A 115,343-nucleotide genomic window follows, 5' to 3' on the forward strand; every position below is an offset into this window, starting at 1 on the left:
CGGCCAGGTCTAAATTACCGTTAGCTGGCGTGACTGCCCCGTCGTTATCATCCACCTCAAAGCTGAACGGGACATCGCCGTTGTAATCGACGGCTGGGGTAAAGGTGAAGGTGCCATCTTCATTATCGACCACGCTGCCGTACTGCTCATCAATCTGCAGATTCAGCGCCGTGAGGTGATCACTGTCGATATCGCTAGCGTTTTGCAGCAGCATCTCTTGAGTAAAGACAATCGAGGTATCTTCAGTACCAGCTAATGCCGTRTCGGTRACCACCGCCGCATCGTTCTCTSCGGCCAGGTCTAAATTACCGTTAGCTGGCGTGACTGCCCCGTCGTTATCATCCACCTCAAAGCTGAACGGGACATCGCCGTTGTAATCGGCGGCGGGGGTAAAGGTGAAGGTGCCGTCTTCGTTATCAACCACACTGCCGTACTGCTCATCAATCTGCAGATTCAGCGCCGTGAGGTGATCACTGTCGATGTCGCTGGCGTTTTGCAGTAGCATCTCTTGAGTGAAAACAATCGAGGTATCTTCAGTACCTGTTAATGCCGTGCCGGTGACCACTGCCGCATCGTTGACATTTTCTACCTGAACTTCAAATGTTTCAGACACTGACTGAGTATCAAAATCATCGTCTAATGGCATTTCTTTGGTATGCGCATTTTCCACATCAACTTGAAATGTTTTATCGGTTGTTGCTGTATCAAAATTCTCTTGTGTTGATTCAGGCACTGTTTTATTTGTACTACTTACCGACGCTGGTTGATCTGCAATCACATTTTCACTTTGCCCACCTCGACCAGTATCTTCGTCTCTATTCGTTTGTCTGCTGCTAACGGTACCACCCACCGCTTGCGGTGCCGCACCGCCATTATCCTCAGCGCCATCGTTGTCATCTCGCCCATTATTAAACTCTTCAGTATCGATCACTCCTTGATCTGCCTGAAATGGCTGAGGACTTTCTTGCTCATCCTGACGTTTATTTTCTACTGGCGCCTTTTTACCACCACGATCTGAGCTCTCGGCCACTGCAGTATCATCATCGCGCCCCTTATTCACATGGGTGTTTTGAGCCGCAGATTCAGCTCCCGTAGCTGTTGTCGATGCCATGGTATTTTGCTGATTATTCCGATCCTGAGCACGGTATTCATCTGCACTTTCATCTGGAGTCGCGTTATGTTCAACCGCATCATTCAACGAGTTTTCTGTTACGTCATGTCTATCTTGATGCTTATTTCTTGCCATCATGGGCCTCCATGCTCATGCCTGCATTTGGTTACAATTGAGAATTATCTTTATATACCTAAGAACAACACGTTATGTTTGGCAAATTTATCATCGCAAAATAAAAATAACATGATAAAAGTTAGAACTTACGCACACTTAAGTCGGTAAAAGAATATTTGTATACATATGAGACATTGATCAATAAATGGCATATCAAAACTGTATTTTGTCTTGAAATATAGACCCAGCTAGACCATACATTATGAAGAAGTGAATCACGCTATCTCTCAACAACTTGAGCAAACGAAAACCAAAGGAAATGGTAAATGATAAATTTTGATGCTTTCAGTGATGCCATGGGTGGCGATAGTGACATGATGTCGATGATCATCGAGTTATATCACGAAGAACATGCTAACGATCTCAATAAAATTCAAGAACAGTACACCAGCAATGACCTTGATGGTCTATTTATAACGGTTCATTCATTAAAAGGTGTGCTACTCACTTTATGTGAAGACACAGCAAGCGAACAATTTGAAGTAATAGAGCGGATGTGCAAACAGGGAACAAAGCCTGAAGCCCAGATAATCAATGAAGTCTTAAATGAAATGGTAAAAGTGAATCAGCAAATAGCTGCGCTACCATTGAAAATTGAAAGTCAATAACTTATCACTTTTCAATGAGTCAATGTTGTAGGAAACTATTGCAATGAGCATCGAACACCACATAAAAAAAGCGCTAATCGAATCAAAAGAAAATGACACATTAGAAATAGAAAATTCGATTTACATTAAAAGTGCAATGACTGCCGTACATAAATCATTACTCTTTCTGTTTATCACATTACTATTACTAATAATATTAGGTTCACAAGCACAGATTGATATCGTTGTCTCATCACGCGGTGAAATGCTACTTGACTCTGATATCGAACGCGTACCGCATCTAGAAGGCGGCATTTTAGATACTATGCTAGTGAAGACAGGTGACTATGTCTATGCAGGTCAGCCCATTGCACGTTTAAAATCTGTTGACCGAAATACCCAATTTCAATCAGCCACATTAGATATTATTGGCTTAGAAATGGACATTTTGCGATTTCAAGGGCTTATCAACCATAGCAAACCGAATTACGCGTTGTTTTCCACTCATCCTCAGCTGATCACCCAATATACTGAATCATGGCAAAAAGAGTACAATAAAAACAATTCAAATCAAGAACTTATTAAACTCGACATTGAACATAAACAGCGTCTCATAAAATCAATGAAGCTGCGTATTACCAGCTCACAGAAACAGCTTGGGTTAATACACAAACAGCTGTCAATAAAAGAAACACTTTATAAAGAAGAAATGGCTTCATATATCGATGTACTTAATATGCAAGTGCAAGAAAGTAATATGCTGCGTGAAATTGAAAATTTACATGAAGCTGTAATGAACGAGCAGTTCCAGTCAACGCGTTTAGTAAAACAGTTGAATGATACGATTGCTAGCCGCAATGCAGACTATCAAACGCAAATTAATCAGCTTGAGAAAGATCTCGCTCTCAAACAAGCTCAGCTTCCGAAACATGCTGACAAAGTTGATCGTTTAACCGTCTTTTCTCCGGTTGATGGTGTTGTCGATAAGGTGCACTTCAATTATAAGTCAGCGGTAATACCAGCAAATGAAAGTATTGCTGATATCGCCCCACTACAAACACTTCTTCACGGAGAAGCAAAAATCCCTAAAAAAGACATGGGATTTGTCGAAATTGGGCAAAAGGTAAAATTAAAATTCGATACATATAATTTTGCCAAATACGGATTTATCAATGGAACTATCGATTCTATTAGTCGATCGTCTTACAAAGAAGAAGATAATGAATTTTATATAGCAAAAATTGTGATCCAGCAAGATTTCCTAGAACGATCAGGCACGATGTATTCTTTATCTCCTTATATGGAATTTACCGCAGATATCAAAACAGGATCTCGCTATGCCATTGATTATGCATTAAAACCTGTAATGAGTGCGATGGAAGATGCTTTCAATGAGAGGTAATGCAAAGTGAAAATATCCAAGCACACCATAACTTATTTTTCAATCACATTCGTTGTGCTTTGTATTGGCATCCAAGTTTTCCTTGGCTGGCAATGGGTTAATAATCGCACGGCACATACTCATGCAATGCAATCGCCCTTATTATTAAGCTCGGCGAATCTCGTCACACAATCTGAACAGTTATTGCAGACAACACTAACCTGTAAATTACAGGTATGTACATCAACACAACCGCCATTATCAACACAGATCATTAACCTACGTGATGATATCAACACGTTTAGACAACTAGCTGCAGTAGAAAAATCTAATATCAGTCTTGTTGGCAATATGTTATATCCTCAATTATTACTCTCTATCAATAAGTTTATAGCGACAGAAGATATTAATACTTTTCAACAGTCTCTATTAACCTATTATGCAAACCTTCAAGATTCACATCAGAATCTAATTTCAACACTCAATACTGACCATAGCAATAAGCAGCAGCAGATTTTCCGCAAGGCCTTAGTCATATTAACATCGTGCTTGGCCGCTATACTTGTCTTTATTGTTCTTCAACATCAACAACGTAAACCTTCTAGCAACCAGACTTCACTGGCCAATGGCGATATCAACCGACTTGCCACCCAATTAGAAAATATAGATGCCAGTGGTATTCAACATAAACTGAACGATTTTGGTACATCGCCAACAGAACGACGTATCTTCGCGCACTTATCTTCAATGTACCAAGATGTCGAGAACCAAAAAAGAAATGCCGATCTCTATCGTCAACTCTATGCCCTTATCGGCTATGAAATTAGGGGGATGACCAATACAATTCAAGGTGGCGTACGTTTAATTGCACAAGATGCAGGCGAAAATGGGGCGGTCATGGCTCGAGATATTACGCTGGCTACCAATACCTTGTCTGATTTAGCTGACAACTATAACCGTCTTATCTCTGGTGGCAATAAAGCACAGGCAGGTAATATAAAGTTTCTTTCTTTCATGTCTGAACTCATTGTCCACCTAACAGCAAAAACCCAGCATTCTCAACGTGTTTTTGACTGTCGTTTACACAATAATTTACCCGAAGTTATTGAAGGCAACGCTACAAGCTTATTTTGGGTACTTTTTCTCCAATTATCCAATGCTATTTCAGCACAAACCGCCCCCTATATGCTGCTAAATATTCGAACAGAAGCAGCGGATGAAGTTGAACAAACTCGTCTGATTTTTGAGATCATATTCTTACCAACTAACATAATCGATCTTGCCATGATCCAAGATGCCCAGTGGGCTGTTATCAACGAAAAAAGTGGGATTAACGACGAGTGGTCAAAGGCCATTCTAACCAAAGTCAGTCGCTTAAAGTCGTACTGGCTTCAAGCGCCAGTACCTGCAATAGCGTTTCAAGCGGAGCAAGATTCTCTCATACATCCCCCATTGAAAAAGCTTCATATTGGTATTGATATCACCCCAAAAAGCTTCTACCGAGTAGAACGATCACTTGAAAAGAAACATGTCATGATATGTACAGACTCGCCACTCCAAATTGATATTATGTCGCAGATGCTTAGTCAATATGGGGCCACGGTGAAAATAGTAAGAGCCGCTAATGACATTTTTAAATCGTTGCCCATGATAGGTGAATACGATGCTATCTTGATCACCGATACACTCAAAGGTATTCAACTCAAATCATTTTGTAAGACATTGCATTCCAGACTGAAGAAATCATCACGGACCAAACTGTTTTTAGCCGCATCGGAATCAAGTACTGTACAAGATACTCATGCCCATGTTGACCGTGTGTTCTATACTCCGCTGATCCCACATGAGATGATCCCTAATCTTGCAGAAGCAATGCAAGAAACCGAAGCAGACAATACACAAACACAAAACACTTTTTTAATCGTAGAAGATGATCGCGTCCAGCAATTTTTATTGAAAAAGCTATTAAGTAAACAAGGCTATGACGCTCATACGGTTAATGATGGCGCACAAGCCGTTGATTTTATGCAAGAACACGGTGCAAATATCATCTTTATGGATTGCATTATGCCTGGTATGGGTGGCATAGAAGCCACCAAACTTATTCGTCAACGGGAGGGTGAAATGGATTCTCATCACCCCGCAACCATCATTGGCGCGACTGCGCTAACAAGTGCCAGCGAGCACAAATCATGTATTGAAGCAGGGATGGACTATGTCATCAGTAAGCCGTATAAAAATGATGAAATCATCAAAGTTATCAAGAAATATATGGCGATCCAAAAAATCTGTTAATGGATCGGCAGCTGCTTACTATTTGATAACCAATATATTGACACTAACCGCAGCCAGCCTGTCAATGCCATCTCATGCCGCTAGCTTATTGGATGTGGTTGATAATGCATTACAACGAAACCTCTCACTGAACAGCGCTGATATGCGCTTGGCTGCATCCACCTATGAGTTAGATATCAACCGCAGTAAGTTTTTGCCGTCACTCAATCTTTCTGCTAATACCCGCTGGAACGACAGCGCAACACATCACTATATTGGCAAAGATGCAGACAACACTTACAACAGTCACGGTGTAAATATTTCTTTATCGCAAACCTTGTTTGATCTCGGTGATATTTACTCTCAGCATAGTACGCATATTGATATCGATCTCGAAAAACTACGCACAGAACAAGCCCGTCAATCTATCATTCGTGATGCTTCCACCACTTATTTTGAGTATCTCAAAAATGGTGCACAGATCCGTGCAACTCAAGCAGAATATGAGTCCGCCTCAACACGCTTAACCTTTATCAATCGTAATGTGGAACTGGGGAATATCGCTGGTACTGAAAAATATGAAGTGCTAGCTCAAAAAGAAAAAACGGCCAATACACTGCGCACTCTAAAAAAAGATCAACGCGTTATTTTAACCCAACTAGAAAATATTACTCAGCATCAACTCACGCCAAGCTACGACTTACAGACAAACATTCCTTTTAATGAAATATCACAGCAACAGCAACGTCACCTCAACGAGGTGTTATACACCTCCGGGTATGATGTTCTAATCGCACAACAAGAAGTAGATAAGAGTCGACAAGCATTAAAAGAAACAGGTGCAGAATTCATCCCCTCATTAAAAGGCAGTATCGGGTACACTTATGACAATACCAATGATGCATCAGCCAAAATTCATCCTGAAAAGGGAATAACAGAAGAAGTCGTTTATACGCTGACATTAGATGTACCCATTTTCAACGGTGGTAAAGATTATTTCCGTTATAAACAAAACAAAACAAACATTGAACGTGCCGATATTGACCTGCAAGACAGCAAGCAGCAAAGTCAACAACACTTTGATGAGTTCATTTATAATATCAATGACTATTCTGTCTCTTTGGAAAGTCTAACCATCATTATTCAAGCCAATTATTCCTCCTACATTGGTATCCAAAAAGCGCATAAACTGGGTACACGTACAATTACTGATCTACTTTCAGCAGAAAGTAAGCTATTTAGCAGCATCCGAGATTACGAGCGGGCACGCTATGACTACATTATCACCTTAATACAACTGAATGAACTAGTCGGAAATTTAACCCTGAACACCATCAATAAAATTGCGGCGAAAATGTCTCCCGCTAACGATGGCACTGCTGACTCACCGATTCCTCTCCATCTAATATCTCAATAAGAGCACCGATGATGAAAACGCCACTGTTCACACGGAAAATCAGCCCTCTCGACACCTTGTACTTGATTTTTTCGACCATAATGACGACATTACTAGGGTTGGTTTTACCGTTCTCAATCCTGATCATTTTTGACCGAATTTTACCGAATCAATCAACACATTCGCTGATGTTACTTTTCGGTATCATTCTTACTGCTGTTTTTCTTGATTACCAATTAAAACGTCAAGAAGAGCATCTTGTCTCAGTCATTATGAAACGTTTTGAAAGTCAGTTAACCAATCATGTTTTTATTGCTATTTGTACGTCAAATATTGAGCGTTTTAATCGCTTAGAAATGGGCCAGTACCTCGAACGTATTGCGACAATCCCTGAGATTAAACAATTTTTTGGTGGGGAGTCGATCAAGGCTATCATTAATGCGGGTGCCAGCGTTATTACCATATTGATCATATTTTTGATCAACATGTGGGCGGGCCTTGCACTTATTATCGCCTCAATGATTCTTTTATTTGCAGCACAATACCTCTCATATAAACGAGTAGACGCATTATCACAACGTTCTGATATTGAAGGCCTTACCAGCTCTAAAATTATCGAAATCGTCTCTAATCCATTAGACATTAAAAGCCGCACCATGGAATACCGGGTTGAAAGCATTATGGTTGATATGATTAGTGAACGTGAAACACAGAGTATTGCCTACGAACGGCTTGAGTCATCATTCAACCTTACTCTAAATCTCATTCAACAACTTTCAGTTGCCGTAGTAGTCGTGATATGCGCCCATGCCGTTATTTATTTAGACATTAGCCAAGGGGTAATGGCGGCAGTGATTTTGCTCACTAACCGTTACTTTGCCCCTTACCAACAAGTCATGCGTACCCTCAGCCGGTGGCGAACTCATCAGCTTAATATTACACGTATTGCTGAAATATTGGATTTATCGCCAAAACAAACTGCGACTCTATCGTCCTCGCCCTTGGCATCCCACAGCCCACAATCAACAATAAGTCGTGAGCCAATTTCAACCATTTCAGTGGGTATCAATGCAGGAACAATCAGTGTGAAAACCCATCAAGAATATACGACAGGAATACTCAATATACCAACACCCCTTAATGAGCAGCCGCTCTCATCATCAGTAAGTCTCAATTCTGGGCATATTCATTTATTCACAGGGCCGAGTGGAAGTGGCAAGAGCCATATATTACGCTGCTTAAACCAAGATATCCATGATGATAAGCTTTGCATTCAAGTAAATCATGTTCTTCTCGATACCATTGACTATGCTACATGGCGTAATGACATTATCAAAGTAGATAAAAACACCTCGCTGGTTGAAGGAAGTATTATCGATAATCTCACTTGTTTTCAATCACACCTAAATAATGCAGCTTATTCCCTATGCGAAAACCTCGCAATTAAGGATAAAATCGATAGCTTAAAAAACGGCTTCTATACCCAACTTTCTAGCCATTCCCAACTGCCTTTTTCACGGCAAGTCTTATTTGCATTACTCATTGTTCGTGCGCTATTGAGCAATAAATCCGTATTAATGATCGATGATATTGACATGGTTTATGATACGCAATTTGGCCGCTTATTATTGGCCTGTATTGCACCAAAGGCAAATAATTTCATCTGCATCATTGTTAGTAATAAACTCGATCAACTAGATACCACATTGGTGAAACATAAATTCAACAAAAAGGTTGCCGCATGAGTGTATTGATAGATTTTAGCAATACCGTAGAACGACTTGGCGACTTTGATTCAAGCAAATTCAAAGAACGCTACCGTCATTCTCCAACGATCTTGGGTATTGCATATACGTTGGTGACGCTGCAATGGGAGGGTACACCTGAAATTCTCACGGATGCTTTTGTTCCTCAAGCAAGAGATATTGACAGTTTTGCCAGTACTTTATCGCGCCTCGACTATGAATGTAAAAAACGTCATCTAGCCTCTATGACTGAGCTAAAACACATTTCATCTCCCACTTTTATTGAATTCGGTAATGTCTGTACAATCTTTCTTGGTATAGAACATGGGCTAGCTAAACTGTTTGATTACCGCAATAACGTACTTATCGAACATCCGCTGACAAATGAGGCCTGTACCGTCTGTGAAATTTCTGAATACTCAAAAATATTTCGCGAACCGCCACCTGAATCACAAGACAAATCCAATTGGATAAAATACGCCTTTTACCGATACACAAATGAAATCAAAAGCTTGGTAATTCTAAGCCTGATCATCAATGTATTAGGTGCAATGCAACCGTTTTTTATTATGGGCGTTTACAGCTTTGCGCTCACCTCCGGTTCTGAATCCACCTTACTTTGGTTAACCAGCTTCGCGCTCTTTCTCGCCATCGCGGAATATGGTTTTAAACGGCTCCGGATGAACATCTTGGCCACATCAGGGAAAGATCTCGCGACCCACATTTCAAAAAATGTTGTCAGTAAATTACTCTGGCTCCCCTACTCAATGACCTCATCAGCAGGCGTATCATCCCAACTTGCTCGTCTGAAAGACATTGACCAGCTACGAAAATTAGTTACTGCTGAATCCACGCTAAGCTACTTTGATATGCCTTTCGTCATCATTTTTATTCTGGCGATCACCATTATTTCAGGCTCTGCAGCACTGACCGTATTAGCGGGGATTATTCTCATGCTGCTATTTTGTGTCTACTCACGCTATATTTACACACAAGCGACATCAAATAGTTCTCGAGCCAATGCGATGGTGTCATATCAATGGAATGAATTGCTGCGCAGCATTAGTACCATACAAGGCCTACCATTACTGCGCGTGATCCGATCACGTTTTCATGCGGCACATACTCAAAGCCTTGACGACGCTCAAAGGGTTTCAGTGACCAATGGTAAAATTCAAGCAATGGGGCAAGGATTAATTCAGGCCATCGGTACCGCAAGTATCGTTACGGCGGTATTAGGTGTTATGTCCGGTCAAACAGATGCAGGAGCGATGTTAGCGATCATTATCTTAGTGTGGAAAGCGCTGGGACCCATCATGGGCATCTATAACTCCATCAGTAAATTCAAAACGATAAAAGCAGCCAGTGGCCAAATTAACGCTTTGATGTCATTAAGTGATGATCGCTTCCACCTCGAAAGTAGCCCACCAATACGCCACTTTAACGGCAAACTTGCCGTCACTGGCTTAACACACCGCTATCAAGGCACGCCGACAGGACTTACGAATTTAGCTTTTGCTGCGCAAGCCGGTGATAAAATTTCCATTACTGGTAGCTCTGGTGCAGGAAAAACCACACTTCTGCGTATCTTGGCTGGGCTTGAAGACAGGTATCAGGGTAATGTATTACTGGATGGTTATAATACTAAGCAATTCAATAACTTCCGTTTCAGAAAAGCGGTGAACTATATTCCCTTTGAGCTCCATATTTTTGAAGGTTCTCTTGAATCAAACTTCATCATTCATGACGGGGTAATCGCCCGACAACAAATGGAAGACATTATCGACTTTTTTGATTTACACCCTTGGTTACCACAAGGACTCGAGACCATGATGTCATCAGATTATGTTGCGCAACTCCCTAATGGTGTACAGCAGCAACTGCGGATAGCTCTTGGACTGGGCTGCTGTGATCAAGGTGTCATCATTATTGATGAGCCATTTGTTGGCTGCGAAAGGGAGCATGTTAAATACATCAATAAACTGTTTAGTGAAAAACTTGCCAACACCACAGTGATTTATACCACCAATGATAAATCTTACATTGCAGCATCAAGTCACTGCTTACTGCTTGAACATGATGGGACACAAAAATACTTTGGTTTCCCTGATAAAGTAATCCAAACAATCTAAAATTAATAAACGGGGTAATACAGCAAAGAGATGCGCATGAAAAAGAACATAGTGATTACTTTACTCGGTTCACTAATAACAAGCTCTGCTGTGGCAGGTGTCGGTATTTTCGATGCTTCACGTTTTAGCGGTGAACTGTTCTTAAATACGGGATTTGCCACATCAGATTCAAATCTAAGCACTAAACAATCCGCAATGGTTCAGCAATTAGATGAATCGAGTAATACAAAATACACTTATTTAATCGCCCCGTTTGGCAATATTAACTATGCGATCAATTCAAAGAATACACAGCGATTCTATTTAGGTACCTCCCGCGATGATATCGCGGTTGGCACACTTGCGTTTGAACTAGGCTATCAGCATGATTTTACCTCTGGTACAACACTAGATATATCCTATTTGCCTACCATTATGTCTGGCGAAGTCTGGAAAAACCCATACTTAATAGGTTCACCCCGCAGCAAAACAGATCAGGAAGGCAATGCGTTTCGTATTAAGTTGGCGAACATTATGCGCAGCGGTGTAACCATTGATACTGCTTACACCGTATCAGACATTGATGATGAAAGGATCACAGACAGTACACTACATCGCGGAGGTGACAGCTTCTACCTACGGGGGAAATACCTAAACATGCTAAATCGCGGCTCAGGCTTAATCTATTCCCTTGGCTATACCAACCGTTCAGCCGATGGTAAGGCTGCTTCATTCTCGGCCTATGAAGCTGAAATAACTTACTTTATAAAATCAGGACGCCATAGCACAGCGATCACATCCAGTTATATCTATCGCCACTACGATGCAATCAATCCTGTTTTCAAACAAGAACAATCAGACGATGAACTTAGTCTATTTATCGCTTATGAATATGAAAATTTCGCGGGATGGGGGAAACAATGGGCGGTCACGACCCTGGCCAGTTACGGTCTCAACCGCTCAAACATTGATTTTTATAATAGCAATGAAGCGTTACTGTTAGTTGGCCTTCGCTACAGTTTCTAACCCAAAAACGTTCAGGCTATTCTGTCATCTCTCGATAAATCAGATATAAAACCAGTACTAGCACCAAACTGAATATTACTGCGGCGACAAGAATAAAAATGTGCACAGTGGGTTTGAGAACCGCCGTATTGTGGTTACTCGGCTTGTAGTGCACCTCAACCACCTGACCTCGAGGAAACTCGGCAATCAGAGCCTCTGCTTCATCCAAGTCGTAAATGTTAACGGCTCCATTGAGATCACTCTTACTATCCTTATAATAAGATTCTCCGTCTACCGAATAAGCGTATTCAATACCCACCTTGAAACGCTCATCACTATTGCTGGGGTTGTGGACATTCTCCAGCCAGCTATCGACAACCCTCCCCTTAGTGACTGGCCAACTGAACGAGGCATGAAACTCGTTAGCCACATACACCGCCAATCCTACGGCGAAAGAAAACATAATAAGCATCATCCATAATATGTAGGATACCTGTGAAGGTCTAAATCGTTTCATTGTGAGCGTTATATATTCACTCTTCATCTACGAAGATTATCAATAATGTCATGTAATTAAGTAAAAAACCTATATTCCGGTTAAATTAGACTTGTTCTTACCTATTGGTCATTAGTTTTTAATAATGCTTAGCAAACTTTCAGCGAACATCCTATATTCGTTTAAATTTAAAAATGCACAATTACATCAATGCAGTGTAAATTAATCCCGTCTTAACGGCCGGATCACAGATTCTAGCCCTTCAATTTTAAACTCCAGCGCTAATGCCATCAGTGTACCCAGCTCCCCTTCAGGAAAACCTTGCTTTTGAAACCATAACAAATATTCATCAGGCAGGTCGATAATCACTCGACCTGCATATTTTCCAAACGGCATTTTTACATTTGCCAGTTTTACGATTTGTTCTTTATCAAACACCGTGTTCTCAAATGACTGGTTACTATGCACCTATAATACCGCTATTACTGAAGGGTGTCAGCATCACACTTTCAACCTGACTAATCAGGTCATTAATTTGGTATGAACACTAAATTGGCGCTGACAGGAACCGTTAATAAAATTGAATTTAGCTTAGCTATCTTCATTAATGTCCCGATACCTGTATCCAATCCAAATGTCGCTGCGCTAATTTGTACTGGTTTTAGTGTCGTCACCAGTAAACCATCATCATCCAATTTCGTGAGTTGTACGGTAGTAGTGAAATCTTTAGTGACACCATGAAGCGCTAATGAAAACGCTATCTCATCCACTACGGTTTCCCCTATCGTCATTTCACTGAGCATGGCAATATCTACTTTTGCCTTGATATCAGCCTGAGGAAATTTGTCGGTATGAAAGAGTTCCTTTTTCATTCGTTCATCACGGATTTTTATCTGAGTATCGACACTGGTGAGATCCACCACCAGTAATACATCCCCTTCATTATTTATGCGGCCAGTTAAGTGACGAAATGTATGTTGCTCCATCACGCTATCATTTTTCACCGAAGAGAACCCAATCAATGAGCTATTACTATCAAGCTTCCAGCCAGCCCAAGTCGGCGAACTGAAGCCTAAAACCAACATTGACACTGTTATTAACCATCCGATTTGCTTTATTGTTCGCGCCATCACTCACCCCTTTTTTATTCATCCCATAGAAATATAGATGATTGGACGCTTAGTCGTTAATCGGTGGGAAAGAAATCCGTTCTCCTTCTGCGGTCAGAATCGAAATATCAATCGGTTTACCATGACTATCAAGACGTACTTCCCCTATCGCACTTCGGTTAATCAGGCGGTGGTTATCAGCAGTATCGGGATCGCGTTTAAACACTTTCAGGCGTTTTCGCTTCGTCAGCCAGTTCAACGGCGATCGAGGGCTGTAAAGGATCCGATCCATCGTATCACAGACTCTCAATAGCCCATTTGGAAATTCGTTTTTGAACCCACTCGATGTGATTTGATAAATATTAGGACTGCATTTTCGAAAACGTAACTTGATATCATACGCAAAGGAGTAATGAACATCTCCCGACAAAATCACGAAGTTTGTTGGCGTTTTAGTATGGGTAAAAATACTGATTAATGTATTGGCAGAACCCGGATGCGCCATCCAGTTTTCGGCATCAATCAATAACGATTGCCCAAGCCATGTCATGATACGCTGTAGCGTTTCAATAAACTTCACACCAAACATGGGACCTGGTGAAACAAGAATAACGGCAGGCTCGTTCAGTATTTCTTGCTGCATTTCAATTAACGCTTCCCAGTCCATCAACCCTGACGGCTTATTCATCTTAGACTCTGAACGCCACCGACGAGTCCGGGTATCCAGCACCAGCATTTTTGGTGTGGTCTCTATTGTGTAATGCCACTGTTCAAAGCGATAGAGATAATCAATAACGCTATCTTGGCTGTCAGCATCACCCTCTTGACGAATTGCTGGGTCAAAAAATGCTTTCATATGGTCCATAAAGGTTTCATCAAACCGTTCAGGGGCGTTCCCCCAACCTTGACACAACCAATAACTGATCAAACCATTACCAATGATGCGCCGTGATAAATGGTGGTGATAGGCCGCTTGTTCCCAGCCCACTGTCAGGTTCCAGTCATCGGTAATGTCATGATCATCAAAAATCATGTAAGTCGGTAAGTGGGCAAACAATCGCTGAACGTGGGGTAACCCCTCAACAAATTGATCAATCTGAACTTTCTCATTGAACCACAAACTCTGCCATTGTGGGTCCAATGTGTGGCCATGCCAGCGAAAGTGCGCTGTTCTTAGTTTGCCGCTATCAACATGCAGCCACAAAACTGGTGACCATACCAGCAAATACATTGCCATAAATTCACTCAAGGTGATCAGATGATTACCTGACTCTCTTGAGCTAAAAACCGGAACACGACGCCGTAACCAGTTAGCTATGCGTGGCATTCGGTCAAAAACTTCTTGTCCGCCTTCAAGATAATGCGGCAATATTTTGTCACGGCAATAGAAATTATGCTGGTGTGCAAATAGCTCCGTACCGCAGGTAACAGGTGCTTTGTCGAACGTTTCATCATATAGCCCGAGCAAGCGAATAACCTGCTGAATTGCATCTAGCATGGGACCCGCAACATGATCGGCATAAATCTGATCACCACTCATCATCAGCAATGCCGGGCGCTCTTCTACCGTTTGTGATGCTATTTTATTATCTGCCGCGACTAAGCTATCTTTGCTTGGATAATGAGGATTACGGCATGAGCCGTGCATCACATAGTCCGCTTGCGTCTTAATAATGAATGAAGGACGTTCTTCCCCTGGATAGAGCAAATGCGGCTGTAATTCGGTTATCGTTCCTTGTTGTGTGGTGATCTGATACTCAAGCGGTGAATTTACGGGAAAATCACCACTAAAGGTTACTTGATAAATCCATGCTTGCTGACCAATTTGAATATGCTGACCATCAGCAAGATCACCAGAAAAAAGTGGCACTTCCTCCCCACTCCAGTACACCGTCAGCTCACCAGAAAGAGGGACGCTTAACGCCAGCCAAAAAGTGAGTTCCGTTGCTGTCACCTTACGCATCATCGGGCCCGCAAGAATCAGCGGCAATGTACTTGATGGTTGTTCATCATTAACTGGGGAGAAAATTTCAGCTGTCATGACTATGAATCTCTAACATTATTCTTTTGTATGACACTACCAGCAACGTTTTGTTTTATCTATCTGATTATGCGCTGACAGAATAATCATCAATTCAAACTACTTTAGCTAAAACATCTTCGCTAGCTCTTCATACATCCAATCCATGACGGTCCCCATCCCCTTATCACGGCGCTTAACAATGCCAATCTCAACCATTAAAGGCTCTGTGATCTCTTCCGTGGACAATTCAATCAGCTCGTTAACATACCATTCTTCTTTGGCGACATGTTCTGGTACTAATGCCCAGCCAATCCCACGTGTAACCATCGCAGAAATCATATAATAGCTATCAATATGCCAATAATTTGAAGCGATTGGTTTAGCTTGTCCTATACCCATTCTGTCACGAATGACCAACTGGCGGTGACGAGTCAGGTCACTGATTTGAGGTACTGGTATCTCAGCTAAAGGATGGTGGCGTGAAACAATCAACGAATGTTTAAACTGACCAACCGAAGTGAACTCAAGGTTTTCAGGCAAGCTATGTTGGTGAAACAACAATCCAATGTCAGCTTTTCCCGTTGCCACCCACTGGGCAATATCTTGCTGAGAGCCATTATTAATGGTCAATTTCAGCAATGGAAATTGGTGTGCGGCAGCTTCAAACATCACTTCAAAAGCCGTAATTGGAACCGCTTCATCAATCGCAACGGTCAATATGGCTTCTTCACCCGTTGCCACCGTCATAGCGCGCGAGCACATCCGCTGACACTGCGCCAATACCGCCTGGGCTTCAATATACATATCTTCCCCTGCGGGGGTCAGCACAGGAAGCCGAGCACTGCGATCAAATAATTCAAAACCCAAATCAAGCTCAAGATTGTTAATTGCCGTACTGACCCTTGACTGCGCCTTTCCCAACTTTCTTGCTGCTGCCGAAAATGATCCCTGCTGGACGGCGCATGCAAAAGCTTCTAATTGATCAATCGTCCAATTCACAATAATACCCTCTTAAAATACCTCAGTAGCCTAAGGTAGTTTGGGTATAGTAGCGCAGATCGACCTTTATCTTCCATCCGATAAACGGATAGATACTAACTTACAACAATCCGGTTTATGTAGATAATAGCGCTCAAAATCTCATAACTAGAAATAAAATCATGCAAGAAGTATCAAAAGCCGATATCGACTCCGGCAGCATCTCAAAAACCTTTTGGCGGTTTGCTATTCCTTCGATCGCCGCAATGTTAGTCAATGGCCTATATCAGGTCGTTGATGGTATGTTTGTTGGCCACTATATTGGCTACGAGGGATTAGCCGGGATCAATCTGGCATGGCCGGTGATCGGTGTCCTTGCTGGACTCGGCTTGCTAGTCGGTATGGGAGCGGGAAGCCTTGTTTCAATCTATCGTGGCGAAAGTAACAACAATTCTGCACGTCAAACGCTTTATTCTGCGATAGGGCTTATCGGCATTGCAGGCTTGCTGATGATGGTGCTACTGAACTTACTTGCACCTTCTTTGCTTATCTCACAGGGAGCAACAGGCAAAACACTCGAAATGGGCATGGCTTACATTGAAGTCTTCAGCTGGGGGGCCGTCTTTACCATTGCCTCTGGCGCACTACCGATGCTGATCCGTAATGATGACAGCCCGAACTTCTCAACTGGCCTGATGATGGCAGGTGCCATCGTCAATATTGTTCTCGATTATATTTTTATTGCTCACTTCAATATGGAGCTTCAAGGCGCAGCAATTGCCACTATTATTGCCCAGTTAGGTATTACACTCGTTGCTCTTGGTTATTTCTTTTCAAGACAATCACAGCTTAGGCTAACCATCCATGAATTATGCTTCAAACCTGACTTAGCAATCAAAACGATCGGACTAGGTGCTTCGAGTCTATTCATGTATGCCTATTTTAGCTTCATGGTAGCGCTACATAACAAACTATTCATGCAGTATGGCAGCGCTGTGCACGTCGGCGCCTATGCCATTGTTGGTTATCTTGTGACGATGTATTACCTGCTGGCTGAAGGTATTGCCAGCGGGATGCAACCACCTGTTAGTTATTACTTTGGAGCGAAACAAGGTAATAAGATTCGCGCAACCATGGCCCTTGCGACAAAAATAGTGGTCTTAACCGGTATCGGTTCTGTCGCCATATTGAATCTATTCCCCAACGCATTAGTTAATCTATTCAGTAATAACGCATCAGTACTGGCGACAGAAACCATTAATGGTATCCGCCTACACCTGTTTGCTATGTTCTTAGATGGATTTTTCGCCCTTGCATCCGTGTACTTTATGGCGGTAAATCAAGGCGGTAAAGCGTTAATGATATCGCTGGGTAATATGTTAATCCAACTACCTTTCTTGTATGTCATGCCGTTACTGATGGGTCTTGATGGCGTTTGGTTAGCCGTTCCTCTATCAAACATCGTATTGGCAATCTTTGTGATTCCACTGGTATGGCACGACGTCAATAAAAAACGTAGTCTTCATAATACAGGCATACTCTCACATGCCTAAGCGTTAACCTTCAGCAGAGCGCTCTTATCAATCGCCCCCAAGATACCGCTTATCACCAAGGCGGTATTTTTATCGACAATACATAAATTCATGAATATTCACGATAACCATGCTTTATCGTGATATACGACACAATCAAATTCATATCTCGTTTAATCTCACGAGTATCACTCTGCATTCTTTGCAAATTTAATTGATTAGAATTACTTTAGTGTGCACTGTGAGAATTGTTAGCTTCATCTCCCCCTATAACCTTAATGTATAGACTGAAAATATGTCTTCCACTTATATTATTAACACGTTATTTATCAGATGCTGCATGGGCATTTGATCCGTATTCTTGTAATTATGAAAGCATGAGTGCATTAACAGACATTTTCACAAAAAATAGAACAGAAGTTGAAAAAACAATTTAAATATATCTACTATCAAGCGATATAGGCATAAAAAAACCTCCACAGAGGAGGCTATTAGATTTACTTTTTATCTTTCTTAACTTCATCAAGAATTTCTTTCATTCGCTTATTTGTTACGCGTGGCTTACCCATAATCCTTCTCCTTGTAACATTGAGATACGCTCGTCGTGAGAATACATCTGTCCAGATTTTCATTTGACGGGTATCTATCCTATTGATTTTGTTCAAATCAAATATACCTGACTCAATAAAATTTTGAACACTTAGTTCAACGTCACACATTGGCACCAACATGGCATTCACCAACCATATACACTACAATGTTTAACATAATTAGTCCTTTTAACCAACAAATGAGTATTTACCTTGTGCCTACCGAACTTTGTTATGAAAATGTTCAAACATTGATATTGTTTAAATTGTGACCCTCGTCGACATATGAATGAATTTCACACACAGAGCAACATTAAAAACGAGAACAAAGTCACGATATATTGGCCACCTTACGATGGCTAATGAGAGAATAGCTTACAACGTCTTCATCGCTGAGATAACTTGTGCATTAATACTACTATTAATCAACTGCTGAGTATCAACATCAAAATTATCATAGAAACTTGGCACCGAGACACTGGCTTTTACGTCTGCACCAAAAAAAGGCATCGAGCCATATGCCGTCGAGAGTACTGTTTTTGCACCGCCAGGACCTGGCGATGTTGACAGTAACACCATGATCTTATCTTGATAGACTTTCGGCTGTATACGAGAACACCAATCAAATAAGTTCTTATAAGCAACTGAATAAGAACCATTGTGTTCTGCAAATGAGACTACTACCGCATCTGCAGCTTGCATCTTCTTCAAAAAAGCATGAGCGTTTTCTGGCTGGCCAATTTCCTTTTCCTTATCTTCACTGAATAAAGGTAACTCAAAGTCATTAAGATCCAAGACTTCCACTTCAGCATTATCAAGAGTGGAAACCGCGTACGAGACAAGCTGCTTATTGATGGATTTTTTGCTACTGCTTGCTGCAAATGCAATAACGTTCATTGATCTATTCCTATCATAATGATGATTATTTACTTACATAATAGTAACAATCAAAGCAGTATCAGTAAACTTAAAGCATACCAGTCCATTGTATACGACCGATTCTTATTGTTACCAATTCGCAAAAGTGATTTGTGTAAATCAACAATTATCATTTTAATGTAAACAATTAAACTAGCCTGCATCTCGAGACTCATACAATAACGAAGAGGTTTTCATGGGCTGGATTTTTCTACTTTTAGGCGTAATGGCAGAGGCAACATCTCACGTCGCATTACGTGCAACTAATGGTTTCACCAATTTTCTGCCGAGTGCTATTGTCATACTAGGCCACCTCCTTGCGTTTCTCTTTCTTGGCCAAGCAATGAAATCACTGCCTGTCGGTATTGTGCATACTCTTTGGGCGGGCTTAGCCATTGTTGCTGTAACAGCAATGTCCAGTATCATCTATAAACAGCATCTTGACACCAAAGTGTGGATTGGAATGGCCTTTGTTGCCGTCGGTATTGCCATAATTAATCTTGCAGGAGCAGCCCATACTCATTAAAGCATCGGAGTTTACAATGACAGAACAACGCGCAATTAATCTCTACTATTATATGGTCGAAAATAATGCTCCACAGAAAGAGATTAATACAGTAATCTCAATATTAGAAGAAAAATACAATATTAATTTACGTCGGTTAGACCGAAAAAGAGCAAGGCCACAGAACCGTTTTGATATAAATTCCTATGGTGCAGGAGGCTCTCGTACTATGAACCAAACCCGACAAATGCAAAACTAGTGATGTGAATCATCCAATTACACTCTATGCTATAAAAACATAAAATTCCCAATATTACATATCTATTACCCATGCTACTCTTTAAAAAAATAGGATACCAATTACATGGAGTAGATAATGAAATTAATAATATCGGTAATGATCAGTGTTCTGCTTGGCGTTACAACCATGGCGCAAGCGCACGACTATAAGCTAGGTGAAATTCATATTAAGCACCCATGGTCGAAACAAGTGCCGCCCTCATCACAGGTTGCTGCTGCTTTTTTTACTGTGATGAATCACGGCGATACGCCAGATGAGCTACTCAGTGCAAGCTCCCCCATTGCCGGAAAAACAGAGCTTCATGCTCATATTCATGAAGACGGTATGATGAAAATGCGTAAAGTTAATGAAATTACCATATTGGGTAATGAGACAACGCAATTAAAGCCCGGTGGTTTACATGTGATGTTTTTCGAGTTAGAAAAAGTGCCGGCTCTAGGTGAATCATTCCCCCTGACCTTACATTTTAAACAAGCTGGAACAGTAAATGTTGAGGTAAAGGTAGAAGAGGCAACCTATATTCCTGAAGGTATGAAAAAGGAAAAAATGGATCATAGTAAACATTAACCAGCCTATTTCATGAAAACCTCACCATCTTTGTATAAAACACTCACCTGAAACAGCCTGAACTTATTCAGGCTGTTTTACGTCCATAGCTGCAACGCCCCCGCTAGATCAGTGAAATGTATGATTGCAAATTTAAATCAAACATCTGAGCAATCTCACGTTGATGCAATAAGCGCATTGTGCATATAGTGCAACCAGATAGTTAACTGACTTACTATTTGCAATCATACTATATATCGGTTTATCAAAATACATATCAATGGAGATGATGATCTTATGGGGAATATAATCGTATTTATCGGTATTACATTATCAACATTTTTCTGGGGTTCTAACTTCAATGCTGGCGTATTTGTTGTTTCACATATGTCTCCAATAGCTGGTGCAGCAGAAAGATTTGTCATCGCTACTACTGTTATCTTTATTTATCTATTAATTAAAGAAAAAATAGTCTCAGTGTTTTGAAATGCAATTTTTTTGCTTTTCTCTCGTTGGGTTTATTAGGTGTAGCAGGTTTCAATCTGTCCTTATTTATTGGTTTGAAAACAACAACACCAATTAATGGAGCATTGATTATGGCGACAACACCAATCACAACCGCTTTACTATCTTCGTTATTAGATAAAGAAAAACTGTCAATAAACCAACCAATCGGGATTGTGTTCAGTTTTGTTGGTGTTGTATTTGTCATAAGCAAAGGCTCCATCGATAATTTAGCTAATCTCCATTTCTCACTAGGTGATTGTATCATTCTATGTGGGAGCCTATTTGGGGCATCATATACCGTCGGTTGCAGGAAATATATTACTCACTCTTCACCTTTACAAACCACCAGCTTCACTATGTTATTCGTAACAATTGGAATAGTTTTAGCTGCTCTGCTTACTGGAAATCTAGTTGATAGTATAACGTCTGCACCGGTCTCTGTGCATATGGCATCAATCTATATGGGCGTTGTAGGATCTGTATTGGATTATTTATTCTGGAATGTTGGCCTGAAGAAAGTTGGGCCTGCTAATACGTCAATTTTCTTCAATCTAGTGCCTGTTTTTACAATGGTAATTACAGCATTTAACGGTGTCCTGCCCAATGAAATTCAAATAATAGGTACGGTTTCGGTTATTGTTGGCGTCATCTTGTCTACTGGTGGTTATAAGTTGATTCTTAACCAATTCAAACCACTACAGACAGAGTAATGAGAAATCCTTTTCCCAGAAAATATGGTAATAGGGTCATTAATATTGTTGTGCTGTATATAAGCAGGAGAAATGTTTATCTCCTGTATCATGCTTTATTCTTGTAATCCCCTATCCTACTATGCCTTATCTATTCGCGCTTATTTTGCCTAGCAGGTGCTTCAAGGTGGCTCTTTCTTCTGAAGTGAGCGGCTCGGTGATTTTCTCCAACCATTGAAGTTGGTACGTTAAGACCTCATCAAGAACACTCTCACCTTCAGACATTAATCTAACAGAAAGTGAGCGTCGATCAGAAAGCGATGGAATTCTAGTCGCATATCCTTTCTTTTCAAGAAAATCAATTATTGACGTTATTGATGCACGTGTCAGACCTGTTTTAGTCGACAATTCATGTGGCGCCGCCTCGCCCATACTATGAATTAATAGCATCGCGACAAAGCGTCCTTCAAGAAGGCCAAACTTGTTGAGGTTTTGATTACACTCTTCCGTCAATTGAGAATTCAACGTGAAAAGCTGGCCACAGAGCGCGATAGCTTCACTGTCCAGCCCGTATTTCTTCGTCTCATCGACAAGTGCAACATACTTAGGAAGCATCCAATGTCCCCATAAAGTTAACTAATTAATAGTATGGTACTTTACAATACGAAGTCTTACTAGTAGTTATAGGGAATTGTTCTGTCTGAACAATTCCCTATGCATAGCCGTCATATTAAAGGGATGATTGCGGCATCCTTTCATATTGATGAAAGTTGTCCTTTATGAGGGCTTTTAATCGCTTTCTCACGAAGTTTTTGTATTGAATTACAATTATTTAGTATGGAACATTGGTTGCTCTGACTTGTTCTTCTCCGACCAAAAATTGATATTAAACTGGGCATTGTCACTCAGCTCAATACGGTGCCAATATTGCGGAGGACTGGTAGCAAACTGGCCTGCATTTATCACAACTTTAACTTCAGGCTCCGTGGCTTCACTATCAGAAAAACCCAAATACGTCACCGTTCCTTCCATCACACATAACTGGCCAAAGACACCTTCGGCAGTATTGTGATGACTCAGTAGCGCTGCAGGTACATTTTCTTTGGTAAAAAAAGGCGTCGAACGTTGGATTGTCCAATGAGCAGGAATACGTTGATGGCTCATAACTCTCTCCTAATAGTAATTTATATACATTTTTTCATATTGCTTATGCCAACCTGCATTCGGACCTGATCATCTCGTTATTCAGATTGGCATAATCTCTCAACGCATGGCATTTAATAACGGAAAAGCATTTGGCATATGTTGTTCTGTCACAACAAAACCCAGCGTCTTACCTGTAATGTCATAAGCTTTGCTGGTACAACCGTTGATATCGATATCAAGCTGCCATTTATGGACGCCTTTCACGGTTATCCCCCCGAGCTGGATCGGATAATGCGGCGTTTTCACTTTCACCAGCATCGGGGGCAAAAGCAGTTCAGCAGGATGACCCATCAGCGTTTTTGCCAATGCATTCGCGCTGAGTAACGCCGGTTGGAGGTACGCCATGACATGGCCATTAATTTCAGCACAATCACCCAGTGCGTAAACATCAGGCGCGGATGTCGATAATCCTGAATCAACCTCAATGCCTCGCCCTATCACTAAGCCGGCCTGCTTCGCAAGCCCGACATTAGGCTGTAGTCCTGCCGCCGCAATAACTTGATCCGTTTCGAAGGAAATGCCAGACGCTAAAGTAACCATTATGCCATTTTCGCTATCTTCAACGCGGCTAACACAATCTCCTGTAGCAAGCGTTATACCTAATTGTCGCAGGCTCTTTTCAAGCTGGAGGGCAATGTATTCAGGTAGCATAGTCGCCATCACTGTTGGGCTTGGATCCACCACCGTAACCTGTTTACCGCTCGATGCTAAATCCATCGCTAACTCTGAGCCAATTAAACCACCACCAATCACAGTCACACGCCGGGCCTCATGCAGCTGTTGCTGAGATGCCTCAAAGTCTGTCAGGCTATTTAGTGTGATCACTCGGTCGGCGGCATTGCCAGCCATTTCAGGCACAAAGGCTTTGGCCCCTGTGGCTAAAACCAGCTTATCGTAAACATAATGCTGCCCGGCTACCGTGACAGTTTTCACCTTGGTATCAATCGCTTCAACTCGTGAATAGGCATGAAGCGTAATATTATACTCATCAGCAAATGCGTCACCGGTCTGGCGAACTAAATCCGTAGCGCTCTGCTGCTTACTAAACACATGGCTGAGATCCGGTTTATTGTAATCACTACCATCATCTACGGTAAAAATATGAATCGGTAACTCGTTATCACTGCGGCGAATCGCTTTTACTAATTGGTAAGCGGCAAAACCACTACCAATAATGATAATCGGTGCTGTCATCACCCTACTCCCCTCGTACTGGTACAAACACCTCTTTCCCCAGCCCACATTCAGGGCATAGGAAGGTATCAGGTACATCAGACCAGCAAGATCCCACAGCAACGCCTTGGTTGGGTTCACCTACAGCGGGATCAAATACCCAGTTACATACAGTACAGAGCATCTTTTGGGTGTCTTCCATTGACGCGACTGCAGAACTCAGCTCAACAACAGGTTTAGGTGCGACATCGATAACTTCTGGCTCCGTTGGCAAAGCGACTGTTTCCACACGAGTAAGATCTCGTAATGCCCATTGTTTGGCGACCATGCGACCATGTTCACGACATTCACGCATTGCTTTACCGTCAGGCTTCCATTTCGCTTTCAAGCCAATTGTGGTTTCAAAACCTGCATCTGTCAGACGTGAATGAATGCGATCGACGGCACCACCATTCCAGCCATAACTACCAAATGCCCCGGCTTTCTTATTCTTAAACCGCAACCCTGTAATTTCTTCAAGCATGCCCGCCACTTTAGGCATCATGACATTATTCATGGTGGATGAACCGACAAGTACCCCTTTTGAACGGAACACATTAGCCAGAATTTCATTTTTATCCTGACGCGACACGTTGAAAACTTTCACCGCGACACCAGGGTCAACATCATGGAGCCCTTGCGCAATTGCATCGGCCATCATTCGGGTATTATTCGACATGGTGTCATAAAAAATCGTAATCCGATCTTCCTGATAGTTATCTGCCCACTCTAGGTACTGATGCACAATCTGCGTCGGATTATCACGCCATACAATGCCGTGGGAAGTTGCAATCATATCGACCGGTACATTGAAACTCAGTACCTCATGAATCTTAGCCGTTACCAGCGCGCTGAAAGGGGTTAAAATATTGGAGTAGTAACGTAAGCACTGCTCCATCAGCTCATTCTGGTCCACTTCGTCATTGAACAAATGTTCATCACAATAGTGCTGACCAAACGCATCATTACTAAACAGTACTGCATCGCCCGTCATGTAAGTCATCATGCTATCAGGCCAATGCAGCATCGGGGCTTCAATGAAAATAAGCTGCTTACCGTTACCGATATCCAAGGTATCACCGGTTTTTACCACATTAAAATTCCACTCCGGATGGTGATGATGGCCAACGATAGAATCGACTGCGTTCTCTGTGCAATAGATCGGCGTATTAGGAATGCGTGCCATTAGGGCAGTCAATGCACCTGAGTGATCTTCCTCGGCATGGTTAATCACGATATAGTCGATATCTTCGAGATTAATTTCCATTTCAAGATTTTGAATAAATTGATGACTAAAACGGTGATCGACCGTATCCACCAGCACCGTTTTTTCTTCACGGATTAGGTAGCTATTGTAACTGGTACCTTTTGTCATTTTATATTCTGTACCGTGGAAATCTTGTACTTCCCAATCGCGTTGGCCAACCCAGTGAATGTTGTTTTTTACGTGAATAGTCATGTTGTTTCCTTTTTATATCTCGGGTAATACGGTTATACCCAAATGTAAGTTTACTACTGACTCTACTATTGCAGCCTCCGTGCCAAGTTTTTATCTTATTGTTTTAACTGATTTAAAAAATAAAAACACAAGCATAATGTCATTATGACACCGAAACTAATTTGTCATATTGACAGCATCAGTGTCATAATGACAACGGCATAGATGTAGAGAGGAAATGTGATGACAAATACCCGTAAAGAACTGATGCAACTGGCACTTGATCTAACTCAAGGGGTGTCAAGCCAGGACCGATTCGACAGGCTACTTTCCGTTATTAAGACACTCTTTGGCTGCGATGCCTCTGCATTACTGGCTTTTCGGGATCAACATTTTTCCCCACTTGCCATTAATGGCCTTTTTGATGACGTAATGGGACGAGAATTCAACATTGAGCAACACCCTCGACTAGAGGCCATCGCTCGCGCTGGCGATATTGTCCGTTTTCCTCATGACAGTGATTTGCCTGACCCCTATGATGGTTTAATCCCTAACCATCAAGATGATCTCCATGTGCACGCCTGTGTCGGCCTTCCCTTAATTGCGAACGATACGCTAATTGGTGCGTTAACCATTGATGGCTTTGATCCTCACCAGTTTGACCAGTTCTCAGATGACGCACTACGTATCATCAGTGCCTTGGCTGCTGCCAGCTTACAAACGGCGCTGCTAATGGAAAAACTGGAACAACAAACGGGTGACATCCCAAGTGCAACACGGCCTTCAGGCTACCAATCCGGTGGCGTCACGATGATCGGGCAATCAAAGGTCATGCAAGAACTTAAAAACCAAATTAAAGCCGTTGCCAGTACCGATCTGACAGTATTAATCACAGGCGAAACGGGTGTGGGGAAAGAGCTTGTAGCGGCTGCCATTCATAACCAATCAACACGTGATAAACAGCCACTGATATATCTTAACTGCGCTGCATTGCCTGAATCGGTTGCAGAGAGTGAACTTTTTGGCCACGTAAAAGGCGCATTTACTGGCGCAATCAGTGATCGTAAAGGTAAATTTGAAATGGCTGATAGTGGAACGCTGTTTCTTGATGAGATAGGCGAACTCCCTCTTGCCTTACAAGCTAAATTATTGAGGGTACTGCAATATGGTGATGTACAACGAGTCGGTGATGATAGACACCTCAAGGTCAATACCCGGATCATTGCTGCCACTAACCGCACACTTCATGATGAGGTAACCGCAGGACGCTTCCGAGCCGATCTGTATCATCGCTTGAGTGTTTTTCCTATTATGGCCCCCCCTCTGCGAGAGCGTGACAATGACGTCGTCTTGCTGGCCGGGTTTTTTATTGAACGTTGCACAGCCAAGCTGGGACTGAAGTCAATACGGTTAAGCCCACAAGCTATTAGTATACTCAAACACTATCAGTGGCCCGGTAACGTCCGAGAGCTGGAACATGCCATTAATCGTGCAGCAGTTGTAGCGCGCGCCGAAATTTCAAACGCCGAGTTTATCGAGCTTACCCCACATCATTTCGAACTATCCATCCGCAATGAACCCGCTCTAGAGCATACTGAATTAACCAATCAATGTGAGATCATAGCCATCCCTTTAGCCGGAGCGGCCAACCACAGCCTAAAGGAGGCGACTGATGCCTTCCAGCGCCAGTTAATTAACGAAACATATCAGCAACATCACAACTGGGCTGCAACGGCACGCCAGCTACAGCTCGATACGGGCAATCTCCACCGTCTTGCCAAGCGCTTAGGGCTAAAATAAAAAAAGCCCTCTTAATGAGGGCTAATTAATGTCACTTTTTTACTTATTATTATTTTATTCTCTTGCATACCCATTATTGTAATGCCGAACATCCGGCACAATATTGTGCTTATTCAACAAGCGATACATGGTGGCTCTGGAAACACCAAGATCTTTTGCTGCAGAAGCGACCTGACCACGATGTGTTTCTAATACCGCAACAAGTACATCTTTTTCGGCTTCATCCTTAATATTACGTAGGCTCTGCTTTAGGTTGGCTTTACTTGGTAAATCAAAGTGTTCAGCTTTCACCTCATTACCTTCGGCCAGTAACGCCGCTCGCTTGACCTGATTGATCAACTCTCTGACATTACCTGGCCAGCTATATCTGAGCAACAACTGCTTCGAATCTTCAGAAAAAGATGAAGCCATGGTACTGTATTCACGAGCAAACTTAGTCAAGAATGTTTCCGCAAGTAAAAAGATATCTGACCCACGTTCACGTAATGTCGGCACCTTGATATGAAATACGTTTAGACGATAAAAAAGCTCTTTACTAAACTCTCCATTCGCCACAGCCACTTCCAGATCCGCGCTGGAAGAAGCGATAATACGTACATCCGTCGTCGATTCGCCATCCAGACTTTCGCAACTAGGCGCTTGTAAATAGGCAAGAAGATCATCCTGAAGCTCTCTCGATAGCTCTTCAACATTATCAAGCATCAAGGTTCCACTAAATGGCCCCCCTGACTCTTGTCGGTATGATCCATTTAATAGTGCAACTTTTTCATCATCACGCGTTAGCGATGCACAATTTACTGCCACAAAAGGCATATTTTTACGCTTTGATAAATTATGGATGGACTTTGCAATCAACTCCTTTCCTGTTCCGTTTTCCCCTGTCAGGAAAACATTCACCTCAGTCATCGCAACGCGGCGTACCATGTCTCGTAATTGCTTGATTGATTTCGATTCACCAAAGAGCCCCATATCATGCTGTGAAGTAATCTCTACCCATGAACTGGATTCAATCTCTAACATTCCCAATTGATGACCAACGGTATCCAGTAAATGGCTGCCAGGAATGGGAACCGAAAAGTAATCGACACAAAAATTATTAATAAACTGACATATAGCATCAGTTTTTAATTGTTCCTTTTTGATGATAGCAATCCATTTAACTTGCTTAGTTTTATTTGCCCTCAAAGAAATACTGTTTAAGCTAAAATCATTATTGCTTAAATCAACAACACAAATACAAGGACTGTATTCTTCCAAGATTGAATCAGCCGTTCTTAGGTCATAACAACAATGTGTTTTCCAACCAGATTGTTCAAGAAGCGCAATCCAAGGTTCATAATTGCATCCAATTGCAACTAAACGACCATTTATTGATTTATTCTGACTTGAAGCCACCATCGAAGTCACCTTCTATCAATTTATATTTATTATCGATGTATTAAAAATATAGGCAATGATTAGAATTTTTGCAGAGGATTAAAAATAAGAAAGTTCATTAAATAATAAAAAATCAACAAGAAAATAGTTTATCTCCAAAAAAATCAACAACTTACATCGATGTTAGATTTTAAAATAAACTGAACTTTTTATTGAGTATACTTTTGTTTATTAAAACAAATAAGGCATTGCTGATAGCAATGCCTTAAATATGATAAAAAAGTGATATAGTGTTCAGTAAAAATGATATGCCACAGAGTTAATATCCGTTATGAAGAATTGAATTTTCAAGCCTATTTTTAAATAGTGTCTCTCGGTTAAACCCTTGTATATCAGCTTCTATATCCAATATAGTCTGAGTATTAATAGCTGTTCCATCAGCCGAGTTTTGCACCACAAAGCCTGTTGTGTCTGAATTTGGTCTTGCACTGACTATATTGTTATTCCCGACACTAATAATCTTAAGAGGATCACCATGATCATAGGTTCGGCTGCCATCACGGCTCGTCAGCACGCCATTATTAATCGAAAAATCGGCAATATGTGTAGATAAAACAGTTTCACCATTAATGGCGGTATTAATCGTTAAGCCTATATTAATGATGTTGTTATTGACTGATACGAATCCACCTCGTAATGAAGACATTTCAGAGTCACTCAACGATGTTAGGCCTAAATCTTCAACTGATAAGAATCCAATAGACGCATTTGCAGCAATTGCGATTCCGCCTATCGAACTTGCGATAAACAGGCGAGTTAATCTTTTCATACTAGCCTCTAATAATCATTAGCACCTGGTAACGTTATGCTGAACGTCGATAAAGAATCACGTACTACAGCTTCTGATACGGGTGATGGAGAGTAAATATTATAATTATCTGCGGTAATAAAACTGCCTCTTCCTTGTTTTACTCTATTTTTAACGAGCAAAACAGCACCTTTATAATAATTCTTAAAATCATCAATAGGCATTACCATGATACCTCTCGATGGGTCACCTAGTATAACATTTTTCTTGTTCATACCTTTAATAACAACAAAATGCATATAACCATCAAAATTAACAATAGTTATTGCCGGAATCCTCAGTTGGTGAAATTTTTCCAACGGGATGTTATACCCGTTAGCATCTAATCCTTGTGCCGTAAGATAATTTTTCATATCCAACAATGAAAAACCCTGTTTTTCTATTTTCTCTTGGTTTCCGTGTTTGAACATGTATTCAAAAATGATATTTTCTTGAGCTTCAATACCATAATGGAAATTAAGTAATGAAGCGACAGCGGCAGATCCACAACTAAAATCATACTGTTGCCGAAATACATCACCAAAGAGCTGCTCTTGGTAGCTTTTTACTTGGACGTTATACCCCCCTCGATTTGGGAAGTAATCAAGTGCCAAAACACTCGATGTAGCAAACAAGCTGACAAGCAATAATAATGATTTTTTCATACGCTTTACCGCCTACCAAACTTACTACAATCCACAAGCTACATTATATGTAACTCACAACTGTCACAAATATTAGAAATGATATAGCGAAGAAAGGGCCTTTCGGCCCTTGTCGGTATTTTAATATGAGCCACCGCTACCTGGTAGGGTTGCTCCACCTGAGCCAACAAGCGCTGCGTTAGTACTTGTACTTTGTTGTACTAATGAGTTGTTACCTACGTTCTGACCCGCAATATTGATACCTGATGCACTCTGGTAAGCGCCACCCATCACGTTCGAGTGATCAACCAGAACATCACTTGAGCTACCTTTACAGCAAACACCACCGTAGGTCACACTGGTATCCATTACGCTACCATAAAGAATTGATTCAGCAAGATAAGTATTGATCTCTTTATCTGTGTCACTTGACACGGAACCATCCCACTGAGAATTATCTTCTTCATAATTAGTATAAGTATTACCGACGTTTTTCATTTTTAATACGTCGTTATCCTCATTGCCAACATAATCTTTATTAATGGTTTTTGTCTTTGATATATCGGCACTTAGATTGATAGTTTTATTTTTGCTACCTTCAATCGTAACGTCCCCATCATAATCATCATAACCGCCACCATATCCGCCACCATATCCACCATTGGCTAGAGCAAGAGGTGAAGCGACAAGTGCTGCCAATAGCATAATATTAGTTTTACGCATGATAATACTCCAAATATATAATAGTTTTTGTTCACATCCGTTTGACTATGGCCCTTATCTTTTATCAAACAAAGTAGCCATAAAATAGAAGTAAGCCTGTTACGCCCTGCGAAACCAATATAATATATATATTATTATTTAATTGGTTACTGGCTATTAAACCAGTATAGATAGACTAACAATTACTTCAATGTCAGGTTTACCACGGTTGCATTTTGAATTAACACATTATTACCGGTGTTTTGTACAATATTAAATACGCCAGATGAATTGCTTAACGAACCAGCATCAATAATATTATCACCTGTTGTATTGTTATATGCACCATTACCTGCAACATCGCCATACATATCAGAACTTGCATGAATGTTATCAAGTTTTAATTCATACTCTCCACCACGAGAGTCAATCATGATATCTTCAGTCAGCAAGTCAGAATTTGCTAGAATATCCAACTCATCAGCAGCAAAAGCATTCAATGATAAAAAACCTGCCGCTATCAGTGTTAAATATTTCATGACATCCTCCTGAGGGCTGCTTGCAGCCCTCAGTTATGTGTTAATTACCAGCTAGCATCGCGTTAGTGCTTGCACTTTGTTGAACAAGTGAATTATTACCCGCGTTCTGGCCTGCCATATTAATACCCGATGCACCAGCAAAAGCGCCACTCATATCATTATGGTGATTAACCGTTAGTGAAGAAGGAGCTTGTGGTCCATAGCCGCCATAACCACCGCCATAACCACCACCACAACAATCTCCACTACCATAACTTACTTCGCTGTATGTAACGGCACCATCAAGGCTTGACTGAGCCATATTATAATTATCTTCAATAGATAAGTGTAAATCTTGGCTATAATCATGCGTACTATTATCAATAAATTCATGCTTATCTGTATTATTAACATTGCGCATAATGAGTTTATCGTTATCTTGATTGTATGAATCTTTAATATCGACATTTTTGTCGTATGACTTAGTCAGATTTGCATCAAGAGTCTTATTAAAAGAGTCGGATACAGTTTTATCATTACCACCATATGGGTCATATGGGTTGTAATAAGAATTAGCTAGCGCGAAAGGAGAAGTTACTACTGCTACTAATAGTGCGATATGTGTTTTACGCATGGTCTTACTCCAAATATATTGAGTAGTTATTTTCTTATAATCTCTCGCTCATGTTTGCGAGATACCTTAACTATAGCGATGTCAAAAAAGTCATCTGTATTATTTTTGATAAATTTGAATTTGTTTGAACTTTATTTTTCTTCGTTAATAGATACACCAAATTTGATTGATTTATAATACTTTGTCTTATTTTTTAAATAATGAACCAGTGCGTTTTTTATAAGAAATATATCATTTTTGTTACTTTTTTAGCCTTCTGTTCGTCTCACATCTGATACTCAATCAGTTTGTCTCAGTTACCCTCTTATTCTCAAGTCAGCTATGATTTTCTTATCAGAACGCATCTTTATCGCAACGTATTACTACAACAATCCTATAAAGATTTTGCTGTTCAGTTTTTAAGGTTGTCGAACAGCGTAAGTGAGGACATCGTGAGTACTTTCAATAACAACAGCTTCATCGCGCTTCTTGCTTTGATTTCAGGGACAGTCGCAGCTGAAACCACAGAGCCAACAGAGACTGAACAAGAGAAAACAAAACCCAAACGCGTTCAGACCTTTGGCGATCTACTTGATCCTGAATTACCAGGGGTACTGACACCTAAAGGGTCGTTTGTACTTGATGCCAGCTTCTCTTATACACAAAACTCCTCTAACAGTGTCTCTATTGTTGGTTATACCGTTTTACCATCGCTCATTGTTGGCCTTATTCGCGCCAGTGACATTGATAGGACCACTATCACGCTAGGCCTGACAGGTCGCTACGGGATCACAAACCGACTCGAAGTTGAAGCACGGGTACCTTGGGTATATCGCTCAGATTCGATCTTTGAGCGGGAGCTTCAGCAGGGTGTACCCAATGATACGCTACGTACTGTTGAAGGTAGCGATATTGGTGATATCGAAGCCGCTTTCAAATACCAAATAAACATGGAAAATCCACCGTACTGGATTGCGGGATTGCGATTCAAAACAACCACGGGCAGCTCCCCCTATGATGTACCGGTCAATAGTCTGAGTGACTTTGAAGAACTGCCAACAGGCTCTGGTTTCCCAAGCATCGAACCCGGCCTCACAATGATCATGCCGATGGATCCTGCTGTCATTTATGCCAATATTGGCTACACCTGGAATATCAAAGATGATGTTGAAGTAGATGTTAGCGTTGAAAATGATGATGGAACAACCAGTAGCCTACAGGCCAATACCATTGATGTCGGCGATACCATATCCTTCAGTGCCGGGATGGGGTTTGCGGTTAACCCACAGTTTTCCTTCAGCCTGGGGATTAGCCATAAGACAATCTTAAAATCGAAAATCAACGGAGCAACACCTTCTGACGCAAAATTATTGCAGCTTGATTCGATTTCCTTTGGTGCAAACTACGCGATTAATCCAGACACAACCATTAACATTGGTGCCAGTGCTGGGTTAACCGCTGATGCACCTGACTTTCAGCTATCAGTCCGAATTCCTTATACCCTCAAATAGCCTCCTCTGTGTTAGCTCTGTTGCTGATCAACAGAGCTAACACAATGACTAAAGTCTAATTTTCCTCTATGCTATGTCGCTATTACTATGTGTTACAGGAAAATTTAAATGTCCACGCCATTAGAACCAAGCCAAATTGAAGCGATCCAGGGCTATGATGCCGAAAAACGTTATAAATATTTGCTCAAAGAAGTGGTGAATAGTCGCGAAATATGGATTCTGACGGATGAACATGGTTGTGTCATGCTCAATACTGATGATGAAGACTGTGTGCCAGTTTGGCCAAATAAAGAGTTTGCTGAATCTTGGGCTACGGGCGATTGGGAAACCTGTAAAGCAGAGGCAATTTCATTAAACAAATGGCACAGCCGCTGGACCCATGGTTTGGAAGACGATGAGTTGGCTGTAGTGATCTTCCCTAATTTAGATGAAGATGGCCTAGTTGTTTTTCCAGATGAACTAGATTTTGAGCTGAAGCAGCAAGCTCAAAAACAGCGTTAGTCGCACTATTGATCATCTGATGATCGTATTTTTTTAAGCAGCGTCGTCAATGGGATGCTTAAGAATTAACGGCTCACTACCTTATGGAAACGAGCCGTTAACCTCGACTCAACACTTAAACAAGGAGAATTTTGCTATGGAAGCACTACTTGGCCAGATCAAACTGCATCCAGAAACCATTCGCTTTGAAGACGTAATAAACGTTATTGAGCAACATTATCATTACTCTCCAACCGCTTTCACTAACGGACTTGGCAAAGAAACCCTTAATAATGCAGCGGGCGCTAATGAAGCATCCTGCCGTATATTTGCTTTTGCACAATTGCATAACCTTTCTGAAGCCGAAGCGCTTGCCTGCTTTGGTGAGTATTACCGTAATAATGTTCTACGCCATCCTGAAGGGCAAGATCATAAGAATATACGCAATTTCATGAAATATGGCTGGCAAGGAATTCAATTCGACGCGTGCGCCCTCAAATCCTGCGCCTAACACGTATCTCCAAACCTGCGCTCAATCTGGCATAAGGAGATAATGTGGGGATATAACTTGGCCACGATATTGCGTCATGTCCAAGTTATCTATCTATACATTGGTGTTATTTCAGTGCTTTCCGGCAGTGTGAGCAGGTTGTCGGTGGTTTCATAAAGAAAGGCGTACGAGTCGCATTGCCACAAGCATCACAGAATTTTGTTGAACGAATTGTCAACCAAGTCAATGGGATCATAAATACAAGCAAACCAATCATCATCAACATTGGTGGTTGCATATAAACAATCACCGCAGCGATAATGATATTACTGGCAATAGAATAAACGGGCCATAACTTTCGCTTTCGGGCGACATCAGAACCACGCTGAAACAACATAAAACTGCCTACTGCAAGGCAAAGCCATATCGTAGCAAAGATAATTAACAAATTCTGTTGCATTACATATCTCTCATTAAAATTACATTGCAATTCTACCCATCAAACACTGTAAACCCTAGCTAGGTGTCACTAAATATTACAAATACCAACCTAGATCACGACGATAAATGATCGAATGGGAAGTGGGTCACATCCTGATGAATAAGGCTAACCATTTCAATTTGTTCCATATTGAAAAACCATCCCCCGCCCCGATATCTTAGTTAGCACCACCTTGAAGTGGTGATACCAAGGAGATTGAATGATCGCAAAGTCTTTATTCAGAACCTGTTTTGTTCTGTTATGCATCCTAGGACGCGGCCCTGTTGCTAACGCAACTATTTCGCAATTTACTGATTCTGATATCGAGCATCCGTCCCCCACTCACGATACAAAAGATAGCGTCCAGCGCTCACTCAGCGGCCTTTTTGCCATCCCAAGCTTTCGCTCTGCCTCTATTCAGCAACCATTTACTGATTTCAACACACTTTATGACTACGCACAGCCAGCCCAAAATGAATTGCAACAATTATTGACACAAATTGGCCTGCATACGACGACCACCGCTGTCTTGCCAGGCGTTAAATCTAAACAACGCGCAGAATATAAAATTGCTACCGAACTTAATGGTCATCCAGAATTACTGACCGACCTCGCTCGTGGAAGCCTTGTGGCAAATGACATTGGCTCACTGGTTGATGCCTACTCACTACTTGGTCGAGAGGCGACCATTGTCGAAGCCAAGAACCGATTTAAAGCGCCAGCAGCATCAGGTTACCGAGACCTTAAAATGCTGGTCAAATTACCTAAAACAGGCATCATCGCCGAAATCCAACTTCACCTTGAAGCTATCGCAGACATTAAGAGTGGGCCGGAACATGATATCTATGAAACCATCCAGCATTTAGAACGCATGGCTAAAACTGAAAATCGCGCGCTAAACGATATTGAGCATGCGAAAATAGCTCAGTTACGCAAACAGTCACAGGATCTGTACCAAAATGCATGGCACTACTACCTCACACCATCATCTGATAGCAACGCTCTTGCATTAGCTAGCTAACCCGTAACCTCAAATAAAGAGCTCATAATATGGGCTCTTTATTTAAACATCGTACTAAGTGACCTACTCTATACCCAAGCTACCTCAAGATGCTCGTTTCAGCGAGAAGACCCTTTGGCGTGATTCAGCGCAATCAATTTTAGGAAAATTGCTGAAGGAATAGTGCACCCTTTCAAGGGTATTTGACACTGAAGTGATTGCGCTGAGCTCACTCTGAATCCTGCATATTGAGGTAACTTGGGGATAAGATCACAAATATAAATATACTGTGTGAGCACTATCAGGCTTATCAGCAATAGTTAACCTCTCGTTCAGATAACTCTGGTATTCTTAATCCGTAGCCAAGTAGCTTAAGTTAACTTGACTTAACACGAACACTCTAAACATACGGCACTTTTACTTAGCCGGATCACTCCGCTGAGATACACCATTTACGTATGATCCCCGAATTTTTCGGGTTTACAGGAGTTGTTTAATGGCTGTTAAGTCCGTACTTCGTACCTGCTTTATTCTTGTTTGTATGCTTAGCCGTGGAACTGCTGTCGCAGCACCAACGCTAATGACAGACTACAAGACGCTAGATGTCGATGTACCCTCAAAACTGTCTGAAACCAGTAAAAAATCATTCCAGCGTAGCTTAGTGGGCCTTTACAGCATCAATAGCTGGCGCACCCCAAATATTCAACAACCTTACTCACAGTTTGATGCACTCTATCAGATTGCCCCTCAAGCTCAGCAGGAACTCGCTGACCTTGTGCAAGAGATCAGTTTAGTCACTCAAACAGAGGCGCTTCTACCCGGCGTGAAAACAAAAGACAGAGCACAATACAAAATCGAAACAGAGCTGAATGGAGATGCCAGTAAGATCACCGATTTGGCACGAGCATCCGTAGTAGCTAATGATATTCCAAGCTTGGTACAAGCTTTTGAACTGATGGGAAAAGAAGCAACAATCGTCGCGGTAAAAAACCGTTTTAAAAGCCCTGCGGCATCCGGTTATCGTGACTTAAAAGTATTGGTCAAGTTACCAAAATCAGAAATGATAGCAGAAGTGCAGTTTCACCTTGATGCCATTTCAACCGTCAAGAACGGTGAAGAACATAAGATCTACGAACAAATCCAGCTAATCGAACGTACAGCACAAGTTCAAAACCGCGATCTGTCTGAATTTGAACTGGCACAAATTAACAAACTCCGTGCGACGTCTACATCATTATATCACCACGCTTGGCAACAATATCTTCAACCAAGCAATATTGCGGTTTAACACTCCCCCTCACCCGCACTGATTAAGGTTGCCTGTCTGGCAACCTTATTCCATCAAACGTAGCCAGTAAGTCTTAATTTTGAGACAGTACAACACAATCAATCACTCGCAATTTCTCAAAATTGGTACTGCAGCCACTTTTTTTGTCTATGCTTAAATGAGTATTTTCTAGTTTATACAGCACTTAAATTTCACTGTGAGTAAGAGTCGACACTATGAGCAACCGTTACCAACCCATTAATTGCGCTGTGCATGATTATTTTGAATTAGCCTGCGTCTATCACTATGAGGTAAAACTTGATCTGCTTGATGATAGTACCGTTGAAGGTAAATGCATCAACACGGAAACACATCCTGACAAATCAGAATGGTTAGTCTGCAAAACCCGATATCAGTACACCAAAATTAGGCTCGATTTTATCACCAGAATGAAATCTATTACGCCAGGTGCCAGCTTTTCAGTTATTCACTGCTAATAGAATTCCCCTGTGTTCTTCTTGCACCATTTTATTCCCTAAGCCATGCCTCAAACTTGCTACTATCTTATTGTTAGCCAATTCAGACTACCACTGTCCACTAGACTATAGCCATCTGTTTATCTTTGAATAGAAGAGGTCGCAAATGGAAACTCCCATACAATCTCCAGATCAAACATCAGGAAAACAGTTTCTTTCTAAGGGCTGGAAGTGGTTTGTCATTGTCGGCATCGTCATTGCGATTGCTGGTATCGGAGCGATTAGCCTACCCGTGATGGCTGGGGTAACAATCACGACCATTATCGGAGCAATTTTTCTGTTTAGTGGGCTGGTACAAGCCTACCATACCTTCAGTATTCAGCCGTGGAAAATCAAACTCTGGTATGTTCTCAGTGCTGTACTCTATATCGTCGGTGGGTTATTTATTCTTTTCAAACCACTGGCGGGGCTCGTGACTATCACAATGCTGATGGTTATCGTGATGATTTTTAATGGCGTGACCAGGATGATATTTGGCTTAAGCAATCGATCGTTACCTGGTAGCAACTTGATTATCTTTAGCGGACTCATTTCAGTGTGTATCGGGGGATATTTCTTTTCTCTGCTTGACGATCCCGCATTTTCACTGTCGCTGTTGGGGATCTTTGTTGGTGTATCGCTGCTCATTGAAGGGATCAGTTTTATCTTCCTTGGTATACAAATGAAGAAGTTAGCTGATAACGTTTAATAAATCATCGTACTTTTGTTCTGCTACCAATAAATATTGATAGCAGAACAAGCGGAATGTGAGTAGATCTTATTCGCTATTATTTGTGTACCATGATCTCAAGGATCTGTACATCTGTCTGCGTCATCGCACCGTTGGCTAACGCTGACATATTACGAATTGATGTATCTACATCATCAGCCACAATGCCTTCATTACCCGTAACGCGAATCCCATCCAATGCCATCAACGCAGCCTTAATCGCTGCGCTAGCTGATGAAGACACCTTCATCGCACAGCTGGTTTTGGCTCCATCACAAATAATCCCGGTAATGTCACCAATCATGCTACAGATTGCATTACTGATCTGGTTAAACTGACCACCCAACAGCCATGTCATGCCAGCAACTGCCCCCATAGATGCGGTTGTTGCACCACACAATGCCGATAATTTGTTTTGGTAGCTTTTGATATAAATCGCCATCAAGTGTGACATCATTAAAGCACGGATGGTGGTTTCCTGATCAGCCTTAATATGTTCAGCAACCACAACAACAGGCATCGTTGCAGCTATCCCTTGGTTACCCGAACCTGAGTTACTCATCGCTGGCATCATTGCCCCATCCATACGCGCATCTGATGCAGCCGAAGTACGGCGCAAGATATCGGTCATCAAGCCACCTGTCAGTAAGCCACGATCAATGTTACGCTGGAATGTCGCACCAATCTGTAAGCCATATTTACCTGTCAGCCCTTCTTTAGACAGTTCATTGTTCAGTGCATACGCCTGAGAAATAAACTGGATATCTTCAATCGGTGCATTAATAGCAAATTCATAGATATCTTTTGCCGTTGCTTGCTCAAAAATATTCTCTTTCTCAACAGGCTGGCTATCTGTTTTCTGATCAGCGATGAATGTCACCTCACCGTTCACCTCAATTGAGATAACCTGTGTGTGTGAGTCAGCAATAATAACAGAGGCAGTATCGTTACCGTCGGTCACTGTCACTTTCGCATAAAGAATGTTGCTCACATTCGCTACACCGACGGCCACAGCATCTAGCATTTGTTTAGCCAATGCGACATCTTCACGGGTGACATTCTTCAGCACCTCAAGCCCAGCAGTGGAATCTCCTACCAGTGCACCAATCGCAGCTGCAATTGGCAAACCCACCATACCAGTACCAGGAATACCTACACCCATACCATTTTTCATTAAGTTAGGTGAAACAAATGCATCAATACGAACAGGCTTGCCTTTCAACTCGCGCGTTGCAATGGCTGCCGCTAGCGCTACAGAGACTGGCTCTGTACAACCTAGTGCGGGAACAACTTCGCGTTTTACTGTCTCAATAAAACCGGTCCATAGGTGCTTTTTCATTATCGTAAACCTTCAATCTGGCGTAAGTAGGGTAAACGGGGTAATCCAATTCTCAAACAGAACCCCTTGTTCTTATTAGAAATAATCTACACAGATCGGAGGATAATTGTTTTCTATAATTTCCTACCTATTTACCATCTCAGAGAAAATATTTCTATATGATTAAATGATTGAATCACGAACATTCTCCACAATGGCAATACAACAAACATCCAACAATTTTTGAACGATAAATACAAAAACGGCCCTCCGAAGAAGACCGCTCTATACTCATTTAACGAAATAACACTCGTGTTAGCTTGCTTGTTGCAACGTAGGAACTACACTTGGCAGCAGCTCTTCAGCAATGCGCTTTAACAAGAAGGTCTCGCGCTCAATCGACATACCTTTTTTATCACTATTGGCAATGGTGTGTTCATTGTGGGCAATCGCATCAAAAAGATTAATCCACACGGGTTTCATACCATTTTTAACTTCATAGTCTTCAAGTCTGGTCGCGCCGAGCTGAGCGTCAATAGTGCACACATAGCAATATGACAGCATATGCATGATGTCATGCTCCGGCTTATACCAAGGACGGAATTCCTCATACAGACCAAATTCTACAATGTCACGGATATTCTGAGCGCCTGTTTCTTCTTCTAGCTCCCGAATTAAACCTGCAATGATATCTTCCCCATCATCAATACCACCACCTGGCAAGGTATAGTCATAGTAACGCTCGGTATACAACATAAGGATATTGTCACCATCCAAAATAATCCCTCGTGCCGCCTGACGATGAAAGATCGTACCATCAAGAGTGGTGAGATCAGGGTGTACCGTTGATTTCAATAAACGCATGCAGGTGTTACCTCAGTAACTAGTATTAATGCGAGGCATTGTAACGACCTCATCTGCACCAAGCAAATATGCTACCAATTAAAAAGTCGATTGAAGAAATTCTCTACTTCTTTAGCACCGCGTTTCACTCCTTGCTCGACCACATTGTGCACACAACCTTCCTTCAGTTCCCCTTGTGGATCCCAAGCGGGTAAATGCACATCACCAACACAACTCTGGGTTAATCCCCCTTGTGGATCGAGATAATAATCAAATTCAGCGATCTGTGCTGGTTTCCTCAAGACTAACGGCTCAGGATCACGATGTTCAATGTAATTGGCATACAGGCGTAGTGGCCCGGCAGCACCGGTTAGCTTCACCGCTTTATTATCGTCTCGTCCCATCCAGATAGTCACTACTTCTCGGCCATCAACACCAACATACCAACTGTCGCGACCTTTATCTGAGGTACCGGTTTTACCCGCTAGTCGTGAAGAAGGTAGCTCTGCATTTAAATAACGGGCTGTGCCTTCTGTTACAACCCGCTGCATTCCATACATGGTTAGCCACGCCGCCTGCGGTGATACAGCAGGTGTTGAAACGGGTAAGTGCTGATACAGTATATTCCCTTTACTATCCACGACGGCACCCAGTGCCGTTAGTTCACTTCGGTTTCCATCATTAGCAATGGTTTGATACATCTGAGTAACCTCAACCGGGGTTAAGGTAAACGCCCCCAATAACATTGAAGGTAACTCAGGCACTTCATCGCGGTTAATCCCCAATCTACCCATAGTATCAATCACCTTATCAAGCCCAACGGCCATACCAAGATTAACCGTTGGAACGTTATAAGACTTCGCCAGAGCCAGATATAAAGGCACTTCACCTCGGTACTTTCGATCATAATTACGCGGTGACCAATTTTCGCCATTCTGCCCTTTCACCGTTAACGGTCGATCTTGCAGACTGGTGGCCAACGAGAATCGCTGAGGTATTTCAAACGCTGACAAATAAACAGCCGGTTTAACCAATGATCCGATTTGACGCTTAGCATCCACCGCCCGATTGAAACCATCATAACCCGGTCTCGAACCTCCAACCATGGCGCGGATCTCACCCGTTTGGCGATCCGCAACAACAACAGCGGTCTCTAATTCATTGCCCGCTCTTGATTCAAGTTTAGGGATCACCTTCTTCACTGATTGCTCAACTATCGCCTGCGAACGCGGATCTAATGTTGTAAATAGTCGTAACCCTTGCCCTGACTTATAATTGTCAACTTTGGCTTTCAGTTCCCGCTCTAATTGACCAAAGTAAGCAGGCTGACGATTAGCAATCATGCCTTTCGCTTGCAGATCTAACGGCTTCTTAATCGCTGACAGATAATCATCCTGATCCAATACACCATTATTCACCATTAGCTGTAACACTAAATCACGGCGACGCTTAGCGCGCTCAGGGTAACGCCACGGGTTGTAATACGATGGGCCTTTCACTAAACCCACAAGCAAAGCTTGCTGATCCAATCGCAGTTCCGACAATGGCAGGCCGAAATAGAAACGTGCACCTAATTCAAAGCCATGCACTGAATCGGCGCCACTTTGTGCCAGATAGACTTGATTAAGATACGCATCAAGAATTTGATCCTTGCTATATTTATGATCAATGATCAATGCCATATAGGCTTCACGAAACTTACGCCATAAACTACGTTCATCGGTTAAGAACATGTTTTTAGCCAACTGCTGAGTCAGGGTACTTCCACCCTGCACGGTTCGGCCGGCCTTAATATTCGCAATAAACGCACGGGCAATCGCGGTTGGTGACACCCCGCCATGCTGGTAAAAGTCACGATCTTCCGTTGCTATTAAGGCATCAATGAGTGACTGTGGCATCTCATCTTTCGGTAAGTAGATCCGTTGCTCATCGGTTTTTGCTTCTAGCATCCCAAGCAACTTAGGTTCCACTCTGAAATACCCCAGTTCGCGCTGACTGTCAGCTTCTGTAATACTTCTTACTTTTGAGTAATCAAATTTCACCACAACATGACGCGCAGTCTGTGGACCATCACGAAAATCAAACGGACGTCGAATAACATCCACTGTTAAACGGCTGGTTGAATATTCACCGGGATTGACCGGTCGATTAACCTTGCGGTATTTCAATACCTTCAGCTCATTGATCAAATCCTCGTACCGAATCACTGCACCAGGTTCTAATGTCAGCGTTCGGGCATAGACGACTGAAGGAAGCTGCCATAGCTGCCCTTCAAACTTATTCGTGACTTCTTGGTTTATGTTGAAGCCCATCTTGACCAACCCGCCAGAAGCAAAGAGCACACAACCAATAAAACTGTATTTTACCCAGCAATTGATTTTTTTCCGCTTCGTTGGCTTACCCGATGATCGATGAGGGAGAGAAGAGGATGTATCGGATGCCTGCAATTGAGGATCCTTAGGTAGCTGTTGGTTGGTCATAATGGTGATTTCGTTGAAAATTCGCGCAAACCATACCCTAAGCCCTCTTTTACTCTGTCAGGGTATTGTCAAAGTCATCGCCCGTCATATAGCAATTTCCCCTCAATGCCAATGCCATATACCCTAATAACTCACTGGCAATTCAGCCTAAAATCACGGAAAATACGCGCCCAGCAAATAGAAAGAAGCCGAGAAAAATGGAACGCGATTATAAAATTGAATGCCTGATGACGATGCCACGCCATGAACTGGAAGAATTCAGCCTACGGGTTATCAGCCGCATGGTTCCAGAAGATGTCATGCAGGAACTCTTTACTTTTGACCAAGAAGAAGTGAACAGTGACGAGCGCATGAAGTCAGCACAGTTTGATACTCTGCTTCGTATGACAGCGATTGCTTTAGGTGAAGTACCGGTGGCTTTTGAGGGATCCGATAACGCCCAACAAAACATTGAGCGTATGAACCGACTGATCTTATGGCACTTCTATTCAATGTCATTCAACCTTGAAGAAGTTGTCACACTTGAGCAGCACTGCGATCAAGTAGAGAAAGTGCTCGCGGCGGCTCCAAAAGATGCCTTTGGTTGGATCAAAGTCCTTACCGAATTACTTCATACCTATGCGGATATGACGGATAAACAAGACGCAAAATAATAGTCAAAGACTGATTGAGGCGGCTATCACACCTCCAGCAAAGAAAAAGCCAGCATACATGATGCTGGCTTTTTGCTCTATTTTACGCCATTGACTATTTTGGCAATGATGCTTGATGTTTGGCAATCAAATCATCCATCGCATCTGCCGCTCGTTGCTGTACATGATTCAAACAGTCTTCATGACTCATCGCTTCCACCACCTCGTAATAGCATTTCAGCTTGGGTTCCGTACCCGACGGCCGCACCACAACACGAGAGCCATCATCAAGGAGGTAGATCAAAACATCACTCGCAGGCAGGTCGATCGCTTCAACTAAACCATCAGCATGAATTCGCTGCGATGATTTTAAATCTTCAGTGATCACCACGGCGCGACCAGCAATACTTCCCGGTGGGTCCAAGCGTAACACATCTCCGATAGGTGCCGATCCCGGCTGGAGTGCAATACTTCGCTGAGCATTTAAATATAAACCGTGTTCGCGATAAATAGACTCTAACTGATCCCAAACACTTTTACCTGCTCCCGCTAGCTCTGCCGTCAATTGCGCAAATGCCAGTAATGCTGAAAGACCGTCTTTATCCCATACCGTATTACCTACGGTGTAACCCAAGGCTTCTTCGTAAGCAAATAAAAACTGACTGTCCTCAGTTTGCTTTTGCATCGCGATATTGGTCAGCCACTTAAAACCCGTTAACGTCTGGTAATACTGAGCATCCAGTGATTTGGCAATTTTCTTCAGCAAACTGGATGAAACAATGGTGGTTCCAACCAAGTTTTGCTGTGGAGCAGCATGTGTGAGCAAGTAATGACCAAGTAATATACCGACTTGATCGCCTGATAACATCTGATAGTCTCCCTCCTCAGTTCTCACCGCGACGGCGAACCGATCAGCATCAGGATCGTTGGCACAGGCAAGCGTCGCATCATGTTTTTTGGCTTCAGCGATGACCATGTCCATGGCACCTGGTTCTTCAGGATTGGGAAAATTAACGGTAGGGAATGTGCCATCAGGCTCTCGTTGTGCTTTTACACTGTAAACTTGATGAAATCCGGCATCAGCTAGCAAGGTTTCAGCCATCTCAGCCCCTACACCGTGCATGGCTGTGTAAGCTAAGCTTATCTTGTCAGGCTGTGTATGATTAGCCAATAACACACTATTATTTATCGCTTTACGGTACTCGGTATAAAAGTCACCATTGAGCCAGACTAATAACCCAAGATGTTCCGCTTCATCAAGTGTCATACTTGGCAGTGACTCAACGGCTGCAATATCAATCATCTGCGCTATACCTGCATCGTGTGGTGGTATAATTTGCGCCCCATTCCCCCAGTAAACTTTAAAACCGTTATAAGCCGGTGGATTATGGCTAGCTGTAACAACAATGCCAGCAGCGGTTTCTAAATGTCTAACACCAAAAGCGACAATGGGTGTTGCAGCCACATTTTCTGTCACATAAACCTTAATCCCCATTGAGGCCAGCATCACAGCGGCATCACAGGCAAATTGCCTTGAGTCAGGACGACCGTCATAACCAATCACGACACCGCGAATAGCGGCATCATCGATACTTTCGAGTAAATACTTTCCTAGCCCCAGTGATGTTTCTTGAATCACTAATCGATTCATTCTATTGGGCCCAGCCCCCACAATACCTCTAAGTCCTGCGGTGCCAAATTCCAACCGCGATGAAAAGCGGTCATCAAGCTCATGCTGATTATTAGCATCAATGAGTTGTTGTAATTCCTCACGCGTGACCGGATCGGGGTCACGAGCCAACCAGTTTGATACATCTGTATTCATGATGGATGGTCCCTAACTGAAAACTGAATTTAGTATAGACCCCTTACGCATAAATCCGGTAAGCGGTCACCTCACTGTATTAGCGAATATTTATACGTTACGCTTTTCAATCAAAAAGTCTAGGTATTGACAAGATAGTCAGCAAACCTAGCATTGAGACTTAATCTTTATCGGCCGTTTTTTTGCAGGCAAAAAAAATCCAGCCACTTGGGCTGGATTCTCTAAGCTAACGTAAGAAATTAATCTTCGTTACGAGGCTTACGGTCACGGCGTGGTGCACCGCTGTTGCTACGCTCACCACGGTAGCTACCACCACGGTTCTCGCTGCTGCGGTTACGGTCAAAACGACGCTCACCACCACGGTTTCCATCACGGTTGCCATCGCGGTTTCCACGGTAGCCGCCACGATTACCATCACGATTACCGTCACGGTTTCCGCCACGGTGCTCACGAAGTACTTCGCCTTCAACAACAACAGCTTTCACATCATTCTGACGGATGCGTAGTTTCTTAAGCTGAGCTGAAACTTCTGCAGTCATCTTCTTAGGAAGCTGAACGTAAGTGTGTTCAGGCGCTAGTTTAATTGCACCAATGAACTCTTTGCTTAGGCCAAGTTCGTTTGCGATTGCACCAACGATGTCTTTAACCTGAACGCCTTGCTCACGACCAACCTGAAGCTGGTAAGTATCCCAATCAGCATTGTTGTATGAACGACGTTCGCCACGATCGCCACGGTCACGACGGTCACCGCGGTCACCACGCTCGCCACGGTCATCACGACGACGATCTCGACGCTGAGCTTCACGCTCGATAGCCGAAATCATTGGGTCCGGACCTTTGTAGAACAGAGGACGGTTACCTTGCTGGCGCTGAAGTAGCATCGCCGCTAGTGTTGCTGCATCAACGTCAATGGTTTCTTGCAGTTTCTCAACTAGTTCAACAAACGCTTCTAGGCTGGTTTCTTCTTTCTGAGCTGCAAGCTCAAGGCCTAGGCGGTTCAAACGAGCTTCTGCAACTGCGTCGCGAAGTGGAAGTTGAATTTCTTCCATGCGTGACTTAGTTACACGCTCGATAGTACGAAGCATACGGATCTGGTTAGTACGAACCAATAGGATCGCTTTACCATTACGTCCAGCACGGCCTGTACGACCAATACGGTGGATGTATGATTCTACATCGAATGGGATGTCGTAGTTAAATACGTGTGTAATACGAGGCACATCAAGGCCACGAGCAACAACGTCAGTTGCAACTAGAATATCAATAACACCACGCTTGATGTGATCAACAGTACGCTCACGTAGCGACTGAGGAATATCACCATGAAGTGCTGCAGCTTTAAAGCCACGAGAAGATAGCCAATCAGCCAAACGCTCGGTATCTTGACGAGTACGAACGAAAACGATAGATGCATCAGTTTCTTCTGTTTCAAGAAGACGCATCATTGCTTCGTCTTTTTCTACGCCTTTAACAACCCAGAACTGCTGCTCAACCTGAGAAACAGTACGGTTTTCACCAGCAACGTCAATGCGAGCAGGATCACGTAAGAAACGGTCAACGATTTCTTTAACGATTGGAGGCATAGTTGCAGAGAACAGAACGCGCTGAGCTGATTCTGGAGCCTGTTCCATGATCCAAGTAACATCGTCAACGAAACCCATTTTTAGCATTTCATCAGCTTCATCAAGTACAAACGTCAGCACTTCATCAAGGTGTAGACGATCACGAGTGATCAAGTCTTTAACACGACCAGGAGTACCAACAACAATGTGAGCACCATTCTTAAGCGCACGCATTTGATCGACGATAGAAGCACCACCGTAAATCTCTAGTACTTTAAGACCTTTGATATTTTGACCAAGAACCTTAATTTCTGCTGCTACCTGAATCGCAAGTTCACGCGTTGGTGCCATTACGATAGCTTGAGGCTTATGCTGGTTAAGGTTAAGCTTGTTCAGAAGCGGTAGTGAGAACGCTGCTGTTTTACCAGTACCTGTCTGCGCTTTACCAAGTGCATCAGTACCAGTTAGTAGTAGAGGAATTGACGCCGCCTGGATAGGTGTTGGCGCAACGAAGCCCATTGAGTCAAGTGCGGAAAGTAGTGTGTCGGCCAGATCTAACTGGCGAAATTCTGTAACAGATTCTAGCATTGGGATCCCAATATATAATCTAACTAAAAACGGGGCCCCTTTGGCTTTAAAAGGTTCTGCAACAGCAACCACAAGCATGGGCCTCGACGATTTGAGGCGCGCATTGTCTGCCATTACTCGATAAAAAGCCAGAAAAAATTGAGCAATGTCACAAATTAACTTTCAAGTAACCATTATTTATACAATAAGTACAACAGCACAGCTACAGCCTAGCTATAATTTAAGCAACGCATAAAAAGAACAATCACTTACAATACGCTTTCTGCTGATAATTACGCTCCCATTATTGGTCTTCAATCACATGATTCTGTTGAATATTTTGTACTAGCCGATTACGACCAAACTCTTTTGCTTGATATAACGCTACATCAGCCCTTTCTAGCAGACATTCCCAACGATTATCAACCGACGGGATCATCGTGCAACAACCAAGACTTACGGTTACAACACCAAACTCACTATTTCTGCTAGGAAATGCTAATTCAGCAACAGCGTCAATCATCGTCTGCCCCACAACGTGGATAGCTTCTTCTGTGAGGTTTGGAATAATACAGACAAACTCCTCACCACCATAACGGCTTAAAATAGCCATTTCATGAAGCTTTGCGATTTCCTCCAGTGTAATCGCTATTTTCTTAAGACAAGCATCGCCCTCTTGGTGCCCATGCTGATCATTAAAGCTCTTAAAGTAATCCACATCTATCATGATTAAACTGATCGGGGCGGCATTTTGATACGCACTCAACCAATACGACTGCAGTGAATGATCAAAAAAACGGCGATTAGATATTCCGGTTAAGCCATCTTGCATTGACCAGAGTTCAAGCTGTTGATTCGCTTCTGCCAGAGCTTTATTTGTCACTAACAACTCTTTGGTACGCTCATTCACTCGTTCTTCAAGATCGAGATTCAACTGGGTTAACGTATCATGGTGACGTCGAATCACAATTTGCTGGCCAAGTGCTGCACCAAACAACTTTAATATTTCTTTCTGGTGCTCAGTCAAAATCCGTTGATTAATTAAATTATCCGCCGCTACCCAACCGATACAATTATCACCATTCCACATCGCTATCATCGCATTCCAGCCTAATCCAACTTGCTTGGTGCCAAAATAAAGCGGTACATTGTCTTTAACCACCACATGATCTTTACGACTCATGGCTTCATGTACAAGGGGGTGATCCGGAATTGCGCTACTGAATGCATGCCGTGAAACTAATTGTCCGTCAGGATCTGTTCCAAAAGTACCCCGCATCTCATTTTTTTCAAAATCAGTAAGAAAGATGGCCATCCGATCAATGCCTAAGTATTGACGGCCTAGCATTACCGCATTTCGATAGAGTTGGTCTAAGTTTGATGCCTTAGAAAGCTCCAGCGTTACCTCATGCAATTTTTTTAGTAATTCAAGGTATTGTGTAATCGAATAATTCCTTACCTCCAGCTCAGCTTCAACACTGCACCTAGTCAGATGATGGTCGAGTACTTCTTGCTGTAAAATTCGCGCATGAATATCTGAGGCTAATAACGTCAGCAACTCTTCGACTTCAGAGACACAATGTTCAAAATAGTCAGGATGGGTGGTTTCTGCGTAGATAAAGCCGACTCTGCGATGATGCATACTAATAGGCAATAACAGTTGGCAACATTGTGATTCCCGTTCAGCCCAAATCGGCATATCCTGTTTTTCCATCAATACACGAACAAACTGACCGCTTCGCTTCGCTTGCTGATATAAACCAGTAGGAACACCGCTATATTCTTCAAGCCGTTTAGGAATGGGAAAATACGTAAAATCACGCTTTAACCAGTTTGCAACCACCTGAGTGCCACCATCTTGTTCGACCATAACTGTGATGGTGTCAAGGCGCAGCTCATTTTTTAGTGTTGTCAGTAAACAATGGCACCAACGCTCCATATCGGCTTGTTTGGCAAGTTGACCCGCCAATGATCTGAGTGCGTCGCTTTTATGTGTACTCATTACCCCACCTAAGCTTGCTTTCGGAACAATCTAATGGACAAATTGACCGAATCCTATCTCTGGATACTTATCCATTGGAAAGCTTACAGCCATACTGAGTCACTCAAGATAACAAAGTTTTACTTCTATTACGTCCAATTCATACCGATGCATATTCCATAATTTGATCACGGTTCTATATTGAGTCTTTCTCTTCCCTAAATTGCATAACTCAATGCCCATCAATGCACTTTCCTCTCACTTAACACAGTGCGTTACAACAATTACACATCTTGAATGGGTTAAACTTGGTTTTACGTTCTGAAAACCTTATAGTGTCCAAGTTAACAACCTGAGACCGGGCATAATGTTTCAAGATAATCCTTTGCTAGCGCAGCTTAAAAAACAAATTCAAGAAACCCTTCCTAAAAAAGAAGGTTCCATCAAAGCGACTGACCGTGGTTTTGGCTTTCTAGAAATTGACAATAAAGAAAGCATTTTTATTCCACCAAATTATATGAAAAACGTCATGCACGGCGATCGTGTCATGGCGGTTATTCGAACAGAAAAAGAGCGTGAAGTTGCTGAGCCACAAGAGCTAATTGAGCAATACTTAACTCGCTTTATTGGTCGAATCAAGATTATCCGTGATCGTCTGCACGTGGTACCTGATCATCCTCAGCTAAAGGATGCAATTAAGGCTCGTCCCGTCAAAGGCGTTAATCCAGAACAATTGAAAGAAGGTGACTGGGTGGTCGCAACCCTCTCTCGTCATCCACTTGTTGGTGATAACAAAACCTTCTTCTGTGATATCACAAAAAAAATCACCGATAGCAATGACAAAATTGCACCTTGGTGGGTAACACTGGCACGTCACAATTTGCCAAATGCTGAGCCTGCACCGCAAGACAGCTGGACAATGCTGGAAGAAGACTTAGTACGTCAAGATCTTACCGACCTTCCATTCATTACCATTGATGGTGAATCCACTAAAGATATGGATGATGCTATCTATACTGTGGTAAATGATGACGGTAGTTTTGATATCACCATCGCGATTGCTGATCCAACGTCATATATCGCGGTAGGTGACAAAATGGATGATGAAGCTCGTCAGCGGGGGTTCACTATCTACCTACCAGGTCGTAACATCCCGATGCTACCACGCGAGCTAAGCGATGAACTCTGCTCACTGGTTGAAGGAGAAAAACGCCCGACGATTTGCTGCCGCGTAACCGTCGATAAAGATGGCATTCTCCAAGAGGATATTCAGTTCTTTGCCGCTTGGATCAAATCTCAAGCTCGCCTAGCCTACGACAACGTGTCTGATTTTATTGAAAACGGCCATTGTGACGGTTGGGAACCCAACGAGACTATCATTGCACAAATTCAAGCATTACATCAGTTTGCTAACGCTCGCTCAGAATGGCGTGCAACCAATGCGGTTGTGTTTCCTGATCGTCCTGATTACCGCTTTGAATTAAGCGAAGACAACGATGTTGTCGCTATTCATACCGACCCTCGTCGTACAGCGAATCGTATGATCGAAGAAGCCATGATCACAGCTAACATCTGTGCCGGGCGTGCGCTTAGAGATAAATTTGGCCTTGGCGTATTCAACTATCACAATGGTTTCAATCCAGAAAAACTGGATACGGCGATGGATTTTCTAACCAACGTCGATGCACCGTTTGAAAAAGAGCAACTACTGACACTTCAAGGTTTCAGCGCGCTTCGTCGTTGGTTAAACACGTTAGACTCAAGCTATCTTGATAATCGTTTACGTAAATTCCAAGCATACAGTGAAGTCGGTAATAAACCCGCACCGCACTTTGCTATGGGTTTAGACGTTTATGCAACCTGGACATCACCAATTCGTAAATATGGCGACATGATCAATCATCGTCTATTGAAAGCATTAATTTCCGGCCAAGAACCTTCTCAGACACCGGATGACAACGTAGGTGATGAGATCGCTCTGCATCGCCGTAACCATCGCATGGCTGAACGTGATGTGGCTGACTGGCTATATGTCCGACTATTAAAGAATGCCGTCAAAGATGAAACAGTTTTCACCGCTGAAATATTTGATATCAATCGTGCTGGCATGCGAGTACGCCTGCTTGAAAATGGCGCTGCGGCGTTTATTCCTGCACCATTGATCGTTGATAATAAAACGCGCATTGAATGTAATGGTGAGCTTGGTATTGTTAATATTGACAAAATAAAAGAATACCAACTGGGTGATCAGCTTGAAGTCAATATCGCAGAAGTACGCACAGGTACCCGTCAACTGGTCGCAAAACCAGTGAAGCAGTACCCTGCCCCAACGGAAGATACTTCAGCAGATGTAGCCGCCACTGAGACAGTAAAAGCTTAACAACACGCTTTACGTTACAATACGAAGGGTCAGCGCTTACGCTGACCCTTTTTTATACCCGTATATCTGTATGCGGAACAATAATTATTAGAAAAAGAACTCAGCAATGTCACAACTCAATACAATAGAACAAGAAGTACAGCAATGGCTTGAGGCTGTCGTGATTGGCCTTAATCTGTGCCCATTTGCCGCCAAACCCAACCGTAATAAACAAATCAGTATTTACATTAACGATACTCAATCTGAAGAAGTACTGCTCGAATCCATTTATCAACAGCTAAAGCGACTCGATGAGACCCCCGTTGAGGAGCTAGAAACAACTTTAGTGGTTGCTAGTGCGCTTTTTGAGCATTTTGACGACTATAATCAATTTTTAGATCTGATCGATGCGCTGATATTCCAATGTGGATATGAAGGGACCTATCAAGTGGCTAGCTTTCACCCTGATTATTGCTTCCATGGTACACAACCAGATGATGCGGAAAACCTGACCAACCGCTCCCCTTATCCGATATTTCACTTGATCCGCGAAGCCAGCATGGAAAAAGTGCTTAAACACTATCCTGATCCCGATGGTATTCCTGATCGCAATATTGAGCGCGTTGAATCATTGTCAGCCACTGAGGTGAAAGCTCTGTTTCCGTTTATAAAATAACGCGTTCCACCAGAACGAATGTAGAGAAAGAAAGAAAGAAAGAAAGAAAGAAAGAAAGAAAGAATAAATCCACTGGTTGCATATATAAAAAAACCCGATACAACGTATCGGGTTTGGTTACCAATGAAACTTATTTTCTAAGTTGAAAGTAAGCCCAGCTATGCTGGCAACGCCAATATAAATAGTAAGTTCAGATGATCCTAACAGACCGGCGACCAAACCACAGTTAGGGCCTGAACTTGGAGATTACTTACCTAAGTGAAAAGTAAGCATTTTATTGTCATTATTAGTCGATGGCACATGATGCCCTAATGACATTATTTTATCAGCCTATTAGAGTCAGGGGAATTAAAATAATAAAATAAAACATGATTTTAAAAAACACTATACAACCAGTTGCATTTTCATTTTTACAAATCAAACCTCGATAAAACAATAAGATGAAAAATTCACAGAGATAATACTTACCCGTTCTTACCGTTCTCAATGCCACTACAATACGTAAAATAAGCTATTCTATGAGAATGTGAGGCATCATACCTCATCGAGCAACCATTCCTTTATAACAAATAAAAAAGGTCCAGACTGCGGCTGGACCTCTTACTAATTTTCGGCCAACGATGCGCCTTTAAATTATCCTTTCACACCACCAGACGTTAACCCACCCACCAGAAATTTCTGAGCAAGCAAGAAAACCGTGGTAATTGGAATCGCTGATAATACTGCTGCAGCTGCAAAATCACCCCATAAATAGTTTTGCGGATAGAGATACTGCTGCATACCCACAGCCAAGGTATAATTATCTACATCGGTTAGTAGCAGCGATGCAACGGGTACTTCTGTTACTACACCGATAAACGATAATATGAACACAACAGCTAAGATTGGCACCGATAGCGGCAACAATACTAAGCGGAATGCTTGCCAAGGTGTTGCGCCATCTAGAGCAGCGGCTTCTTCCAGTGAACTATCAATGGTTTCAAAATAGCCTTTAATCGTCCAGACGTGAAGCGCGATACCACCAAGATAAGCAAAGATCAAACCACCATGAGTATTTAGCCCTAAGAACGGAATATATTGCCCAAGACGATCAAACACCGCATATAGCGCCACCAGGCCCAGCACTGCGGGGAACATCTGGAATATCATCATTCCTTTTAAAATCGTGCTCTTACCTTTAAAACGTAAACGAGCAAACGCATAAGCGCTGGTAGTCGACATCGCGACAATGATAAGTGAGGTTATGCCTGCAATTTTCACTGTATTCCATAGCCACAGTAGTACTGGAAATGGCGGCGGTGTAATACTGCCATCACTGTTAGTCACGGATATACCTAATGCAAGACGCCAGTGATCAAGCGTTGGGTTACTTGGGATAAGTTCCCCCCCAGCAAAATTACCCTCTCGCAGCGAAATAGCGACCACCATAAGTAGCGGAAAAATTGTTGCAGCCAAGAACAAACACAATCCAATGTGTGTTGCCCATACTCGATATTTTAATGATTTAGGTTGAACCATTGGCATGACTGCTCTCCTTAGTCCTGCTCAAGCTTAGTATTGGTAAATTTCAGGTTAAGTAGCGCCATGCCGCTGACTAACAAGAAGATAATTGTCGCAATCGCACCCGCCAAACCGAAGTCCTGACCGCCGCCGCCTTCAAAAGCGATACGATAGGTATAGCTTACGAGTAAGTCGGTATAACCTGCTGGCTCAGACGTCCCTACCATATTCGGGCCACCGGCCGTTAGCAATTGAATCATAACAAAGTTATTGAAGTTGAAAGCAAAGCTTGCAATAAGCAGTGGCGTCAACGGCTTAACCAGCATTGGCAATGTAATGTTAAAGAAGTTTTGGATCGGCCCTGCACCATCAATGGCTGACGCTTCATACAAATCATCAGGAATGGATTTTAGTAACCCCATACACAAGATCATCATGTATGGAAAACCTAGCCAAGTATTAACCAGTACCACCATAATTCGAGCCATCACCGGATCAGAGAACCACGATGGTTTGATCCCAAGCATCGCTTCAAGCAGCATGTTGATTTCGCCAAAGCTCTGATTGAATAAACCCTTGAAGATCAGTATTGAGATAAAAGACGGCACCGCATAAGGAAGAATTAGCAGCACACGGTAGATACCGCTACCTTTTAATGGTTCCCATTGGACGATACAAGCGAGCACCATACCAAGCGCTAGCGTCAAGGCGACAGCAAGGAAGGCAAAGACAATGGTCCAGACAAAGATACCAACAAAAGGCTCTTTAATACCGTCATCTGTCATCACTCGTTCAAAGTTAGCACCACCCACTCCCACCACAAATCCTGGCGAAATAGGCTTATCGATAAAAAACCCTTTTTCGTCAACGGGTTGGTAATAACCAATCTCCATATTCGGCTTGAAGGTCTGACCTGTACGGTTATTAAGTAGCGATTCTCCATCTTTCTGCAGAGTAAACAATGCCGACTCTGCCGCGAACTTACGAAGACCGCTCATTCGAATTTCAGCACCATCAGGCATCGTCAGCTCAATTGTACTGAGGTTACTGCGGTTTTTGATGATCGTTTTGATAACGGCTTTCTTGCCCAGTGTCGCATCAACTTGGTGCAGGGCCATCGACTTATCAGACGGTGGATTATTAAGATCAAACACATCTGAAGCTAATAGCGCGCCGTTATCTTTGATGATTAACTGATATCCGTTATCAACCTGATAGAGATCGAAGCCATAGCTTGAACCTGATAAAAATGTCCGCTGTTGTAATACAGACTGAGTTCGCTCCAACGACAGTTGGTTTGAAGCGCTGTAATTGGTAAAAGCAAGCCCTACGGTATAAATCAAAGGGAAGATGACAAACATGATCATCCCGGCAATACCTGGGTAAATATAACGCTGAGCGTAAGTTTTCTTGCTGCCGAAAATATAAAGAGCAAGTGCGGTTAGAACAACGGTAAGAAGAGCAAAAGGAATTTCACCTTGAGCGTACATCAACACGGTCGCATAACCGTTAACCGTACCAATTATTCCAAGTAGTGACCATTTTAGCCACTTACGATAATTTAATTTAGAGCTTTCTTTAGGCGAACCCAAAAACTCTGCACCTTGAACTGCCTGCATCTCAGCTCCTTGCTAGCAAAATGACAATAATAAAGCGGGGAGAGACATCTCTCCCCAATTGGTAAGTTATTTAAGAATCTGTGCGGCGGCAGAATTTAGCGCATCATCAACACCCTGACGGCCATCAACAATATTTTGAATTGCGTTACCTTGTGCATACCAGAACGCTGCCATTTGTGGAACGTTTGGCATAATTTCACCGTTCATTGCGTTATCCATGGTGGCCGCAATACGGGTATCTTTATCTAGCACCGTCTGGAATGATTTCAGCGCGACGGCACCAAGCGGTTTATCCCCATCTACTTTTGCTAAGCCTTCATTGGTCAGTAGATAGTTCTCAATAAACTCAACGGCTAAATCCTTGTTAGGCGAAACGGCACTGATACCGGCAGTCAGAACACCAACGAAAGGTTTAGACGCATTACCATTCAATTTAGGTAGTAGCGTTACACCGTAGTTAATACCCGACTTGTCAATGTTGCTCCATGACCATGGACCATTGATTGTCATAGCAACATTGCCTTTATTAAATTCTGCTTCGGAAATGCTGTAATCCATATCCGGTGAGATCACCTTCTGATCCACCAGCGATTTAATGAAGCTCATACCATGCTTGGCGCCGGCATTATTAATACCCACATTTTTCACATCGTAGCCATTAGCGGTATATTTAAAGGCGTAACCACCATCGGCAGTAATTACTGGCCACGTAAAGAATGGTTCACGTAAGTTCCACATGATGGCTTTCTTACCCTCTTTTTGAAGTTGCTTATCCAGCGCAGCAATGTCTTCCCAGTTCTTGGGTGGACTAGGAACCAAATCTTTGTTGTAAATGAGAGAAAGCGCCTCAACGGCAATAGGATAACCCACCAGTTTGCCATCATATGTCACCGCATCCCATGTAAAGTCGATGATCTTATCTTTCATCTCTTTACTTGGGTGAATCTCGGTAAGCAAACCTGCTTTTGCATAGCCACCAAAACGATCGTGAGCCCACATAACAATATCAGGTCCATCCCCCGCAGCCGCTACCTGAGGGAAACGCTCTGCCAGGTTATCAGGAAACGCAACAGTGACTTTGACACCGGTGTCAGCTTCAAATTGCTTTCCAACTTCAGCTAATCCGTTATAGCCTTTATCGCCATTAATCCAAATGGTTAGCTGGCCTTCTTCAATGGCGGCATGAGCTGACATTGAACCTAAAGCAATAAGGGTACAAAGTGCGGTGGTGGTGAGGACTTTCTTCATTGTTAACATCCTTCATGATTGTTATAGGGTGTACACCAGATCTGTATCTGCAACACAACTTTCAAGGTGTATCATCCGTCAGTATCAGCGTCATAGCATCCTCCTAAGTACTACGCCCCCACCTCCTATAAGTTGAAAGCGTGATCTCCGTCGATTCACGTAGTGATGCAGATCTAATATCGACCCATGATTGTGATACAGCGCACATGGTACTTGTATTAAATTTCCCTATCAGCCCCTATACCTACAAAGTGTGATCCAAGTACTCCTCCCCCCCTCATCCACCTTCATCTTTTTTTACTGGGATGATGTTGTTGCTGTTGTTCTAGGCAAAAATACAAACATACCCAACGGGGTAGTTGAAGATGCTAATACTGCACTGCCACAAGCAGCTTTTTCAGTAACCACTTTTAAAGACGACAGTACTGCTTTATTTCTTGGGGAAGTAAATAAAGTAAATTGAGTCAGGGTAGCACTTCATTCCATCACTTGAATGAATGTTGCTACCCATTTTTTTATGCATTTCAGCTATACAAATTCTTTACCCGTCAAGAAATCCATGAATACTATGGGGTCTTGCAGGTAACAACAAACTTAGAGGAATAGACTCAATGACGAGTGTCACTTTACGAAATGTATGTAAAGCATATGGAGATAACCTGATTTCCAAGAACGTTGATCTCGATATTGCTGATGGCGAGTTCGTTGTTTTTGTCGGTCCATCAGGCTGTGGTAAGTCTACCCTTCTTCGTTGTATCGCGGGCCTTGAAGATATCACTTCCGGTGATCTCTATATGGGCGATCAGCGTATGAATGATGTCCCGCCTTCAGAACGTGGCGTAGGCATGGTATTCCAATCTTATGCACTCTACCCTCACCTGAACCTATTCGATAACATGTCGTTTGGTATGAAGCTCGCTAAAGCAGATAAAGCCGAGATCAAACGCCGTGTTGACCATGCTGCTGAAATTCTTCAGTTGGGACATCTGCTAGATAGAAAACCCAAAGCGTTATCTGGCGGTCAACGCCAACGTGTCGCCATTGGTCGAACATTAGTTTCACAACCTAAAGTCTTCTTGCTAGATGAGCCGCTGTCTAACCTTGATGCCGCATTGCGTGTGCAAATGCGTATAGAGATAGCTAAGCTGCACAAACAACTCGGCTCAACCATGATCTATGTTACCCACGATCAAGTTGAAGCAATGACCATGGCACAAAAAATCGTGGTACTTGATGGTGGCTATGTTTCACAAGTCGGTAAACCGCTGGAGCTGTACCACTACCCTAAAAACCGCTTTGTCGCAGGCTTTATTGGCTCACCAAAAATGAACTTCATGAGTGTGTTCATTGAACAAGTGGAAGATGAGCGTGTTATGGTTCAAATGGCTGGCGGAACCAGTTTCTGGATCCCTGTCGACGGTACAACAGTCACCAAAGGTGATCGTATGTCTCTGGGAGTTAGGCCTGAGCATCTTGTTCCTTGTGAACAAGGAGATGCCTGTGTCGAAGGGACAATTCAAGTGGTCGAAAAGCTGGGTTATGAAACACAAGCTTATATCAACCTTGACCACGTTGATGCTGATTTCATCTACCGCCGTCCTGACACAATAGACATTGAAGCTGGCGATAAATTCAAAGTTGGTATTCCGGCACACCGTTGTCACCTGTTCCACAGTGATGGTAAGGCTTGCCGCCGCCTGTACCAAGAACCTGGTGTATAAGTACACACCATCATTATCAAGGCGCTGTATTTACAGCGCCTTTTTCCATTTAGGAGCCGTATAATTGAGACACTTTGACCCTCAAATTAAAAACTATGATCCCAACCGCATGGTCATCATTAATAACTTTTCTATTCCCCAGCTAAATCGTTACCGCACCGTACGAATCTATCTGCCCGTCGACTATAAAGACAGTCACCACACCTACCCCGTTATCTACATGCATGATGGCCAAAATGTCTTTGAACCATCCTTGTGTATTGCAGGAATGAGCTGGCAGGCAGGTGAACAACTTGATGATCTGCAACACAACTCAGCGTTTACAGGTGCTATCATTGTCGCTATCGACTGTAGCCCTGAGCGAGGTTATATCGGCCGCCGTGATGAATATTCACCTTGGCCCTACGCACCTATCATGGCCCTCTCAAGCTGGCCTGATGCTCAGATACCGCAAGGTGGTGAGGGCCATCAATACTGTCAATTTTTAGTCGACACCCTCAAACCTTATATTGATGCCCATTACCGGACTAAGCCACAGCGTGAGCATACCATCATTACCGGTAGCTCAATGGGGGGGCTGATCAGCTTATACGCGGCTATACGCTACCCATCTGTATTCTCAAAGGCTGGTGTTTTTTCTCCTGCGTTCTGGTTCGCCAGACAGCCAATGATAAACTTCATTGCGGCGGCTGATATCAACCTTCCTCTTGAAATTTATATGGATATAGGAACAAATGAAACGAGCGATCCTGACAATCCCGAATTCCCTGCCCTCTATCATGATTTCGCCGTTGAGCTGGCCGAGCAACTTCAGCACTGTTCACCACTATTACAGTGTGAATTGTTAATCGATCATGGCGGTATCCACAGTGAAAGTGCTTGGGCTATGCGTTTTCCAAACATGCTAAAACAATTTTTTATGAGTTCAGTGTTGGCATAACCATCGTGGTTTATGCTGGAATACTGCCTGATCCCTTTCTACACTCAGAAATGGGCAGCAACTGTACGGAAGAGGAATAACGCATAATTCTCCATCCGTGATTTCTGAGCCATGATTTCTTGAAATGGAGGATCATTACATGAGCAGCCATGACAGAATTGAGGATATAGAACAACGTATCGACCTTGCCTATAACGAAGGTAACTATCAGGAAGCAAAAGCACTCGAAGCTAAATTGAAACACCTGAGAGGAGAACACAACGAATACGATGACAATGAGCCCTATTCATTGGAAGGACGTACTTTTATGGATGATGATTGACATTGTCACTGGCTCCGAATCCTATCACTTTGAACCAACAACCAATCACAAATAAAAAGCGCTGTAGTTGATTAACTGACAGCGCTTTTTCATTTAAACACAAGGCGTTAGGCTTTAGTCAACGGCAGACTCCAGCCCCGCCTGTTCAACCTGCTGCTGCAATACATGCTGACCATTAAGCACCGGGAATGACCGACTGATATCAGGCTGAGCAAATACTAGTTCTCCAATAACTGACTCAAAGCTAGGCTGAACACACTCTAATGCCATCTCTACCCCATTAACCTTGCCTTTCGCACTAACTGGTTCAAACACAATGAAAGCGGGTAACTGCGACGCCGTGATCGTCATCTTATGTTTCGATTTATCGGCTGCCGTAAGCACCAGTTCAATATTTATATCGTCAGGCTGCTGATAGGCGAGTTGGTATGTTTGTGCACTACCTTGTTGCTGATAGCTCACGATTAGCAAATTGGATTGGCCAAAGCGCAGTTGTGCATCAAAAAATTGCCACTGCGATGGCAAACAAGGTGACAACGTCACTTTATTGTCCAATAGCTCAGGTTTGAAGCCTAAGTAATCCTGATAACCATTTCGGGTAAACTCAGAAACGGACCATGCCTGTGCATATGTCCCCGTCGTGGTTCGCTCGCCATTATCATTCAGGAAGGCATCGAGGTTTTCACTCATGGTGCCACGATGACCGATATTCAATATTTGATCAGCCAGGTTCTGCGTTAATTGATAAGCAAAATCCGCATAGCCATACTCAATCAGGCTTGATACCGTGAAGCCTGCATTCCAGCCCCAAATCGTACCATTATGATAGGCGGCATCCTTGTGATATTCATCTCTATTCGCGTGATAAGGATGGAATATCGGATCCTGCTGCGACAGCGATGTGACCCCCCAAGGGAATAACAGTTCACTGACCGCATTTTTCACCACTTTCGCTCCAACCTGCTTATCCAGCAGCGCATTTTCAAACGGTACAGTTAAGGTCATTAACTGATTAGTACGTACCTGTAAATCACGGCGATTATCAGCGTATAAACGGTCTGCCAATAATTGCTGATCACCATCCCAGAACATCAGCTGGAAGCTCTCACGAGCACGATTCGCCATTAGCTGATAACGCTCTGCACTCAACATATCACCGTTAAGTTTGGCTAATTCAACCGCAACCACCAAGCTGGTATACCACAGCGCCTGAATATCGTTAGCCCGATCGCCTCTGGCTGACCAAGGTAGACGTCCTTCTAGCTTGGCATCCATCCAGGTATCCGGATCTCGGTGGGTCATTAAGCCATAAGCATCCAGATAGTACCTATCAATACCGTCAATATAGGTTTGTACCACCGGGTAAATCGCCTTAGCATATGCTTTATCACCGCTATACCTTAAATAATCCCAGACTTCACGTACCATCCAAGGGGTACCATCGGTTGTGTTATAAATCATATTGGTCATGCTAGTTACCCGATTAGGGATCCGACCATAGTTCACATCGGTTTTATCTTGTAACTGCATCTGGGCGAAATTATCAATAATGCTTTTTGCATCGTCGAAATCCCCATTCACCAGAGTGATCCCCGGCACCGCAATAAATGAGTCCCGCCCCCAACAATCCTTAAACCACGGCAAACCAGCCCAGATCCCTTTACCATATTCGCTGGATACAAACACTTTTCCCGACGCTTTTGCCCACATAAGTGCACGGTTATACTCAAGATCTGAGGTCCAAAGGTAGGAGTGTGTCAGCATGTTATACACCTGCTGCAAATGACACGTCACCCCATCAGTGTCCAGCATGGCATTGGCATAGGCGATTGCTTCGGCCTTTGTCTCAGCAAACGCCATATACAAAGTCATACTGGTTTCTGGCTGCTGTGAGCTCAAAAGCGGCTTCACATGGTGTCCGCTGAAGAATACACTCTCTTGCAAAGCGGGCGTAGCAGCAAACGTTGTTTCTTCAAACAAGAAAGGTTTATCTGCGCACAAAGCAATGAAAGACGGTGTACCTTGTTGGCGCAATGAAGGTGCTATCGCATAGACCACACCATTAGCAAAAGGCGTGATCTCCGATGCACTGATCGCAAGATTAAGCTGTGGCGCGATTGACAGCATTGCAGGTTGTGACGACTCAACCTTTATCGCAGCACAGCGACGACCGGAGTGCAAGCCAGAAAACAACATCAATGTATCTCGGCTACGAGTGCCATTACTAGCCTGATCATAATGATGGGTGACACCGTAAGGGTATAAGTCCGCATGACTGGCAAGCGTCCGGTCATTCAACGTTCCATCCGTAAACGATGCATAAGTGCCTAAATACCATCCCTGCTTATGACGATACTTGCCAGCGGCAACAAAAGCATGAGTATTGCCTTCATAATAACCATCAACGTTATCACCAAACACAAACGGCACACTGTGCTGAGCGCTAATCGCTAGCTGCTCAAACAGTTGCTCAGGTTCAAGCACCTTATTGCCATTCCCAACTAATCGGTCATAGCCCGCTTGCACGTTGAATAACTGCGTACAGCGGCTTGGGAACTCCTCCACTTCACTATTATTGCCGCCATGAGTAATCATCATTGCCAATGACGCATCACTGACTGTCAGTGTTATGGTATAGAGCCCTGTTTCTGAAGCATGGAATACCAAGTCATTGCCAATTCCCTTTGCGGGAATTAATACCTGTGAGAGATCCAATCGACAATCAACGGCTTTAAATTTATCTGCAGCAAAACATAATCCTTCACTACCCTGTTGATCAGAAATCTTAAAACTATGCGCATCCGCTGACAGGCAAAGAACAGCCTGATATACACCACCGCCAATATAGGTCATCGGTGTATCATCACCCCAGCCGTTAAACGTACCTTTCACATACAGCGACTCATTAAACGGTGCCGAATCCATACTGCTCATGATGTTCCTTACCTGAACGATTTATTATTTTGAGAAAAAAGCGCAACCCCTGATAAAAGAGTTGCGCATAATTTAAGTAAGATATTAATTACTGCATTATCGGATTTGTGCCGCAGCCGTATCCAACGCTTCTTTAACACTCTGACGACCTAATAAGGCATTTTCAATCGCGGCACCTTCCGCGAACCAATAGGCTGTCATTTCAGGAATGTTTGGCATGATCTCCCCATTCTCAGCATTGGTCATCGTCGCAGCAATGCGGCTGTCTGTTGACAATACAGCTTGGTACGATTTCAAGGTTACCGCCCCTAATGGCTTATCATTATTAACTCTTGCTAAACCTTCATCTGTGATCAGGTAATTTTCAAGAAACTCAACCGCGAGATCCTGATTTGGACTGGCCGAATTAATACCCGCACTTAATACCCCAACAAAAGGATTCGACGTCCCACCCGCTAATGTTGGGAAGACAGCAACGCCGTAGTTAATATCTGACTTCTCAAGGTTACCCCATGACCAAGGGCCATTAATGGTCATCGCGACATTACCCTTATTGAACTCCGCTTCAGATACCGCGTAATCCATATCTGGGTTCACCACTCCTTTATTGGCCAAATCGACCAAAAAGCTTAAACCCGCCACACCAGCAGCATTATTCACACCGATTTGTTTACCATCGAAGCCTGTCGCGGTTTTCTTAAAGGCATACCCCCCGTTTGCGGAGATCATCGGCCAAGTAAAGTAGGCATTTTTCACATCCCACATAATGGCTTTTTTACCTTTTGCAGCCATCTCTTTCTCGATGGAATACAACTCTTCCCAAGTTTTGGGTGATACAGGCAGTAAGTCTTTGTTATAAATCAGTGATGGCGATTCCAGCGCAACAGGATAACCGACAAGTTTTCCATCGTAGGTCACTGCATCCCAGCTAAAATCCACCAATTTATTTTTAAACTCAGTCGATGGTTTTACCTCTGCTAACAACCCAGCTTTGGCATAACCACCGAATCGGTCATGAGCCCAGAAAATAATATCTGGACCACCACCTGTTGCAGCAACTTGCTGAAACTTAGCTTCAAGCGAATCAGGGTACTGAACATTCACCTTCACCCCAGTCTCTTCTTCAAACTGGCGACCCACTTCAGCCAGACCTTCATAGCCTTTGTCACCGTTAATCCAAATGAGAATTTCACCTTCTTGCATAGCCGAAGCCGCCATTGGGAAAGCCAGTGAAGCCGCCAGAGTGCAAAGAGCAAAAGATTTCGTTACGCGTCTCATCATTTCAGTCCATTGTTGTTCTAATTAATGTCTATTATTTTCCTCCTCCACCCTCAGATGAGCATCCTCCTTTCGCCTACGCCCTGCGATGTTTCATTGCCACTCTGTGAAACTACGCACATTTTGTAGGGCTATCATCCACGAATCACGTCAACCGATTACCAACATTCATCGCAAACTAAAACCACTTACAATCAAGCAATATCACTCATCCACACAATAAACAATCTCATTTGACATACAAATCAAATTTTGTAATATTCCCGCTTCACAGATAATAAGCAGACATAAATGACGCAAAAACTTCAACGGCTAATTGAAGAATTAGAGATATATCTATTTTTCAAAATCTGCCTATTTACGTTCTTGATAGTTACAATTAGCTATCAAGCCTATAACATCATGCTTATTAATCCACTCGAAAAAGAAATAATTGCCAATTACAATCAGTTATATTCAACCAGTCGAAGATTTTCATCATTCTATAATAATGCCAATAGCGTTCGACGAGATAAAGGGACGTATATCAATAATAATGTCAGTATCATGGTTCGTAAGCATAGCGATGTAAAATTACTTTCAACAGGGATTGATTTACTGCATTCTGAATTAAATACCATCGCAAAAAATAACATATGGACCATCGCTGTTTTTGAGCACCCAGCTAATTATTCACATTTTTTGCCATTACGACCGTCTTATGCAGAAGCATTCAATAACTATTATCATGATTCTGTAATGCAACGGATTATGATCGATGAAAAACTCAAAGATACTTATCAATATTTTTACGGCTGTAATATAAAACTGTCTGATGCATATCATGAAGATATGACCAATGAATTCATTAGAACGATTTATTACCCTATATATATAAAAAAACGTTTATTTTCTCTATTGGCTATTGATATAAAAGAATCACAAATATCAGACTTGATTAGTAAATTTAACACTGACAATTTTACAATTATTAATAACTACAATAGTAATAATATCAAGAGCTCATCTTTTTTATTACCTTGCTCAGATAAAGACCCTATCGTCATTGGGATTAGTTATATTGATATCATGCAAAAGACATTAGTACCCTCATTAATGATAGCGATTATGTTTAACTTATTCTCACGCCTGATGAAACGACATGGTAAATCAATGAAAACAGATAAAATGACAAATTTTTATCGCCGTGATTACTATGAGCAACGACTAAACAAAATGACAACATTTTCAATGCTTATCATCGATATCGATCATTTTAAAAATATTAACGATACCTATGGCCATAAAAAAGGTGATGAAGTTATTAGCCAATTAACTCGTAGAGTCCAGAGTAAAATACGTAATACGGATATAGCCGTTCGCTGGGGTGGTGAGGAATTCATTATCTGCTTTAATAATATTTCATGCAGTGCGCTTTACGATAAAGCAGAACAAATTCGTGAATCAATTGCGAATGAACCAATTGCTGGCTTAGATGTTACAATTTCAATTGGCGGTATATCCAATACTAATACAACCTTTAAAAATGCTTATGTTTGTGCCGATGCCGCTTTGTACCAATCAAAATTTCATGGCAGGAACCGAGTTACTATCGCATGATTAGCTATTATCTTTCAATTCGTCAGACTAACTTACTTGATAAGTTATTCTATATGTTTTTTTCATTTATTCTAATCATATTCAGTTTTTATATATCCTATTATCTAAATGGGCAAGCAACTTACCAGAAGAATGAGATCGTACAAATCATATCCGTCACAGCTGGGATGATGTCTGCAGTAACCTACCTATACGGTAGAAGCGGTATCGTCGGTCTCTGCTTGGGTTTACTGTTTTACTATGGTGTCCTTGATTTTTGCCATAGTGGCGTTGGTATTTTTTATTCGGTATTAGTCACAACACTACTGATGTTTTCTCTGTCTCTTATCGATACATTAAAAGACAAATTTCATATAGATAAGATAGCATTTTGCTACTATGTGTTTTTCATCCCGGGTATAAGCTCTTTTATTCTTGCAATATTAGCCCCTAATGATTTCAATATCACTCAGGCGTTAAATTTATGCTTAACCGATGCAATAGGTGTACTGCTAACGGCGCCAATAACCGTGCTATTTCTGCATGGGATTAATACACATAAAGATATTAAATCCGCACTGCGGACATTAAGTGATATATCTAAATCGAATTTATTATATAATATAATAATTATAACCTGCATTCTTGTCGTTCTATTTTATGCTAAAGAAGTGAAATATTCATATGTGACATATATGATTCTTCTTCCATTCGTTATGCTGGCTGCATTAAACTTTTCAGAATTAACGCAAATCATACTAATAATTATTGGCTATAACCTTTTATTCAATAATGGATTATCCTCTGAACTGACTGATTTAAACACAAAACTCAGCTTGTTTTTCATGTTCTCTTTGATTATTTATATTATGTTAGACTACAAAATGTCACAGAGAAAAGAATCAGCACGTTATACAAAGCACTTATATTTTGATAACCAAAGTCATTTTGGGACATATCAAAAGCTCAATCATGACACCAGTACAAGAAATGATTTCCTTGTAGCGGCTATTGACCTATCCTCTGTTTTTATGTTCCCAATAAATAAAAGGGATAATATACTTCAACATATTGCAACTTACATTAAAAATAATACTGATTTTTATCAGCATAGTTATATTCTATACGATATATCCGCATTGATAATCATCATTGAAAATAATATGCGTGCAATTTCAAGGTTAGAAAAATTACCACAAGGCATCAATAGAGAATTATTGGCAAAGAATACTAATTTTAACGTAGATAGAGTATTTTACTGTGGATGTAAGAAAGGACGTAATATTACACAGGCCGTCAATATACTGCATGTAAATTTGCGTATTGTCGATAAATTCGCCTCAGATACACTCATCAATTGTGATAATGCCAAGTTTGATAATTACCTAGCTTTTCTTGAACAATTAGATGATGACAATATCCAACTACTAAGACAAAACTACCAAGCCATCAATAATACTAATTTGCAATGCTTTGAATTATTATCCGAATTTTCTATCAATGGTGACAAATTAAATACAAATTTAGTGTTTCAATATGCGCAAAAACTGGGACGTATTGAGATGCTAGAAAAACACATTGTACTAAAAGCGCTCACATATATTCACACACTACCAACCAAAAGTTTTCATTACGCAGCGATTAATTTATCACCAGATTTCATCAGTTCAACCTTTGCTATCAATGAACTATTCACCATTGCCGAAAACTTAACACTGCCACTCAATAAAATCTGTATCGAAATTGTTGAGACAGGGGTCATTGAGAATCCTCTAGTGCTACATAAAAATTTAGAGCGACTACGAGAGAGAGGTATTCACATCGCACTTGATGATTTTGGTTCAGGCCACGCGAGCTATGATCAACTACTTAAAATGCCTATTGACTGTGTCAAAATCAGTGGCTCATTAATTAGTGACTGTCATATCGACCCTATTAAGGCCAATATTATTAACCACTTACGCGAAATTACAGCTCAATTAAATATCGACATTGTGGCAGAGTCTATAGAGAAACCTGAAGAACAACAGTTACTAATGGATCTCGGTATTAATTACCTTCAAGGTGTTCTTATCCATCAGCCTACACCACTAACAGCTGTCGGTTAGACTCATATCGCTACAGACGATCCCCTGTAGCGACTTCACTGTGTGCGATCTATACCCACTAGGTACCAATAAAAATCAGTATCAGAAAATTAATTTATGACTAGAATTAACTCAACTGATATTGATTTGTGATATCCATCACAAAATATTGTATTCAGTTCTCAGTCTGAACAGGAGAAAAGAAATGAAGTTAAAAGCATTGTTTATCGCTGCCAGCTTATTCTTTGCTAATGTCGCAATAGCGTCTGGACACTGCACCTGGTACATACAAGACCGCGGATGGTGTACGCCTTACTTTATCGCCAGTGAATCTCACTCAAGTACTCAATCCTCTGATTAATTGTATGCATATAGCCGCTGAGTAATAGCGGCTATATTCTCTCATCTGCGTGATACTCCAGTTAATCCAACTGAAAAATCCATGACGCTAAAGGAGGCACATCAAGTTGTATCTCTCCTTGTCCATCGATGACATTCAGCTTGACTCTTTGTTGCCCGTATAACTGCTCAGTGAGCCAATACTCGCCATCCATCAACTGCCATGCGTCAATCAAGGATACTGGTAGTTTGATCTGAACACCGCCCTGTTCAATCTCTGCAAAATTAACCAAAATCAGTAATTTCTGATGATGGTCAAAACGACTAAAACAGAATTGCTGACCATTATAACCACGGCTATTTTCTTGGTTATAACAGTGGATTTCTTGGTAATGTCCAAGCATGGCTGTGCTGTTAAGTGAAAAATTCAACAGTCGCTGATAGAAGTCACGCAGTTCATGTTCCGCATCCGTTAACTGCCCACCATCAAACGCACCGTTATTCATCCAACGTTGGTGACTTGGTACGCCAAAATAATCAAAAATTGTCGTTCGAGAATGGCGACCAAAACCGGCATCCTGCTCGCCTGCCTCTCCAACTTCCTGACCAAAATACACCATGGTCGGCGAGGTACTGAGCGTTGTCGAAACCAACATGGCAGGCATCCCCTTTTTCGCATCACCCGCAAATTCCGGACTCGCGATACGCTGCTCGTCATGGTTGTCTAAAAAGTGCAGCATATGGTGTTCAATATCCATCAGCGGCGCTTGCACCTGTGCAATCGCATCGGTCGAACCTTTACCCTGCATCACCAATTTAATGGCATCATACAGATCCACCTTGTCATACAGGTAATCCATTTTACCCAGCTGAATATAATTACGATACAGCGCTGGCTGGTAGACTTCTGCCATCAAGAACGTTTCGGGGTTCACCTGCTTAATCGCGGAATTCATATAACTCCAAAACTCTACAGGCACCATTTCAGCCATATCATAACGGAATCCATCAACCCCCATCGACAGCCAGTACAATGCGATATCACGAAATTTCACCCACGAATTCGGCACACTTTTTTGCTGCCAAAATGCATAGTGTTCACCATGACCCTTCTGTGCATAACCCTCCGGTAATTCATCAAAATCTTTCGTGCCATCAGGACGAATACCGTAGTTCACTTTGACGGTCTCATACCAATCATCAAATGTCGGTTGCGCTAAACGTGATCCATTCCCCGTCCATTTCGCCGGAGATTCTACATACGGTGTTTGCAACAATGGATGCGCCTCTCCACCCAGCGGCTCAAAACCCGCTTCGTATGCAGGCAGTCGAAAAGGCTGATCCGGAATATAATAAAAATTATTCTCACGATGATACTCTACGTGAGTATCATCGTTGCAGCCAAAATCCTCGATTCCATCCGGGTTGGTCAGCCCCTGATACTGTCGCGCAACATGATTAGGCACAATATCGATGATCACTTTCAAGCCACACTGATGACTACGCGCGATCAGGGCTTTGAACTCATCCAGTCTATTGGCCGGATCGACGGCTAAATCTGGGTTGACGTTATAGTAATCTTTCACGGCATATGGTGATCCTGCCCGGCCTTTCACAACAGCCGGATGATCTTGACTGATCCCCCAGGCAGAATAATCGGCTACCAAAGCATGATGCGGCACACCGGTATACCAGATATGTGTCACTCCCAGCTTTTTTATTTCTGTTAATGCACGTTCAGTAAAATCATTGAACTTACCGACCCCATTATCCCCTCGGGTCCCCCACGGGAGACTGGTTGAGTGAGTATTACCAAATAACCGGGTAAAAACCTGATAAACAACATACTTACTAGGTTTCATGTTTTCCTTAACGTGATCGGAATCGTTGATCATAACCTGTTCTCTTAATAACAACGGGCAGACAACTGTCTACCCGTTAGCGATAATAACTTGATAAAAACTTAGTGTTGTATAAGTTCCAAAAACGTCGCCTCAGCACTTGGTGAGCCCGCGCGCTTCGCCTCTTCCATTAACTTAAGGGCTTTTTTCATATCTTTACTGGCGACAGCCGCTTTTATCTGGCTGTTATAGAATGCTTCGCTTTCCGGCAACATCGAATAAGAAGCGGTAGATGCGGCTTTGGTTGTTTCCACAGTAGTAAGGGCAACCTCTTTCGCCACACTCGGCACTGCCTCTTTGACGTTAGCTGCTGCTTGCTCTTGGCTAGTCACCTCGCCTGCTCGGTATGATCGCAGCGCCAGCGGTTTTAAATCCAACTCAAGTAAACCGTATTTTTGATGCTCAATAGTCGGATCAGTCACCATTGGTCGAGCCAGGCCCAGTTCTTCGGCACGTACCCGCTCAGGATGAGGGATCTGAATCTCTCCCTGACGATATTCAAATGGTGAATACACCACCATATACGGCGTTGTCGCTTGATCCATGGTAAAGCGGTCCTGATAGCTGGATAAGCGGAACATATCTGATAACTTGACGTCAAAGTCCATCAGCTCAATGGTTTTTACTACTTGAAACTCGGGACTGAGTAACAGTACTTTCGGGGCTAGCACACCGCTGCTGCGCATCCAGCTTTTGAGTTCTACCTGCATCCGCTCAACATTCTTCGGCAGAACGAAGCCGGCGAAATAACTGCGACCATCTTCAAATTCCCCGACCTGTGAATACTCATCGATGGCGAAATCAATATTCTCGCCTTGCATCGGGATCCAAGCAAACTCACTGTACATTTCACAGCAAGCTTGCTGAGTAATCACGATATCTTTACTTGGAAGATCAACAACTTGGGAAGTAGCGCAACCAGCCAGAGTAGCAACAAGCAATGCAGCTAACGTCGTTTTAATACTGTTCATTTTTTCTCCCATACCTTTACTGATTTTAGGCATTTGTAGGTATATTTTTATTATTTCTGGAGCTCTCACTATCCCAAAAACCATAGAGATATACCTCAAAAAGGCAGCCCGAGGGCTGCCTTCATAATCACATCATTTAGAACCAGATTTCAGCATGAACACCGAATACTGTTTCGTTGTCACCATCTTTAATACCTAACTGTTTAGCACTGGCTTCATCATCTGCCATTATGTGGCTAACATAAGGTTTAATCTGTGGGCGACCGAAGTAGTCAGCATTCACTGTAAATACAGCAGCAACTTCACCATTCCAGATTTGACTATCAACGGCATCGCCAGTACGGCCCCAGTAACCATCCTTACCGTCTTCATAAGCAAATGAGCCAGTGAATTCCCAACGGAAATTATCATTTACTTTGTAAGTTGGACGAACCGCAATGATACCGCGCTTAAGATCTTCAGCACCAAAGAGTGTATCTAAAGCTTGGAACCATGTAATTTCAGATCCCATCTGCCAGTTAGTACCAAGATTCGCCACACCGTAGGTTGTGAAGAAAATGGATTCACCAGAATCCTCTAGTGTGCTCCAGCCACCGAAGTTCACACCGCGGTTAGATGCAAGACCTTTACCGTATGCAAGACCGGTCTGAGACCAGCCACTGAAACCGTAGTAATCACGGTTATAAGTGACAGACATACCCACGCCGTCTTCAGCCGGATCGGAACCGACTTTAGGATCTTGATTTGCACGATGCATAACTTTCAGATCAAAATCTAAGCTACCACCTAATGCCTGAACACCATAGTAGTAGAAATCAAGAGAGCTAACCGTTGTACGATCACCATCTGCTGGACGCTCATCAGCCGGTAAGCCCGCTTCTGGGTCTGCAGACATCAGTGCGATACCGCCACGATGTCCATTATCGAATTTTGTTTCAAAGCCAGCACCCGTGCCTGAAGACTGCTTCCAGAACTCACCAGATAAACCACTTGCAGCGCGATTTAGGAAACGTCGACCCGCCCAAACTTCTGAATTTTCTGGCAAGTAAGGAAGGTTACCTAAAAGAACGTAAGCTTCTTTAATTTCAAGCTGTGCAACGTCATTTTTCTTTTCGGCGCCAGAAGAAGTGTAATAGAAGGAGTCACCATTGCCGTATTCGGTACGAGTTACGAAATCACTGTATACACCATTTGCGAACTCAGTATGTTTCTTCAGAACAAACTCAACCTGAGAACTACTTTTTCCGTATGTACCGACTGTTTTATAATCTGGCTTACCGAATTCAGTATCAAATGATTGGCCATCATTCATACGGTAGTTCATCGAACCATAACCATGTACTTCCCAACCATCGGTTAGAATATCTGTGGCTGATTCAGCAGCTACGTTGTATGAGGTTAGCGCAGTAAGTAATGCCGCTGCTACGGGTACTAACTTATGTTTCATAGGAATATCCCTTTATTATATTTATATCTCGACTGCTCTCTAGCAATCTTTTCAGGACTCATATTCAACGTTGATGTAAATACACGCATCATCCCAGCACAGGGATGAGATGGGAGGATGACGGGGGCGTAGGAAAAAGGGATGAGAGAGTTTTCGTGATACGCCTCACGAAGGTTAGGCGTAATTCTGAAATAAAATTACAAAACTAACGTTCGAAATTAGAGGCTAATCACCAAATTATCATCTAATTGGATTATTCAGATAGAGAATAACATCAAACTTTTTTTAAAAATAATCATTGCTTGACTGAAACAATTTTCCCTATTTAATAGCAGGTAATAATGTGTCAATTTTTCTAAGAGATTTATAAAATGTTCGCTAAATTAGCTCAGCCATTTCCACTTGGGGCTACATTATGTGATCAGGGTTGTAATTTTGCCATTCACAGCTCAGAAAGCAAAAACATTAATTTGGTTTTATTTGACGAGAACAACAACAAGCATCTCATTGATCTTGATAATCAATATTTAGACATTCACTACACGTTTGTTCCCGGGATCAAAAATGGCCAAGTTTATGGTTATCAAATCAAAGATAAAAATGAATTCCGCTTAATTTTAGATCCCTATTCACAAGCACTGGATTCTATCCCAGATTATGTCGAGCCCTTTACCGCTGAAAAAAGCTGGCAGTTTGCAAAGTCAGTTGTCATTGACCATAATTTTGACTGGCAAGATACTGTCTTACCCCAAATCCCCCGTGAAGAAACAGTCTTGTTTGAAACCCACGTCAAAGGCTTCACCAAACAACATCCAAAACTAGACGAATCATTACAAGGTACCTACCTTGGTCTGTGCCACCCAACAATGATTGCGTTCTTCAAACAGCATGGTATGACCTCATTACAGCTCCTTCCTGTGACGTCTTGCATGTCTGAACCACACTTGCTCAAAATGGATAAAGTTAACTATTGGGGATATAACAGCTTATGCTTCATGGCTCCTGAACCCCGCTACGCTATCTTTGATGCAGTTACTGAAATGAAAACCATGGTGCGAGAACTGCATAAGAACGGTATCGAAGTGATCATGGATATTGTTTTAAACCATACCGCAGAAGGCGGTGATGGAGGACCAACATTTCATTTTAAAGCCCTAGACAAAAGCTATTACCTCCAAGACACTAATAAAAACTACTGCAACCACACTGGCTGTGGTAACACCGTTGATTTGAGATACCAACCCAGCCTCAACATTGTACTTGATACTCTCAGACACTGGGTCAACCATTATCAAATTGATGGCTTTCGGTTTGATCTTGCCACGACGCTTGGTCGTTATGGTGACAGTTTCAACACTCAGAGTGCTTTCTTTAAAGCTATTGCTCAAGATCCTATTCTTCGACAGGTCAAACTGATCGCGGAACCGTGGGATATTGGACCCGATGGGTACCAACTTGGTTATTTCCCTCGAGGTTGGAATGAATGTAATGATAAGTTTCGTGATACCGTAAAAAGCTACTGGCTTTGTCACGAAAACAATACCAAAGAATTTGCTACACGTTTAATGGGATCACGGGATTTATTCAGTGCTGGTAAATGGCCCGATAAATTACCGGTTAATTTCATTACTTATCACGACGGTTTTACTCTGCAAGATCTGGTGTCATATAACAACAAGCATAACCAAGCCAATGGTGAAAAAAATCGAGATGGACATGGTGATAACCGATCGAACAATCAAGGAATAGAAGGTGAAACCGACAACTACGCCGTGCTATGCCGCCGAGAACGCCAAAAACGTAATTTAATGGCAACACTGTTATTTAGTTTTGGCATCCCTCATGTATTGGCAGTTGATATGTTATCGCATAGCCAAGGTGGTAATAATAACGCCTATTGTCAGGACAATGAGATTAGCTGGGCAAACTGGCAAACCACCAACGACAGCGATGAATTTCGAGCCTGGTTCGCCACGATGATCATGAAACGAAAAAATATCATGGTACCGTTTATCCGTGAATTCAGCGGGTCGAAAAGGGGCCATCACCGCGTAAATTGGAAACGGTCTAATGGTCAATTGATGAACGGGGATGATTGGCAGAGCATTGAAGCTTTCGCCTTATTCCTTGGCTTGTATAAAGACGGCCATGAACTGATGTACCTCATCAACAACTCTACCATTCCAACCCGATACCGATTACCGGAAGGCAGCAAATGGCACATTGTCTGTGATACCTCAGAAGGCAACCACACCACTCGTCAGGTCCAAACGACTTATATGCAAAGTGCCTTATCATTAACGATTTTGTATCGGGCGTAACTCAAACACCGTACCTATTTGCCGGGCTAATCTTCGCTCGGCAAATTACACCATGATTAGCTTTCAACCACCAGCAAGGTGCATTCTTGCCCTCTCGATAATCTCAGGAAAGATCCCTAAAGTAGCCAGATACTCACCAACACAATCCACCTCCGGCTCAAAACAATTGACTCCCAAGCTTGTTACCAATGCATGACGCAATAATTTAAATGACCGATACTCACCGATCCCTAACTGGTTGGTAATCAAGTAGCTCTGCTCAATATCAACGACCTCAGCTCCCATCAGTAACTGTAAAAACGCTGATACAACGCCAGTGCGGTCAGAGCCTAATCGGCAATGCACCAGATACGGACCTGGTTGACTGGCAACAATATTGATCACTTCCCGTATACCAGACTGAAAACCTAGCTCATTAGGCAGAAAGGACTCATCACGGTCAGACATAAAATAAACTGTTTCATAGGCCATCGGCACGCAATGAACACGCCGCTCTTGCCAACATTGCTTATAAGCAGAGTCTGGTGCCGTTTCCATTGCCTGAACAAGCTCACTCGTAGTTTCCGACAGATTAATGACCGTCTGAATACCAGCCTGTTCAAACAGGGCTCTCACCGCCTTCTGACGTACAATTTCAATCGACTTCAACTGCGGGTGATTCTGCCGTGATGCCAGCACTGGGTGGTAACTTCGATAAAGTCTATCTGGTGCTAATGCCCCACCCGTGACAGCCCGAAAATTGGCAAGCTGTTTAACCGAGTCAAATTCCGTTTCACACTGCTTAATCGTTAGCGACTGATTGGATAAGTCAGCGATAGTGAGTAATTCTGATGTGGAAGGCGATGTGGGAAACAGAAGTAAATTATGGCCTTGATTACACTGATTATTAAAGTAATAACCCGCTGAAAGGTCCGATGGTATGGGTAACGGTAATTGCGCAGCGTCATCCCAAAAGTAAAACTCAATATACCCTGAGTTACCGATTTTATTGAGCGGCTCAAACGGAACCGTCAGTATCAGCTGACCACCACACGACTGCATTTTAAAACGCTGCTGCACTTGCCACTGACTAAACGTACCTACCAGATAAATATCCCGCTCTTTCAGTGGGAGATAAACCGTAATATTGCCATCATGCTGCCGAATATGGTGCATCATTTAAATACCTATAAATCGTCACAAACGAGGGCGTCCGCATTGGTGATCATCAATGAAAAAGCCCCTACCAAAATCATATGGTAAGGGCTTCAAATTAATATCTACTTCAACTCGTTCGTAAATAACACGACGGCAAATGACTCATACGGTTTCAGTGTTATTGTCTCAGACAATACAGTCGGGGCTTCATAGTTACTAATCAAACAGTCCACATGACTTGCTTGTAATGATGCAGGAATATCCAGAGTCACCGTCTGAGCACTGAAATTGCTCAACACAAACACTCGCTGTTCATCGTTAGAACGCAGATAGCCAAATACCGTTTCATGCTCTTCGAACACGGGTTCAAACGCGCCGTAAACAATCACAGGCATCGTTTTACGCAGGGCGATCAATTGCTGGTAATGGTAGAACACCGAATTCGGGTCATCCAACGCTTGCGCCACATTAATGTTCGAGTAATTCGGGTTCACCTTGATCCACGGTTGTGCCGTTGAGAAGCCACCGTTTTCAGACTCATCCCACTGCATCGGGGTACGCGCATTATCGCGGCTATTCACATGAATGGCCGCCAACTGATCGTCAGGCGATACGCCATTTTCAGTACGCACTTTGTAGAAATTCAGCGTTTCAATGTCACGATAGTCATCAATGCTTTCAAAAGTGACATTGGTCATGCCAATTTCTTCACCCTGATAGACATAAGGCGTACCTTTCATCATGTGCAGCGTCGTCGCCAACATTTTCGCTGACTCAACCCTATATTGGCCTTCGCAGCCGTATTTCGACACGATACGAGGTAGATCATGATTATTCCAGAATAATGAGTTCCACCCTTCATCAGCTAGTTCTACCTGCCATTTGGTCAGCACGCGCTTCAGCGCAGGTAAATCGAGCGGAATTGGCGACCACTTGTCCCCGTGCTTCCATGTCAGGCTGATGTGCTCAAACTGGAATACCATCGAGAATTCTTCTCGTGCTGGGTTACTGTAGAGCTTGGCGATCTCAGGGGTTGCATCCCACGTTTCACCAACCGTTAAGACATCTTTATCACCAAATGTCGCACGGTTCATCTGCTGAATAAGTGGATGTAAGCGAGGACCATTGCCCGTGATTTTGTTATCGATTTCTTTGCCAATCAGATCAATAACATCAAGACGGAACCCGCCAACGCCTTTATCGAGCCACCAGTTCATCATCTTATGCACATCTTCTTGAACTTTCGGGTTCTCCCAATTCAAGTCTGGCTGGCGCTTAGAGAATATATGAAAAAAATACTCGCCGGTATGCTCGTCAAATTCCCAGGCACTGCCACCAAATACCGATCCCATTTCATCCGGCACACTGCCATCTTCATTGGGTTTGCGCCAAATATAGTAATCACGGTATGGGTTATCTTTTGACTGTCGTGCTTCTTTGAACCAAGGGTGTTCATCAGAAGTATGGTTAACGACCAAGTCCATAATAATACGAATATCACGCTGCTTTGCCTGGGCTAGCAGCTCATCCATATCGGCCATGGTACCGAACTCCGGCGCGATAGCTTGATAGTCCGAAATATCATAGCCATTGTCGTCCATCGGTGACTGATAGACCGGCGATAGCCACAACACATTCACACCCAGTTTCTGTAAATAATCCAGTTTACTGATGATACCGCGCAGATCGCCCATTCCATCATTATTCGAGTCACAATAACTACGTGGATAGATCTGGTAGACAACCGCATCATGCCACCATTTAGGTGTTACGTTCATGGCTAAGCCCTCAAGAAATAATGTTGTTCTCAACGTTAGCCATAGTGTAAAGCGCTAATCACACACAGAAAAATACATAAACGGTGCCTTGATATAGGTATTACCTATATCACCACCAATAGTGGTGATACAGATCACAACAACACGCCTTATCCGTTTGTGATGCATTTAAATAACTGTGAGATTGTTGGCACATTTGGGTTCATTCATCCTAATACCCCTCGACGCATTTGATCCAATTCAATGGATTCAAATAACGCTTGGAAATTCCCTTCACCAAATCCTTCATTACCCTTACGCTGAATAATCTCAAAAAATACCGGCCCAATGACCGTATCGGTAAAAATCTGCAACAAGATCCCTGTTTCATCACCATCGATCAGAATCTTAAGTTCCTGAAGTTTCTCTACGTCTTCATGGTGGCCTTCAACACGTTTATTGATCCCCTCATAATAAGTGTCAGGTGTGTCCATAAACACCACCCCACCTACCTTGAGGGCCGATACCGTCGCAAAAATATCATCAGTACTCAATGCGATATGCTGGATCCCTTCCCCATTGTATTGGCTCAGGTACTCGGCAATTTGAGATTTGTCATCGCTGGATTCATTGATCGGGATTCGAATTTTACCGCAAGGGGCTGTCATAGCACGTGATTGCAAGCCCGTCATTTTGCCTTTAATATCAAAGTGCCGTATTTCACGGAAATTGGCAATACGCTCATAAAATTCAGCCCAGCGATCCATATTACCGTGTTGTACATTATGGGTAAGATGGTCAATATCTTTAAGTCCTGCATCAACGGCTGCCAACCGTTCCTGATAGTCTGGATAATACGCAAAGTCGACATCATATATGTCCAGATCACTGGCGTGATCAACAAGATAAATCAATGAATCACCGATACCATATATCGCCGGAATATTGAGCTCCATCGGTCCAGCATGAGGAGCACAGACCTTAGCGCCTTGCTTTACTGCATAAGATAGCGCATACGCAGCATCGGCTACCCGGAATGCCATCGCATTCACACTTGCACCGTGCATGTCGGCAAAGCCCTCGGCCTGCGACTGCTTCTCACCGTTAACAATGAAATTAATATTACCCTGGCGATATAACCAGACCGATTTATGCTTATGCTTAGCCACCTCCGCAAATCCCATTTGATGAAATAATTGCTTCAGACCCGCAATACCCTCTCCTGTCGGTGCGGTATATTCCACAAACTCAAAGCCATCAGTACCCAGTGGATTATCGATCATCATGTCAGCCTCTTGTGTAACTGCACGTTCTAAAGGATTAGCAGTTACACATAAGAGGTGAGAAGTTTACACTGCAAACGAAAGCCAACGGTTGTAAATCCACATTGTAAAGCCTGCTTGCCAACACCCAGTACAACCCAACATCCTGACTCTTCTTTAAACGCTGCGTCTCAGCAATCATGCAACTTCACCGCCAATAACACACTAAAGTTAATAAACTCAGGTAACCACAAGATGTAGTATGTCTGTCACTAAACGCGATCAACAACCCCTTCCTAAACGCCGTAAGCCTACGGTCAAACTCACCCCCAATATGGAAATCCACCCGCCTACGGTCCAATTTCTCTATCATGAGTTTGAACATGCTCGGCGCCATGAACTGGGTATAATTCGTGACGACAATGAGGAATTTTTACATCAATATCGGGTATCTCTCCGACGTAGCCGTTCACTGATCGGCTTACTTAGCAATCTTTTTGAGAAAGGACCAGCAGACAGGCTTAAACGAGAGCTAAAAACCCTTATGCAACACACCAATTCATTGCGGGATCTTGACGTACTTCTGATGAAAATGGATGACTACTTCTCGGAACTTGCACACACTCACCATAAGGGGCTAACCCGATTCTTCGATGACATACAAGATGAAAGACGTAAAACGCTAAAAGAACTAAAACGATGGCTAAAATCTGATACCTACCACCAGCAATGCCTGCTCATTAGCCGCTTACTGGATGAATTAGCGTATCAATCGACGGAAGAAGGAAGACAACCAGCGGCAACACGGGTACACAATATCTTGTGGTATCACTTTACAAAGGTCGAGAACCGATGCATGGGCATTAATGTAAACAGCCATGATAACGCAATTCACCGACTGAGGATCTGCTGCAAAAAATTACGCTATCTGTTGGAGTATTTCACCCCACTTTTACCCCGTAAAAAGACCAAACAGCAGATCAGCCAACTTAAGTTACTGCAAGATCAATTGGGTGACTTCAATGATCTTTCGGTACAACGCCAGTTAGTAAAACAGTATCTTACTAACGAAAAAAGCGGTAGCGCACGCGAACAGGCGATGACAGAACTTATAGCGCTCACCCAAACGCAATACCAGCAAATCAAACAAGTAACACTGGACCAAATAAACGCGTTTTATCAGCCGAATAATCTCGACCTGTATCATTGCCTGTACCCAACAGACAAATCTTAATTCGATGCTAGTCGGGTACACTGTAGTTACATGCGGAACAACTCGACACGTAGATGGGTTTCATCTTCGTAACCCACTACCGACTGGAAACAAATGCTTTTATCAACGGCAACAGAAAAAATGTTTTTGTGTTCCTCTGAGCCAATAAATAGAATTTGAGTGGATTTGATCATTAATCCATGGTCATCAAAACTCGATGTAAGATCATCATCGACCACACACACTAGCACCTCTCCATATCGAGCATTTAAGTCGATATTTCGAGCCTGAGAATACTGCACTTTGGTGTTAAGTTGAGATTCTATTTCACTGATAAGTTCCACAAATTGAAACAAATCTGTGGAACTCGTCTGCATCAGACGCTCTCGTTCCTCGTCTAAAATGTATTCCAAACTTGCATTTGACTGCCGATTTAAAAGTAACCATTTTTTTATTGACTTTCTAACGACTCGATACTGCTCTGCCTTACCCATTCGTTTGAGATACTGAACAAGTAAGTTATTCATCTCAGCATTAGTCAGGCGTTTATCAAGTTTCTTAAACTCTAGATGTAATAAGGCATTAGTACAGACATCTAATAATAATTGAGATTTATTCATTCAAGTACTGCATTGGAACTGATATTAACAATTATCATACTCCCAATAACGTAAAAAGTCAGTCGCGTCCACTAATTTCTATTTTGAACGAACAAACAAGAAGCGGAACAGCCGGTTTCTACCTCGCTGTTCCCACAATGATCACTGTCGCAGCGCCCGTATGATATCTTGCTCGATAGACTGCGGCGTTTTGGTTGGCGCATAACGCTTCAACGGCTTTCCGTCGCGACCAATCAAAAACTTGGTGAAATTCCACTTAATTTTCTGCCCAATCAAACCCGGTAAGGCTTTAGTCAGATATTTGAAAATCGCGTGACTGTCTGCACCATTAACATCAATCTTTTCAAACATAGGAAATGTCACACCATAATTGAGCTGGCAGACATGCTCTATCTGATCATTGCCACCCGGTTCCTGACCACCAAACTGGTTGCAAGGGAAGCCTAAAATCACTAAGCCTTGATCTTCATACTTATCAAACAGTTCCTGCAAACCATGATATTGGGGGGTAAAACCGCACTCACTCGCGGTGTTGACGACCAAAACCACCTTCCCTGCGAACTCACTCATAGCGATCGTTTGACCATTTATCTTGTTAGCCGATAACTCATAAAATGCAGCCATAACCACTTCCTTTCGTTTTTCATTCTGTTATTAATGTATATTACGCGATTAATTTAGAACAATAATCAAAATATAATCACGGTAACACAATGAAATCACTTAATGAGATGCTCGCCCAATTTGGCTTGGCTTTACTTCCTTTCGACGAGGGCGAGCGCGAATACACCAGACAATTTATCCAGTATCGTTCTGCGTTTTTCACTCAGGTCTGCACTCAAAAAGCCGACAAACCACAAAGTGGATTGGCATTAGGGCTGTTCACCCAATCATTTCAAACGGCGTTTGAGGAGTTCAACACCACTCAGTTAAAAATCAATGAGATGCAACAGCTGTTTAGTCAACATGTCGCCACCAACCATGCAGATAAATTCACGACGATGAACCACATAGAAGTCAGCGTGATCGCCTCATTATGGTTACTATGTCAGGGCTACAATGGCATTGATTACAGCTATGCGAACGAACAGGCGACCATGGTCAGCCAATCACTAATAACCGCTTTGGCACCGCAACAACAAGAGGCTCTTCGGCAAAAGTTCATGCACTCGTATTACATCGGCATCGACCAAGCACGCATTCACGCCCCTAAAACCACCTTTATCGCCTTACTGAAAAAATGGTGGTCACGCTAAAGCCTGCCTATAGCGGTAACTTAGCAATACACCTCATTTAAATAACAGGCTTAAACTGTAAGTCCAGATAATGGTTCAGCCGAGCTTGTAAAGCTGCTTTTTCATCACCACTGAGGAAACTGGCTTGTATCGCCATTTTTGTAAAACGGGCCATGGTCGATTTCGATAAGTTAAATGTTTCAGCTACGGCCATAAAATTCGCATTCATGTATCCCCCAAAGTAGGCAGGATCATCAGAGTTAATCGTAATACACAGTCCCTCATCCAGTAACTGAACAATATTGTGATCGTCAATGCGTTCAAAGACCTGAAGCTTGATGTTAGAAAGAGGACATAATGTCAGGGGGATCTGCGTTTGACGCAGTGTTTCAATCAGCGCCGGCTCACCTGTGCACTTTACACCGTGATCGATTCTGTTCACCTTCAGTTGCTCAATCGCAGTACGGATATTGTCCACTAAACCTTCCTCTCCCGCATGCGCAACCGTTTTAAACCCAGCATCTCTCGCCATTTTAAATACACGTGCAAATTTATCTGGCGGATTCCCACGCTCTACGCCATCGAGCCCCACGGCGATGATTTTATCTTTATAAGGCAGTGCTAACTCGAAAGTCGCTATTGCGTCATCTTCGTTCAAATGACGTAGAAAACACAATATTAGACAGCTCGATATACCAAGTTGCTCTCGTCCATTTAGCAACGCTCGATCAATGCCATTAATCACGGTTGAGAAAGCAACACCATTTTGTATATGCATTTGCGGGTCAAAGAATATTTCAGTGTGAAGTACATGTTCTTGCTTACAACGATGAAGGTAGGCCCAAGTCAGATCATAGAAATCTTGCTCAGTGCATAACACACGAGCCCCCTCGGAATATAAGTGAATAAAATCAAGCAAATCATTATATTGATAAGCCGCTTGCAAGGCCTCAACCGACGCGAAGGGCAATGGTACTGCGTTTTTCTGTGCCAAAGAAAACATCATTTCAGGTTCAAGTGTACCTTCAATATGAAGGTGTAATTCAACCTTGGGTAAGCCACTAATAAACCCTTTCATCACGCTCCCCCATCAACAACGACCCGCTAAGGTGCTCACTTAGGATGCCAAGAACAATGAGAGTAGTGTAGATGAGGATGAGTTACGCGGCTAGCAACGATGCCACCATTACCTGGTATCAATAACAGCCTGCAACTGTCAGTTAATACCCTACCTTAGCTATTAACAACGATAACTAAAGTAGGATACGCAATGTTGAAACTAAGCTACATTGGGAATGTTACTGGGTAAGATCGGTGTCAATCCAGTATTTTGAGCCTGATATGTTGGCATCAAGTAATAAGCCCTTTTCACCAATCTGATAAATGGCCATCCCGCCATTATACTTTGCACTCAGTTCAGCACTTTCTGTCCCGACAACCGCGCCAACTTCAGAGGTCGCTTCCCAGCCATCTGTCACAAAACCATCAAAGGCTTTTTTATTTTCAAATAAAATAACCTGCTCGTAAAATTTACCACCGAGTCCGGCAGCTAAACCAGCACCGAACATCTTCATGTAGGTATGCTTACCCGTTTGGCGATTTACCGCAACACCAGCACCTTGGTCTGTATGCAGCATTAATGAAAACTTGCGTGAATCAAACACCGCATAACCGTAGGCGCTGTCAAACAACAATTTTGCAGATGGCTGCTCATTAAACAGGCGAATCAACGCCGCATCCGCCATGGTATCTATTGCATAGCGAGCTTCATCCGGAGTATCCGGATCCAACATATCATCAAGCTTGGCGTCGGCGGCATCCAACCATTCTTTACTTTTCTCCACCGACGCATCTGTCCATTCGCCTGCGGTGTTATAGGCGTCCTCACCCCATTCCGAGACCGACTCCCAACTCTCTTTTGAGAACGCTGACACATCATCCCACGCTTTCTTGGAACTTTCGCTCACCTGGTCACCCAATTCAGCGGCAGACTCTTTAAATTTGTCCCAACCAGCATGTGCAGGGGCAACAGCCAATGCCAACAAAATAGCTAATTTTTTCAACTTCATGACCGCTCTCCTTCTCATCTCATTTAGTTAACAGGCTATGGATTTCCTTACCCACATAAAAAAGGCCGAACCTGATAGTTCGACCTTAATTATATAAGTTACCTCAAGATGAAGAGCAAGAACGTGCGCAATACCGCCAATTCTCATTTTTTATCTTGAGCGACTCGTTACTTCTGCTTTGGGCGAAAAGGCTTAATGACCGCTTCGTTACATTCCAAGTATGGGCCTTCCATCAGGTCGATACAGTAAGGAATGGCAGGGAATACAGCATCTAAACACTCACGGATAGATTTAGGCTTGCCCGGAAGGTTCACGATCAAACTATCACCACGCAGGCCTGCGGTCTGACGTGATAAAATAGCGGTAGGAACAAACTTAAGTGACTCTGCACGCATCAGTTCACCAAAGCCTGGCATCATACGATCGCACACCGCTTCTGTCGCCTCTGGGGTTACATCGCGCTTAGCTGGGCCAGTGCCACCGGTTGTCACGATCAAGTGACAATCTTGCTCATCCGCCATTTTAATCAAGGTGGCTTCTATCACATCCTGCTCGTCAGGGATCACTTCATACACCGGCTCCCACGCTGATGTCAGATAATCATTGAGGGTATCGATAATCGCTTGGCCTGAAATGTCTTCGTACACACCGGCGCTTGCACGATCACTGACGGTGACGATACCGATTTTTGCTATTGTCATGGAAATTCCTCAGGCTGAGCCTTGTTATTCTGTAATAAAACCGACCAGCATTTGGCTGGCCGATTAATGGTATATTTTCAATATACCTAAGTGTAAAAATAAAATCAGGCAATGAAATAGCTAAATTTCGGATTTATTGATTTTCACATCCAGTGTTGGTTATAAGCCACCCATTAAGGTGTATTTTGTTTCTAAGTAATCATCCAACCCCTGTCGCGCGCCTTCTCGGCCAAGCCCTGACTCTTTAACACCACCAAATGGCGCGACTTCTGTTGAAATCAGTCCTTCATTTATCCCAACCATGCCGTAATCCAACGCGTCACTGAAATAGAAGGCACGTTTTAAGGAGCGAGTATAAGCGTACGCCGCCAGCCCTGAATCAGTGTGATTTGCACGGGTCACTACATCATCATCGTGAGTAAAGCGGAACAGTGCGGCAACCGGACCGAAAGTTTCATCACTGGCGATCAACATATCATCCGTGACATCCGTGAGCACATGTGGCGGAAAGAAATTAGTACCAACCAACTGCGGCTGACCATAAGCGATTGATGCACCTTTCTCCATGGCGTCATCAATATGGCTTTGCACCTTTTTAACCGCAGCAGCATTGATCAACGGCCCAATCTGCGCATCGGGCTCAAAACCATCGGCAACTTTCAACTGGGTGACTCGCTCTACTAACTTATTGGTAAATGCCTCATACACACTGTCGTGAACATAAATCCGGTTAGCACAAACACAAGTTTGTCCGGCATTTCGAAATTTTGCAATCATCACACCGTCAACGGCGGCGTCGAGATCGGCATCATCGCAGATAATAAAAGGCGCGTTTCCGCCAAGCTCAAGTGACATTTTTTTTACTGTCGCCGCAGACTGCTTCATTAGCAACTTACCAACAGCCGTTGAGCCGGTGAAGGAGATTTTCTTCACCACTTTGCTCTCTGTTAATGCACTACCGATGGCAACTGCATCCCCCGTCAGTACACTAAATAATCCGGCGGGTATTCCAGCGCGCTCAGCCAACTCGGCTAACGCAAACGCAGTTAATGGCGTATCAGGTGCAGGCTTAAGAACAACGGCACAACCTGCAGCAAAGGCAGGGGCACATTTTCGAGTGATCATCGCGGCAGGAAAGTTCCAAGGCGTGATTGCGCCAACCACACCGATCGGCGCTTTGCTGACCATGATCTGAGTTCCTGCTTTATGGCTTGGGATCAATTCGCCATACGCACGTTTGGCTTCTTCCGCAAACCACTCAACAAAACTGGCAGCATAAGCAATCTCACCTTTTGCCTCTGCTAACGGCTTACCTTGCTCACTGGTAAGAATAGCCGCCAAATCCGCAGCATTATCGGTAATTAAGGTATACCAACAGCGCAACACACTGGCGCGCTCTTTCGCTGTCGTCTGCTTCCACTGTTTTTGTGCAACGTCAGCAGCATGAATTGCGGCTAGCGTTTCTTCTTTACCTAAGTGAGGCACTTGGGCAATCTGTTTACCGGTTGATGGATTCAACACCGGATCCATCGTGTCATTCAATGCACTCACCCACTGGCCAGCGACATAACACGCCTGCTTCAATAAACTTGAATCATTAAGTTTCACGGTATCTACCTCTTTGCAAGAAAACGGCATTAGCATATACCTTGTAGTTATAATCTGTGAAGACGTTTAATTCACTGTATGCTGGAGAATTTTTCACATACTGTGACAATTTCGATGATCTATGCCTTGATTAGCAGCCAATAACTTCTCGCTGAAACGAGCATCTTGAGGCTGCTTGGGTATAATATTCAGCTAGTCTGTCTACGTTACAATTACAACAATAAGGTTCACCATGAACAGCTCTCACCATTACACGCCAATTGGCACACCGGGCCAACCTTGGGGCGATGAAGAAAAAGCACAATGGCTAGCACAAACGACAATCAAGCGCTCTTATCAGGACGATGTCGTCAGTAAAATTAAGGCATTGCAAGCACGCTTTGATGTCTTCCAGTACGGCGCCTTGAGCTATGACATTGAGAAATACCCGCTGTTCGCGATCAAAAGCCGCGACTGGGATAACAGCAAGCCGACTGTTCTGATTACGGGTGGCGTACATGGTTACGAAACCAGTGGCGTGCATGGTGCGCTGAAATTTGTTGATTCCCAAGCAGATAAATACAGCAACTACTTTAATATTGTTGTAGCACCATGCGTCAGCCCGTGGGGTTATGAAACGATCAACCGCTGGAATCCTAATACCATTGACCCTAACCGTGCATTCTATGCCGACAGTCCGGCTGAAGAGTCTGCTGCTTTGATGGCGATGGTTAACGCATTGAATACAGAAATCTATGTTCATATCGACCTGCATGAGACTACCGATACCGATGAACTGGAGTTCCGCCCAGCGCTAGCGGCCCGTGATGGTGAAGCGTACGAAGAAGACATCGTGCCGGATGGCTTCTACACCGTTGGTGATACTGAAAATCCCCAAGCTGATTTCCAGACGGCGATCATCAATGCCGTACGCAATGTCACTCATATTGCCCCAGCCGATGCAGAGGGTAACATCATTGGTTGTCCGATTACGCAAGAAGGGGTGATCAATTACCCACTGAAAAAACTCAGCCTGTGTAATGGCCTGTCTGACTGCACCTATGGTACAACGACAGAAGTCTACCCAGACAGCGATAAAGTCACCGATGGAGAATGTAACGATGCACAGGTTGCTGCAGTGACCGGTGCATTAGATTACGTACTGAGTGTGGCTAAATAAGCATAAATCTGCCTCTGGCATAATAAATGGGTACGCAGCTTTTGCGTGCCCTTCTCTTCGGTAATCCGAAGAAAAAGATAAACCTACCCGAAAGTTAACGATAGACTGTTGATATTCAAAAAATAAAAAAAGGAAAGTTCGAATCCATTTTTGATAGGTATTCGTCCTTATTCCAATGGATAATCAACCATGCTCAACCAAAAATATTTTACCGTTGCCTTCTATTGCTCTGTATTGTTCAGTAGCAGCTTACTGCTCATTGGGTGTACCGCTAGTCCACATTCAGCTGAGCACTATGCCGCCAACCTCTATGCCACTGAATTAGCTAGCTGTTACAACCAGCTATCTACATTTAATCAAGAGGTACAACGACAACAGATCAACGATGCTCAGTCCATTACCTTGCCGCAGTATCCCCATCTAGCCTTTGACCGTTTTAGCCAAGCGCAATTACTTAGCGTAAAGACCCAGCAAGACCGCCAGCAATGGTTAAAGTATGTTGCCCAACTCAGCCAACGCCAACGTCATGCGGAATATAGCAACATGGTCAGCAACCAACGCTTTGATTTACCAACACTGGACTACTGCGCCAATCGCCTGACCCAGATCCCCATGACAGATGACGACCACTGGCAACAGCTGACCGAACACGCCCCCAGTATTCCTTCAAGTTATGAGCCATGGTTACGCTTTTTTGGCCTGTACCCAATAACCAAAGTCGTGGCGGGACCGTCGATTATCAGTGAGGCAAAACGGATTAAAGCGGGCTTCAGCCAGCCTGTAGATGGGTATCAAATCAGCTATCAGCTCTCTGTCGACAATACACCAACTATTACACAACACGAGATTAGCCAATGGTTCAGCGAGGCGTTAAATCATTCAACCCTTCAGTGGCCGCAGTTCTCGCAGCAGCAACTTGATCAGCTATACCGCCATTATGCTCCGGTAATAACGGTAGAATCTGCATCGCTCGATGATAAACCCGGTACAGTTGAATACAACTGGAGTGATACACCCAGTGTTAACGCTACACAACCGGCTATCTATTTGGATCACAGCTACACCCGTTTTCACGGCCAAACACTGCTTCAGCTCAATTACAGCCTCTGGTTTGCCAACCGGACACCGACTGCGTCGCTCGACCCTTATGCTGGTCCATTTGACGGTGTACTGCTACGTTTAACACTTGATCAGCATGGTAATCCGCTATTTATGGACAGTATCCACCATTGTGGTTGCTACCACATGATATTTAATTTCAGCGACAAACTGCAATCAATCCCATTAGATCCTAATACCGAAGCCCCGCTGATCCTCACTCGCTTACGGCACGCTACAAACGACGCGCTGCAAGTGACCCTGTCGCATGGTGAACATATGATCAAACACGTTTCATGGGGGCCAACACCGCACTTAGTTCGTGCAATACCCGGCATACCCTACGATCAACTGCGTAGCTTACCGACTCGCCATGGCGTCAATAAAAGTCTGTTCGATGAACACGGCATGCTACCCGCCAGTGAGCGACTTGAAAGCACCTATCTCTGGCCATTTGGTATCCCATCACCCGGCACTATGCGACAAGTCGGTCATCATGCAACGGCTTTTATTGGCGAGCGACATTTTGATGAACCGCACTTATTTGAACAGTTTTTTGTCCCACGCATAGACTGAGATTCAGGCTGGCCATATTGCTTGGTTCTGCCATTAAATATTGTTAACATATTGTTTTAAAACAGCAAGGAGCATACTGTGCAAACCACTTTCATTGATGGCAGCCTCATTTACCGCCAGCACCAGTTCGAGCTTCCGCTTGATTACACCAACCCTCAAGGGTCGGTAATTTCAGTTTTTGCACGTGAAGTCAGCGATATCGATAGTGATAACGCCGATCGCCCTTGGCTGGTTTATTTCCAAGGTGGACCGGGCTTTCCCGCCCCACGCCCAGACAGTCGTTCTGGTTGGTTAAAGCGTGCACTGCAACAATACCGCGTATTATTACTGGACCAACGCGGCACGGGCAACAGCACCGTGATCAACCACCAAACACTGGCACCCATGACGGCTAGTGAGCAAGCTGAATACCTAAGCCATTTTCGGGCCGATAACATCGTGCGCGATGCCGAAGTGATCCGCGAAAAACTTGGGGTGCAACAATGGGCGATTCTTGGCCAAAGTTTTGGCGGATTTTGTGCGCTCACTTACCTTTCTTTCTATCCACAAAGCCTGAGCCGTGCTTACCTCACAGGCGGGGTACCGTCATTGAGCCGCCATACCGACGATGTCTATCAGGCAACTTATTTGCGGGTACAAGATAAAAACAAGGCGTTTTTCGACCAGTTTCCACAAGCACAGGCACAATGCCAGAAAATTGCCGATCATTTGATCAATAACACCGTCTTGCTACCGAACGGCCAACGCTTTACGGTCGAGCAATTTCAGATGATTGGCATCAATCTAGGCCGCAGCCATGCCAATGTGCCGATGTATTACCTGCTGGAAGAGGCATTTGTCACCGTCAATGGTGAAGAGACCCTGAGCTACGCGTTCCTGAACGCGATGCTGGCAGAGCAAAGCTACCAAACCAACCCCATTTATGCGATTTTGCATGAATCCATATACTGTCAAGGCGATGCATCAAACTGGTCTGCTCATCGCGTCCGCGATCACTACCCGCAGTTCAATTACCAACCGGGGCAGCAGTTTTACTTCACTGGCGAAATGGTTTATCCGTGGATGTTTGATCAGTTCAACTGCCTGATACCACTCAAAGAGGCGGCAGAGAAACTGGCGAGTAAAACAGACTGGCCGACGTTATATGATATTGAGGCACTGGCTAACAATACCGTTCCCGTGACCTGCGCGGTCTATGCCGAAGATATGTATGTGGAAATGGCCTACTCGCTAGAAACCCTCAAAGGGATCCCTAACAGTAAGGCATGGATCACCAATGAGTATGAGCATAACGGGCTACGGGCCGATGGTGAGCGCATTTTAGATAAACTGATTGAAATGGGGAATGCTATCGCGCGGTTGCCAATGACCCATTAAGCGATAACCTGTAGGTTATAAGCATAAACTAATAACGCCAACTCTTGTGACACCCCTTTCGCGGACAATGTCGCAGCACGTTGGTACCAGAGGTGAGTACGCAGCCAGCGCTCAAAAGCGCGATTCGATGCCAGGGTGAGTTGATCAATAATAGGATCAGGCTCACCCGCCGTCAGTACCCCGATTACTTTTTGCAGGCGAGCAGGTTGATTCGCATTATCTTGAGTCAGCTCTACCTCTGACCGTTGGTGATATTCACGCCAGCGGTTTCGCCACCAGCCTACCTCATGACTGCCTTGATACTGCCATAATTTGAAACCGTCAGGTTGAAGGCCATGAACAACCTCTTCATCAATAAAATAAAGATGGCACCCCCCCTCTCGAACTTGCTGATGGTAAGCAGTAATACAAGCGCCACGAATAAAACAGTCATGGTGCAATCCATGAGTTGCAGTATTCGGATAACGTAACGCTAATAACTGAAAATGATTATAAGCTGCAATGGTTGGTCGTATCAGGCAGCCTTTATCGTTACGCTTCAATTGCGCCTCACCGTATTTTAGCTCATCAAACTGTGACCGCTTTAAAAACTGTAATTCACGCTGTTTGACCCGTTCAGCCAATGACACAGTGTCCATCTCTGGCTCTGCAGGAGATCCTATATACAAGCTGTCACTACCTATCTCGACCTGCACATAGTTAGTCGTGTATTGCACGACCTTACCGCTCGCAGTATCGCATGTCACCAATACAAACAAATGCTGAAGCGCATGTGCCCCCTGAAAAGGCATACTGAAATACTGGGTTGTAAGTATCTTAGGTTCAGGAGCCAGCGCTAAATCCATCACCGTTTGACGAGTAGCATGTTGCCAGGCGGCTTCCAATGAACGGCCATAAGTCGGCCCCTGACATAAAACTGCAGGTAAAGGCACTGCTGATAAAACATAGCGTTCAATATCAGCGACCCGATGTATTTGCTGCGGGCGCAGTGCGGGCTGCTGAAAAATCAAACCGCAGCCTTTACATTGCAATCGCAGGGTCTTATTGCGCCCTTTGCCATAATGAATAAATGCGTCGGCATAACACCAATAACAACGCTGTCCCGTCGCAGCAAAATAATGCGAAAAGGTTTCGTCCATGACGGTATTCACCGCCTCATCGTCAAATAACGGAGGGTACGAATCACAATGGCGACAATGCAGCGCCTTATAGCCCAAGGTATAAACGGGGAAATGATAATCCTGCGAAGCAACGCCTAAGTTTTTACATGAAAAATTCTTACATACATTAATGTTAACGCGTACCACAGCAACAATTACCCACTCAAAACGTTAGTCGACGAATTCTTTCATAAAACATCCAGTAAAGGTGTGATCCAGCCACGAAAACGTGTGCGTCGCGCAGATAGTATGCCCTCGCTGTATTCACGGTGCATTGCTGCGCCGCTATTCGCCTTTTATTTACTGTTTTATCTGCTACTGGATTGGATCATCCTATGAAAATGAAATTACTGTCGCTGGCTATCCTAGGCTCACTGGCTTTACCTGCTCTGGCTAAAGACGTCACCATTTTGCACACCAATGACATCCATGCTCACTTGACTCCTTTTAAAGCCCCTTATGTCAGCAAAGATCGTTTAGTGGGAGGGTTTGCCAACATCACCACGTTTGTAAAAGAAGAGAAAGCACTCAACGACGCAACATTCTTTTTTGATGCAGGTGACTATTTCTCTGGTCCTTACGTCAGCACCCTAACCCAGGGCAAGGCCATCGTCGATACCATGAATACCATGGGCTACGATGCGGCCTCTATCGGTAACCACGAATTTGATCACGGCTGGGATAACACCTTAGTCCAGCTTTCTCAAGCAACCTTCCCGGTACTGTTAGGCAACGTTTTCTATGAAAACAGTGATGTACCGTTTTGGAATAAGCCGTATCAAATTATCGAAAAAGATGGCGTAAAATTAGGCGTGATCGGCCTGCATGGCGTATTTGCCTTTAATGATACTGTTGCAGCCAAGATGCGTATTGGCATTGAAGCACGAGATGAAATTGCGTTTGCTCAGAAATACATCGATGAGATTCGTGACAATGTGGACATCACCGTATTGCTGATCCACCAAGGTACCCCAGCACGCCAGTCAAGCTATGGCGCCTCTGACGTTACCCGTGCTCTGAACAAAGACATTGAAACCGCCAAGTTACTCAAGAACCTTGATGTATTGGTTACAGGCCACGCTCACGTCGGTACACCAGAACCAATCGTGGTTAACGACACCTTGATCGTTTCGACCGACTCTGCCGGTATCAACGTGGGTAAACTGACACTGGATTTTAATGAAAAAACACGAGATATCGACGGTCATACTTTCTCTTTGAATACAATCTACGCGGATGAATGGAAAGCTGATGCGGGTACTCAGGCTGTGATTGACGGTTGGTATAAGAAACTGGATGAAATTACTGCGCAAAAAATTGGCCACTCACCCGTGACCCTATCACGCAGTTACGGTGAATCCTCACCACTTGGCAACATGGTGGCTGATGCTATGCTGGCCGTGGATGAAAATGCGGTTGCCGCATTCACCAACTCAGGCGGTATTCGTAACGACATCGCCCAAGGTGATATCACCATTGGTAATGTGATCAGCGCCTTCCCTTTCCCGAATGCCATGGTCACCATGACAATAAAAGGTGGTGATTTACTGGCGTTGCTGAACCATGCCGCCAACCTGTCTAACGGTGTGATGCAAGTTAGCCAGGGTATGGACATGGTATATGACAGCAGCAAACCCGTTGGCGAGCGTCTAATTTCTGCGTCAATTAATGGCAAGAAAATTGCAGCTGATTCACTGTACCCTATCGTAACGAATACCTTCCTAGCTGATGGTGGAGACGGCTTTAGCCAATTCCTCAATGGTCAGAACGCCAAAGAAATGCCCGGCTACTATGTCTCAGATGCTGTGACGGATTACCTGAAAGTCACGACACTCGATAGCAACAAAATTACACCGCTGCGCGTTAAAGATACCGCCCAGCAGTAAAACACCCCCCCCGTGATACCAAACCCTCACCGTGTTATGCAGTGAGGGTTTATACCCTCACAAATAACCACCAACCCTCCATTCAGCCTGATTTCCCGCCCTGTAACCGATACCAAGTTGATACCATATTTTAAGTCATCGCTTTGTATAATGTATTTAACGCAATACCCATAATAAAACTCACACGATGACAAAATATATGGATATATATAAAAGCAAAGACCAACGGATGTACCAGCGCATTCATCGAAATTGGTATGATAAAATTATGGGCGTCACCAGTAAGTGGCGCTGTATCGCATCAGGAGAAGTCATTCGTATCAAAAGTTAATCATCTTGCAATGATCAGGGTATAGACCCTGATCAACAACGAATTACACTAAGCCGCCATTCACTGAAATGACTTGGCGGGTTACATAGCCTGCAATATCAGACAGTAAATAGCTAACTAAGCCTGCGACCTCTTCCGGATCACCCATGCGGCGTAATGGCACTTGAGGCAACGCATGTTCTTTCACGTGTTCATCCACCATGCCAGTATCTATCAGCCCTGGTGCAACACAGTTAACCGTAATTTTTCGCTTCGCTAATTCTAGTGCCAGTGATTTTGTTGCCCCAATCACGCCCGCTTTTGCTGCGCTATAATTGGTTTGCCCTCGGTTACCGACCATGCCAGACACTGACGCTAAGGTCACGATGCGTCCCCCTTTTCGCAATTTGATCATAGGCATGACACAGGGATGAAGCACATTGTAAAAACTGTCGAGATTCGTATGAATAACGCCATCCCAATCTTGCTCTGTCATCGCAGGAAACGCGGTATCACGGGTGATACCCGCATTACTCACCACGCCGTAATAAGCACCGTACTCAGCCATATCGGCTTCAATAATTTCACGGCATTGCGCACGGTCACTGATATTAAATTGGATCAATCGTCCATTCCCCCCTGCCTGCTGAATAACGGCTAAGGTCAACTCTGCCCCACTCACATCACTCATATAATGCACGGCAACAGTGAAACCATCTTGTGCTAGCTGGATTGCAATCGCACGACCAATCCCTTTACTCGCCCCTGTTACTAATACTTGCCTGTTCATTACAACATCCCTTTCATTTATTCATATCTGCCTGCCAAGACGCGACTTTATCGGTAAATATTGCCGGAGACACAAAACACATTTCTTCGCTTTCTATTCCAACAGCAACCTGCACTGTATAAGCCGTCGTCATGCGCTCTCCTGTTTTTGCATCGACCACGAGATAATCAACCCGCAGTCGATGTTCCCACTCCGTTAAGGTCGCAATAACCTGAATCTTATGATTATATGGAATGGCTTTTATGTATTTCACTCGCGCATCAATCACGGGCCAAACATACCCTGAGATTTGCATATCCCGATAGCTATATTGGATCTTTTCCATTAAAACCCGCCTCGCCTCTTCAAAAAAGCGAAAATAGTTACCGTGATAAACAATCCCCATTGGATCAGCATCTTGAAATGAGGATACCAATGTGACATCAGCACGCAAAACAGATTGCTTCTCTGTCATTTTATTCCCTTAATTTACAGTGAGCTTAACTCTATTTCGTTATTACACATTTCATTATTTGACCGTCATTAGTAATAACGATCAATGCCGCTACCCATCCATTCGTTACCCAGCCACCCGCCATACCTGATGATCGGACATCAACTTCACTATCACATTCAGTGTTTGAGGATAAACACAATTGTATTAACTTAGTATTGTTTATTAACAAATTTATTGAAAAACGTAGTACTGGAATAACTCGATTACAATTGAGAATAAAATTCAAAATTTACATATTTATTAATAGTACAGATGGGAATAACGTGTTGCTGTTAATAGATTAAGCCAGTGATCCCCACGGTATTCACTGGCTATTAATCTTTTATTGTGACAATCAAGCCGCAACGGGTTCCGTCATATATTGGCTGATATCCACATAATCTATCTGTTGCTCGGGTAAAAAACGTCTTGCGTACTCAAGGTAAGTTCCACTTTGTAGAAATAAGATAAACAGCGCCATATCTACATGCTTATCCAGCGCCATCTTGTACATAATATCGACGGCAACACTTAATGGTTTGGCTTTTTTATACGGACGGTCTGCCGCAGTGAGTGCTTCGAATATATCGGCAATAACTAAAATACGCTCAGGTATCGAGAGATCGTCCGCAGAGAGTTTACGAGGATACCCCGTACCTTTAAGTGTTTCATGATGGGTGGAAGCATAACGCGGCACACGACTTAACTCTGCCGGGAATGGCAATGCTTCTAACATTTTGATCCCACTGATCATATGCTCATTGATCTTGAATCTGTCTTCTGCGGTTAACGTTCCCCGACGAATTGAAAGGTTATACACTTCACCTAAATTATACAGATAGTTAGGGACGTCCATATTGATGCCATACTGTTCATCAAAAATCATCGGACGGTCACGGTAAACAATATGCTCGGCACGATCCACCAGCAAGTATTCTGTGGCGGGTAAAGCCGGCTCAGTTCTCGGGGTCTTAAACTCTTCTAATGGTGATAACCCTAAGCGATCATCAAAATGACGAATCCAAGTTTGCTCTGCAATCTGTTTAATACGCTCAACTTGCGCATCCTCCATGAACTCCCCGCCAATATTTGACTTGGCAATAAAAGCAAAATCCTCTTTCAGCTGCTGCTTACGCATTGCTAGTCTTGCGAGCCCTTCCTCTTGTGGGCATTCTTTGACTATCAAAGCATTAAGATAATCAATTTCAGCATCGCGCCACAGCACCTCAAACCGAGTTCTGATCTCATGAATACGGTTATAGTTTGCCTCTAATTTAGTCCCTTTATCCACGATATGTTCAGGTGTGGTTATTTTCCCACAATCATGTAACCAAGCCGCAATCCTAAACTCTCTGCGTTCGTCATCATTAGCAAAGCAGAAATTTTTAAACTCGCCATCTTGGGATGATTCAGCCACTTTTGCCAACATTAAGCCGAGCTCTGGTACCCGATTACAGTGTCCTGCCGTATAAGGCGACTTATCATCGATAGCTTGTGCGATCAGCTGAATGAAGGATTCAACAAACTCTTCTTGGGCTTTCTCATGCTGCTTAATTTCAATTGCCATATCCAGCATTGAATAAGACAGGTCGCTCACTTCTTTGATAAAAGTATCCACGACGGTAACTTGATCAAACTTCCGAGCCTTTATCTTTTGCGTTTCTTCTCGTAGCTGAATAATTGGCCGAACGATCGGTGAACCAAACACCCATGCTACTGGCAATAAAACCAGCATGATAATAATGGTCCAACCGAGCGATTGTAAAAGGCGTCCGATCACTTGTTGGGTGACTATCTGCTCCGGTATTACCACTGCGAAATATTCTGTTTGAGCGCCCTTACTTGCTAACGGTGTTACAAATAGGAATCTATCCTTACCCGCTATTGTGGTACGAACCATCGTATTATGTAACGTCTTATCGCGTGATAACGCCACTAGCTGAGAATAAGGAACAAAATTTCCTTTCTGTGCAACAAGTGTTAACCACTTTTCATTAAGCGTTGTGATCTCTTCTTCTGTAAAACTATTCAACGCCTTATCGATGACCGCAAGTACATCAGCATTTTGATGCTTCATATAAAGATAAAAAGGGACAGGCTCGATATTCTCAAGAACTGAAACAGAAACCGATCCACTTTCCATCGTGGCTTTCATTTCATTTAACGTAAAATAGGTATCAACAATAACAGACACCTGTCGCGATTTAAGGGCAGATTTCATGCTGTCATAACTAGAAAACTCAATGAATTTCGCAGTGGGGTAAACTGTACTTAAAATGGATTGCATCCCTCGGCCTCCCACAATGCCAACGGTCTGATTGATAAATTGGCTATCTAATATAGGCAGTGCTGTATCCACTAAGGTAGCCATCGCCAACTCCGCCTCAAACAGCGGTAAACTATGATCCCCCGTTATATCAACGTCACTCATAACCGGATACAGTATGTCCAATGACCCACGTCGGTATTTATAGTTCAGACTTTCAGCATTAAACCCATTTACGAACGCAAAATTCAGTCCTGTTTTCTGAGAAATCATTTTCAACAAATCAACGGAATAGCCTCTAGGTTTACCCGCCATTGTAAAATCATATGGTCCCCAGTCAGTTTGATTTGAAACTCGAAGTGAGCGAGTATTTTTCACTATTTCACGCTGCTTATCTGTCAATTCAATCGTTGATGACGGTGGTATAGCGTCAGTCGCTTGATGCGCCGATAAATTTGTTGCGATTAGTTCACCATGCTGACTGAATATAAAAGACTCTAATGTGCTATTTGTATCAATCCCCATCTCAAGTGCGGTCATTTTTGAACTAACAGCAGAAAGGACGATATCAATCCCTAACACCATATCATGACTTTTTATCGCATAAGTTTGACCCGTGATTTTTAAATGCTGAAACAGATAAGGCTCTGTTTTATAAACGTACTCACTGCTTGCTGCATGAAACCATGGCCGCTGAGTCGGGTAATAATTACTTGGTTCGGCAATGCTATTGGTAAGGTCAAACGCTTCATTGTAAAAGTTTATCCGACGTACACGGTTGGATTTTTCACCCGTGATAATGATAATGGCCCATCGCTCATGGGCAGAGGCCTTAATTTTTTGTCTGACTACAGGAGACGATTCAAGATTAATGATTTGATAAAAATCATCGTTTTTGCTGCCAAAATATAAACTGTAGAATAATGGATTATCTTTTAACACCTGAACCAGAATGGCTCTCGCTTCCTGCTCGTTAGCCCTATAATCTGTTGCCATTGAAACACTACGTAAGATCTTAGCACTGCTGGTCGCATCAGCTTCTACCTGCTGGATATATTCACTCACTTTGGCCGTTGCCGTGGTCAGTTTTGATAGCACATGCTCTTCCGACATCTGCCGACTAAAGTAATATTGCGTCGTAATCGCACACAACGCAGTGAAAAGGGTCGCAAAAATAAACAGGCCACCAACGGTACAGCGAATAGAGTATTTTCCAGTCAAAATTGATGTGATTTTCATTCCCTGACGCCCTCCACTGGCATGTATTGAACGAACCATCTTTTACTAAAACATTCTAAATACTCTATTCATTATTACTAACTTCATTTGTAATGCAAATTTATCATTCCTTAAAATCTTATATATCATTTTATCAATAATCGCTTTCGCTTTTATTTCCAGCCCAAAGAACTACAAATTAATAAGTCGACGAACGGTTTCTATATTATCGTTTATCCCCTGCCTATTAGGAGCCAATTTATGTGCTTTTTCCAATAACACTAATGCCCGTTGATAAGATTGTGATTGCAATAATAACTGAGCATGGTATGTCAATGCCTCGACAGCAACATTGCTGTCCATCGCCGCTTTCGCGAATAACTGTTCTGCGACAATTGGCGACGTTTGCTGCGTTAACAATGCTAATTGTAGCTGATAGCGGCCTTGTGTAGGATCGAGCTTAACACTCTTCTGATACGCGTTGATGGCCTTTGGCATATCCCCTTTCTGTTGTGCCAATTGCCCCTCTAGCGCATACAGCTGTGCGGTAAGCGGTAATGGCATGTCACGACGATTCTGCAATGCCGTTATCACTTTATGAGCTTGTGATTCACCGCCATTTGCAATCATATACGCGACCATCTGGCCGAGCTGGTGACTGTCAGGCAATGTTTTAGCGGTTAATAGTGGAGAGAGTTGCTCTACCGCACTTTGATATAATCCTTGCTGTAAATACAGTTGGCTTAATTGCCACCGAATATCTTGTCGCTGACTGAAGGTCTGTGCAATTGAAAGGCTATTAATCGCTTCTGCTATATTATCTTGAGCCTGTGCTAACTGGGCTCGGACAATATATAAATCGGCCGACGTGGATTCTATCGCCAATAAGTTATCCAACACAGATAACGCCATCTCAGTGGCATCCATGGCAAGATACGCTTGCAATAAACCACGCAAGACTGGCGCTGGTGCTGAGGTTAATATCAATGCTTGTTGGTATGCCGACTGCGCCGCTAAATAGTTTTGCTGCTGCAAGAAGCCAAAACCCAACATCATGTATGTACTGCTATCCCCCTTAACAGCAATAACATCTTGCAGTAATACCCTTGCCTCGGTATAGCGCTCATTACGGGTATAGACCCACGCCAGCATTGCTTGTGCTCGAGTAAAACCAGGGTGGATCGTCAACGCGTGCTGGAGTGACTGTTGAGCCTCTTGAATGTGGTTCACACGTAACGCAATGCTGGCTTTGGTATAATACAATGCTGCATCTTGCTCAGTTGATAAGGCATGAGTCAATTCTGCAAGGGCTGATTCATACGCTTTCTTCTCAATCAATTTCCCCACTTTTGTAAGCGTTTTAGCGGCACTACGACTTAGAGCGGGTTCATATTGACTCATGGGCATCACAGAAAACACGGGGACTGTTAACGGTACAGCCAGTGGCGATGCAGCCACTAACGACTTGGCATTAACAATAGGCATAGTGAAGAACATCGATAGACTCGCCCCTATAACCCAACGCAACCACACACTCGATGAGCGAACAATCTTCATGCTTTCACCTTCACCGGCCATTTAAATTCAGCTTTCACTTTTTTTCCTTGATATAACGGCGCTGAAAAATGCGCTTGCTTGACAATCTCTTCCGCCAATAACTGCAACTGCGGGTATTCCTGACTATCCACATTCACTAGCTCTACTCGACCGCTCTCATGGATGATGACGTGCATCAATACACGATGCTCTCGTACACCCAGTGCCACTATTTCAGCAGGCAGTTTTGCCGTTATCCGATTCAATAATTTAGGGTACGCATCCAACTGTGAAAGCGAATAGGTTTGTATTTCATCTAGCAACTGTTGATCACTCATCCCTGGATCTTGCTGTGTCACATTAACGGGTTCCCACTCTGGCATTACCAGTTGCGGCTGCATTAATGAAACGGTCAGGGGTGTCATCACTAACTGCACCTCACTGTGCTGTGATGGAATATTCAACGTCGGAACCGGAGCATGACTCTGTGAACGTTGGCTCTGTGGCGGACTTTTCGGTATCGATAAGGCGGCGGTGTTTACTGATCGAACCTGCATTACGGATGACTTAGGTTGCGGTGTATCCTGCCAGCGCAGCAACAAGATTAAGGTTACAACCATTAACAACGCAATCAGTGTATTGATGATGTAACGTTTTCCCCCGTTGCTTTTCGCGATCACACTTCTGTTCATCGTCATTAGATTGCCCCTTCAGTCGCCACGCTCACTGATTGCTCGCTATTTAACTTACACAGATCAAGCAATTGGATCAGGCGCCCTGCTGCTACGGCTTTATCCGCCTGAATAACAACAGGCTTACTCGGCATTTGTTTTAACAATGGTGCGACACCAGTCATCCCAATTTGTGCGCCGTTATGCCAAATTTGCCCCTGCGCAGTAAGCGCTATCAGGACACTTTGATCGGCCAGTGACTGCGATGATGCAGCCTGTGGTCGTTCAATATCAACCCCACTCTCACGCACAAACACGGCTGATACGATAAAGAAAATCAATAAAATAAATACCACATCCAGCAACGGCGATATATCAACCGCGAGTGGTTTGTCCTGAGCGTAGAGCGTATGGTTATGACGCCGTCTCATTGACATCGCTCCCATTGCGTTTGGCAATAACGCTCCACCGCCACCAGTACGACCCAAGCCGGAATAGCAATCGCCAAGCCAACTTCGGTAGTGAGCAATGCTTGAGACATACCTTGATTAAGCAATTGCTGCTCACCCTGTGCCAAAACGCTAAAGCTGATCAATAAACCATGGACCGTGCCTAACAACCCCAGTAAGGGAGCAGCACTGACCCACACGATCAATTGACGACATTTATCTTGCTGTGCTCGCCAAGCTAAAACGTGAGTTGTCTGTTTCAGTCGCAACCACACATCACAAATCTGCCACACGAGAGAAAAGGCAAAAACAAGGAGAACACTTAAGATCACCCCACCTTGCTGTAACCAGTTAAGCATTGCGGCCCTCCTCACCAAACTGACTGAATATCATGGCATCTGCATCTAACTGAGCAAGATAACCTTGATGATGCCGACTCAGCCAAGCATGTGATAACAGTGCAGGAATAGCGACAATCAACCCGAGTTCAGTGGTCACCAGAGCTTCAGATATTCCACCCGATAATAAGCTCGCATCTTGGTTGCCAAACAGGCTCATCAAATCAAACGTACTGATCATACCGCTCACGGTTCCCAGTAAACCCATCAAAGGGGCAACGGCAGCGGTCGCAGTAATAAACGTCATCCCTTTATCTAGTCGATGTTTATAACCCAACAACTGCTGATGCAGTAGATCTGCCAACGCGTCCCAGCCAATGCCTTTCTTTGCGATGGAAAATTGCGCTAATTGCCCCTGCCATCCCTGCGGCAATGAAGCAGTATGATCCTGTACAAAATGACTGGCGAAGGCAGGATCCAGTTTCGTTAATCGTTTAATTTGACAGGCCTTAACGAAGGCGATTGCCATCGCAATAAAGCCCATACCTATAATGGGATAAATCCACACTCCGCCAAGTTGTAGCCGCTGTAACCATGATGCGCTGTTAGCTGCTATCGTAATGGCTTTATCGCCACTGATATCGATCATCAGTGCCGTGGTTGGCTGTGTTTCTTGTGCATAACTCACGGCAATATAACGATCATGATCTTGCTCTGTTAATAGGTGCAATGTCGAAGGCTGATAGAAAAAATTCAAGGGACCAAAGTCAAGCAACTGTCCCTGCAATATTGCGCCGTCTTTGGCAATCGCTTGACCGTGATGCCAGCGGGGATAGAGCTTCCCGCCTAAGGCATACAGATCTGATTCAATCGCGGCGAGCGGCTTCTCTTCTGCGGCTTGACTCTGTCGCTGTTGGTACTGACTAACGATATTATTCAGATAAATGTCTTGCTGTTGCCACAGTTGTAGACGCTGTTCCAGCGCCTGCACGGACAAATACGCATCATCGTTTTGACGGGTAAATGCCAACAACTGCTGGCGCAATGCCAATAGCTGAGATTCGGCTTGCGTCGTTTTCAACAACAGCGGCTGTCTTTGCTTATCAATGCGCTGCGCTTCTTTTTGATATAAACGTTGCTCTTTAACCACTTGGGCTTCAAGTGAACGCTGATACGTCGCCATATCAGCTACAACGGTTGCTGGCCAGATCATGACCGCACTTATCAGGGTCAGTAATACATATCTCATTGCACTATCTCCCTGACTGGCAGTGATAATATTTGATTTTTCTGCTGCTGGAGATAAATTGCAAATGCCTGATTTATTGCTTTTTGCTGCTCAGGTATGAGCTGCCACTGCCACCCCTGCCCGACATTCTGAGGCATGGCATAGCCCAGACCGACCTGACTACCATCAGCACTGCGAAAATAAGCTTGTGCTAAACCAAGATAAAGCACCTCGACTTGCCACTCTTGCCCTGACAGTGCTATCCGCTGCTTTTCAAAGGTCATCACACGATTAAACTGATCCAGCGCAGTTAACAGATCAATCAGCGCCGTGACGCGTTGATTAAGATCGGCCTTAGGATCAGAGAGCAATACATAATTAACCTGCTCCATACGTACAATGGCAGGGGGAAATGACAACCATAATGGCTGGAGGATATTGGTCCCAACCAACAATAACTGCTCATATTCATGTGCTTTATTTTCCAATAAACTCTGCTGTGTCAATAGCGCTGAACGCTTATCTTTCTGCTCATTTTGATTGTGCTGAAAATCATCCAGCTTATTTTTTAGTGCCTTTGTTTCAATAACATAACGGTTAAGTAACTGCTGTAAATCAGCCTGCTCTTGCTGCCATTGTTGTTGCAGTGCAATACGTGCTTTTTCACGCGCCATTTTTTCTGCTGTTAATTGATCGGTATGTGCCAGCGTATCGGCACGGCTTAACAACGAAAAACAGAGGGACAACACAAATATTACGAGACGCATACTGTTTCTCCTTTCACTGTGCCTTGACCATACACCGTCAAATCCAGCTCTCGGTCAAACAAGGGCTTCAGGTATTGCTGATGCGAAACCATCATCATGGTGGTAGAGGGCAACTGTTGTTGAAGCATAGTGATAAGACCCAAAGCAGCCGCTTGATCTAAGCTGCTGGTCGCTTCATCCAAGATCAGCGTCTGTGGTCTGTGCAGTAATGCTCGTGCGAGGCTTAGGCGTTGCTGTTCTCCGCCGGATAATTGACTCTGCCACTCATTCTCCACCATCAGTTGATCTATCAAGGACGACAAGCCAACCAACGATAACACCTCTATTAATTGCAGTTCGGTATATCTATCAGTCTCTGGGTAACTCAGGCAGTCGCGTAAAGAACCGGATGGCAAATACGGCTTTTGCGGTAATAACAAGATCTCACCATAAGGTAATGAATACGCCCCATTATAAAACGGCCAGATCCCAGAAAGTGTCCTTAATAAGGATGACTTACCGAGCCCGCTAGCACCGGAGATAAATAGCCGCTGCTGAGGTGCAAGCGAAAAGTTAACCTCATTCAGCAAACAATCGCCGTTAGGCTTTAACACAGACAGTTGATGTGTGGTCACCGATTCGCTGCGAGGCATTTCTTGGAACGTCGTATCCGCATCCAGCGCATGCGTAAATTCTGATAAACGCACCACTGTTGCACTCCAACGGGTTAAATCGTCATAACGATGAACAAACCAGCTGAATCCTGAATACACTTTCATGAATGCCATTTTGACTTGGAACACCCCACCAATGGTGATAGTTTTCGACATCAATGCGGGTAAGGCGGCAAACAACGGCAACATTTTGGCAATTTCATGATACGTCGTACCAACAAATTGCAGTGTTTTTTCGCGGTTCATCAGCGCATACCAATTATGGGCTATCTCATGAAACCGCTGTTTTAACTGCATACTTTCGGTTTTTTCACCCCGCAGTAAAGCTATCTGCTCTGCGGCATCACGCTTTCGGATCAAGCTGGCGCGAAAATTGGCTTCTTTGCGTTGCTGTTCAAAATTAAGGTGATGCAACTGATGACCAAAGACATGCGCCATGCCAGTTCCTGCGATAGAGTAAAGCAAAGCAACCCAAAATAAATAACCCACAATCTGGATGCTGGCACCCTGCCATTCGAAGCTTAAGTTACTCGATAGATCCCACAATATGGTGCTAAATGCGACCAATACCGCGCATGCTTGAATCGCACCGACAAATAACTCAACAGAATCACTGGTGAGTAACCGGGCATCTTCTGCAATACGTTGATCGGGATTATCCGGCTCCCCCTGTAGAGTTAGCCGATAATAATTATTATCTTTTAGCCAAAGGGTTAACAGGTTTTCTGTTAACCAGGTTCGCCAACGCAGTTCAACTAATTTCTGCAGCCAATCCCCGTATACTTTCAGCACGACGATCAATGCAATCAAACCACAAAATTCAAAAATCAATGGATAGATTTTCTCTACGTTGACCTCAGCAAGCGCATCATAAAACTCTTTATTCCATTGATTGAGCCAAACCGTGATTTCAACGGCCCCTAATTTGGCGACAAGGCACAATGCCAACAGAACCCAACTCCACCCGTTGGCACGATTAATCCAATACGGACGTGCGAAGAGTAAAAACTGTTTAATTAAAGACATACTCATACACCCCCCAGCCACGCATGGCTGGGGGCTCTCTGTTATTTTTCAGGGGTTAATCGGGCATCGATGCGATTAGACGTAGACAAGATTGCATTGGCTAACGCATCCAGTTCTGTCACATTGACGTTTTCTAACCAATAAAGGTAATCGTCCGGCATCGACAGAAGCATATTGTCACTGGCATTGTCAGTCAGCCAGCTGAAACGGTGGCGACTGGTCAGTACCTCTGGCTGCAATGACGTCCGTGTTTGTTGTTTAACTTCAGCCAACTCCTGCTCGGTAAATCCCTCTGACAATGCTTGAGCTATCACTGTATTGGCGAGAGTACTCAGCTCATCACCCCGTTCTGGTTGATGGCTGTAGCTCAACATGCCATAAGCTTGCTGGCGCTCTCTATCAAGACGGATCCCAAACCGCAAGCTGTACACGCCCCCCGCCGCCTCACGCAGTTGCTCACGTAAACGCACTGACAGCATGCGACTGACTAAACCCGCCTGCCTTTCTGCATCTTGGCTATAAGGGAAAGCAACATTAAATAATTCACTGGTAACCCCAACAGGCTCATGCCCTGCGGCTACATTGATATCGTGATCACCACCAGCTAACGCCGGTAGCACCTTATCGGCAAATGCTTTTCCTTTAGGTAGGTGACCGATATAGCGAGCGGCTAAATCACGTACCACCTCTGGCTTTTCATCCCCCACTATCACTAACTGATGATCAGCAGCATGACTAAATAACGCCAGCCAACCTTGCTGTAAATCTGCAACGCTGATGGTATTAAGCTGCGCATCAGTCAATGGCAACATCATCGGATTATCCGCATAACGAATCGCATCAATGGCTTGGTTAAATTGCCCATCTGGCGTGGTATTTCGATTTTCAATGCCCCTAGCAATCATTTTCTGCTTAGATTGCCAGATATCGGCATCCGTCTGCGGCTGAGTCATTCTTAAATTAAGGTTCTGCAACCAATTCTCGAACGAATGACTGTCTGTACTACCTGAAATACCATGTGATAAAGGGGTGACAAAAGCCATCTGACGCATTTGATAGGCGGAATTCAGCGCTGATAATTGTACGGCTGACAGATTTGCATAACCAAATTGGCCCATATTTCGAGCCGCAAGCTGCGCGGCACGCTGCATTGATTCAGGCAGGTGCTCTGTACCGCCCAGCCCTTGCCAACGGATCATCAGTTGTTGTTTCGATTGATCATCGGGCATAAACCAAACACTGGCACCGTTAGCAAAGCGCCAAATGTAAGTGCCGTCGGCAATCGTCTCGCTGATCACTGATGCGGGCTCTGGGCGTTCTGCAAATAATGCAGCGGGTACACCCTGTTCATGCCCAATTTCTGACGGATTGGCTAATGCCGTTGTCCACCATTGCTGTACGTCAGCCTCTGTTGGCAACAGCGACTGATGCTTAGGCGAAAGCTGTACTACCGCTAAAGGTGACCGATTATGAATCATCGCCTTAAAGTGATCGTTTACCTGCTCAAGTGTAGTGTTCTCAAGCAGTCTATCTGCTTGCTGATAGATAAGCTCATGATCCAATAATGGCTGTTGATTACGAAGCTGATTAAACATCGACATAAGCAGACGGCTGTTGGTGGTATTTCGCTGATTATCTGCAATTTGGCGATAGCGTTGAAGCACACTGGCTTTGGCAACGTTGAAGTCCAGCTCACTAAAACCATAATGAGCAAAACTGCTTAATTGCCCAAATAACGTTTGATAAGCCGATGCGTAGTCTTGGGTATGTAGCAATGCGACAATGCGGTTATTACTATACCCCGGCAGCATTGGCTGAGCAGTCGCAACCATACGCGTAATGTCTTCACCTTCTACTTGATATTGCTCGGTTAAACGGCGAGATAGCATCATCATGACAATATCGTTGGTCATATCTTGCTGTAAGCTCTTGCTGTCAGTCACTGTCGCCTGTTTACCGCGTAAACTTAATGAAATCACTTCGGTGGTAATTTCAGGATCGGCAATCGTGGCAAAGGTCAGATTATGCGGCAGTTGCACATTCAACGGTGCGCGCGGTGGCAGCGCTTTACTCGGCATCGGTGCAAAATATTCATTGAGCAAGCTTTCAATACTGGCTTGATCGGTTTGCCCTACCACCAACAACGTCATGTTGTTGGGGTGATACCACGTTTGCCAAAAGTCTTTAATGCGTTGCGCATCAACATGGCGAACTAAATCCATATCCCCAATTGGCTCACGCGCGGCATAACGGCTACCAGCTAAGACTAACTGACGATTTGCCTGACCTAAACGTGCCATCATATTACGACCACCGCGCCATTCTTCTTCCACAACCGGGCGTTCTTTTTCCAGTTCAGCATCATCGAAAGTCAGTGCACTCATCTGCTGAGCAAGCATGTGAAAACCTTCCTTTAACATCGCTGGGCTATTATTGGGAAGGTGGAGAAAATATGACGTCGTTCGGTACTCTGTCATTGCATTAATATCACGCCCAAATACCATACCAAGCGCTTCTTGATGCTCAATTAAAGTATTGGCGGGGAAATCTTCCGTACCATTGAAAGCCATATGCTCGACTAAATGCGCGATCCCTTGCTGATCATCCGCTTCATCCAGCGAGCCAGCATGGACGATGAGCTGCAAAGAAACCCGTGCCCCATTGGTTTCGTTAGGGACGACAATATATTTCATCCCATTACTTAAGGTGCCTTGTTGCAATCCTTCGCGAACAGGAAATATAGTCGTCGTTTTAGTTTGATTTTGATCAATACCAGTAATGGCTGGAACATGCACGCAGCCCGACAATAAAGCCGTGCTGATAAGCACTGCAAGTGTGAGTTTTTTCATTTTATAATGCCAAAGGCGGGAGTTACCCGCCTACTTAGTAAGAGATAAGAATTAATTTCGAATAGAAAAGTTCAGCCATATTTCACGGCCTTTGCCGAAGTAGCTGGTTGGGCTCATCGAAGTACCATATGTGCTAACTTCAACTTGCTTATTAAGCACGTTAGTCACACTTAACTCGAACATGGCATCATGCTGAATCAAAGGTTCAAGCTGCCAACGAACACTGGTATCCCACGTAACCAAACTATCCATATCTTTCGATATCAGCTCTTTAATTCGCTCTGGCTCGCCATCTATATCAGCCACGGTATAACCTTTATATTGCGTCAACTTACGACCACTGTCGTAATTCACCATATTGCTCCAGCTCAGTCCGATTTGACGCCAATTCATTACAGTCGCTAAATGGGCTTTCCATGGTGAGTTATAACTGCTGGTATCCATTTGATCGGAACGAACCAGCTCACCATCAATCATCACCCACTGCGATTCATAACCTTGGTCAAGATCGTTCACTGCATCATAAACCGCACTGGTGCTGCCGGCCCCTTTCCGATCGGTGTAACTCACTTCGAGTAAGGTGGACAATTCACCACCAGCAATGGACCACGCATCAATGTTCTCAATAAGCAGCCCATAAATACCGCTATCACTCTCAATGTTGTTTTCTACCCTATCATCCGATAAGGAAAGCCCTTTGCGCTGCTGACGGTAAACATAACTCGGCGTAATATTGATATTGCCAACGTCGACACTCCAGGCAAGTGTCAATTCATCACTGTACGGCGTGTCGGCCTGATTCAAGTCAATAGGCACTTGTGGCTTCGACGTTTTACATTGATAATCTCTCAGATTATTACTGCTGTAATCCCCTGTTGCTGAGGTACAATTTTGATAGGTGGTATGCAGTGATTTGGCTTCATTTTGTAACGCCCAACCCAATAAACTCCCACTGTAGTATCGCGCGGCGCCAAGGGTAATACGATTCATCCGCTGATTTGAAAAGTCCCAGCTCGCGGTTGTACGAGGTGCAAACACAGTTTCATCAAACACATCAGAATGCGACGCTCTTAGCCCTAGAGATAAACCCAGCTGTTGCCAACGAATATTGTCGGTAATAAACAGTGCAGTTGTCGTCACATCAGCTTGATATTCACCGCGATCATATTCATTCCAAATCGCAATTTTTTCACTCGTTGGCCGTTTCATATAAGAAAACGCCGAAAAATTACTGCTTCGCTTACCCGTTCCCTGCTGGAATAAATACTCGCCCCCAACTTGCAGATCATGCCGCGTCTCTTGCCAATACATCGATTCGAAATCAAATAATGACTTCAACTGCCAACTGTCTTGAGATTGCACTAAATTACCGTAGCCGCCAGAGTTTGCTCTTTGCATGCCTCCGACCATCACAATATCGGTGCGATGATAGTCAGCAGTGGATGAACGCTCATCATCCATGTGATCATATGCAAGCGTTGTAGTCCAACGCCCTGCATCGAACTGACCAAGTAATTTAAATGTTCCTCCTAAAGATGAATGTGAATTTACTGCTTCACTGTTTGGCTGCGAAGCATTCTCTTGTAGAGGATCATTCAGGAAACTGTGGTCTTCAAAATTTGAATAACGAAAATCTGATGTCAACGACCACAGATTATTCTGATAGATATGCGTCACAAATAGGTTATCGATCGTTTGGCCGAAATCTTTTTTAACGCCATTTTGCTGTAATGGAATATCAGAAGTTTTCTTACTCACATTTATAGCAAGTTTATTATTATCGTTAATTGCACCACTTAAATGCAGGCTATGAAAACGTTTTTGATATTCAGGTTGATATCGACCATCACCATAATTGGCAGTTTCATAACCTTTATTCTTCTCGTCAACTTTCGCACTACTGTTCCAATGGCTATCAGTCATGCGGTATTGATATTCTGCAATAAACTCATCGGTGGGTTGACGTAATTCTACGTTGATCACACCACCGGTAAAACCCCCATACTGAGCACCAATATTGTGGTCCATGACTTCCACTTCACCCATCAGGTTGGTATCAACAAAATACCCTGATGTATGACCGGAGCTAAGAGAGGAAAAACCCGAGGACTGCCCGTAGGTACTGATATTGTTAGTGCCCACTCCGCCAATCATATATTGTGTTTGATGCGGGCGAGCATCAGACAGCGAGATCTCTTCCGGGGCAATATCACCACCACGTACCGACGACGTACCATCATCAATACCAACACCGGGTTGCTGTTTTAACAATTGAGATAGATCAGTATTGTTAACAGGCGTTACCGCAATTTCAGCTTGTGTTATAGCAACACCGCTCTCATCAACCATCTGTCCGGCTTCAGTTTCAGGCAAAACAGGTACAGTATCTACAGTCACTTCTTCTGCATAAGCAGCGTGTCCAAGTGCCAATAAAATTGAACACGAGACAAAATTTAGCTTAAAAAGCTTATTCATACGGCTCCAACCCACAACAACCATGAAATTTCGGAGCGCATAATGAATCATCATACAAAGATAATCAATATACAAATGATAATTATTATCATTTTTATTACTAACTATGAGTTTATACGACGCAGTTAAAAGAATTAGATGGCTTTTATCTTATTTATTAAACAAAATCATTACAAAACAAATCAGAATACCATACCATAACGAACACAGAAGCAATGGTATGTTGAGGGGAAGGATGGCCAAACTGGCCTCGACCTAAATAATCTCAAAAGGGAGGATTGAAAGTGAACTCAGCGCATGCAATTTTAGGAAAATATCTAAAGGAATAACGGTCCCTTTCCAGGGAATTTGACACCGAAGTCATTGTGCTGAATCACTCCCAAAGAGCTGGCTTTTATTATTCAGGTATTGACTTCTCGCTGAAACGAACATCTGAAGATAACTGAATTATATTACAAAAAGAACTCATCGCACGTAGTGATGAGTTCTCATATTAAGCCAATTTGTAACGAGTATAATTTAAAATTATTAAATGTTTAATTGTTGTGTTGATCTATTTTAAAATAAGACATCTCTTGTTGAACTGCTTCAATCTGTTTTGAAATTTCAATATTGACATCGCTAATAGCATTCGCATTATTCAGGCTAACTTGTACAGTCTGATTGATGTTTTCAACACGTCTAGAAACATCCAATGTCACTGATGACTGCTCTTCTGAAGCCGTTGCCACTAAAGTATTTATATCCGACATTGCTTCAACTTTGTCCACAATACCTTTAAATGCCACTGAGATTTCTTGTGACATTTTATGTGACTCTTCAACTAAATTTGAATTATTAATCATAAACTCATCAGCTATTTTTGATTGCTCCTGAAGCTGAGAAATAATCGCCTGAATATCTACCGTCGATTGTTGTGTTTTTGCAGCCAGTGATCTCACTTCATCAGCAACAACCGCAAAGCCTCGCCCTTGCTCACCCGCTCTCGCTGCTTCAATTGCAGCATTCAATGCCAGCAAGTTTGTCTGCTCGGATATTGATGTAATCACGTCAACCACGGTACTAATTTTATCACTGTACTGGCGCAATTCACTCACAATAAGTGCAGATTCATTAATAGAATCATTAACTTGAATTGCTATTGCTTCAGAGCGTTGTAGTGTTTCTGATCCTACAGCTACAACATTGAGTACTTCAGAAGCCTGTGTATCAGCTTGAGCTGCATTATGCGCGACATCTGACGCGGTTGAAGAGAGTTCAGCAATTGCTGCCGCCACTTGTTCTACATCTAAAAACTCATTTTGAGCGTTATTTTTATTATCTTGGATGATTGATTCAATACGAGATTGATTAACCAACAAAGAGTCTGTCACTTGCGCCGTTGTTTCGGTAATAGCCTTGATACTTGTTTGCATATTGATCAATGACTGAGACACTAAACCTGTTGCTGAGAACTTGACTGATGAAATATTTCCATCGGCAAACTGTTCGATTTTTGATGCCAGCTCTTCAGGTTCATCGCCTAAGTTAAGATTAATTTCTTTCCTTACAATATAGAAAACAACTAATGCTTGAATAATCCCAACTGAAAGTAGAATAAGAACAAACATGGCGAGCATGGTATTTCTATTTTCTATCGTTGCGTTCTGCTCTGTAAATGCAAAGATATCATATTGATTATTATAATCTTGCTTAGAAACACTAAAATAATCACCTTCTGTATTTTTATATGAATAAGGTTTTTCTTTAACATTTATATATTCTGGCATCAAAGAATATATATTTTGCCCTTTCCATGCTGCACTCGATTTATCAACAAATAAAACATGGCCATCTTTCGATGTGATTGCAAATTCCATATGAGTACTTGTCAAATCTTTAGTGATATCAACATCAATACTAAGTACACCAATCACTTTCCCGGTATCATTTCTTATTGGTGATGCCACACTGATAATCGTTTCTCCCGTTGAACTAATATAGGGCGATGAAATAATATTTTTACCCGACATTGGCACAATAAACCATTCTCGCTGCTTTTCTTTAGCATTAAAATTAGGCATTATTCCACTAAGATCTTTTGAATAAGTAAATGTTTCGCCATCTGGCTTACTAAAATAGATGCCCATATACTTTCCCTTGGACTCTCTAACAATGGCCTTCATTATCTTAAGTGTTTCATCATTAAATTCGAATTTTGCAAATGTCTTTGCCAATGCATTAACACTATTGGCTGAATTTGATAATGTACTCTCCAATGCAGAAGTCAGTGTATTCACCACCGCTGTATTTTCACTGACTACATTGGTCTCTTTCCACGACTCAAGATAGCGATAGCTAACAACACAACTTATTGATATTAAGATAGTTAATGTCAATACAAAATACAGCGTAATTTTCTTAAGCATATCCCTCTCCCAGGGTTGATCACTAAGATCACTTATTATCCAAAACGTTCTAGAACAAATAGCCCAATAACATGTTAATTATTTTCAACAAAATTAATTATTATTTTTTACAGAAAAAACAAAATCAAAACCTATGATAAGACTGTTTACTTTCTTGAAATACGAATAAGCTCTACAATCCAACTCAGTGTGTTTAATATTTAATTAACTTATTATATTTGGTTTTATATCAATCAGAGTAACTCTGCTTCACTCATCTTATTGCATAGCAATGGAGCGATACCTGTTGGCTCGCAATACCATACACAATCACCTTGCAACATACTAATTTTATTAGTATTTGTGTGCGGCATGCCACTATTTCACTTAAGAATATCGATATCAGACATATAAGACTTGCAATTAATATGCATACGGATTAGTGGCGTTCGTTGTGATCAGTTTATATTAGGAATAAACAAACGAAAGCCAGTTGGAAAACCAACTGGCTTATATATGATAGAATTATATTACAAGTATTATTACAATGAATCATTCCTGGACGTTATGTATATATAATATTCCAATTGCTAACAGCAAGTAATAAAATGTATTCTCTGTAATAACCTTAGCAATATTATCTATTCACGATGACCTGTCTTATGATGTTGACGAGATGGTTCTTTATGATCGTGCTCTTTGACTTTATGATGGCGTAGCTCATCATGTTCATGGTGGTGGTGTGTTTGCTGTGGGTGTTTATGACCTTCAGGGCTACCTCCATGTTGAAGGTGGGGATGGCTTTTCTCGTGTTCGCGGTATTCGTGATGATCTTGATTATGCTTATGCTCTACCTCTTCGCCATAACGACGTTCCATTTTTTCATGTTCAAATTCAGCTGTTTTTTGAGATTTATCGCTCATCATGAATTCCTTTGTTTAATTTAATTCATTGGATGGCTTTCAATCTACGCCACTTTCACTGCGCGACAACACTCTATAGTTCAACTTGAAATTTCATAATTGAGCCTTGTTTAGTCAAATGAACAGGCGTAACGTAAATCCTTTTAGCCTCAAGTTAAGACTGGTCGTTATTCTCACTACTGACTAAATTCTGTTTTAGGCAGTTTTGTCCTTTTCACTCTATTGCCAATAGAATTTTTATATAGTCAAAGCCCGCTCAGTACCTAAGCGGGCTTTCATTTTCTACCATGCCGCTATTGGACTTGAATTTACTCGCGGGCAGCAGCTTCTAACCGATAGCCATCACCTTGCTTTGGAAATATAAAGTTCACACCAAGCTGATTTCCTTCCGCAAGTTGTTTTACGATCACTTGCTCAGGCCGTTCTCCTTTTTTCAGGCTGTACTTAATATGGCTTACGACCACATTCAGTCCCTTCAGCGCATGACTGCCACCTGATTTAACGGCCAACACAGATAGCTCTTCCAACAACCAATGTGGAGTAAGATGACCATACAATGCGGAATCTGGCACACTGTTATCGTAAGATACTTCAATAACAATTCCGGCTAACTTCCCTTTTTTTGCGTATTTAGCCAACACTGTCCACAGAACGTCTAAATTATTACTTTTCTCAACTTTATCTGGCCCTGTATCGCCCAAATAAGCCATAACTTCACCCATGCTGTTTTTGAAAACAAAAGCCGTGGACTCCATGCCGGAATGCGCAAGTGGTAAAGCCAGCACTTGTAACGAAGTATGGGCAACTGGTGCCCAATGATTAGGAGTAAGATCGGTGAAGATATATTTTTTTATGTGTAAACC

General features: G+C 43.1%; 94 protein-coding genes and 1 pseudogene (1 of these 95 running past the window's edge). 37 read left to right on the forward strand and 58 right to left on the reverse strand.

Annotation, left to right across the window (positions count from 1 at the left end):
- A partial coding sequence (locus tag L4D12_RS08015; protein ID WP_428447302.1) for a cadherin-like domain-containing protein occupies positions 1-1,249 on the reverse strand: 1,249 nt, incomplete at its 3' end.
- Between the two features lie 305 nt (positions 1,250-1,554).
- Between L4D12_RS08015 and L4D12_RS08020 the strand changes: the two genes are divergently transcribed.
- Genes L4D12_RS08020 through L4D12_RS08050 form a run of 7 tightly spaced genes read left to right on the forward strand, consistent with a single transcriptional unit; the run spans position 1,555 to position 11,808 of the window.
- Positions 1,555-1,896 (forward strand): Hpt domain-containing protein, encoded by a 342-nt coding sequence (locus L4D12_RS08020; RefSeq protein WP_428447303.1) that lies wholly within the window; start codon positions 1,555-1,557, stop codon positions 1,894-1,896.
- Between the two features lie 43 nt (positions 1,897-1,939).
- On the forward strand, positions 1,940-3,277 hold the full coding sequence (locus L4D12_RS08025) for an HlyD family type I secretion periplasmic adaptor subunit (protein ID WP_428447304.1): 1,338 nt from the start codon (positions 1,940-1,942) through the stop codon (positions 3,275-3,277).
- Between the two features lie 6 nt (positions 3,278-3,283).
- Entirely contained in the window at positions 3,284-5,551 is a 2,268-nt protein-coding gene (locus L4D12_RS08030; RefSeq protein WP_428447305.1) for a response regulator, read from the forward strand.
- 37 nt (positions 5,552-5,588) lie between these two features.
- Entirely contained in the window at positions 5,589-6,947 is a 1,359-nt protein-coding gene (locus L4D12_RS08035) for a TolC family protein (protein WP_428447306.1), read from the forward strand.
- Between the two features lie 11 nt (positions 6,948-6,958).
- Positions 6,959-8,671, forward strand: a complete 1,713-nt coding sequence (locus tag L4D12_RS08040; RefSeq protein WP_428447446.1) for an ABC transporter transmembrane domain-containing protein — start codon at positions 6,959-6,961, stop codon at positions 8,669-8,671.
- Positions 8,668-10,803: an ATP-binding cassette domain-containing protein gene (locus L4D12_RS08045; protein ID WP_428447307.1), complete on the forward strand. Its 2,136-nt coding sequence runs from the start codon at positions 8,668-8,670 to the stop codon at positions 10,801-10,803. The genes L4D12_RS08040 and L4D12_RS08045 overlap by 4 nt, the downstream gene beginning before the upstream one ends.
- Positions 10,804-10,839: 36 nt before the next feature.
- Positions 10,840-11,808: a DUF2860 family protein gene (locus L4D12_RS08050; RefSeq protein ID WP_428447308.1), complete on the forward strand. Its 969-nt coding sequence runs from the start codon at positions 10,840-10,842 to the stop codon at positions 11,806-11,808.
- Between the two features lie 16 nt (positions 11,809-11,824).
- Here the strand turns inward: L4D12_RS08050 and L4D12_RS08055 are convergent, their stop codons facing one another.
- The 5 genes from L4D12_RS08055 to L4D12_RS08075 form a co-directional block, all read right to left on the reverse strand.
- Positions 11,825-12,250: a DUF3592 domain-containing protein gene (locus tag L4D12_RS08055; RefSeq protein ID WP_428447309.1), complete on the reverse strand. Its 426-nt coding sequence runs from the start codon at positions 12,248-12,250 to the stop codon at positions 11,825-11,827.
- A 255-nt stretch (positions 12,251-12,505) separates the two neighbouring features.
- On the reverse strand, positions 12,506-12,721 hold the full coding sequence (locus tag L4D12_RS08060) for a DUF3820 family protein (RefSeq protein ID WP_428447447.1): 216 nt from the start codon (positions 12,719-12,721) through the stop codon (positions 12,506-12,508).
- Between the two features lie 92 nt (positions 12,722-12,813).
- Positions 12,814-13,413 carry a YceI family protein gene (locus L4D12_RS08065; RefSeq protein ID WP_428447310.1) on the reverse strand — a complete coding sequence of 200 codons (600 nt, stop codon included), beginning with the start codon at positions 13,411-13,413 and terminating at the stop codon, positions 12,814-12,816.
- A 49-nt stretch (positions 13,414-13,462) separates the two neighbouring features.
- Positions 13,463-15,433, reverse strand: coding sequence for a metallophosphoesterase family protein (locus tag L4D12_RS08070; RefSeq protein WP_428447311.1), 1,971 nt, complete (start codon positions 15,431-15,433; stop codon positions 13,463-13,465).
- A gap of 108 nt (positions 15,434-15,541) precedes the next feature.
- A complete protein-coding gene (locus L4D12_RS08075; RefSeq protein WP_428447312.1) occupies positions 15,542-16,414 on the reverse strand; it encodes a LysR family transcriptional regulator in 873 nt (290 codons plus the stop codon).
- 161 nt (positions 16,415-16,575) lie between these two features.
- Between L4D12_RS08075 and L4D12_RS08080 the strand changes: the two genes are divergently transcribed.
- The gene (locus L4D12_RS08080; protein WP_428447313.1) at positions 16,576-17,946 is read left to right on the forward strand and encodes an MATE family efflux transporter; all 1,371 of its coding nucleotides are present in this window, start codon (positions 16,576-16,578) and stop codon (positions 17,944-17,946) included.
- A gap of 476 nt (positions 17,947-18,422) precedes the next feature.
- Here the strand turns inward: L4D12_RS08080 and L4D12_RS08085 are convergent, their stop codons facing one another.
- Together L4D12_RS08085 and L4D12_RS08090 are read right to left on the reverse strand one after the other, a co-directional pair.
- Positions 18,423-18,656 carry a hypothetical protein gene (locus L4D12_RS08085; protein ID WP_428447314.1) on the reverse strand — a complete coding sequence of 78 codons (234 nt, stop codon included), beginning with the start codon at positions 18,654-18,656 and terminating at the stop codon, positions 18,423-18,425.
- Between the two features lie 234 nt (positions 18,657-18,890).
- Entirely contained in the window at positions 18,891-19,412 is a 522-nt protein-coding gene (locus tag L4D12_RS08090; protein ID WP_428447315.1) for an NADPH-dependent FMN reductase, read from the reverse strand.
- Positions 19,413-19,629: 217 nt separating this feature from the next.
- On the opposite strand from L4D12_RS08090, the gene L4D12_RS08095 reads away from it, so the two are divergent.
- The 5 genes from L4D12_RS08095 (at position 19,630) to L4D12_RS08115 (ending at position 22,002) form a co-directional block, all read left to right on the forward strand.
- Positions 19,630-19,959, forward strand: coding sequence for a DMT family transporter (locus tag L4D12_RS08095; protein ID WP_428447316.1), 330 nt, complete (start codon positions 19,630-19,632; stop codon positions 19,957-19,959).
- Positions 19,960-19,975: 16 nt separating this feature from the next.
- Entirely contained in the window at positions 19,976-20,197 is a 222-nt protein-coding gene (locus L4D12_RS08100) for a hypothetical protein (protein ID WP_428447317.1), read from the forward strand.
- Positions 20,198-20,314: 117 nt separating this feature from the next.
- On the forward strand, positions 20,315-20,806 hold the full coding sequence (locus tag L4D12_RS08105) for a copper chaperone PCu(A)C (protein ID WP_428447318.1): 492 nt from the start codon (positions 20,315-20,317) through the stop codon (positions 20,804-20,806).
- A gap of 276 nt (positions 20,807-21,082) precedes the next feature.
- Positions 21,083-21,271: a hypothetical protein gene (locus tag L4D12_RS08110; protein ID WP_428447319.1), complete on the forward strand. Its 189-nt coding sequence runs from the start codon at positions 21,083-21,085 to the stop codon at positions 21,269-21,271.
- Entirely contained in the window at positions 21,268-22,002 is a 735-nt protein-coding gene (locus L4D12_RS08115) for a DMT family transporter (protein ID WP_428447320.1), read from the forward strand. Before L4D12_RS08110 ends, L4D12_RS08115 begins: the two co-directional genes overlap by 4 nt.
- Before the next feature lie 126 nt (positions 22,003-22,128).
- Here the strand turns inward: L4D12_RS08115 and L4D12_RS08120 are convergent, their stop codons facing one another.
- The 4 genes from L4D12_RS08120 to norV all read right to left on the reverse strand — a co-directional run bounded on the left by L4D12_RS08120 (position 22,129) and on the right by norV (position 25,858).
- Positions 22,129-22,596, reverse strand: a complete 468-nt coding sequence (locus L4D12_RS08120; protein ID WP_428447321.1) for a MarR family winged helix-turn-helix transcriptional regulator — start codon at positions 22,594-22,596, stop codon at positions 22,129-22,131.
- Positions 22,597-22,809: 213 nt separating this feature from the next.
- On the reverse strand, positions 22,810-23,145 hold the full coding sequence (locus L4D12_RS08125; RefSeq protein ID WP_428447322.1) for a TehB family protein: 336 nt from the start codon (positions 23,143-23,145) through the stop codon (positions 22,810-22,812).
- Between the two features lie 99 nt (positions 23,146-23,244).
- Positions 23,245-24,381 carry an NADH:flavorubredoxin reductase NorW gene (gene norW, locus L4D12_RS08130; protein WP_428447323.1) on the reverse strand — a complete coding sequence of 379 codons (1,137 nt, stop codon included), beginning with the start codon at positions 24,379-24,381 and terminating at the stop codon, positions 23,245-23,247.
- A 4-nt stretch (positions 24,382-24,385) separates the two neighbouring features.
- A complete protein-coding gene (gene norV, locus L4D12_RS08135) occupies positions 24,386-25,858 on the reverse strand; it encodes an anaerobic nitric oxide reductase flavorubredoxin (protein WP_428447324.1) in 1,473 nt (490 codons plus the stop codon).
- Positions 25,859-26,080: 222 nt separating this feature from the next.
- Here norV and norR point away from each other — a divergent pair, with 222 nt between their 5' ends.
- The gene (gene norR, locus L4D12_RS08140; protein WP_428447325.1) at positions 26,081-27,637 is read left to right on the forward strand and encodes a nitric oxide reductase transcriptional regulator NorR; all 1,557 of its coding nucleotides are present in this window, start codon (positions 26,081-26,083) and stop codon (positions 27,635-27,637) included.
- 54 nt (positions 27,638-27,691) lie between these two features.
- On the opposite strand, the gene L4D12_RS08145 is transcribed toward norR, so the two are convergent.
- The 6 genes from L4D12_RS08145 to L4D12_RS08170 all read right to left on the reverse strand — a co-directional run bounded on the left by L4D12_RS08145 (position 27,692) and on the right by L4D12_RS08170 (position 32,359).
- The gene (locus L4D12_RS08145) at positions 27,692-29,035 is read right to left on the reverse strand and encodes a sigma-54-dependent transcriptional regulator (protein ID WP_428447326.1); all 1,344 of its coding nucleotides are present in this window, start codon (positions 29,033-29,035) and stop codon (positions 27,692-27,694) included.
- A 298-nt stretch (positions 29,036-29,333) separates the two neighbouring features.
- The gene (locus L4D12_RS08150) at positions 29,334-29,843 is read right to left on the reverse strand and encodes a hypothetical protein (protein WP_428447327.1); all 510 of its coding nucleotides are present in this window, start codon (positions 29,841-29,843) and stop codon (positions 29,334-29,336) included.
- Positions 29,844-29,851: 8 nt separating this feature from the next.
- Positions 29,852-30,526: a C39 family peptidase gene (locus L4D12_RS08155; RefSeq protein WP_428447328.1), complete on the reverse strand. Its 675-nt coding sequence runs from the start codon at positions 30,524-30,526 to the stop codon at positions 29,852-29,854.
- 120 nt (positions 30,527-30,646) lie between these two features.
- Positions 30,647-31,228 (reverse strand): hypothetical protein, encoded by a 582-nt coding sequence (locus L4D12_RS08160; RefSeq protein ID WP_428447329.1) that lies wholly within the window; start codon positions 31,226-31,228, stop codon positions 30,647-30,649.
- A gap of 182 nt (positions 31,229-31,410) precedes the next feature.
- Positions 31,411-31,746, reverse strand: a complete 336-nt coding sequence (locus L4D12_RS08165) for a carbon storage regulator (RefSeq protein ID WP_428447330.1) — start codon at positions 31,744-31,746, stop codon at positions 31,411-31,413.
- Positions 31,747-31,786: 40 nt separating this feature from the next.
- On the reverse strand, positions 31,787-32,359 hold the full coding sequence (locus L4D12_RS08170) for a hypothetical protein (protein ID WP_428447331.1): 573 nt from the start codon (positions 32,357-32,359) through the stop codon (positions 31,787-31,789).
- Between the two features lie 431 nt (positions 32,360-32,790).
- On the opposite strand from L4D12_RS08170, the gene L4D12_RS08175 reads away from it, so the two are divergent.
- The 3 genes from L4D12_RS08175 to L4D12_RS08185 all read left to right on the forward strand — a co-directional run bounded on the left by L4D12_RS08175 (position 32,791) and on the right by L4D12_RS08185 (position 34,840).
- Positions 32,791-33,849: a transporter gene (locus L4D12_RS08175; RefSeq protein ID WP_428447332.1), complete on the forward strand. Its 1,059-nt coding sequence runs from the start codon at positions 32,791-32,793 to the stop codon at positions 33,847-33,849.
- 108 nt (positions 33,850-33,957) lie between these two features.
- On the forward strand, positions 33,958-34,350 hold the full coding sequence (locus L4D12_RS08180; protein WP_428447333.1) for a DUF2750 domain-containing protein: 393 nt from the start codon (positions 33,958-33,960) through the stop codon (positions 34,348-34,350).
- 136 nt (positions 34,351-34,486) lie between these two features.
- The gene (locus L4D12_RS08185; RefSeq protein ID WP_428447334.1) at positions 34,487-34,840 is read left to right on the forward strand and encodes a HopJ type III effector protein; all 354 of its coding nucleotides are present in this window, start codon (positions 34,487-34,489) and stop codon (positions 34,838-34,840) included.
- A 106-nt stretch (positions 34,841-34,946) separates the two neighbouring features.
- Here L4D12_RS08185 and L4D12_RS08190 read toward each other — a convergent pair whose 3' ends face one another.
- A complete protein-coding gene (locus tag L4D12_RS08190) occupies positions 34,947-35,279 on the reverse strand; it encodes a hypothetical protein (RefSeq protein ID WP_428447335.1) in 333 nt (110 codons plus the stop codon).
- 241 nt (positions 35,280-35,520) lie between these two features.
- On the opposite strand from L4D12_RS08190, the gene L4D12_RS08195 reads away from it, so the two are divergent.
- The 4 genes from L4D12_RS08195 (at position 35,521) to L4D12_RS08210 (ending at position 38,791) form a co-directional block, all read left to right on the forward strand.
- Positions 35,521-36,321: a nucleotidyltransferase family protein gene (locus L4D12_RS08195; protein WP_428447336.1), complete on the forward strand. Its 801-nt coding sequence runs from the start codon at positions 35,521-35,523 to the stop codon at positions 36,319-36,321.
- A 475-nt stretch (positions 36,322-36,796) separates the two neighbouring features.
- Entirely contained in the window at positions 36,797-37,588 is a 792-nt protein-coding gene (locus tag L4D12_RS08200) for a nucleotidyltransferase family protein (protein ID WP_428447337.1), read from the forward strand.
- A 215-nt stretch (positions 37,589-37,803) separates the two neighbouring features.
- Positions 37,804-38,064 (forward strand): Rho-binding antiterminator, encoded by a 261-nt coding sequence (locus L4D12_RS08205; RefSeq protein ID WP_428447338.1) that lies wholly within the window; start codon positions 37,804-37,806, stop codon positions 38,062-38,064.
- Positions 38,065-38,209: 145 nt separating this feature from the next.
- The gene (locus tag L4D12_RS08210) at positions 38,210-38,791 is read left to right on the forward strand and encodes an HdeD family acid-resistance protein (RefSeq protein WP_428447339.1); all 582 of its coding nucleotides are present in this window, start codon (positions 38,210-38,212) and stop codon (positions 38,789-38,791) included.
- Positions 38,792-38,870: 79 nt separating this feature from the next.
- Here the strand turns inward: L4D12_RS08210 and L4D12_RS08215 are convergent, their stop codons facing one another.
- The 3 genes from L4D12_RS08215 to mrcB all read right to left on the reverse strand — a co-directional run bounded on the left by L4D12_RS08215 (position 38,871) and on the right by mrcB (position 43,453).
- A complete protein-coding gene (locus L4D12_RS08215) occupies positions 38,871-40,151 on the reverse strand; it encodes an L-cysteine desulfidase family protein (RefSeq protein WP_428447340.1) in 1,281 nt (426 codons plus the stop codon).
- Positions 40,152-40,445: 294 nt separating this feature from the next.
- Complete coding sequence (locus L4D12_RS08220) at positions 40,446-40,994, reverse strand: NUDIX hydrolase (protein ID WP_428447341.1); 549 nt, start codon at positions 40,992-40,994, stop codon at positions 40,446-40,448.
- 71 nt (positions 40,995-41,065) lie between these two features.
- Positions 41,066-43,453, reverse strand: a complete 2,388-nt coding sequence (mrcB, locus tag L4D12_RS08225) for a penicillin-binding protein 1B (RefSeq protein WP_428447342.1) — start codon at positions 43,451-43,453, stop codon at positions 41,066-41,068.
- 197 nt (positions 43,454-43,650) lie between these two features.
- Between mrcB and L4D12_RS08230 the strand changes: the two genes are divergently transcribed.
- Positions 43,651-44,106: an exoribonuclease R gene (locus L4D12_RS08230; RefSeq protein WP_428447343.1), complete on the forward strand. Its 456-nt coding sequence runs from the start codon at positions 43,651-43,653 to the stop codon at positions 44,104-44,106.
- Between the two features lie 94 nt (positions 44,107-44,200).
- On the opposite strand, the gene L4D12_RS08235 is transcribed toward L4D12_RS08230, so the two are convergent.
- The 3 genes from L4D12_RS08235 to L4D12_RS08245 all read right to left on the reverse strand — a co-directional run bounded on the left by L4D12_RS08235 (position 44,201) and on the right by L4D12_RS08245 (position 50,041).
- Positions 44,201-45,910 (reverse strand): phospho-sugar mutase, encoded by a 1,710-nt coding sequence (locus L4D12_RS08235; RefSeq protein WP_428447344.1) that lies wholly within the window; start codon positions 45,908-45,910, stop codon positions 44,201-44,203.
- Positions 45,911-46,149: 239 nt separating this feature from the next.
- Positions 46,150-48,060: a DEAD/DEAH box helicase gene (locus L4D12_RS08240; RefSeq protein WP_428447345.1), complete on the reverse strand. Its 1,911-nt coding sequence runs from the start codon at positions 48,058-48,060 to the stop codon at positions 46,150-46,152.
- A 283-nt stretch (positions 48,061-48,343) separates the two neighbouring features.
- Complete coding sequence (locus tag L4D12_RS08245; protein ID WP_428447346.1) at positions 48,344-50,041, reverse strand: sensor domain-containing diguanylate cyclase; 1,698 nt, start codon at positions 50,039-50,041, stop codon at positions 48,344-48,346.
- Positions 50,042-50,387: 346 nt separating this feature from the next.
- On the opposite strand from L4D12_RS08245, the gene L4D12_RS08250 reads away from it, so the two are divergent.
- Both L4D12_RS08250 and L4D12_RS08255 read left to right on the forward strand, forming a co-directional pair.
- Complete coding sequence (locus L4D12_RS08250; RefSeq protein WP_428447347.1) at positions 50,388-52,400, forward strand: exoribonuclease II; 2,013 nt, start codon at positions 50,388-50,390, stop codon at positions 52,398-52,400.
- A 106-nt stretch (positions 52,401-52,506) separates the two neighbouring features.
- Entirely contained in the window at positions 52,507-53,055 is a 549-nt protein-coding gene (locus L4D12_RS08255) for a DUF1415 domain-containing protein (protein ID WP_428447348.1), read from the forward strand.
- A 633-nt stretch (positions 53,056-53,688) separates the two neighbouring features.
- On the opposite strand, the gene malG is transcribed toward L4D12_RS08255, so the two are convergent.
- The 3 genes from malG to malE (L4D12_RS08270) all read right to left on the reverse strand — a co-directional run bounded on the left by malG (position 53,689) and on the right by malE (L4D12_RS08270) (position 57,422).
- Positions 53,689-54,579, reverse strand: a complete 891-nt coding sequence (malG, locus tag L4D12_RS08260; RefSeq protein ID WP_428447349.1) for a maltose ABC transporter permease MalG — start codon at positions 54,577-54,579, stop codon at positions 53,689-53,691.
- An 11-nt stretch (positions 54,580-54,590) separates the two neighbouring features.
- The gene (malF, locus tag L4D12_RS08265; RefSeq protein ID WP_428447350.1) at positions 54,591-56,174 is read right to left on the reverse strand and encodes a maltose ABC transporter permease MalF; all 1,584 of its coding nucleotides are present in this window, start codon (positions 56,172-56,174) and stop codon (positions 54,591-54,593) included.
- Between the two features lie 66 nt (positions 56,175-56,240).
- On the reverse strand, positions 56,241-57,422 hold the full coding sequence (malE, locus tag L4D12_RS08270) for a maltose/maltodextrin ABC transporter substrate-binding protein MalE (RefSeq protein ID WP_428447351.1): 1,182 nt from the start codon (positions 57,420-57,422) through the stop codon (positions 56,241-56,243).
- A 611-nt stretch (positions 57,423-58,033) separates the two neighbouring features.
- On the opposite strand from malE (L4D12_RS08270), the gene malK reads away from it, so the two are divergent.
- The 3 genes from malK to L4D12_RS08285 all read left to right on the forward strand — a co-directional run bounded on the left by malK (position 58,034) and on the right by L4D12_RS08285 (position 60,405).
- Positions 58,034-59,143 carry a maltose/maltodextrin ABC transporter ATP-binding protein MalK gene (malK, locus tag L4D12_RS08275; RefSeq protein ID WP_428447352.1) on the forward strand — a complete coding sequence of 370 codons (1,110 nt, stop codon included), beginning with the start codon at positions 58,034-58,036 and terminating at the stop codon, positions 59,141-59,143.
- 64 nt (positions 59,144-59,207) lie between these two features.
- Positions 59,208-60,083 (forward strand): alpha/beta hydrolase, encoded by an 876-nt coding sequence (locus L4D12_RS08280; RefSeq protein ID WP_428447353.1) that lies wholly within the window; start codon positions 59,208-59,210, stop codon positions 60,081-60,083.
- Positions 60,084-60,222: 139 nt separating this feature from the next.
- Positions 60,223-60,405, forward strand: a complete 183-nt coding sequence (locus tag L4D12_RS08285) for a hypothetical protein (protein WP_428447354.1) — start codon at positions 60,223-60,225, stop codon at positions 60,403-60,405.
- Between the two features lie 114 nt (positions 60,406-60,519).
- Here the strand turns inward: L4D12_RS08285 and L4D12_RS08290 are convergent, their stop codons facing one another.
- Both L4D12_RS08290 and malE (L4D12_RS08295) read right to left on the reverse strand, forming a co-directional pair.
- The gene (locus L4D12_RS08290; protein WP_428447355.1) at positions 60,520-63,339 is read right to left on the reverse strand and encodes an amylo-alpha-1,6-glucosidase; all 2,820 of its coding nucleotides are present in this window, start codon (positions 63,337-63,339) and stop codon (positions 60,520-60,522) included.
- A gap of 96 nt (positions 63,340-63,435) precedes the next feature.
- Positions 63,436-64,617 carry a maltose/maltodextrin ABC transporter substrate-binding protein MalE gene (gene malE, locus L4D12_RS08295; protein WP_428447448.1) on the reverse strand — a complete coding sequence of 394 codons (1,182 nt, stop codon included), beginning with the start codon at positions 64,615-64,617 and terminating at the stop codon, positions 63,436-63,438.
- A 291-nt stretch (positions 64,618-64,908) separates the two neighbouring features.
- Between malE (L4D12_RS08295) and L4D12_RS08300 the strand changes: the two genes are divergently transcribed.
- The 3 genes from L4D12_RS08300 (at position 64,909) to L4D12_RS08310 (ending at position 68,643) form a co-directional block, all read left to right on the forward strand.
- On the forward strand, positions 64,909-66,216 hold the full coding sequence (locus L4D12_RS08300; protein ID WP_428447356.1) for a GGDEF domain-containing protein: 1,308 nt from the start codon (positions 64,909-64,911) through the stop codon (positions 66,214-66,216).
- A 167-nt stretch (positions 66,217-66,383) separates the two neighbouring features.
- Positions 66,384-68,303: an EAL domain-containing protein gene (locus L4D12_RS08305; protein ID WP_428447357.1), complete on the forward strand. Its 1,920-nt coding sequence runs from the start codon at positions 66,384-66,386 to the stop codon at positions 68,301-68,303.
- Positions 68,304-68,487: 184 nt separating this feature from the next.
- Complete coding sequence (locus tag L4D12_RS08310; protein ID WP_428447358.1) at positions 68,488-68,643, forward strand: hypothetical protein; 156 nt, start codon at positions 68,488-68,490, stop codon at positions 68,641-68,643.
- A 61-nt stretch (positions 68,644-68,704) separates the two neighbouring features.
- Here L4D12_RS08310 and L4D12_RS08315 read toward each other — a convergent pair whose 3' ends face one another.
- From L4D12_RS08315 to L4D12_RS08325, 3 genes are all read right to left on the reverse strand, one after another.
- Complete coding sequence (locus L4D12_RS08315; RefSeq protein WP_428447359.1) at positions 68,705-70,483, reverse strand: alpha-amylase family protein; 1,779 nt, start codon at positions 70,481-70,483, stop codon at positions 68,705-68,707.
- Between the two features lie 101 nt (positions 70,484-70,584).
- Complete coding sequence (locus L4D12_RS08320) at positions 70,585-71,493, reverse strand: MalM family protein (RefSeq protein WP_428447360.1); 909 nt, start codon at positions 71,491-71,493, stop codon at positions 70,585-70,587.
- 136 nt (positions 71,494-71,629) lie between these two features.
- On the reverse strand, positions 71,630-72,940 hold the full coding sequence (locus L4D12_RS08325) for a carbohydrate porin (RefSeq protein WP_428447361.1): 1,311 nt from the start codon (positions 72,938-72,940) through the stop codon (positions 71,630-71,632).
- Between the two features lie 371 nt (positions 72,941-73,311).
- Here L4D12_RS08325 and glgX point away from each other — a divergent pair, with 371 nt between their 5' ends.
- The gene (gene glgX / locus L4D12_RS08330; RefSeq protein ID WP_428447362.1) at positions 73,312-75,261 is read left to right on the forward strand and encodes a glycogen debranching protein GlgX; all 1,950 of its coding nucleotides are present in this window, start codon (positions 73,312-73,314) and stop codon (positions 75,259-75,261) included.
- A gap of 63 nt (positions 75,262-75,324) precedes the next feature.
- Here glgX and L4D12_RS08335 read toward each other — a convergent pair whose 3' ends face one another.
- The 3 genes from L4D12_RS08335 to hppD form a co-directional block, all read right to left on the reverse strand.
- The gene (locus tag L4D12_RS08335) at positions 75,325-76,419 is read right to left on the reverse strand and encodes a tyrosine-protein phosphatase (RefSeq protein ID WP_428447363.1); all 1,095 of its coding nucleotides are present in this window, start codon (positions 76,417-76,419) and stop codon (positions 75,325-75,327) included.
- 101 nt (positions 76,420-76,520) lie between these two features.
- Positions 76,521-78,176, reverse strand: coding sequence for a glycoside hydrolase family 13 protein (locus L4D12_RS08340; protein ID WP_428447364.1), 1,656 nt, complete (start codon positions 78,174-78,176; stop codon positions 76,521-76,523).
- Between the two features lie 206 nt (positions 78,177-78,382).
- Positions 78,383-79,441 carry a 4-hydroxyphenylpyruvate dioxygenase gene (gene hppD / locus L4D12_RS08345; RefSeq protein ID WP_428447365.1) on the reverse strand — a complete coding sequence of 353 codons (1,059 nt, stop codon included), beginning with the start codon at positions 79,439-79,441 and terminating at the stop codon, positions 78,383-78,385.
- 238 nt (positions 79,442-79,679) lie between these two features.
- On the opposite strand from hppD, the gene L4D12_RS08350 reads away from it, so the two are divergent.
- Entirely contained in the window at positions 79,680-80,651 is a 972-nt protein-coding gene (locus L4D12_RS08350) for a CHAD domain-containing protein (RefSeq protein ID WP_428447366.1), read from the forward strand.
- 26 nt (positions 80,652-80,677) lie between these two features.
- Here the strand turns inward: L4D12_RS08350 and L4D12_RS08355 are convergent, their stop codons facing one another.
- Both L4D12_RS08355 and L4D12_RS08360 read right to left on the reverse strand, forming a co-directional pair.
- Positions 80,678-81,250 (reverse strand): DUF2913 family protein, encoded by a 573-nt coding sequence (locus tag L4D12_RS08355; protein ID WP_428447367.1) that lies wholly within the window; start codon positions 81,248-81,250, stop codon positions 80,678-80,680.
- A 141-nt stretch (positions 81,251-81,391) separates the two neighbouring features.
- Positions 81,392-81,874, reverse strand: a complete 483-nt coding sequence (locus tag L4D12_RS08360) for a glutathione peroxidase (RefSeq protein WP_428447368.1) — start codon at positions 81,872-81,874, stop codon at positions 81,392-81,394.
- Positions 81,875-81,963: 89 nt separating this feature from the next.
- Between L4D12_RS08360 and L4D12_RS08365 the strand changes: the two genes are divergently transcribed.
- Positions 81,964-82,506: a hypothetical protein gene (locus L4D12_RS08365; protein ID WP_428447369.1), complete on the forward strand. Its 543-nt coding sequence runs from the start codon at positions 81,964-81,966 to the stop codon at positions 82,504-82,506.
- Positions 82,507-82,543: 37 nt separating this feature from the next.
- Here L4D12_RS08365 and L4D12_RS08370 read toward each other — a convergent pair whose 3' ends face one another.
- From L4D12_RS08370 to L4D12_RS08385, 4 genes are all read right to left on the reverse strand, one after another.
- Positions 82,544-83,563, reverse strand: coding sequence for an adenosine deaminase (locus L4D12_RS08370; protein ID WP_428447370.1), 1,020 nt, complete (start codon positions 83,561-83,563; stop codon positions 82,544-82,546).
- Between the two features lie 220 nt (positions 83,564-83,783).
- Positions 83,784-84,554, reverse strand: a complete 771-nt coding sequence (gene befA, locus L4D12_RS08375; RefSeq protein ID WP_428447371.1) for a beta cell expansion factor BefA — start codon at positions 84,552-84,554, stop codon at positions 83,784-83,786.
- A gap of 167 nt (positions 84,555-84,721) precedes the next feature.
- Complete coding sequence (gene mog / locus L4D12_RS08380; protein ID WP_428447372.1) at positions 84,722-85,255, reverse strand: molybdopterin adenylyltransferase; 534 nt, start codon at positions 85,253-85,255, stop codon at positions 84,722-84,724.
- Positions 85,256-85,414: 159 nt separating this feature from the next.
- Positions 85,415-86,893 carry an NAD-dependent succinate-semialdehyde dehydrogenase gene (locus tag L4D12_RS08385; protein WP_428447373.1) on the reverse strand — a complete coding sequence of 493 codons (1,479 nt, stop codon included), beginning with the start codon at positions 86,891-86,893 and terminating at the stop codon, positions 85,415-85,417.
- Between the two features lie 202 nt (positions 86,894-87,095).
- Here L4D12_RS08385 and L4D12_RS08390 point away from each other — a divergent pair, with 202 nt between their 5' ends.
- The 3 genes from L4D12_RS08390 (at position 87,096) to L4D12_RS08400 (ending at position 91,073) form a co-directional block, all read left to right on the forward strand.
- Positions 87,096-88,022 carry a M14 family metallopeptidase gene (locus L4D12_RS08390; RefSeq protein ID WP_428447374.1) on the forward strand — a complete coding sequence of 309 codons (927 nt, stop codon included), beginning with the start codon at positions 87,096-87,098 and terminating at the stop codon, positions 88,020-88,022.
- Between the two features lie 189 nt (positions 88,023-88,211).
- On the forward strand, positions 88,212-89,696 hold the full coding sequence (locus L4D12_RS08395) for a hypothetical protein (protein WP_428447375.1): 1,485 nt from the start codon (positions 88,212-88,214) through the stop codon (positions 89,694-89,696).
- A gap of 78 nt (positions 89,697-89,774) precedes the next feature.
- Positions 89,775-91,073 carry an alpha/beta fold hydrolase gene (locus tag L4D12_RS08400; protein WP_428447376.1) on the forward strand — a complete coding sequence of 433 codons (1,299 nt, stop codon included), beginning with the start codon at positions 89,775-89,777 and terminating at the stop codon, positions 91,071-91,073.
- Here the strand turns inward: L4D12_RS08400 and L4D12_RS08405 are convergent.
- Positions 91,070-92,212 carry a hypothetical protein gene (locus tag L4D12_RS08405; RefSeq protein ID WP_428447377.1) on the reverse strand — a complete coding sequence of 381 codons (1,143 nt, stop codon included), beginning with the start codon at positions 92,210-92,212 and terminating at the stop codon, positions 91,070-91,072. The genes L4D12_RS08400 and L4D12_RS08405 overlap by 4 nt on opposite strands.
- Positions 92,213-92,568: 356 nt before the next feature.
- Here L4D12_RS08405 and L4D12_RS08410 point away from each other — a divergent pair, with 356 nt between their 5' ends.
- The gene (locus L4D12_RS08410) at positions 92,569-94,119 is read left to right on the forward strand and encodes a bifunctional metallophosphatase/5'-nucleotidase (protein WP_428447378.1); all 1,551 of its coding nucleotides are present in this window, start codon (positions 92,569-92,571) and stop codon (positions 94,117-94,119) included.
- A gap of 374 nt (positions 94,120-94,493) precedes the next feature.
- On the opposite strand, the gene L4D12_RS08415 is transcribed toward L4D12_RS08410, so the two are convergent.
- From L4D12_RS08415 to L4D12_RS08485, 15 genes and pseudogenes are all read right to left on the reverse strand, one after another.
- Positions 94,494-95,219, reverse strand: a complete 726-nt coding sequence (locus L4D12_RS08415; protein ID WP_428447379.1) for a 3-ketoacyl-ACP reductase FabG2 — start codon at positions 95,217-95,219, stop codon at positions 94,494-94,496.
- 13 nt (positions 95,220-95,232) lie between these two features.
- Entirely contained in the window at positions 95,233-95,673 is a 441-nt protein-coding gene (locus L4D12_RS08420) for an acyl-CoA thioesterase (protein ID WP_428447380.1), read from the reverse strand.
- Positions 95,674-96,049: 376 nt separating this feature from the next.
- Positions 96,050-99,199: an HD domain-containing phosphohydrolase gene (locus L4D12_RS08425; RefSeq protein ID WP_428447381.1), complete on the reverse strand. Its 3,150-nt coding sequence runs from the start codon at positions 99,197-99,199 to the stop codon at positions 96,050-96,052.
- Positions 99,200-99,370: 171 nt separating this feature from the next.
- Positions 99,371-100,735 (reverse strand): tetratricopeptide repeat protein, encoded by a 1,365-nt coding sequence (locus L4D12_RS08430; protein WP_428447382.1) that lies wholly within the window; start codon positions 100,733-100,735, stop codon positions 99,371-99,373.
- The gene (locus tag L4D12_RS08435) at positions 100,732-101,412 is read right to left on the reverse strand and encodes an energy transducer TonB (protein ID WP_428447383.1); all 681 of its coding nucleotides are present in this window, start codon (positions 101,410-101,412) and stop codon (positions 100,732-100,734) included. The genes L4D12_RS08430 and L4D12_RS08435 overlap by 4 nt, the downstream gene beginning before the upstream one ends.
- A complete protein-coding gene (locus tag L4D12_RS08440; protein WP_428447384.1) occupies positions 101,412-101,816 on the reverse strand; it encodes an ExbD/TolR family protein in 405 nt (134 codons plus the stop codon). Before L4D12_RS08440 ends, L4D12_RS08435 begins: the two co-directional genes overlap by 1 nt.
- Positions 101,813-102,193 (reverse strand): MotA/TolQ/ExbB proton channel family protein, encoded by a 381-nt coding sequence (locus L4D12_RS08445; RefSeq protein WP_428447385.1) that lies wholly within the window; start codon positions 102,191-102,193, stop codon positions 101,813-101,815. Before L4D12_RS08445 ends, L4D12_RS08440 begins: the two co-directional genes overlap by 4 nt.
- Positions 102,186-102,536, reverse strand: a pseudogene (locus L4D12_RS08450) (MotA/TolQ/ExbB proton channel family protein); the annotation flags it as partial. The gene L4D12_RS08445 and the pseudogene L4D12_RS08450, both read right to left, overlap by 8 nt.
- Positions 102,537-103,417: 881 nt before the next feature.
- A complete protein-coding gene (locus tag L4D12_RS08455) occupies positions 103,418-104,167 on the reverse strand; it encodes a DUF3450 family protein (protein ID WP_428447386.1) in 750 nt (249 codons plus the stop codon).
- Entirely contained in the window at positions 104,155-105,846 is a 1,692-nt protein-coding gene (locus L4D12_RS08460) for an ABC transporter ATP-binding protein/permease (RefSeq protein WP_428447387.1), read from the reverse strand. Before L4D12_RS08460 ends, L4D12_RS08455 begins: the two co-directional genes overlap by 13 nt.
- Positions 105,847-105,887: 41 nt before the next feature.
- Positions 105,888-108,695 (reverse strand): M16 family metallopeptidase, encoded by a 2,808-nt coding sequence (locus L4D12_RS08465; RefSeq protein WP_428447388.1) that lies wholly within the window; start codon positions 108,693-108,695, stop codon positions 105,888-105,890.
- 51 nt (positions 108,696-108,746) lie between these two features.
- A complete protein-coding gene (locus tag L4D12_RS08470; protein WP_428447389.1) occupies positions 108,747-111,170 on the reverse strand; it encodes a hypothetical protein in 2,424 nt (807 codons plus the stop codon).
- Between the two features lie 536 nt (positions 111,171-111,706).
- Positions 111,707-113,578, reverse strand: coding sequence for a methyl-accepting chemotaxis protein (locus L4D12_RS08475; RefSeq protein ID WP_428447390.1), 1,872 nt, complete (start codon positions 113,576-113,578; stop codon positions 111,707-111,709).
- Between the two features lie 620 nt (positions 113,579-114,198).
- On the reverse strand, positions 114,199-114,480 hold the full coding sequence (locus L4D12_RS08480; RefSeq protein WP_428447449.1) for a cation diffusion facilitator family transporter: 282 nt from the start codon (positions 114,478-114,480) through the stop codon (positions 114,199-114,201).
- Between the two features lie 308 nt (positions 114,481-114,788).
- Positions 114,789-115,343 carry the 3' portion of an MBL fold metallo-hydrolase gene (locus tag L4D12_RS08485; RefSeq protein ID WP_428447391.1) on the reverse strand. The gene runs 444 nt beyond the window's last position, so the window shows 555 of its 999 coding nt (coding positions 445-999); its start codon lies off the right edge, out of view; it ends in the stop codon at positions 114,789-114,791.

The organism is Photobacterium nomapromontoriensis (assembly GCF_050336815.1).
Lineage (GTDB): Bacteria > Pseudomonadota > Gammaproteobacteria > Enterobacterales > Vibrionaceae > Photobacterium > Photobacterium nomapromontoriensis.

Excerpts from the sequence above, each read along its gene's own strand:
- L4D12_RS08020 (WP_428447303.1), top strand. The coding sequence starts at position 1,555 with ATGATAAATTTTGATGCTTTCAGTGATGCCATGGGTGGCGATAGTGAC.
- L4D12_RS08025 (WP_428447304.1), top strand. The coding sequence starts at position 1,940 with ATGAGCATCGAACACCACATAAAAAAAGCGCTAATCGAATCAAAAGAA.
- L4D12_RS08040 (WP_428447446.1), top strand. The coding sequence starts at position 6,959 with ATGAAAACGCCACTGTTCACACGGAAAATCAGCCCTCTCGACACCTTG.
- L4D12_RS08045 (WP_428447307.1), top strand. The coding sequence starts at position 8,668 with ATGAGTGTATTGATAGATTTTAGCAATACCGTAGAACGACTTGGCGAC.
- L4D12_RS08050 (WP_428447308.1), top strand. The coding sequence starts at position 10,840 with ATGAAAAAGAACATAGTGATTACTTTACTCGGTTCACTAATAACAAGC.
- L4D12_RS08055 (WP_428447309.1), bottom strand. The coding sequence starts at position 12,250 with ATGTTTTCTTTCGCCGTAGGATTGGCGGTGTATGTGGCTAACGAGTTT.
- L4D12_RS08065 (WP_428447310.1), bottom strand. The coding sequence starts at position 13,413 with ATGGCGCGAACAATAAAGCAAATCGGATGGTTAATAACAGTGTCAATG.
- L4D12_RS08070 (WP_428447311.1), bottom strand. The coding sequence starts at position 15,433 with ATGACAGCTGAAATTTTCTCCCCAGTTAATGATGAACAACCATCAAGT.
- L4D12_RS08080 (WP_428447313.1), top strand. The coding sequence starts at position 16,576 with ATGCAAGAAGTATCAAAAGCCGATATCGACTCCGGCAGCATCTCAAAA.
- L4D12_RS08085 (WP_428447314.1), bottom strand. The coding sequence starts at position 18,656 with ATGTTGGTGCCAATGTGTGACGTTGAACTAAGTGTTCAAAATTTTATT.
- L4D12_RS08090 (WP_428447315.1), bottom strand. The coding sequence starts at position 19,412 with ATGAACGTTATTGCATTTGCAGCAAGCAGTAGCAAAAAATCCATCAAT.
- L4D12_RS08095 (WP_428447316.1), top strand. The coding sequence starts at position 19,630 with ATGGGCTGGATTTTTCTACTTTTAGGCGTAATGGCAGAGGCAACATCT.
- L4D12_RS08100 (WP_428447317.1), top strand. The coding sequence starts at position 19,976 with ATGACAGAACAACGCGCAATTAATCTCTACTATTATATGGTCGAAAAT.
- L4D12_RS08105 (WP_428447318.1), top strand. The coding sequence starts at position 20,315 with ATGAAATTAATAATATCGGTAATGATCAGTGTTCTGCTTGGCGTTACA.
- L4D12_RS08110 (WP_428447319.1), top strand. The coding sequence starts at position 21,083 with ATGGGGAATATAATCGTATTTATCGGTATTACATTATCAACATTTTTC.
- L4D12_RS08120 (WP_428447321.1), bottom strand. The coding sequence starts at position 22,596 with ATGCTTCCTAAGTATGTTGCACTTGTCGATGAGACGAAGAAATACGGG.
- L4D12_RS08125 (WP_428447322.1), bottom strand. The coding sequence starts at position 23,145 with ATGAGCCATCAACGTATTCCTGCTCATTGGACAATCCAACGTTCGACG.
- norW (WP_428447323.1), bottom strand. The coding sequence starts at position 24,381 with ATGACAGCACCGATTATCATTATTGGTAGTGGTTTTGCCGCTTACCAA.
- norV (WP_428447324.1), bottom strand. The coding sequence starts at position 25,858 with ATGACTATTCACGTAAAAAACAACATTCACTGGGTTGGCCAACGCGAT.
- norR (WP_428447325.1), top strand. The coding sequence starts at position 26,081 with ATGACAAATACCCGTAAAGAACTGATGCAACTGGCACTTGATCTAACT.
- L4D12_RS08145 (WP_428447326.1), bottom strand. The coding sequence starts at position 29,035 with ATGGTGGCTTCAAGTCAGAATAAATCAATAAATGGTCGTTTAGTTGCA.
- L4D12_RS08150 (WP_428447327.1), bottom strand. The coding sequence starts at position 29,843 with ATGAAAAGATTAACTCGCCTGTTTATCGCAAGTTCGATAGGCGGAATC.
- L4D12_RS08155 (WP_428447328.1), bottom strand. The coding sequence starts at position 30,526 with ATGAAAAAATCATTATTATTGCTTGTCAGCTTGTTTGCTACATCGAGT.
- L4D12_RS08160 (WP_428447329.1), bottom strand. The coding sequence starts at position 31,228 with ATGCGTAAAACTAATATTATGCTATTGGCAGCACTTGTCGCTTCACCT.
- L4D12_RS08165 (WP_428447330.1), bottom strand. The coding sequence starts at position 31,746 with ATGAAATATTTAACACTGATAGCGGCAGGTTTTTTATCATTGAATGCT.
- L4D12_RS08170 (WP_428447331.1), bottom strand. The coding sequence starts at position 32,359 with ATGCGTAAAACACATATCGCACTATTAGTAGCAGTAGTAACTTCTCCT.
- L4D12_RS08180 (WP_428447333.1), top strand. The coding sequence starts at position 33,958 with ATGTCCACGCCATTAGAACCAAGCCAAATTGAAGCGATCCAGGGCTAT.
- L4D12_RS08185 (WP_428447334.1), top strand. The coding sequence starts at position 34,487 with ATGGAAGCACTACTTGGCCAGATCAAACTGCATCCAGAAACCATTCGC.
- L4D12_RS08190 (WP_428447335.1), bottom strand. The coding sequence starts at position 35,279 with ATGCAACAGAATTTGTTAATTATCTTTGCTACGATATGGCTTTGCCTT.
- L4D12_RS08195 (WP_428447336.1), top strand. The coding sequence starts at position 35,521 with ATGATCGCAAAGTCTTTATTCAGAACCTGTTTTGTTCTGTTATGCATC.
- L4D12_RS08200 (WP_428447337.1), top strand. The coding sequence starts at position 36,797 with ATGGCTGTTAAGTCCGTACTTCGTACCTGCTTTATTCTTGTTTGTATG.
- L4D12_RS08205 (WP_428447338.1), top strand. The coding sequence starts at position 37,804 with ATGAGCAACCGTTACCAACCCATTAATTGCGCTGTGCATGATTATTTT.
- L4D12_RS08210 (WP_428447339.1), top strand. The coding sequence starts at position 38,210 with ATGGAAACTCCCATACAATCTCCAGATCAAACATCAGGAAAACAGTTT.
- L4D12_RS08215 (WP_428447340.1), bottom strand. The coding sequence starts at position 40,151 with ATGAAAAAGCACCTATGGACCGGTTTTATTGAGACAGTAAAACGCGAA.
- L4D12_RS08220 (WP_428447341.1), bottom strand. The coding sequence starts at position 40,994 with ATGCGTTTATTGAAATCAACGGTACACCCTGATCTCACCACTCTTGAT.
- mrcB (WP_428447342.1), bottom strand. The coding sequence starts at position 43,453 with ATGACCAACCAACAGCTACCTAAGGATCCTCAATTGCAGGCATCCGAT.
- L4D12_RS08230 (WP_428447343.1), top strand. The coding sequence starts at position 43,651 with ATGGAACGCGATTATAAAATTGAATGCCTGATGACGATGCCACGCCAT.
- L4D12_RS08235 (WP_428447344.1), bottom strand. The coding sequence starts at position 45,910 with ATGAATACAGATGTATCAAACTGGTTGGCTCGTGACCCCGATCCGGTC.
- L4D12_RS08240 (WP_428447345.1), bottom strand. The coding sequence starts at position 48,060 with ATGCTAGAATCTGTTACAGAATTTCGCCAGTTAGATCTGGCCGACACA.
- L4D12_RS08245 (WP_428447346.1), bottom strand. The coding sequence starts at position 50,041 with ATGAGTACACATAAAAGCGACGCACTCAGATCATTGGCGGGTCAACTT.
- L4D12_RS08250 (WP_428447347.1), top strand. The coding sequence starts at position 50,388 with ATGTTTCAAGATAATCCTTTGCTAGCGCAGCTTAAAAAACAAATTCAA.
- L4D12_RS08255 (WP_428447348.1), top strand. The coding sequence starts at position 52,507 with ATGTCACAACTCAATACAATAGAACAAGAAGTACAGCAATGGCTTGAG.
- malG (WP_428447349.1), bottom strand. The coding sequence starts at position 54,579 with ATGCCAATGGTTCAACCTAAATCATTAAAATATCGAGTATGGGCAACA.
- malF (WP_428447350.1), bottom strand. The coding sequence starts at position 56,174 with ATGCAGGCAGTTCAAGGTGCAGAGTTTTTGGGTTCGCCTAAAGAAAGC.
- malE (WP_428447351.1), bottom strand. The coding sequence starts at position 57,422 with ATGAAGAAAGTCCTCACCACCACCGCACTTTGTACCCTTATTGCTTTA.
- malK (WP_428447352.1), top strand. The coding sequence starts at position 58,034 with ATGACGAGTGTCACTTTACGAAATGTATGTAAAGCATATGGAGATAAC.
- L4D12_RS08285 (WP_428447354.1), top strand. The coding sequence starts at position 60,223 with ATGAGCAGCCATGACAGAATTGAGGATATAGAACAACGTATCGACCTT.
- L4D12_RS08290 (WP_428447355.1), bottom strand. The coding sequence starts at position 63,339 with ATGAGCAGTATGGATTCGGCACCGTTTAATGAGTCGCTGTATGTGAAA.
- malE (WP_428447448.1), bottom strand. The coding sequence starts at position 64,617 with ATGAGACGCGTAACGAAATCTTTTGCTCTTTGCACTCTGGCGGCTTCA.
- L4D12_RS08300 (WP_428447356.1), top strand. The coding sequence starts at position 64,909 with ATGACGCAAAAACTTCAACGGCTAATTGAAGAATTAGAGATATATCTA.
- L4D12_RS08305 (WP_428447357.1), top strand. The coding sequence starts at position 66,384 with ATGATGTCTGCAGTAACCTACCTATACGGTAGAAGCGGTATCGTCGGT.
- L4D12_RS08310 (WP_428447358.1), top strand. The coding sequence starts at position 68,488 with ATGAAGTTAAAAGCATTGTTTATCGCTGCCAGCTTATTCTTTGCTAAT.
- L4D12_RS08315 (WP_428447359.1), bottom strand. The coding sequence starts at position 70,483 with ATGAAACCTAGTAAGTATGTTGTTTATCAGGTTTTTACCCGGTTATTT.
- L4D12_RS08320 (WP_428447360.1), bottom strand. The coding sequence starts at position 71,493 with ATGAACAGTATTAAAACGACGTTAGCTGCATTGCTTGTTGCTACTCTG.
- L4D12_RS08325 (WP_428447361.1), bottom strand. The coding sequence starts at position 72,940 with ATGAAACATAAGTTAGTACCCGTAGCAGCGGCATTACTTACTGCGCTA.
- glgX (WP_428447362.1), top strand. The coding sequence starts at position 73,312 with ATGTTCGCTAAATTAGCTCAGCCATTTCCACTTGGGGCTACATTATGT.
- L4D12_RS08335 (WP_428447363.1), bottom strand. The coding sequence starts at position 76,419 with ATGATGCACCATATTCGGCAGCATGATGGCAATATTACGGTTTATCTC.
- L4D12_RS08340 (WP_428447364.1), bottom strand. The coding sequence starts at position 78,176 with ATGAACGTAACACCTAAATGGTGGCATGATGCGGTTGTCTACCAGATC.
- hppD (WP_428447365.1), bottom strand. The coding sequence starts at position 79,441 with ATGATGATCGATAATCCACTGGGTACTGATGGCTTTGAGTTTGTGGAA.
- L4D12_RS08350 (WP_428447366.1), top strand. The coding sequence starts at position 79,680 with ATGTCTGTCACTAAACGCGATCAACAACCCCTTCCTAAACGCCGTAAG.
- L4D12_RS08355 (WP_428447367.1), bottom strand. The coding sequence starts at position 81,250 with ATGAATAAATCTCAATTATTATTAGATGTCTGTACTAATGCCTTATTA.
- L4D12_RS08360 (WP_428447368.1), bottom strand. The coding sequence starts at position 81,874 with ATGGCTGCATTTTATGAGTTATCGGCTAACAAGATAAATGGTCAAACG.
- L4D12_RS08365 (WP_428447369.1), top strand. The coding sequence starts at position 81,964 with ATGAAATCACTTAATGAGATGCTCGCCCAATTTGGCTTGGCTTTACTT.
- L4D12_RS08370 (WP_428447370.1), bottom strand. The coding sequence starts at position 83,563 with ATGAAAGGGTTTATTAGTGGCTTACCCAAGGTTGAATTACACCTTCAT.
- befA (WP_428447371.1), bottom strand. The coding sequence starts at position 84,554 with ATGAAGTTGAAAAAATTAGCTATTTTGTTGGCATTGGCTGTTGCCCCT.
- mog (WP_428447372.1), bottom strand. The coding sequence starts at position 85,255 with ATGACAATAGCAAAAATCGGTATCGTCACCGTCAGTGATCGTGCAAGC.
- L4D12_RS08385 (WP_428447373.1), bottom strand. The coding sequence starts at position 86,893 with ATGCCGTTTTCTTGCAAAGAGGTAGATACCGTGAAACTTAATGATTCA.
- L4D12_RS08390 (WP_428447374.1), top strand. The coding sequence starts at position 87,096 with ATGAACAGCTCTCACCATTACACGCCAATTGGCACACCGGGCCAACCT.
- L4D12_RS08395 (WP_428447375.1), top strand. The coding sequence starts at position 88,212 with ATGCTCAACCAAAAATATTTTACCGTTGCCTTCTATTGCTCTGTATTG.
- L4D12_RS08405 (WP_428447377.1), bottom strand. The coding sequence starts at position 92,212 with ATGGACGAAACCTTTTCGCATTATTTTGCTGCGACGGGACAGCGTTGT.
- L4D12_RS08410 (WP_428447378.1), top strand. The coding sequence starts at position 92,569 with ATGAAAATGAAATTACTGTCGCTGGCTATCCTAGGCTCACTGGCTTTA.
- L4D12_RS08415 (WP_428447379.1), bottom strand. The coding sequence starts at position 95,219 with ATGAACAGGCAAGTATTAGTAACAGGGGCGAGTAAAGGGATTGGTCGT.
- L4D12_RS08420 (WP_428447380.1), bottom strand. The coding sequence starts at position 95,673 with ATGACAGAGAAGCAATCTGTTTTGCGTGCTGATGTCACATTGGTATCC.
- L4D12_RS08425 (WP_428447381.1), bottom strand. The coding sequence starts at position 99,199 with ATGAAAATCACATCAATTTTGACTGGAAAATACTCTATTCGCTGTACC.
- L4D12_RS08430 (WP_428447382.1), bottom strand. The coding sequence starts at position 100,735 with ATGAAGATTGTTCGCTCATCGAGTGTGTGGTTGCGTTGGGTTATAGGG.
- L4D12_RS08435 (WP_428447383.1), bottom strand. The coding sequence starts at position 101,412 with ATGACGATGAACAGAAGTGTGATCGCGAAAAGCAACGGGGGAAAACGT.
- L4D12_RS08440 (WP_428447384.1), bottom strand. The coding sequence starts at position 101,816 with ATGAGACGGCGTCATAACCATACGCTCTACGCTCAGGACAAACCACTC.
- L4D12_RS08445 (WP_428447385.1), bottom strand. The coding sequence starts at position 102,193 with ATGCTTAACTGGTTACAGCAAGGTGGGGTGATCTTAAGTGTTCTCCTT.
- L4D12_RS08455 (WP_428447386.1), bottom strand. The coding sequence starts at position 104,167 with ATGCGTCTCGTAATATTTGTGTTGTCCCTCTGTTTTTCGTTGTTAAGC.
- L4D12_RS08460 (WP_428447387.1), bottom strand. The coding sequence starts at position 105,846 with ATGTCTTTAATTAAACAGTTTTTACTCTTCGCACGTCCGTATTGGATT.
- L4D12_RS08465 (WP_428447388.1), bottom strand. The coding sequence starts at position 108,695 with ATGAAAAAACTCACACTTGCAGTGCTTATCAGCACGGCTTTATTGTCG.
- L4D12_RS08470 (WP_428447389.1), bottom strand. The coding sequence starts at position 111,170 with ATGAATAAGCTTTTTAAGCTAAATTTTGTCTCGTGTTCAATTTTATTG.
- L4D12_RS08475 (WP_428447390.1), bottom strand. The coding sequence starts at position 113,578 with ATGCTTAAGAAAATTACGCTGTATTTTGTATTGACATTAACTATCTTA.
- L4D12_RS08480 (WP_428447449.1), bottom strand. The coding sequence starts at position 114,480 with ATGAGCGATAAATCTCAAAAAACAGCTGAATTTGAACATGAAAAAATG.